We start from the raw sequence: 109,615 nt of genomic DNA, 5'->3' as shown, positions 1-109,615 counted from the left end.
CCGATCAGGTGGTCGCACTCATGCTGCACCACCCGGGCGTGGAAGCCATCGGCAAAGCGGTTGATCGGGTTGCCCTGCGGATCGATGCCCGAATAACTGATGTGCTTGTAGCGCGGCACCACGCCACGCAGGCCGGGCACCGACAGGCAACCCTCCCAGCCGTCCTCGACCTCCGTGGCCAGCGGCGTGATCACCGGGTTGAGCAGGATGGTGCGTGGCACCGGCTCGGCGTCCGGGTAACGCTCGCTGCGCTCGAAGCCGAAGATCACCAGTTGCAGGTCGATGCCGATCTGCGGCGCGGCCAGGCCGACACCGCCGACATGAGCCATGGTCTCGAACATGTCGTCGATCAGTTGCGCAAGCTCCGGGCTGCCGATCATGTGCTCGGGAACCGGCGGGGCGATGCGCAGCAGGCGTTCATCGCCCATCTTGAGAATGTCGCGGATCATCAGGTATTCGGCTCGCGGGTCTGGGGTTCGGGTGTCACCGGGTGCTCATGGCCGAGCACGGTGATGGTCTGTTGCGGGTTGTCCTGCTCGAATTCCTTTTCGCCGGGGTTCTTGCCCTCGGCCGACATGTGCTCGATCACCGCGTTCATCTCGGCGCCGAGCAGCAGCACCGCGGCAGAGATGTAGAAGTACAGCAACAGCACGATGATCGCCCCGATACTGCCATACATGGCGTTGTAGTCGGCAAAGGTCTTCACGTAGTAGGCAAAGCCCAGCGAGGCGACGATCCACACCACCACCGCCAGCACCGAACCTGGGGTGATGAAACGAAATTTCTGCTTCACATCGGGCATCACGTAGTAGATCAGCGCCACCGCCACCATCATCAGAATGATGATCGCCGGCCAGCGCAGGATGGTCCAGACGATGACGACCGCCTCCTCCAACCCAACCTGCGAAGCGATCCACTCCATGACCTGCGGCCCCAGGACCATCAGGGCCGCCGCTGCCAGGAGCATGCCGGCGATGCCGACGGTATAGATGACCGACAGCGGAATGCGTTTCCACACCGGCCGCCCCTCCGGCACGTCGTAGGCCGCGTTCATCGCGCTCATCATCAGGCGCACGCCCGCCGAGGCAGTCCACAAGGCAATCACGATACCCACCGACAGCAGTCCGCCCTTGGACTGCTGCAACTGGTCGATTACCGGGTTGACTTGCTCCAGGGCCTGGGGCGGTAGCACCAGCTCCGACTGCAGGCGCAGCCAGGAAAAAAAGTCCGGCAAATGCAAAAAACCGATCAGTGCGATGAGGAACAGCAAGAAGGGGAACAGCGAGAACAGCATCTGGTAGGCCAGCGCGGAGGCATAGGTGGACATCTCGTCATCGAGGAACTCCTTGACGGTGCGCACCAACACGCGGTGCAGGGGCAGGCCGCGCAGGTCGGGGAAAATCATAGCGTCTCCTTTCGCCGCTTGATCGGAATGGCAATGCTGCAAGTCTAATAGACCAGGCGGCGGGCGTGCTGTTCGCTTGTACCTTGCGCACAGTCCAAAGCAAGCGCGGGGCAAGCCCGCCCCCATGTTGCGGGAGCGGGCTTGCCCCGCGGCCAGGCTGCGGCGATCAAGGTTTCTTCACGGTATCCTTGACCTTGCCCACGGCCTGTTGCGCCTCGCCTTTCAGTTCCTGGGCCTTGCCCTCGGCGCGCAGCTTGTCATTGTCGGTCACCTTGCCGACGCCCTGCTTGATATTGCCCACGGCCTCGTTGGCCAGGCCCTTCGCTTTGTCCTTGGTGCCACTCATGGGATGTCTCCTCGGGGGAAAGACACGGGAAATCGTGTCGACATCTGATCGACCCAAGGCCATTGGCCAGAGTTTCAATTCATTTGCACCCGGTCAGCCAAACGGCAATTGGCTGGGCTCGATACGCTTGCACGGTTCGGGTTCGGTGATTTCGGGGAAGCGGGCTTGCCCCGCGATAAGCCCCACCCCACAATGGCAGGCCTTACTCGCGTCAACCCGCAGGAACCTGCATGAAACTCGACAAACCCACCGCCATCGCTCGCCGTAACGAGGCGCTGGCCAAGCCGGTACTCACCAGTGCCAACACCCTGTTCGCCATTCTCGACACCAAGCGCAACCTGTGGTGGTTCGAAGTGCCGGTCGCACTGCTGCGCAAGGGCCAGCCCGACTGGGTCAACCTGCTGCTGCACACCCCCGAGAACGACGGGCTGCAGCATCTGAAGGTGCCCACCAACTTCCTCAAGGCTCATCAGGAACAGATGGAAGTACGCAACCCCGGCAAGCGCCGTTCGACCATCAGCCTGGCCCTGAGCGCCGACCGCGACTCACTGCTGCGCGACACCCGCCCAGGTGGCGAGCAGCTGGACTTCAGCACCTTCGTGCAGGCCTGATCAGGCCCGCTCGATCCGATCGTCATGGATGACGATGCGGCCCTGCTTGAACAACGCGCCGATGGCTTTCTTGAAGTTGCCCTTGCTCACGTTGAACATCTGGCTGATCACCGCCGGGTCGCTCTTGTCACACACCGGCAGCACACCGCCATTGGCCTCAAGGCGCTGCATGATCTGCTCGTGCAGACTGTCGGCCAAGGCTTGGCCCACCGGCTGCAGGCTCAGGGCGATCTTGCCATCACCCCGTACTTCCTTGATGAAGCCCTTCTCGTGCATCCCCGAACGCAGGAACTTGAATACCTCGTTCTTGTGGATCAGGCCCCAGTGGCGGTTGTTGATGATCGCCTTGAAGCCCATCGGCGTCTCGCCGGCCACCAGCAGTTCGACCGGCTGGCCGACGCTGTAGTCCACCGGGGTGCGGTCCAGGTAACGGTCCAGCTTGGCGGTGGCGGTAATACGCCGGGTGCGCTTGTCCAGGTAGGCATGGACCACGCAGTAATCGCCGATCTTCAGTTGCCGCGACTCTTCCGAGTAGGGCATCAACAGGTCCTTGGACAGGCCCCAGTCGAGGAAGATGCCCGCGCCGTTGATGTCCTTGACCTTGAGGCTGGCGAATTCGCCCACCTGCATTTTCGGCTTTTCGGTGGTGGCGATCAGCTGGTCTTCGCTGTCCAGGTAGATGAACACGTTGAGCCAATCGTCCAGCTCCAGCTCGGCATCCTTGGGGAAGTAGCGCCGCGGCAGGAGGATTTCGCCATCGGCGCCGCCGTCCAGGTACAGGCCGAACTCCACGTGTTTCACGATTTGCAAACTGTTGTAACGCCCAAGCAGAGCCATTTCCGAAGATCCTCAAGACAAGGCGGCTATTCTAACACCTGACCCGCCCGGCCGCCCGAGCGCACATTCGCCGGAACCGTCGGGCCCACCGTGCGTCTACCGCCTGGCCAGCCCAGCAAGGATTCGCTCATGCCCCTTCGCCTGCCCAAAGCCCTGCTCATGCTCATCGGCTTCGCCCTGGCACTGACGGCCTGCAGCCGCATCGACCTGGCCTACCGCAACCTCGATCGCCTGGTGCCGTGGTCGCTGGGCGACTACCTGGACATGAACCGCGAGCAGAAGCAGTTGCTCGACGAACGGCTCAAAACGCACCTGGCCTGGCACTGCAAGACCCAACTGCCCGGCTACCTCGACTGGCTCGACCGGGTGCAACTGATGGTCGCCAACGACGCGGTCACCGATGAAAACCTGCGCCAACGCACGGTCGAGGCGCGCCAGGCCATTGGCCGGGTCACCGAAGCGATAACCCCCTCTGCCGCAGAGCTGCTCAAGGGCATGAATGACAACCAGGTAGCGGAAATGCGCGAGGCTTTTCGCAAGGACATCGACAAACGCCAGAAGGAGTACGTCGACACACCATTGGCCAAGCAGGTCGAGAACCGTGCCGCACGCATGCGCAAGCGCCTCGAGCCCTGGTTGGGCGAGCTCGATGCCGAGCAACGGCTGCGGGTGATGAGCTGGTCGCAGGCCTTGGGTGACCAGAACCGGCAGTGGATCGCCAACCGCGCCCACTGGCAGCAGCAACTGCTGCTGGCGATGGACCAGCGCGCCAGCCCAAGCTTCGAGCCCAGGTTGGCGCAGTTGCTGCAGCGCAAGGAAAGCCTGTGGACACCGGAGTACCGCCAGGCATTCCAGAACACCGAGCGCCAGGCACGCAGCCTGCTGGTGGATCTGCTGAAACAGAGCAGCCCGGCCCAGCGGCAATTCCTGCAGCAGCGGCTGAGCAAGGTGCGCGCGGACTTCAGCGAGCTCAAGTGCCTCAAAGGGTAAAAAGCTAGGCTCTGTACGAAAAGTCTTGAGACGCAGGTCAGGCAAGGCGAAAACAGCCGAGGAAGCGCAGTGTACTGGAGTACATGAGCATTCCGAGGCTGTTTTCAACGCAGCATGAACAAGTATCAAGGCTTTTCGTACAGAGCCTAAGGCCTAACGCGCCTTGCGCCGATAAGGGAACACATCGATCACCTTTCCCGCCCGGATCGCCTCCTGCAGACCTTTCCAGTAATCGGCGTCGTACAGTTCGCCATGCAAGCGGCTGAACAAGCGGCGCTGGCCGATGTCGGCGAACAGGAATGGCGGAAACTCTTCGGGGAACACGTCGTGCGGCCCGATCGAGTACCACGGCTCGCCGGACATCTCGTCCTCCGGATAGCGCGGCGGCGGGATGTGACGGAAGTTGACCTCGGTGAGGTAGCTGATCTCGTCGTAGTCGTAGAACACCACCCGGCCATGACGGGTGACGCCGAAGTTCTTCAGCAGCATGTCGCCGGGGAAGATGTTCGCCGCCGCCAATTGCTTGATCGCCAGCCCATAGTCTTCCAGCGCCTCCAGCACCTGGGCTTCGCTGGCCTGCTCGAGGTACAGGTTGAGCGGGGTCATGCGCCGTTCGGTCCAGCAGTGGCGGATCAGCACTGTGTCGCCCTCAAGCGCCACGGTGGAGGGGGCCACCTCTAGCAGTTCCGCCAGGCAGTCGGGATCGAACTTGCCCTGGGGAAAGCGAAAGTCGGCGAACTCCTGGGTATCGGCCATGCGCCCGACGCGGTCGACGCTTTTCACCAGGCGGTATTTCTCGATCACCGTGGCCCGGTCGACAGTCTTGGACGGCGAGAAGCGGTCCTTGATGATCTTGAACACGGTGTTGAAGCCCGGCAGGGTGAACACGCTCATGACCATACCGCGCACGCCCGGGGCCATGACAAAGCGGTCGTCGCTGTTGGCCAGGTGGTTGATCAGCGCCCGGTAGAACTCCGACTTGCCATGTTTGTAGAACCCGATCGAGGTGTACAGCTCGGCGATGTGCTTGCCCGGCAGGATGCGCTTGAGAAAGTTGACGAACTCCGCCGGCACCGGCACATCGACCATGAAGTACGAACGGGTGAAGGAGAAGATGATCGACACCTCTGCCTCGTCGGTAATCAACGCGTCGGCCTCGATGCCATGCCCCTCGCGGTGCAGCAGCGGGATCACCAGTGGCCACTGCTCGTCGGGGGTGTACAAGCGACCGACCAGGTAGGCGCCCTTGTTGCGGTAGAGCACCGGGGTGAACAGCTCCACGGTCAGGGCCGGATCCTTGCACACCCAGTCGGGGAGGCATTCGCGCAATTGATCCTCCAGACGCGCGATATCGCCTTCCCGGTCGCCATACGGCACGTCGAACGCATAATCGGCAAAGATCGCTCGCAGCAAGCCTTTGAGACCGTCCTGCAGCGTATAGGTGCGCGTCTGCGCTGCCCGCTCATGGCCGCGCATCGACGGCCGGGTAGTGTGGATGAACATGCAGCCGTCGCTGATCAGGTCATGGCTGAACAGACTGCAGAACAACGAGTTGTACCAGGTCTCGGACAGCTCGTCGTCCAGCCGGGGGTCGATCAGGCGGATATAGGCGTTCTTGACCAGCGGCCACTGCTCGACGTCCAGCAGCACCGCGGTGTCGAAGCGCTGGCGCAGCCAACCGTTGACCTCGGCGACCTTCTCTTCATACAGGTTGATGCGCGCCGCCGCGGCGTGCTGGATATCCTGCCAGCGCGCCTGTTCGAAGCGCTCGCGGGCGCCGAGGGTGATACGGCGAAAGTGCTCGCGGTAGTCGTCGAAGCCATCGAGGATCATCCGGGCGATGTCGACGGCGGGCCAGGCTGGGGTCATGCGCGTGCCTCTATGCAATGGTCACCGAGAGAGCTTAGTCGGATACGAGCCCTGTGGGAGCCGGCTTGCCGGCGATGAAGCCCGTGAGGCGGCCGCGGATTCACACAGCAAGAAAGCACAAGAATCCCTCGCTCGCCCTGACGTACACTCGCGCCCTGCCCTACCGCCGGAGACCACCGTGAGCCCCATCGCCCTCGCCCGCCTGCTGACCCTTGCCGCTGTCTGGGGCGCCAGCTTCCTGTTCATGCGCATCATTGCCCCCGAGCTGGGCACGGTGCCGACCGCCTTCTTCCGCGTGTCGATCGCCTGCCTGGGACTGATCGCCATCCTCGCCGCCGCCCGCGTGCGCTGGGACTTCGAGGGCAAGCTGGGCGCCTGCCTGGTGCTGGGCATGATCAACTCCGGCATTCCGGCCACGTTCTATTCCGTGGCGGCGCAGGTGCTGCCGGCCGGCTATTCGGCGATCTTCAACGCCACCACGCCGCTGATGGGCGTGCTGATCGGCGCCTTGTTCTTCCGCGAAGCCATGACCCTGCCCAAGCTCTGCGGGATCTTCCTCGGGCTGTTCGGTGTCGGTATCCTCAGCGGTGCCGGCCCGGTGGCGCTGGACATGGCCCTGGTGCAAGGCGCACTGGCCTGCCTGGCCGCCACCACCTGCTACGGCTTCGCAGGCTTCCTGGCAAGGCGCTGGGTCGGCACGCTGGACAGCCGTCTGTCGGCGCTGGGCAGCATGCTCGGCGCCACCTTGCTGCTCAGCCCGCTGTTCGCCTGGAGCGCGCTGACCCAGCCGCCGGCCAGCTGGGGCGGCTGGCAGGTATGGCTGTCGCTCCTGGGCCTGGGGCTGCTGTGCACGGCGTTCGCCTACATCCTGTACTTCCGCCTGCTGAACGAAATCGGGCCGGTCAAGGCCAGTACCGTGACCTTCCTGATCCCGGTGTTCGGCGTGCTGTGGGGGGCGTGGCTGCTGGATGAGCCGCTGTCGATGGCGCACCTGTATGGCGGTCTGCTGATTGGTGCGGCGCTGTGGTTGGTGCTGCGCCCGGCACGGCGCTGAAAAAAGGAGCGGGCTTGCCCCGCTCCCACCGCTCGTTGACTCAGGCCTCGGCCGTGCGCAAGGCAGGTTTACGGAACACGAACAGCAAGCCGATCACGATCAGTCCCATCCCCAGCAGGCTGAGGGGCGCCAGGCGGTTGCCGAAGATGATGAAATCCATCACCGCCGTGACCGCCGGCACCAGGTAGAACAGGCTGGTGACATTGACCAGGTTGCCCCTTGCGATCAGCCGGTACAGCAGCAGCGTGGCCAGCAACGAGACCACCAGCCCCATCCACAGCAGCGCGCCGAGGAAACTGGCATTCCACTGGACATGCAGCGGCTGGAACGGCGCGAACACCGCGCACATTGCAAAGCCCGCCATGTATTGCAGGGGCAAGGTGCCCATGGGATTGTCGGTAATGCGTTTCTGCAGGATCGAGCCCAGGGTCATGCTGGCCAGCGCCAGCAGAGCGAACAGCATCCCGGCGAGGGACACCCCACCCAGGTTAATACCCTGGTAGACCACCATCACCAGGCCGCCCAGGCCAAGCCCCAGGCCGAACAATCGGCTCCAGGACCGCTGACGCTCCATCAGCACCACGGTCAGGATCGGTTGCACGCCCATGACCGTGGCCATGATGCCGGGAGTAACGTGGGTGTTCAGCGCCAGCAGGTAGAAGATCTGGTAGGCACCGAGCAATACGCAGCCGGTCCCCAGGGCGCGAACAATGCCGCCCCGGGTACGTGGCCAACGTAATCCGAGCAACGGACCGATCAACAGCAGACCGAACAGCGCCAGGGCCGAACGCAGCAGCAGGAAGGCGAAGGGGCTGGCCTGGGCCAGGCCAAGCTTGGAGACGATCGCCCCGCTGCTCCACAGCAGGACGAACAGGCTGGTCGTGGCCGCCGAGGCCACGGATGCTTTGTTGAGGACAGACATGTATTGCCACCTGTATACGGGCAAATGAGCCGTACGGAGGGCCTATCGCGACTTGCGGGGATAGCCGACCGTGTTCAGTAGGTTGCGAGTGCGGTGGGGGGCGGCCAGCGGCCGGTCAGCCCAGCACCACGACTGCGCAAGGAGGCGGAGCTACGCCGCCTACCACGCCACTGACAGGTGGTGGATAGTGACTGATCATGGCCGGCTGCTGGCTGCCACGCACAACCACGCCCGCGACAGGCGCGAGAACGTAAGCGGTGGTGGAAGGGATGGCTGGCATGAACAGGTCTTCGGGGAAGAGAGTGTTTCGGAATATAGCGGGGGAATCATCGCGGGGCAAGCCTGCTTGCACAAGGTGCGAAAGCAGGCCTGCTCAACCGGATCAGAACAACCAGTGGTACAGGGCGTAGGCGACGACAACCGCCAGCACCGGACGCAGCACGCGGTAGGCCTTGGGGTTGGCACGCTTGAACTGCTTGACCCGGGTGCTGATGACATTGCTGAAGCGCTTGCTCCAGGCATAGGCCTGGTTGATCCCGCCGACACGCTCGTCATCGGTGTTCTGCGGCGCGGTGGCGCGGCCGAGGAAGGCACTGACCTTGCGGTTGATGCGGGTCATCAGCGGGCTGTTGAGCGGGCGCTCGACGTCGCAGAACAGGATCACGCGGGTGACCTCGGTCTCGTTCTTGACCCAGTGCACGAAGGTCTCGTCGAACATCACGTCCTCGCCGTCGCGCCAGGCGTAGGGCTGGCCATCAACGTAGATGCGGCAGTTGTCGGAGTTCGGCGTGGACAGCCCGAGGTGATAGCGCAGGGAGCCGGCAAACGGGTCGCGGTGCGGGTTCAGGTGGCTGCCGCCAGGCAACAGGGCGAACATCGCGCCCTTGACGTTGGGGATGCTGCTGACTAGCTCTACGGTCTTCGGGCACAGTGCTTCGGCCGAAGGCAGCGGTTTGTCGTACCACTTCAGGTAGAAGCGCTTCCAGCCCTTCTTGAAGAACGAACCGAAGCCGGCGTCGTTGTCTTTTTCCGCCGCGCGGATGTAACCCTCGTCGAACAGGCGCATGGCCTCTTCGCGGATCACCTCCCAGTTGTCCTTGAGCACATCCAGCTCGGGGAAGCGCTGGCGGTCCAGGTACGGCTTGGAGGGTACGCCGGAAAACAGGTACATCAGGCTGTTGTAAGGGGCGAACAGCGCCGAATGGTTGACGAACTGGCGCAGCACCGGCAGGCGTGCCTTGCCGCGCAGGTGCACGAACAGCACACTGCCGAAGAACACCAGCAGGACACCGGCCTTGGCGACGAAGGAAAAGGTCATGCAACACTCCTTGGAGGGGAAATCAGGCCATCCCCAGATAGCCGGACATCATAAACCCATCAGGAGCAGCTGCAAGCCAGAAGCTGCACGCGGCAAGCTCAAGCTGATCCGCGTCAATACGGACATGCCCTCGACTTGCGGCGTGCAGCGTGTCGCTTACTGCTGGTTTTCCTGCTCGGTGAACAGATCGCTGAACAGCATGCTCGACAGGTAACGCTCCCCCGAATCCGGCAAGATCACCACGATGGTCTTGCCCTGCATCTCCGGCTTCTCGGCCAGGCGCACCGCCGCCGCCATGGCCGCGCCGCAAGAGATGCCGCAGAGGATGCCCTCCTCCTGCATCAGGCGGATGGCCATGGCCTTGGACTCGTCCTCGGTCACCGTCTCGACCTGGTCGACGATCGACAGGTCAAGGTTCTTCGGCACGAAGCCGGCACCGATGCCCTGGATCTTGTGCGGGGTGGGCTTGAGCTCCTCGCCGGCCAGGGTCTGGCTGATCAGCGGCGAGTTCACCGGCTCCACCGCCACCGACAGGATCGGCTTGCCCTGGGTGTGCTTGATGTAGCGCGACACCCCGGTGATGGTGCCACCGGTGCCGACCCCGGCCACTAGCACGTCGACCGCGCCATCGGTGTCGTTCCAGATTTCCGGGCCGGTGGTCTTCTCGTGAATGGCCGGGTTGGCCGGGTTGTCGAACTGGCCCGGCAGGAAGTGCTGCGCCGGGTCGGAAGCGACGATTTCGTTGGCCTTCTCGATGGCGCCCTTCATGCCCTTGGCCTTGTCCGTCAGCACCAGCTCGGCGCCCAGCGCCTTCAACACCTTGCGCCGCTCCAGGCTCATCGAGTCGGGCATGGTCAGCACCAGGCGGTAGCCACGGGCGGCGGCGACGAAGGCCAGGCCGATGCCGGTGTTACCCGAGGTGGGTTCGACGATGGTCATGCCTGGCTTGAGCTTGCCGCTGTCCTCGGCGTCCCAGATCATGCTCGCGCCGATCCGGCACTTCACCGAGTAGCCCGGGTTGCGTCCTTCGATCTTGGCCAGGATGGTCACCCCGCGCGGGGCGATGCGGTTGATCTGCACCAGCGGCGTGTTGCCGATGGAATGGGCGTTGTCGGCGTAGATACGGCTCATGGCGGCGGTCCTTGAACAGGAAAAAAGTGCAGGGAAAACCCTGAGGGTAAGCCTGCAATCGGTGAGCGTAAAGCCCGTTCGAACTCGACGAAACGACCTGCGGTCAACCGCACATGCTCCCGTGGAGAAACCCGATGAAAGCGCGCTACCGCTGGCCACTGCTCGGCTTCGCCAGCCTGGTCGCACTGCTGGTGGCCCTGCACCTGGCCTTGCCTTACCTGGTGCGTGACTACCTCAACGACAAGCTGGCAGACATGGGCGACTACCGCGGCCAGGTCCGTGACGTCGACCTGGCATGGTGGCGTGGCGCCTACCAGATCAACGGCCTGAAGATCGTCAAGGTCAGCGGCAAGGTGCCGGTGCCGCTGCTCGAAGCGCCGCTGATCGACCTGTCGGTGAGCTGGCACTCGCTTTGGTACGACCGCGCCGTGGTCGCCGAGGTGGCCTTCGTACGCCCCGAACTCAATTTCGTCGACGGCGGCAACAAACAGAACTCTCAGACCGGCCAAGGCACCGACTGGCGCCAGCAACTGGAAAAGCTGCTGCCGATCACCCTGAACGACGTGCGCATCGAACAAGGCACCCTCACCTTCCGCAACTTCAACTCCAGACCGCCGGTGGACCTCAAGGCCACCCGGCTGGACGCAAGCATCCGCAACCTGACCAACGTGCGCGACGAAAAGGGCCGGCGCGACGCCAGCTTCGAAGGGACGGCGCTGCTGCTGGGCGATGCCAAGGTGGAAAGCCGCGCCACCTTCGACCCCTTCAGCGACTTCGACGACTTCCAGTTCCGCCTGCGCGCCACCGGCATCGAACTGCGCCGGCTGAACGACTTCGCCAGTGCCTACGGCAAGTTCGACTTCAATGCCGGGCATGGCGATGTGGTGATCGAGGCCGAGGCCGAGAACGGCCGGCTCAAGGGCTACATCAAGCCGCTGTTGCGCGATGTCGATGTGTTCAATTGGCAGCAGGACGTGGAAGACAAGGACAAGGGATACTTGCGCTCGGTGTGGGAGGCACTGGTGGGGGCTACCGAGACCGTGCTCAAGAACCAGCCGAAGAACCAGTTCGCCACTCGCGTGGAACTCAGCGGCAGCATGCACCAGCAGGACATCAGCGCCTTCGAGGCATTTCTGCAGATCCTGCGCAACGGCTTCATCCAGGCGTTCAACGCACGCTACGAGCAGCCCGCGCCCAAATCCGACTGATCCCTGGGTGACGGACCATTCAGGGACTGAATACCCGGTCTGCGTTTTCACGCGTCGGGCGTGGCGTTATAGTCGCTGACACATCAATAAACATGCGTGACCTCATTGCCGGGTAAGCCCGCTTGCACAACAGTCCGTGGGAGCGGGCTTGCCCCGCGATGAGGCCCTCCCAGAGGATCGGTTCATGAAGTTCGAAGGCACCCGCGACTACGTCGCCACAGATGACCTCAAGCTGGCGGTCAACGCGGCCATCACCCTGGAGCGCCCGTTGCTGGTCAAGGGCGAGCCGGGTACCGGCAAGACCATGCTCGCCGAGCAACTGGCCGCCTCCTTCGGCGCCCGCCTGATCACCTGGCACATCAAGTCGACTACCAAGGCCCACCAGGGCCTCTACGAGTACGACGCCGTCAGCCGCCTGCGCGATTCGCAGCTGGGCGTGGACAAGGTCCACGATGTGCGCAACTACCTGAAAAAAGGCAAGCTGTGGGAGGCCTTCGAGGCCGACGAGCGGGTAATCCTGCTGATCGACGAAATCGACAAGGCCGACATCGAGTTCCCCAACGACCTGTTGCAGGAACTCGACAAGATGGAGTTCTACGTCTACGAAATCGACGAGACCATCAAGGCCAAGCAGCGCCCGATCATCATCATCACCTCCAACAATGAAAAGGAGCTGCCTGACGCCTTCCTGCGCCGCTGCTTCTTCCATTACATCGCCTTCCCCGACCGCGCCACCCTGCAGCAGATCGTCGATGTGCACTACCCCAACATCAGCCAGTCGCTGGTCAGCGAGGCACTGGACGTGTTCTTCGACGTGCGCAAGGTGCCGGGCCTGAAGAAAAAGCCCTCCACCTCCGAGCTGGTCGACTGGCTCAAGCTGCTGATGGCCGACAACATCGGCGAGGCGGTACTGCGCGAACGCGACCCGACCAAGGCCATCCCGCCGCTGGCCGGTGCCCTGGTGAAGAACGAACAGGACGTGACGCTGCTCGAGCGCCTGGCCTTCATGAGCCGGCGCGGCAACCGCTGACGGGAGCCGGGCCATGTTGCTCAACCTGTTCAATGAAATGCGCGCGGCCAAGGTACCCGTATCGGTACGCGAACTGCTCGACCTGCACCATGCCCTGCAGAAGGGCGTGGTGTTCGCCGACATGGACGCCTTCTACTACCTGGCCCGCGCCATCCTGGTGAAGGACGAGCGGCACTTCGACAAGTTCGACCGCGCCTTTGCCGCCTACTTCAAGGGCCTGGAAAACCTCGACCGGCATATCGAGGCGTTGATCCCCGACGAGTGGCTGCGCAAGGAGTTCGAACGCTCGCTCACCGACGAAGAGCGCGCGCAGATCCAGTCCCTGGGCGGGCTGGACAAGCTGATCGAGGAATTCAAGAAGCGCCTCGAGGAGCAAAAGGAACGCCACGCCGGCGGCAACAAGTGGATCGGCACGGGCGGTACCAGCCCGTTCGGTTCCGGCGGTTTCAACCCCGAGGGCATCCGCGTCGGCGAGGCCGGCAAGCGCCAGGGCAAGGCGGTGAAGGTCTGGGACCAGCGCGAGTACAAGAACCTTGACGACCAGGTCGAGCTGGGCACTCGCAACATCAAGCTGGCCCTGCGCCGGCTGCGCAAGTTCGCCCGCGAAGGCGCCGCCGAGGAGCTGGACATCGACGGCACCATCGATCACACCGCCCGTGACGCCGGCCTGCTGAACATCCAGATGCGCCCCGAACGGCGCAACACGGTGAAGCTGCTGTTGCTGTTCGACATCGGCGGCTCGATGGACGCCCACGTCAAGGTCTGCGAGGAACTGTTCTCGGCCTGCAAGACCGAGTTCAAGCACCTGGAGTACTACTACTTCCACAACTTCGTCTACGAGTCGGTGTGGAAGAACAACCTGCGCCGCACCTCGGAGCGCTTCTCCACCTTCGACCTGCTGCACAAGTACGGCGACGACTACAAAGTGATCTTCGTCGGCGACGCGGCCATGGCACCCTACGAGATCACCCAGCCCGGCGGCAGCGTCGAGCACTGGAACGAAGAGGCCGGGTACGTGTGGATGCAGCGCTTCATGGAGAAATTCAGGAAGATTATCTGGATCAACCCGTATCCGAAGCAGGCCTGGGACTACACCGCCTCGACCCATCTGGTGCGGGACCTGATCGAGGACAAGATGTACCCGCTGACGCTGCAGGGGTTGGAAGACGGGATGCGTTACCTGTCCAAGTAATCTATTGACCGAACTGGCCTCATCGCGGGGCAAGCCCGCTCCCACCACTTGCGCATTTGCAGGTCTGGCGTGGGAGCGGGCTTGCCCCGCGATGGTGCCGGCAGACTCAACCCCAGCAGCGCAAGCATGCCTGCTGCTCGCGCCACGCCTCGTCCTGCACCACCGCCCTGAACCGTATCGTCGCGCCCGGCATGCACTGCGCCAATTGCGCCAGCGCCAGCGGTGTCAGCGCCCCCAGCCGTGGATACCCACCAATGGTCTGCCGGTCGTTGAGCAGGACGATCGGCTGCCCGTCCGGCGGCACCTGCACGGCGCCGAGCGGGATTCCCTCGGAGATCATCGGCGCGCCCTGGTAGACCAGTTGTGGCCCGAGCAGGCGAATGCCCATGCGGTCGGCACGGCTGTCCAGCGTCCAGTCACGGTTGAACGCCTCGAACAGGCTGGTGCCACAGAAGTCACCGATCTGCGCGCCCATCACCAGATCCAATACCGGTTTCTCGGCATACGCCGGCCGCAGCGCTTCGGGCACGTGGGAGCGGCGGTTCGGTGCCCCGACTTGCCCCGCGATGGCTTCAGCCGCATGCAGTACCTCCCCTTTCAGCAGCGCCCGGCCCTGGCCGTCTACTCCACCCAGTTCTTCCCGTACTACGGTGGAACAACTCCCCAGCACCGACTCGCCCACGAACCCGCCCGGCACCGCCAGGTAAGCACGTACCCCCTGGCGAGGCTGGCGCAGCGTCAGGCGCTGGCCCTTGCCCAGGTTGAAACTGGTCCAGGGCGCCACGGCCTGTCCGTCGACCTGCGCGTCGAGGTCGGCCCCGGCCAGCGCCAGCACGCAGTCCTGCTCGGCAACCACACTGAAGCCGCCAAGCGCAATCTCCACCACGGCGCTGTCCAGGGCATTGCCCAGCAACCAGTTGGCCCAGCGCATCGCCACCCAATCCAGCGCGCCGCCCTGGGTCACCCCCAGGTGACGCACGCCGAACCGCCCGGCGTCCTGCAATTGGCACAGCGCGGTGCTGGCCTCGATCCTCAACTCGCTCATGCCTGGGCCTCCAGCGGGCTGTCATCACCGCCCAGGTTGATGAACTCGGCGTGCCCGACTGCCACGAAACGCACCCGGTCGCCCGGTTGCAGCAGGCTGTAGCCATCCCTTTCACGATCGAACAGGCGCACCGGCGTGCGACCGATCAGGTTCCAGCCGCCCGGCGACACAGCCGGATAGGCGGCGGTCTGGCGCTCGGCGATGCCGACGCTGCCCGCCGCCACGCGCTTGCGCGGGGTGCTCAGGCGCGGCGTGGCCAGGCGCTCGTCGACCAGCCCCATGAAGCCGAAACCCGGAGCGAACCCCAGCGCGAACACCGGGTAATCACGGCCACAGTGCACCTCGATCACTTCGGCTTCGCTCAGTCCACTGCGCGCAGCCAGCACCGGCAACTCGGGACCGACGCTGGCGTGGTACCACACCGGGATCTCATGCCGCCGCCCGCTATTGCCGGCATCGGGCCGCAGGCCCTCCAGTGCGTGCAGGATGCGCTGGCGCCCTTCGCCCGGCGCCAGGTCGAACTGCACCATCAGCGTGGTGTAGGACGGTACCAGGTCGATCAACTGTTGGCCGAAAGCGTCCCGCAAGCGCTGGCTGGCGGCAAGGATCCACGGCATGTTGCCTTCATCGATGGCATCGAACAGCCGCACCATCAGGCTGTCGACGGCCACCACTTCGATACGTGGGGTCATGCCTGCTCCAGCGCGTCGAGAGCCTGGCGGATCTGGCGTACCGCGGCCACGGAGCCATCGTTGTCGCCATGCACGCAAAGGGTGCTGGCGTTCAACCGCACTTCGCTGCCGTCGTCGGCCACCAGGGCCTCGCCTTTGGCGAGGCGCAGCGCCTGCTCGACCACCAGCGCCGGGTCATGGTGCACCGCGTCCGGCAGGCGCCGCGACATCAGGTGCCCGCTGGCGGTGTAGCCACGGTCGGCAAAGGCTTCGAACCACAATGGCACGCCGATCTCGTCGCCCAGGGCCTGGGCGGCACTGTCGTCGGCGGTGGCCATGAGCATCAGCGGCAGGCCGCTGTCGAACGCCGCCACGGCCTCGAGCACCGTACGCAGGATGGCCGGGTTGGCCATCATGTCGTTGTACAGCGCGCCATGGGGCTTGACGTAGGCCACCCGCGCGCCGAGTACCTTGCAGATGCCGTCCAGGGCACCGATCTGGTAGTGCAGCAGGTCGCGGATCTCATCGCTGCTGCAGGCCATGGAGCGGCGGCCGAAGCCTGCCAGGTCCGGGTAGGCCGGGTGCGCGCCGATGGCCACCCGGTGCTCCAGGGCCAGGGCCACGGTGCGGCGCATGGTGCCGGGGTCGCCGGCGTGATAGCCGCAGGCGATATTGGCGCAGTCGATGAACGGCATGACCTTGGCATCCTGGCCCATGCGCCAGTTGCCGAAGCTCTCGCCCATGTCGCAATTGAGTAGCAGGCGTTTCACCTGGCGGACCTCCGTATCAATGTTCATGATGCCTACCTTAGCGTGCCTGGAGTGCTTTGCCGCGGGTTTCCGGCAGGCTCAGCGCGGCCACGATCACCACACCGTAGGACACCGCGGCGAAGGCACCAATCCCCAGGCCCAACGGTACTTTCTCGCCGAGCAGGCCGATCAGCAAAGGGAACATGGCCGCGATAACCTTGCCGATGTTGTAGCAGAAGCCTTGCCCCGATCCACGGATACGGGTGGGGAACAACTCGGTGAGGAACGAACCCATGCCGCTGAAGATGCCCGAGGCGAAAAAGCCCAGCGGGAAGCCCAGCCACAGCATCACGTTGTCGCTGACCGGTAGCTGCGTGTAGAGCAGGACGATGACGAACGAGCCCACGGCGAACAGGATGAAGTTCTTCCGGCGCCCCAGCAGGTCGCAGAGGTAGGCGCTGACCACATAGCCGATGTAGGAGCCGACGATGACCATCGCCAGGTAGCCGCCGGTACCCAGCACGCTCAGGCCGCGCTCGTTCTTGAGGAAGGTCGGCAGCCACGAGGTGATGGCGTAGTAGCCGCCTAGGGCACCAGTAGTCAGCAGCGAAGCGCGGATCGTGGTCCACAGCATGCCGGGTGCGAAGATCTCGTAGAAGTGTGAGGGCGCCGCGACCGTCTCGGCGGCCTTGGCCTCGCGGTAGACCTCCGGATCCTTGACCAGGCGCCGCACGAAGATCACGAAGATCGCCGGCAGCAACCCGAGCAGGAACAGCGCGCGCCAGGCCTGTTCGGCCGGCAGCCAGGAGAACAGCAGCGCGTAGAGGATGGCGGTCAGGCCCCAGCCGATGGCCCAGCCCGACTGCACCATGCCCACCGCCTTGCCGCGGTCCTGGGCACGGATCACCTCGCCGATCAGCACCGCGCCGGCGGTCCATTCGCCACCGAAACCGAAGCCCATCAGGGTACGGGCGATCAACAGCTGCTCATAGCTCTGGGCGAAACCGCAGAGGAAGGTAAAAAATGCGAACCACAGCACCGTCAGTTGCAGGGTGCGCACACGGCCGATGCGATCGGAGAGGATACCGGCGATCCAGCCGCCCAGGGCCGAGGCGATCAGCGTGCTGGTATGGATCAGCCCGGCCTCGGCGGTGCTGATGCCCCACAGCATGATCAGCGTGGGGATGACGAAGCTCAGCATCTGGGTGTCCATGCCGTCCAGGCCGTAGCCGATCTTGCAGCTCCAGAAGGTGCGTCGTTGCTGGGAGTCGATGTCGCGGTACCAGGCGAAAGGGCCGCTCGAGGTTCGGGCGGGGGCCTGCTGCTGCACGCCGGTCGGGTTCATGGTTGCCTCGGCTTGTTGGTATTGTTCTATGGGCGACGTCGGGCGTCGCGGCCTGGGCACCATGTTCAGAGGCCGCGCCCGGCACGTCCAACGAGAAAATCCGCCCGTCTGGAACAAGAAAAACTGATCATGAACCTTCGTTTCCTCGAAACCTTCGTCTGGGTCGCCCGGCTCAAGAGCTTCCGCCTTACCGCCGAGAAGCTGTTCACCACCCAGGCCTCGGTGTCCAGCCGCATCGCCGCGCTGGAGGCCGACCTGGGCGTGAAACTGCTGCTGCGCGATTCGCGCGGGGTCAGCCTGACCCCCGAGGGCGCCAAGGTGCTGGAATATGCCGAACGCATGCTCGACACCGCCAAGGCCATGAAGCAGTCGCTGGACAGCGACCGGGCCAAGACAGGGCGCATTCGCCTGGGGGTCATGGACACCGTCATCCACACTTGGATGAGCGCGCTGGTGGCAGAGCTGGGCGAGCGCTACCCGCAGGTGGAGATCGAGCTGGTGGCCGATACCGCGCTGAACCTGCGCGAACAGCTGCAAAAAGGCTTTCTCGACGTGATCCTGCAGACCGACCTGCTGCGCGAGCAGTCGATCCGCAGCCAGGACCTGGCGCGCTACCCGATGGGCTGGATCGTCGCCGCAGGCTCCCCGCACCACCGCACCTACGCCTCGCTGGCGGAGCTGGCCCGCGAACGCATCGTCACCTTCTCGAAAAATTCACGACCGCACCAGGAAGTGCTCAGCCTGTTGCAGTCAGCCGGGGCCGAGGCGCCACGCCTGAACTGCGTGAACTCGGTGGCGGCGATCACCCGCCTGCTGCGCGACGGTTTCGGCATCGGCGCGCTGCCACCGGCACTGGTCGATGGCGAACTGAGCCGGGGCGAGCTGGTGTTGCTGGACGGCTTGCAGCCACCGCCGAGCCTGGAGCTGGTGGTAGCCTGGCAGACCGGCGTGGCGTTGGTGGACGAGATCGTCGACGTGTGCCGGCAAGTGCTGGAGCGCTATGCGCGGGATGTGGGCGGGCAACGGATCGTGCTGGTCTGAACGGTCGCCTTTGCCAACGATCAGGGCAGCAACAGCATCACCGCCAGCTTTCCTTCACCACTTTGCGCCGCCCACCGAGGATCACCCAGCCAATCACCAGCAACAGGCTCTCGACCACGAACGCCAGCACGAACCCGCTGCCGATCCCCCAACCGATCGCCTCGGGCACCAGCAGGATCTGGTAGCTGTAGCCCTTGAGCGTCTCCTCGCGCAATGTCGGCTCCGGCTGCACCAGCACATGCCAGGTGCGGCTCACCCACGAGCCCTGCAGGGCCTGCCATTCATGCTCCAGCGCCTGGTTGCGGATCAGCAGGCTTTCGATGCTGTTGGCATCGCTGTTGAACACCGGATCGTCGCTGCCGCGGTAATGCCGCACCAGCGCCTGCAGGTCGCCGTTGAAGAAGCGCTGCGCGGTCTGGCGGAAGCCGTCCAGGGCCTGGCGCGATTCGAGCAGGTGCGCCTCGACACGCTGGCTGTAGTCCTTGACCAGCCCGGGCACCTGGAGACCGGCCAGCAGGCCGAAGGTGAACAACAGCAAACGCAGGTAACTTCTGAACATGGAGCGTCCTTAGCTCTGGCCGTGGGCGACGCACTCGCCGTGGCGCCACAACCCCCATTGACCCGGCTCGTAGCGGTTCCAGGTCTCGTTCTCGGTCAAGGCCTCGGTGGCGATCACCGTGACCACGTCGTTGGGGGTGGTTTGCGTGTGGAAGTCGACGATCAGGTCGACATCCTTCAGCCGCGCCGCGCCGAACGGTGCGCGGCGGGTGATGTGCACCAGTTTGGTCGAGCAGAAGCAGAACAGCCAGTCGCCGTCGCTGAGCAGGCAGTTGAACACGCCCTTGCCGCGGTACTCGACGCAGGCTTCGACCAGCACCGGCAGCAACTGCTCGGCTTCCACCGGCTCGGGGAAGGCCTCGCGGATACGATTGAGCAGGTCGCAGAAGGCGGCCTCGCTGTCGGTATCGCCGATCGGTCGGTAGAACGTGCGCTGGCCGGCGAAGTCACCCAGCTGGCCGTTGTGCGCGAAGCACCAGTTGCGGCCCCACAGCTCGCGCACGAACGGGTGGGTGTTGGACAGGCAGACCTTGCCGACATTGGCCTGGCGGATATGGCCGATGACCACTTCGCTCTTGATCGGGTAGCGCTGCACCAGGTTGGCCACCTCGGACTCGCTGCTCGCCGCCGGGTCCTGGAACAGGCGCAGGCCGCGCCCCTCGTAGAAACCGATGCCCCAGCCATCGCGGTGCGGGCCGGTGCGCCCGCCGCGCTGCATCAGGCCGGTGAAGCTGAAGACGATATCGGTGGGGACGTTGGCGCTCATGCCCAGCAGTTCGCACATGTTCGCGGCTCCTGGCTTACAGACGGGGTTCGACGCGGCCCTGCCCGGGGCCGGAGCGGCGCACGGGGGCCGGTGGCGGATCGTCGCGGTAGCGGTCGTGACGATTGGCGGCCAGGGAAGCGTCAGCCACGACCTCTTCCTCTTCCTCTTCCTTGGCCTGGCGCTGGGCGGCGGCCTCACGCTGGGCGCGGCGCTCGCGGGCACGCTTTTCCAGCGGCCAGCGGATCAGCACGAAGACAAAGTACAGGGCAAAGGCGATCATCCCGTACATGGCAAGGTCGGAGGCGGCGCGCCAGGCGTTGTTGCCGACCTTGAAGGCGAGGTCCAGCGCGGTGATGGCGATGGCCGGGGCGAAGCTTTCCTTGACCGGGTCGACGATGGTCGGGGCGAACAGCAGCACGGCGATGATCACCCGCAGCGGCTCGCGCAGCCAGCGCCACATCCAGCCGGTCAGCTTGAAACCCACCAGCAGGCAGCCCAGGGCGGCAACGGCGTACAGGCCCCAGGCCAGCGTATAGTCGTGTTCGGTCATGGTGTTGGTGCAAGCCAGGCAAAGAGACGCCTATGATAAACACTTTTACCGGCGCAGGCTGCCCCCGCACCGTAAGGGACCTGCAGCGGCCCATCGCGGGGCAAGCCCGCTCCCACGTCCAGACCTCGATCAGGCGTGGGAGCGGGCTTGCCCCGCGATGGGGTCCACAATCGATGAGATCACCCATGCCCCTGACCCTTCCCGCCCCTATCGCCCGTCAAGCCGACGGCAACGACCCCTACGCCTGGCTGCAGGACCGCGACACGCCCGAGGTACTGGCCTACCTGGCCGAGGAAAACGCCTACCAGGAAGCCTGCCTGGCCGGCCAGGCGCCGCTGCGCGAGCAACTGTTCGAAGAGATCAAGAGCCGCATCCTCGAGACCGACCTGTCGCTGCCCTCGCCCTGGGGCCCGTACCTCTACTACACCCGCACCACCGCCGGCGACGAGTACCCGCGCCACTACCGCTGCCCGCGCCCGGCTGACGACAGCAATACGGTGGATGAAAGCCGCGAGGAACTGCTGCTCGACCCCAATGCGCTGGCGAACGGCGGTTTCCTCTCCCTCGGCGCCTTCAGCATCAGCCCCGACCACCGGCTGCTGGCCTACAGCCTGGATACCAGCGGCGACGAGGTCTACACCCTGTACGTCAAGGACCTGGCCAGCGGCGCGCTGAGCGCCCTGCCCTTCGACGACTGCGACGGCAGCATGACCTGGGCCAACGACAGCCAGACGCTGTTCTTCGCCGAGCTGGACGACACCCACCGCCCCTGGCGCCTGCGTCGCCACACCCTGGGCGAGGTCGCGGCCACCACCGTATTCGAAGAGCCCGACGGACGTTTCTTCCTGCACTGCTACCGCGCCAGCTCCGAACGCCAACTGGTGCTGCTGCTCAACAGCAAGACCACCAGCGAAGCCTGGGTGCTCGATGCGGCCACGCCGCATGCCGACTTCACCTGCCTGGCGCCACGGGTCGAAGGCCATGAATACTTCCCCGACCATGGCCAGCTCGACGGTCAATGGCACTGGTTCATCCGCAGCAACCAGGACGGTATCAACTTCGCCCTGTTCCATGCGCCGGCAGACAGCGTGCCGGCCCGTGCGCAATGGCAGGTGCTGGTGCCACACCGCGACGACATCATGCTCGAAGGCGTCAGCCTCAATGCCTCGGCGCTGTCCCTGAGCCTGCGCGAGGGCGGCCTGCCGATCATCGAAGTGCGCCCGCAAGGCCTGCCGGCCTACCGCGTCGAACTGCCGGATGCCGCCTACAGCCTCTACGTGCAGGACAGCCTGGAATTCGCCAGCTCGCGCATCCGCCTGCGCTACGAAGCCCTCAACCGCCCGGCCCAGGTGCGTCAGCTGGAGCTGGCCACAGGCGCCCAGCAGGTGCTCAAGCAGACCCCGGTGCTCGGCGCGTTCGACGCCGACGACTACGTCAGCCAGCGCCTGTGGGCGGTAGCCAAGGATGGCACGCAGGTACCGATCAGCCTGGTGCGTCGCCGCGCCGACGAAGGCAAGACAGTGCCCCTCTATCTTTACGGCTATGGTGCCTACGGCGAGAGCCTCGACCCGTGGTTCTCCCATGCCCGCCTGAGCCTGCTGGAGCGTGGCGTGGCCTTCGCCATCGCCCATGTGCGCGGTGGCGGCGAGCTGGGTGAAGCCTGGTACCGGGCCGGCAAGCAGGAACACAAGCACAACAGCTTCGACGATTTCATCGCCTGCGCCGAACACCTGATCGCTGAAGGCGTGACCCGCCGTGAATGCCTGGCCATCAGTGGCGGCAGTGCCGGCGGCCTGCTCATGGGCGCGGTGCTCAACCTGCGCCCCGAACTGTTCCGCTGCGCCATCGCCGAAGTGCCGTTCGTCGATGTGCTCAACACCATGCTCGACCCCGAGCTGCCGCTGACCGTTACCGAGTACGACGAATGGGGCAACCCCGAGGAGCCGGAGGTATATGCGCGGATCAAGGCCTACGCGCCGTACGAGAACGTCAAGGCCCAGGCGTACCCGGCCATGCTGGTGATCGCCGGCTACAACGACAGCCGTGTGCAGTACTGGGAGGCGGCCAAGTGGGTGGCGCGCCTGCGCACGCGCAAGACCGACGCCAACCTGCTGCTGCTCAAGACCGAGATGGGCGCCGGCCACGGCGGCATGAGCGGCCGCTACCAGGGGCTGCGCGACGTGGCATTGGAGTATGCGTTCGTCTTCAATGAGCTGGGCGTGGCGTAAAACGCGATTTTCGTTGTCTCACAAGCGCCACGGCCACTGATTGTGCGACCGCGGCGCTTTCCAGACATTCGAAGAAGAACAACACATGCCCGACACCCAGCACCTGAACGCCGAAATCCGCGACATGCTCATGGACTGCGGCCTGTTCGACACCCTGCAGCCCAGCGATTTCGTCACCGCCGCCGGCTATTTCAGCCTCACCGCCGTCAGCGAAGGCCAGACCCTGTTCAGCGAAGGCGACGCCGGCACCTTCATGTGCATCCTCCACCGTGGCGTGGTCTCGGTGCGCAAGACCGACGGCAACGGGGCCGAGGTGGAAATCGCCACCCTGCGCAAGGGCCGTGCCTTCGGCGAGATGGCCGTGCTCGACGGCGAGCGCCGCTCGGCCACCTGCGTGGCCGCCAGCGACTGCCAGTTGCTGACCCTGGGCAAGGACTCGCTGGAGAAGATGCTCGCCGACGCGCCGCGCATTGCCGCCCGGATCATTCGCGCCCTGGCCGTGGCGCTTTCACGGCGCTTGCGGATGCAGGATGGCCAGCGCCTGGCACAGCAGGTCTAGGCTCTGTACGAAAAGTCTTGAGACGCAGGTCAGGCAAGGCGAAAACAGCCGAGGAAGCGCAGTGTACTGGAGTACATGAGCATTCCGAGGCTGTTTTCAACGCAGCATGAACAAGTATCAAGGCTTTTCGTACAGAGCCTAATCGCGCTTGGGCGGCGGTTTTGGCGAATCCTGGTTCAACCCCGGCAACGGTTGGTCCTTCGGCGGCCCCGGCACCGGCATGGGCGGCAGCAGCGGCGCGCCGGGCCGGTTGGCGCCGGCCTTGGGCGGCGTGCTCGGGGTGATCTGCGGGTAGGGTGTCGGCGTCGGCGTCCCCGGTGCCCCCGGGGCGGTCGTGAGCGGCCGCTGCTGACCTGCAGCGTCGGCCAACGGCACTGCGCCAAGCAACAATGCGGCGAGGATCGCATGCAACATCTGCAGCCTCCTGTCAGGAACCTTCCTACAGGCTATGCCCAACGGCGCATTTTTGCCTGTCCGCCCGCCCGACTGGCGCGCTAGACTCAAGAACATAACCGTCATTGCCCTGATTAGAAGAAAGGTAACACCATGAGTTCCACCTCCGCCGCCACCGCCCGCCTCGACCGTATCCTCGCCGACGCCAAGCGCGACAAGGAAATGGGCTATCGCGACAAGGCACTGAAGATGTACCCCCACGTCTGTGGTCGCTGCACCCGCGAGTTCTCCGGCAAACGCCTGTCGGAACTGACCGTGCATCACCGCGACCATAACCACGACAACAACCCCCAGGACGGCTCCAACTGGGAGCTGCTGTGCCTGTACTGCCACGACAACGAGCACGCCCGCTACACCGATCAGCAGTACTTCAGCGAAGGTTCACTGAGCACGCCGAAAGTCGCCGTGGCCACCCACAACCCGTTTGCCGGCCTGGCTGCGCTGATGAAGAAGGACTGACCGTCGATTCCCGCCCCGCCGTGTCGGCGAGCCCGTATAATCGCGTTCTTTTTTTGCGAAGGGCCCCGACACGTGGCGAACAAACGGTACAGCTGCATCGGCCTGTTCAACCCCAAATCCGCCGAAAACGTCGGTTCGGTCATGCGCGCGGCCGGCTGCTATGGGGTCAATTCGGTGTTCTACACCGGCAAGCGCTATGAGCGCGCCCGGGATTTCGTCACCGATACCAAGCGCGTGCACTACGACATCCCGCTGATCGGCATCGACGACCTGCAGCGCATCATCCCCCTGGGCTGTACGCCGGTGGCGGTGGAACTGGTGGACGGTGCGCGCCCCCTGCCCGAATACACCCACCCGGACCGGGCGATCTACATCTTCGGACCAGAGGATGGTTCGCTGAGCGAAGACGTGCGCGGTTGGTGCGAAGAGACCATCTACATTCCGACCCAGGGCTGCATGAACCTGGCGGCGACGGTGAATGTGGTGCTGTATGACCGCATGGCCAAGGGGTTGAATACGCGGTCGGGGCCCAAGTTCAAATAAGTCGATCCGGATTTGTGGCAAACGCCAAGGTAATTTCACTGAACGCAGCCATTGCACATGGAGTCTGCTGGTTATCAACGACCAGAGGAGACTGCCCGATGCTCGATATCCATTCGCCCCACCACGAACACAACGTCCATGGCCTGGAGCGCGCCAGCTCCCTGGCTGGGGGCGCGTTGATGATCAGCAAGGGGCTGCGCCACGGTGGCCTGCTGGGGATGTTGCAGGTTGCCGTCGGCGGCCTGGCGCTGGCACGTGGCGTGAGCGGCCATTGTTCGACCAAGGCGTGGTGGCTGCGGCATCGCGCCGAGTACCTGCGCCTGCATCGCGATATAGAACGAGGGGCTGCCGAGCTCAAGGCGCTGAAGGCCAGCGCCGAGGCGGCAACCCGCACCGCGACGGTGACCGGCGGTTGAAAGCATCGCGGGGCAAGCCCGCTCCCACGAGCCGGCGTTCAAAATGATGTCCGGGGTCGTGGCAACGGGCTTGCCCCGCGACAAATCCTGCGCCTAGCGCAGTACCTTGCTTTGCAATACTTCAGACTGCCGCCCCAGGACGTTCTCGCTGATCTGCACGAACTCCTCGGTGCTGACGCTCGACAGGCGCATCAGCGCCCGGGCGACATCGTCCAGCGAGCGCTTGTCGTGGTTGTGCAGGCGAATCTCGCGGTCCAGCGCCTGCAACAGCAACACGCCGCGGGCCACCTGGGCCGGGCTGGCCTGGGCACCCTTGAGGTGATTCACTTTGTCGCCTAGCTTGTGCAAGCGCGCCTGCAACGCCTCGTAACGGTCGTCGCTCATGCCACCAGCACGCCGCAGCAGCTCGCTGGCGTAATAGTCGGCCAGGCTCTCGCCGAGCCAGTCGCTGCCATCGCGGTCGTTGATCTGGGCGAACAATTGCACCAGTTCGCGCAACAGCGGGCTGTTGCCGTTCTCGCTGATCAGCGGCCGGCCACTGTGCAAGTACAAGGAATTGTTGCCTGGCAGCACGCCACGCCACATCTCGTCGCGGGCACCGACCAGCAGCAACTTGGGCGGGTTGCGTGGAAACACCGCCTGCAACTGGGGCCAGACGAAGGTCAGCAGGGTCAAGGTGTCCATGCGGCGCATGCCCTGCCCTTGCGGCGCGGCGACGGTCACTTCGGTGTCGCCAAGGCGCGCACGGCGGCTGCCCAGGCTGCCGGCGAGCACCCAACCGGTGGGGCGGTCGAACAGGCGCGACACGTCATCGATACGGAATTTCTGCCGACCGATGCGCGGCCAGGCGGTCTCGACACTCTTCCAGCCGGCCGGCAGGTCGAAAGCCAGACGCGACACCAGCTCGGTGCCGTCCTGCTGGTCGAGGCGCGCCGGCGGCACCAGCTGATCGCCACGGAACAGCGCCCAGTGCGCGGTCATGCGGGTTTCATGCACACCCCCCTTCGGTTGCTGGTCGAGCAGCACGCGGTAACTGAGGCTGGTCTTGCCTGACGCCGGGTGCCAGACACCGCGCCCGTTCTGCAGCTGCCACTGGCCATCAGCGAGGAAGTCGCTGTAGACACCGGCCTTGCCCATGTCGAAGTCCAGGCTACGCACCACGCTGCCGTCCGCAAGGGTCAGGCGCACCTCGGCCTGGCCGCTCTGTGGCAACAGGCGGACCTGATAATCCAGATCGACTTTCCTGGCCAGCGCCTGAGTGCTGAGCAGCAGGCCAAGCGCCATCAACAGCGGGCGACGCATAACGAAACTCCTTGTAGCCGCGCGGCTCAACCCGCGCGAAAAATCAGGTGGTCTTCCCAGTCGTCTTCATCCACATCGTTCTCGCTGAGCATCCGCCCAGACCGGGAAATGCGTTGCTCATGCACTTGCCCGCGATCACCGCAGACCAGGTGGTGCCACGACGGCAAGTCCTGGCCTTCGCTGACCAGGCGATAACCACAGGTAGGCGGCAGCCACTTGAACTGGTCGGCCTTGCCCGGAGTCAGCTGGATGCAATCGGGCACGTAGCGGAAGCGATTGGGGTAGTCGCTGCACTGGCAGGTCTGCAGGTCGAGCAGCTTGCAGGCGATGCTCGTGTAGTAGACGCTGTTGTCCTCTTCGTCCTCGAGCTTCTGCAGGCAGCACAGGCCGCAGCCGTCGCACAGCGACTCCCACTCTTGCGCATCGAGCTGGTCGAGGGTCTTGCGCCGCCAGAAGGGCGCGGTATCGGCGATCATCACACGTGTTCCTGCAGTCAACGTCAATCCGCGGCGCGCGGCGGCGCCAGTCTAGAGGCAGTCCGGCGGCAACGCCAGACCGCTTGTCAGTGCTCGCCGGACGCAGTAGCGTGCGGTCTTTGTCCCAGCCCTTGCAGGAGCAGCCATGAGCGCCACCCCACGTATCGCCGACTACGCCATCAACGAGCAGTTCATCAATCGCTGGTCGCCGCGCGCCTTCACCAACGAGCCGATCAGTCAGGAAACCCTGCTGAGCTTCCTGGAAGCCGCGCGCTGGGCGCCGTCGGCCTACAATTCGCAGCCATGGCGTTTCCTCTATGCCCGCCGCGACACGCCGAGCTGGTCGCGCTACCTGGACATCCTCAACGAGTTCAACCGCAGCTGGGCGCAGCATGCCTCGGCGCTGGTGCTGATCATCTCCAAGACCACCTTCGCCGCCCCCGGCTCCGATGAAGAGAAGCCGGCCCTATGGCACACCTTCGACACCGGCTCGGCCTGGGGCCATCTGGCGTTGCAGGCCAGCATCAGCGGCTGGCACACCCACGGCATGGCCGGCTTCGACCAGGACCTGGCCCGGCGCGAGCTGAAGATCCCCGAGGGCTACGCACTGCACGCCATGGTGGCGATCGGCAAGCTAGGCGACAAGGCGACCCTGGCCGAAGGCCTGCAGGCCCGTGAAGTGCCGAGCCCGCGCCGGCCGTTGAGCGAGCTGGCGGCCGAAGGCGACTTCAGCTTGTAAGGTTGCATCAGATTCATCGCGGGACAAGCCCGCTCCCACAGGTGACGGTACAACCTGTGAGAGCGGGCCAGACAGCAAACGTCTGTCAGTAGCCCCGCGCGAAGTCCACCTCGCCCCGCAACCCCTGCCCCGCCGCATACGCCTGCGCATTCCCGACGAACAACCGCACCATCGCCGCCGGCGAGGTCGGCGCCGAGCTGTGCCCGGTCAGCAGCAGCCCCCAGGCAGTCCAGAACGGGTGGCGCTGGGGCAACGGCTCCTGGCGGCAGACATCGATCACCGCGCCGGCCAGGTGCCCTTGCTTGAGCGCCTCGACCAGGTCGGCATCGACTACCGCCACGCCGCGCCCGGCATTGATGAACAAGGCACTGGAGCGGAAGCACTTGAACAGTGCCGCATCGTACAGGTCATGGGTGGCCGGTGTGTCGGGCAACAGGTTGAGCACGTAATCGGCCTCGCCGACCAGGCGAGGCAACTGGTCGAGCCGCGCCACCTCGACGAATGGCGCCTGCTCACGGGCACTGCTTGCCACTCCGTACAAGGTGACACCAAACGGCACGAGGAACTCGGCGACTTGCTGGCCGATATCGCCGGTGCCGACGATCAGCACCCGACGCCCTTCCAGGGTCCGCCCTGGCCGCTCGTCCCAGCGTCGCTCGACCTGGCTGACCAGGCGCGACAGCACATCACGCTCATGGCCAAGCATGTAGGTGAGCATGTACTCGGCCATCACCTGGCCAAAGATCCCCACCGCCCGGGTCAGTCGGTAGTCGCGCGGCAGGCCATCGGCCAGCAACGGCGTGATGCCGGCCCAGGTCGATTGCATCCACTGGGGTTTGTGACCCTGGCGCAACAGGCTGGCCAGCAGGTCGGGCTGGCCCAGCCATACCGGGCACTCGGGCGCCAGGCGGGCCAGTTCGGCGGAATCGCCACTGGTCAGGACCTCCAGGTCCGGCGCCGCCTCACCCAGAAGACGGGCATAGTTGGCATGATCCTGTTCAGCGATCAGAACGCGCATGTGACACACAACCTTGGCAAACAACGGAAGCGGCCCGCCAGGCGGGCCGCAGACAGAGAGGAGGCCGCGCCCGGATCAGGCCGGGTCGTTGCGGCGCAGCAGTTCTTCGGGCAGGTGCTCGATGTAGTCGTCGTCCGGCGGCGGCATCTGCAGGTGGTAGCCCTGGCTGTCGAGGTTCTCCAGTACCTTGGCGATGTCCTCGCGGGCCAGCTTGCGCTCGGGGCTGAGCACCAGGTCGAAGGCGTGCACGGGCGTGCCGAAGAAAGGCAGCAGCCCCTCGGGCACACGCTCCAGGCCATCGGCCTTGAGCACATACAGGTACATTTCGTTCTTGCGGGGGCTCTTGTAGATCGAGCAGATACGTTTCATCGTGAATCTCCGGCACCGGCCAGATCGTCCAGCAGGGCCTGGCCCATGCGCTCGCGACGCCAGCCGCGCAGTGCATCGGGCAGTTGATAGGGACCGTCGGGGTAGCCGCTCTTGAGCAGCGCTTCGAGGGCTTTCTTGCGCAGCATCAGCTCCGGGGCGATGCCCAGGCGCTCACCTTCGGCCTGGCCGATGGCGCGCAGGCGCTTGAGAATGCCGGCGGCTTCGATCGGCAGCGGCTCGGGCAGCGGCGCGGGCCATTGCTCCTGCGGCAGGCTGGCGGCGCGCTTGATCAGCTGGATCAGCGCCTCGCCGTCCTGGCGGATGGTACGCGGGTGCATTTCGTCGATTTTCGCCAGTGCCGACGGGCTGTCTGGCTGGCTCTTGGCCATGGGCCACAACGAATGTTCCTTGAGGATGCGATTGCGCGGCACATCGCGGCTGCGGGCCTCACGCTCGCGCCAGGCGCACAGCTCGCGCAGCACGGCCAATTGCTGGCTGCCCAGTTTCCAGGCCAGCTTGACATCACGGTAGAGGGTCTCGGGCTCGACTTCACGGCGCAGCGCGGCGACCAGCTCGGCACCGTCCTCGAGCACCCAGGCGTACTTGTCGTCCGACAGCCGCGGGCGCAGGGCGCTGAACAGCTCGGCCAGATGCACGGCGTCTTCGGCGGCGTAGCTGACCTGGGTCTCCGAGAGCGGGCGCTGCAGCCAGTCGGAGCGGGTCTCGCCCTTGGGCAGCTCGAGCCCCAGCACGTCCTGAACCAACCGCGAGTAGCCCATCGAGAAGCCGATGTTCAGGTAGCCGGCGGCGAGCTGGGTGTCGAACAGTGGCTGCGGCAGCTTGCCGGTCAGGCGCAGCAGGACCTCCAGGTCTTCGCTGCAGGCGTGCAGCACCTTGACCACGCCATTGTCTTCGAGCAACTCGGCCAGCGGCTGCCAGTCGCGAATCAGCAAAGGGTCGATGAGGAAGGCACGCTTGCCGTCACCGATCTGGATCAACCCGGCTTTCGGGTAGAAGGTGTCGACCCGCATGAATTCGGTGTCGAGGGCCACAAACGGCAGCTCACGCCAGCTTCGGCAGTGCTGGGCCAGGGTCTGGTCGTCACGGATCCAGTGAATTTCGATGGCCACGAGGCTCTCCCACTAACATTGGCGCGCAGTATATACGGCGCGGGCGCAATGGGTGAAACCTCGCAAGCCACGCCATCCTTGGTGCTGATCGTCGGTACGCTCAGCGATCGGCCGCCAGCCAGGGCCGGCAGCCGGCAAACAGGTCCAGCGAGCGCTGGTAGACCTCGGTGCGCACCTGCAACAGGCCGAGCATCGAGTGGAACAGGTTGTCCTGCGACAACGGCGCATCGCGCAGCTTGCCCAGGCATTCGGTGTCCACACCGAAGTCCTCGCGGTAGCTGTCGGAGAACCAGGCCAGCAGCGGCACGTGCTTCTGCTGCTCCGGCGCGATCATGTAGGGCGTGCCGTGCAGGAACAGGTTGTACTCGCCCAGCGACTCGCCATGATCTGAAAGATAGATCATCGCGGTGTCGACCTTGTCCTGCTTGCTGCGCAAGGTATCGATCAAGGTCGCCAGCACCTTGTCGGTGTAGGCCAGGGTGTTGTCGTAGCCGTTGACGATCTCCTGCTGGCTGCACTGGTTCAGGGCGTTGCTGCGGCACACCGGGGTGAAGGGTTCGCTGCCGGCCGGGTAGCGCTTGAAGTATTCCGGGCCATGGCTGCCCATCTGGTGCAGCACCAGCACGGTGTCCTGGTCGAGGTTGTCGAGCAACTCGGCCAGGCCCTGCAGCAGGATCTCGTCATGGCACTCGCCACTGGCGCACAGGCTCGGGTCCTGCAGGTTGCTCACGTCGATGAACTGCACCCGGTCACAGGTGCCCTTACAGCCGGACTGGTTGTCGCGCCACTGCACTGCCAACCCCGCGCGCTGGAGGATGTCGAGCAGCCCTTCGCGGTTCTTCGCCACGCGGGCGTCGTAGTCCTTGCGCGGCATGCCGGAAAACATGCAGGGCACCGACACGGCGGTCTCGGTGCCGCAGGAGTGGACGTCGGTAAAGCTCAGCAGGCCCTGCTCCTTACTCAATTGCGGGGTGGTGTCGCGGGCATAGCCAAGCAGGCCGAAGTTTTCCGCCCGGGCACTCTCGCCGACCACCAGCACGGTCAGCGACTTGCGCTGGTGCTGCTGCCAGGCCGCATCGCGACGGGCATCCTCGCCATAGCGCTGGAAGGGCTGGGTGGCCGTGCCCACCTGCTCGCTGACATAGCCGATGGAGGCCCCCACGACATTGCTCGGCGTAAGCATCAGGCGCAGTTCATGGTGGTTGCGAAACAACGACGCCAAGCCCTGGTAGTTGACCAGCGCCACCGAGCCCAGGGCCGCGACGCAGGCCCCGCTGACCACCAGCTTGCCCAGCAGTTCGCGGTGCCAGGGGCGATAGGCGATCCTGGCCTTCCACACCAGCAGCGAGGGCAGCACACCCAACAGCAGGATATATACGGCGAACTTCAGCGAAAGCAGGTCGCGCACTTCCGCAATATTCGTTTCAGCCACATTGCGAAACATGCCGGCGTCAATAAGTACGCCATATTGATTCATGAAGTAAGCGACACTTGCACCGCTGATGAACAATACAATCAATACTGGTTTCAATACATAACGAAACGCCAGCAAGGTGAGGATGAGATTGAAGGCGAACAGCATCAGCACGGCGAATGCCAGGCTCAACCACAGCCCCACCATGCCCGGCGGCACGATGGACTCCAGGTGTTCCCAAAGCAAGGTGTTGAAGCCGATCAACAGGTACAGGCTGGCCAGCAACGTGACCCATTCGGTGCGCAGGGATTTGAGTTTCAGCATGGCGTTCGCAACAAGAGTTCATCAGCGGCCAACACGCCCGGACGGGCAGATTGGAAAGTTGGCCGAACTCTAGAAAGCCTAGCATCAATTTTTTGTGAAAAAGACGCCAACAATTGGTGGGCCGGCGTCTTTCATGAATTAAACAACTTTCATTCAGCTGCCATTCAGCCAGGCAGGCGAAGTTTGGCGTACGGCTCGCGGTCGATATCCAGGACTTCCACGCACAGCTGAATGTCCAGCCCAGGCTGGGCCGGAATCGCCTCGCGCAACACCTCGAGCAGGCTGTTCGACAATTGCTGTTTCACCTGCTGCGTGCGCCCGCTGAGAATCGCCAGACGCACATGGGCGAAGGCCCGCTCGCCAGGGGCGGTGCCCACCCGGTACTGGGCAAAGGCCTGTGCGCGGCTCTTGATGTCCAGCTCTTCGGCAAACTGGCCACTACCGACCAGGGCGTGGTTCAGGCGCAGCAGCAGCACATCGACATTGAGATCGCGCAGGTTGTCGCTGTATTCCAGGTTCAGGTGAGGCATGGCGCAGGTTCCGTTCACGCAGGGGGATGCGACAGCCTAACCCAGTCCCGCAATACGGCAAAGGCGACTATCCTCTTGGTTCAGGCTCGTTTACCAACCCTGAGAGAGGTGAAGAAATGCCAGTTCCGCATGATTTGCTCGCAGACCTGCACGTGACCGCCGAACAGTTCCAGGCCCTGATCGACAAGGATCACGACCTGCACAAGCTGCACAAGGAATACAACGCCAAGGACAAGGAAGTGCTCGCCGCCGAAGGCAATGCTACCGGCGACGACACCGTAAATCGCCTGCGCAAAGAGCGGGTGCTGATCAAGGACAAGATCGAACGCATCGTCCACCCACCCAAATCCTGATTCCCCCAACCGACGCTGTCGCGGGGCAAGCCCGCTCCCAGGTACCGCGCAAACGCCACGGCATGCGCGGCCATCGTGGGAGCGGGCTTGCCCCGCGATGACGTCGGCAGCCCTTATGCAGAAGCCTTCAGCGCCCCCTCCAGATCCTCGATCAGATCGCGGTAATCCTCAATCCCGATCGACAGCCGCAGCAGGTTCTCACTGATCCCCATCACGCCCTTCTGCTCCGGGCTCAAGGAATTGTGCGACATGCTCCAGGAGTGGTTGATCATGCTCTCCACACCGCCCAGCGAGTCGGCCAGGACGAAGATCGACAGCGCCTCGACCAGGCGGTTGACCGCGGCCCGGTCGCCCTTGATGCGCAACGCCACCACCGCGCCGCCCGTGCGCATCTGGCGTTTGCACAGGTCATGCTGCGGGTGGCTTTCCAGGCCCGGGTAGTAGACCTGCTCGACCTGCGGATGCTGTTCGAGGAACTGCGCCACACGCAGGGCGTTGGCGCTCTGGCGCTCCATGCGCACATCGAGGGTCTTGAGCCCGCGCAATGCCAGGTAGCAGTCGAACGGCCCCTGGATCGCGCCGACCGCCATGCTGATCTTGCGCAGGCGCCCCAGCAACTCGTGGTTGGCCGCCACCACCACACCGCCGGTCAGGTCGGAATGGCCGCCGATGTACTTGCTCGCCGAGTGCATCACCAGGTCCACGCCCAGGGTGATCGGCTGCTGGTTCCACGGCGAGCAGAAGGTGTTGTCGATGCAGGTCATCACCCCCCGCTCACGGGCCAGCTCGCAGACCGCCTTGATGTCCACCAGGTGCAGCAGCGGGTTGGTCGGCGACTCGATCCAGATCAGTTGGGTCTCGGCGCGGATCGCCGCGGCCACCGCCTCGACGTCGTTGAGGTCGACGTAGGTGGTGGTCAGGCCCGAGGTGCGCCCACGGTAGTCTTCCAGCAGGCGGAAGGTGCCGCCGTAGACACCGTTCATCACCACCACATGGGCATCCTTGGAGAGCAGCTCGAGCACCGTGGCGGTGGCGCTGACGCCCGAGGCGCAGGCGACCGCGCCGACGCCCTCCTCCAGTGCGGCCACGCAGGTCTCGTAGGCGTGCCGGGTCGGGTTGCTGACACGGCTGTAGGCGTATTCGGGGTTGTCGTCCAGGCCGCGCTTGATGAACGAGCTGGAAGTGACGATTGCCGGGAAGATGGCATTGTCGGCGACGCTGGATTGCTCACCAGCGTGGATGGTGCGGGTGGCGAAATTGCGCGGTTTGTCGGACATGGTCGGGTCCATTGCCTGAGGGTGGAAAACCGCCACTATCTCATATCCACCACCCCCAGGCGCCAGCAGAACATTTCTGTCGACGCAGCGGCCGAAACAGTTCCAACGTTCCCTGCGAGCGGCTATTCTCGAAAAACTTTTCCCGCAATCGGCGACACGACGTCATGGACAGTTTCGACCAGCACATCCTCACCCTGCTCCAGCGCGACGCCTCGCTGTCCCTCAAGGACCTGGCCGAAGCGGTCAACCTCTCCACCACGCCGTGCTGGAAACGGGTCAAGCGCCTGGAAGAGGAAGGCTACATCCGCGGCCGCGTCGCCCTGCTCGACCCCGAGCGCCTGGGCCTGGGCCTGACGGTGTTCGTCCAGCTCAAGACCCAGCGCCACGACAGCGCCTGGCTGGCGCAGTTCGCCGCCACGGTGACGGCGTTCGAGGAGGTGATGGAGGTGTATCGCATGTCCGGCGACTGGGACTACATGCTGCGGGTGGTGGTAGGCGACATCGCCGCCTACGACCGCTTCTACAAGAAGCTGATCACCAGCACCGACGGGTTGTCGAACATCACCTCGAGTTTTGCCATGGAGCAGATGAAGTACACCACGGCGTATCCGGTGGGACGCTAAAATGATCTCTGGCAGGACCGGCCTCATCGCCGGCAAGCCGGCTCCCCCCCGACGGCGTCGACCTCAAGCCAAACGACATCCCTGTGGGAGCTGGCTTGCCAGCGATGAGGCCGGCCCTGTCAGTCAGCCAGGGTAGCCTCGATCCGATTCCCCGCCCTCGCCTTCTCCAACTTGATCGCCACGAACTTCGAGGTTGGTGTGTAGGTCCCCTCGCCGTAGCTTTCCAGCGGCACCAACGGATTGGTCTCCGGGTAATACGCCGCCGCCTGCCCTTCAGGCACGTCATAGGACACCAGGCGGAAGCCCGACACTCGCCGCTCGAGGCCATCCTCCCACAACGACACGATATCCACGTGCTCGCCCGGCTCGAAGCCCAGGCGGCGGATATCGGCCTCGTTGACGAACACCACTTCGCGCAGCCCGAACACGCCACGGTAACGGTCATCGAGCCCATACAGCGTAGTGTTGTACTGGTCGTGGGAGCGCAAGGTCTGCAGGATCAGGTCCGGCTTGTCACCGCGGGCCAGCACAGCCGGGTTGACCAGTTGCTCCGGCAACTGGCTCGGGGTGAAGCGCGCCTTGCCGGTGGCCGTGCGGAAGTTGCGGTCCGCAGCGTGGTTGCCAAGGTGGAAGCCGCCCGGATGCTGCAGGCGTGCATTGAAGTCGGCGAAGCCGGGAATCACGTCGGCGATCATGCCGCGGATGCGGCCATAGTCGGCAATCGCATAGTCCCAGTCGATGGGCCGATTGCCCAGGGTAGCCTTGGCCATGCCGGCGACGATGGCCGGCTCCGAACGCAGCAGGACTGAACGCGGCTTCAGCTGGCCGTGGGAGATATGCACCATGCTGAAGGTGTCCTCCACGGTGACGCCCTGCGGCCCTTCGGCCTGGATGTCGATCTCGGTGCGGCCCAGGCACGGCAGGATCAGCGCATCACGCCCGGTGACCAGGTGCGAGCGGTTGAGCTTGGTGGAGATCTGCACGGTCAGCGCGCAGTTGCGCAGCGCCGCGTGGGTACGCGGGGTGTCCGGAGTCGCCTGGGCGAAGTTGCCGCCCAGGGCGACGAACACCTTGGCCCGCCCTTCTTCCATTGCCTGGATCGCCAGCACGGCGTTATGGCCGTGCTCGCGGGGCACCTTGAACTGGAAGCGTTTCTCGATGGCGTCGAGCAGCGCCGCCTTGGGCTTCTCGTCGATGCCCATGGTGCGGTCGCCCTGCACGTTGCTGTGGCCACGCACCGGCGACAGGCCGGCGCCGGGTTTGCCGACGTTGCCGCGCAGCAGCTGCAGGTTGACGATTTCCTGCACGGTGGGCACCGAATGGCGGTGCTGGGTGATGCCCATGGCCCAGCACATGATCACCCGCTCGGCCTTGCGGTACATGCGCGCGGCCAGCTCGATCTCGGCCTTGTTCAGGCCCGACTGCTCGACGATATGTTCCCAGGGTGTGGCGTCCACTACGGCCAGGTAGGCCTCGACGCCACTGGTGTGCTCGGCGATGAACGCGTGGTCGAACACAGGTGGCTCGTCGTTCAGTTGCGCCTCGCGCTCCCACTGCAGAAGGAACTTGGCGATGCCGCGCATGGCCGCCATGTCGCCACCCAGCGCCGGGCGGAAGTATGCGGTGTTGGTCGGCTCGGAGCCGTTGCTGAGCATCTCGAACGGGTGCTGCGGGTGCTGGAAGCGCTCGAGCCCGCGTTCCTTGAGCGGGTTGAAACAGACCACCTGGGCACCACGCTTGACCGCCTCGCGCAGCGGTTCGAGCATGCGTGGGTGGTTGGTGCCGGGGTTCTGGCCAATGACGAAGATCGCATCGGCCAGCTCCAGGTCATGAAACACCACGGTGCCCTTGCCCACACCGAGGGTCTCGGCCATGCCCACGCCGCTGGCCTCGTGGCACATGTTCGAGCAGTCGGGGAAATTGTTGGTGCCGTAGGCGCGCACGAACAACTGGTAGAGGAACGCCGCCTCGTTGCTGGCCCGGCCCGAGGTATAGAACTCGGCCTCATCCGGCGACGCGAGGCCGTTCAGGTGCCGGGCGACCAGGGCGAACGCTTCGTCCCAGCTGATCTCGACGTAATGATCGGTGGCCGCGTCGTAGCGCATAGGGTGGGTGATGCGGCCCTGGTACTCAAGCCAGTAGTCGGTCTGCTCGAGCAGCGCACTGACGCTGTAGCGGGCGAAGAACGCCGGATCCACCGAGCGGCCGGTGGCCTCCCAGTTGACCGCCTTGGCGCCGTTCTCGCAGAACTTGACCATGTCGCTTTCCGGCGATTCGCCCCAGGCGCAACCCGGGCAGTCGAAGCCACCGTTCTGGTTGGTCTTGAGCATGGCCCGCAGGTTCTTGAAGGCGTTCTCGCTGCCCAGCCAGCTCTTGGTCACGCTCTTGAGCGCGCCCCAGCCGGCGGCCGGCCCCTTGTAGTCCCTGATGTGTTCGTCCTGGCTCATGCTGCGCTTCTCCGCACGGTGTTTTTTCCAGCCTAAGAAGCGCCCCCTACTGCGTCCAATCGAAATAAATGACGGCGTGATAAACCGTTTCGATCACCGACCACAGCCCTTGGCCGGCACGGCCTTCAGCCGTGATAGAGGAGACTGATCGAATGGTCGGGGAAAGCAATTTGACGCCAATGGGCGCAGGTTATAGCTTGGACCTTATCCGCGGCCTTTCGCCGCCCCCTGCCACTTCAATGTCGAGCGCGAACGTGGAAAAGAACCCCCAGGCCCTGATCGACGGTTTCAACCGCAAAGTCGATTACCTGCGGATGTCGGTCACCGACCGCTGCGACTTTCGCTGCGTCTATTGCATGGCCGAAGACATGCAGTTCCTGCCGCGCCAGCAGATTCTCAGCCTCGAAGAGCTGTACCAGGTCGCCGAGCGCTTCGTCGCCCTGGGCACCCGCAAGATCCGCCTGACCGGCGGCGAGCCGCTGGTACGCCAGGGCATCGTCGAGCTCTGCGGACGCATCGCCGCCCTGCCCGGCCTGCGCGAACTGTGCCTGACCAGCAATGGCTCGCAGCTCGGCCGCCTGGCCCAGCCGCTGTTCGACGCCGGCGTGTCGCGCCTGAACATCAGCCTCGACAGCCTCGACCCCGAGCGCTTCCGCGCCCTCACCCGCACCGGCGACCTCCAGCAGGTAATCGCCGGCATCGACGCCGCGCGCGCCGCGGGCTTTCGCCGCACCAAGCTCAACGCGGTGGTGCTCAAGGGCCGCAACGACCACGAGATCGTCGACCTGGTACGTTTCGCCATCGACCGTGAACTGGATATCTCGTTCATCGAAGAGATGCCCCTGGGCGTGATCAGCGAGCACGAGCGCGGCGAGTCATTCTGTTCCAGCGACGACGTGCGCGCGCGCCTGGCCGAACATTTCACCCTGGTCGAGTCGGCCGAGTCGTCCCAGGGGCCGGCGCGCTACTGGCGCCTGGCCGAGGCGCCCAACACCCGGGTCGGCTTCATCTCGCCCCACAGCCACAACTTCTGCGCCACTTGCAACCGCGTGCGCCTGACCGTCGAAGGCCGCCTGTTGCTGTGCCTGGGCAACGAACATTCGGTGGACCTCAAGCAGGTCATGCGCCAGCACCCCGGCGACACTGCACGCCTGGAAAAAGCCATCCGCGACGCCATGCAGCTCAAGCCCTACCGTCACCACTTCGAAGTGGGCGGCGAGGTGCAGATCCTGCGCTTCATGAACATGACCGGCGGCTGATCGGCCGCCTCTGGAACCGCCTTGATCGTCCACTCACGCCCCGACATGCTGCGCGTGCTGTTCACCCTCAAAGGCTCGATCGTCCAGCGCATCGCCCTGCGCTGCCTGGCGGTGACCTTGCTCGCGGCGCTGATCGTGCTGGTCGAGCGACACTACCCGGCGCTGTTCTACCCGGTCAGCGCCACGCCCTTCACCCTGTTGGGGCTGTCGCTGTCGATCTTCATGAGCTTTCGCAACAACGCCTGCTACGACCGCTGGTGGGAAGGCCGCAAGGCCTGGGGGCGGATGATTATCGAGGTACGTTCATTCGTGCGCGAAAGTGTGCTGATCAAGGACGCGGCGCTGCGCGAGGAACTGCTGCGCAGCCTCTGTGCTTTCGCCCATGCCCTCAATGCCCGGCTGCGCAACGAGGACGAGCTGGGCGCCGCCCGACCCTGGCTGGGCGAGCAGGCGCAGATCGTGCCGCACAATGTCTGCGACGGCATCCTGCGCGAGGTGGGCGGACACTGTTCGCGGCTGGCGGAGCGCGGGGAGATCAGCGAGTTTCGCTACACCCTCCTGGCGCAGCGCCTGGCCGGCCTGTCGGACGTGCAGGCCACCTGCGAACGGATCAAGGGCACGCCACTGCCGTTCCCGTACACCCTGCTGCTGCACCGCACCATCTACATCTTCTGCCTGCTGCTGCCGTTCGCCCTGGCCGAACCGCTGGGCTGGCTGGCGCCGCTGTTCACCACCATCGTCAGCTACACCTTCTTCGGGCTGGATGCGATCGGCAACGAGCTGGAAGACCCGTTCGGGCGCGACGAGAACGACCTGCCGACCGATGCCCTGGTGCGCACCCTGGAGCGCGATGTGCTGTCGGCGCTGGGGCATGAGCCACTGCCACCGACGTTGGTGCCGGTGGATCATGTATTGAGTTGAAGTCTCATCGCGGGGCAAGCCCGCTCCCACGCCAGCCTGTGTGTGCTGATATGAGATCGGCGTGGGAGCGGGCTTGCCCCGCGATGGAGCCCTGAGGTCAACCGCGGCTTTCGCAGGCCCCGATCGGCTTCAGGTGCGCGACGAAATTACACGGCCGGTGCCGCGCATCCAGCTGCTCGGCCAGGATCCCCTCCCATGCCGTGCGGCAGGCGCCGGTCGAGCCCGGCAGGCAGCACACCAGGGTGCCGTTGGCCATGCCGGCCAAGGCCCGGCTCTGTACAGTCGAGGTACCGATATCGAGGATCGACAATGCGCGGAACAGCTCGCCGAACCCGTCGATGCGCTTGTCCAGCAGGCAGTCCACCGCCTCCGGCGTGCTGTCACGGCCAGTGAAACCGGTGCCGCCGGTGATCAGCACCACCTGCACCTGTTCATCGGCGATCCAGGTGGCGACCTGGGCGCGGATCTTGTACAGGTCGTCCTTGAGCAGCTCGCGCGCCACCAGGCGGTGGCCCACGCCGACAGCACGGCTGGCCAGCAGCTCGCCAGACGTGTCGGTCTCGAAGGTACGGGTGTCGCTGACGGTCAGCACCGCGATGTTCAGCGGTACGAACACCGCGTCCGGTTTCACGCTCATGGCCTTTGCTCCAGGATTGGCTTGGCGGCCACGTTAGAGAGAAGCCCTGGCAGCGTCCAATCGATAGCGCGTACCGGATGATCGATGGTTTCTATCGTGGCGTCGGTGAATTTGTCAGCAATGATTAGCCAGGTGCTTCACTCTTGGTTAAGGTCTACCCACCCCGCAACCCAGGCCGCACCATGGACATCAAACAGCTCAAGTTCCTCATCGCCCTCGACCAGACCCGCCACTTCGGCCAGGCCGCGGCGCTGTGCCATATCACCCAGCCGACCCTGTCCATGCGCCTGCGCAACCTCGAAGACGAACTCGACCTGGTGCTGGTCAAGCGCGGCCAGCGTTTCGAAGGCTTCACCGAAGCCGGTGAACGCATCCTGGCCTGGGCCCGTACCCTGCTCGCCGCCCATGATGGCTTGCAGGCCGAGGCCGCCAGTTGCCGGGGCCAGGTGGTCGGCAGCCTGCGCCTGGGTACCGTGCCGCTGGCCAGCTTCAACCCCATGCAACTGCTGATGCCGCTGCGCGCGAAGTACCCCGAGCTGCACTTCCAGCTGTCGTCGCTGAGCTCCGAGCAGGTGATCGACGGCCTGAGCCGCAACCAGCTCGACCTGGGCATCTGCTACCTCGACCAGGTCAACACCAGCTTCTTCGAAGTGATCGAACTGAGCATCACCACCATGGGCCTGCTGCACGACACCCGGCACTTCCAGTTCGAGGCCGACAGCCTGCACTGGGAAGACCTGGGCGACCTGCCGTTGGGACTGCTGAGCAAAGGCATGCACTACCGCCAGTCCCTCGACCTGAGCTTCCGCAGCCGCGGTCTCACGCCCAATGCCGTGCTCGAGAGCGACTCGACCTTCCAGCTGATCCAGGCGATCAACACCGGCGTGTGCTGCGCGATCATGCCGCTGGACTGCGGCCTGGAAGACCTCAGCCAGCACATGCGCATCATCCCCGTGCAGGAGGCCAGCATCCACAGCCCGGTCGGGCTATTGCTGCGCCGTAGCGAGCCACGCTCGGCCATCGCCGAGCAGTGCTTCGACGAGGCCCGCGCTCTGTTCAGCAGCGATTGATCAGCACTTGATCAATGCGAGCATGGCCATGTTGCGTGGGCGGGTGATCCCGGAGTAACCACGGTCACCGAACAGACCTGGCAATGCATAGTTGACCTTCGCATCGACCCCACCCAGCGAAATGGTCGAATACTCGGCGGTGGAGTAGGCATCCACGCCCATCGCGACTTGCGAAGCCGGACCGTCGTTCTGTGTGGTAGATGCACTCCAGACACCGTTGGCATTGTTCTGGGTGGTGTCGTAGGGGTAGAGGCTGCCCTTCTGCCAGGAACCGAATGCCCGGCCTTGGTCTACCCCACGGCCGTCATCGAAGCCACGGATGAACTCACCGCGTAGGTCAGGCAGGCCGAAGGTCGTGGCACCATCGCCAGCGCCATAGGTGATGCCGATTGCCGCGAACAGAGCACCATACTCGGCGCGAGACACCAATGCTCCATCGGCCTTCAGCCAGCCCACCGGAACCTCGTTGGCTGCGGAGAACTTGATGTCACCAGGTGCAGCTCCAGAGAAACCGATGATCTGGCCAAGCGTCACGGCATGCTGGCTATGCGTGGCATTGGCCACCTGCTGGGCACCACCCTCGCAGCTCAGCAGGATCCAGCAAAGAGCCCCCTGATTGAGCAGTGGACCAAGGTAGGAAACCAGCGTCACGTTGCCGCCAGCGACAATCTCGTTACCTTGCAACAGCTGGCCACCGAGGCCGTAGATCGGCGCAGCTGCCAGACCATCGGGAGCATAGGACGCATCCGCTACGTTGGTGCTGGCCGCACGAAAATATTGAATGACACCATCGGTAGTGGGTAGCGCCGCAAAAGGCAGGGAATTCTTGGCGGTATAAGCGGTTGTCATCGTGAACATCCTGTATCGATTGAGTTTATGCACGCTACTGAGCGCGGAAACCCACTATATGCATAAAAGCATAGAAAATCAATGCATTAATGCATTCACCCTTCAATTCGTTGCCATCCGATACTGGCGCGGGGTAAACCCGGTCAGTTGCCTGAACTGCCGGCTGAACGCGCTGTGGTCGGTGTAGCCACAGCGCAGCGCCACCTCGATGATCGGCAGGTCGCTGTGCAGCAATTGGTGCGCATGTTCCAGGCGGGCCTTGTGGATCATCTGCCTCGGGGTGAGGTGGAACACCCGCTTGCAGTAGCGCTCCAACTGCGCCACCGAGATGCCGGCGATGCGCGTCAGCTCGCCCATGCTGATCGGCTGGTGGAAATGCGCGCGGATATGCGCATCCACCGCCGCCAGGCGCTGGTAGGCCGGGTGGGTGTCGGCGGCTGACTGCAGGTCGACCGAAATGCCCACCAGGCCGATGATCGCCCCCGTCGCGTCGTACAGCGGGCGCTTGTGGGTCAGGCACCAGCCCGGTTCGCGGCTGCCGTACAGGTGCAGCTCCAGCTGGTCCTCCAGCACCTGGCCCTGCTCCAGCACCCGGCGATCCTGCTCGGTGTAGCCGGGGCCCAGGCGCGCCGGGAACACCTCGGCGCTGGTCTTGCCCAGCAGCGGTTGCAGGTGCTTCAAACCGCAGCGCTGGACCAGCGTGCGGTTGGCCAGCACATAGCGGGCCTGGTCGTCCTTGATGAAGATCGCCGCATTGGCGATGACATCGAGCATCGGCAGCAGCCAGACCACACCGGTGAGCAAGGCTTCGAGGGATTCGGGGCGGTGCTGGTCGAGGTGCTGGTACAGCGCAGTCAACGGTTGCTCGGGCATGCGGTTATCTCTAGTGATTCTCGCGGCCCTGCAAGCCTAGTCAGCAGCCCCCACCGGGCGCCAGCACTTGCTCTCGACTATGCCGATTTCGTCACTCACCTTGCAGAAAACCATCAAGAACCGAGCCCCCGATCGGTCCACTCTATGCCCCACGCAAGCCGCCCCATGACCTACAAGAACGCGGCGCATGCCGCCGCATCGTGACATCAGACCTGCCTATCCAAAACCTACAAGAAGGCGCACCCATGTCAGGCAAATTCAAGAAACAGCTGTCACTGCTGGACCTCACCTTCATCGGCCTCGGTGCCATCTTCGGCTCGGGCTGGCTGTTCGCCGCCAGCCACGTCTCGGCCATCGCCGGGCCGGCCGGCATCCTCTCCTGGTTCCTCGGCGGTTTCGCCGTGCTGCTGCTGGGCATCGTCTACTGCGAGCTCGGCGCCGCCCTGCCACGGGCCGGCGGCGTGGTGCGCTACCCGGTGTACTCCCACGGCCCGCTGCTCGGCTACCTGATGGGTTTCATCACCCTGATCGCCTTCTCCAGCCTGATCGCCATCGAGGTGGTCGCCTCGCGCCAGTACGCCGCGGCCTGGTTCCCGGCGCTGACCAAGAGCGGCTCCAGCGACCCGACGGTGCTCGGCTGGCTGGTGCAGTTCGCCCTGCTGGGGCTGTTCTTCGTGCTCAACTACCGCAGCGTGAAGACCTTCGCCAAGGCCAACAACCTGGTCAGCGTGTTCAAGTTCATCGTGCCGCTGCTGGTGATCGGCGTGCTGTTCACCTTCTTCAAGCCGGAGAACTTCGAGGTCCAAGGCTTCGCCCCGTTCGGCCTGTCCGGGGTGGAGATGGCGGTGTCGGCCGGTGGCATCATCTTCGCCTACCTGGGCCTGACCCCGATCATCTCGGTGGCCAGCGAGGTGAAGAACCCGCAGCGCACCATCCCTATCGCGCTGATTCTCTCGGTGCTGCTGTCCACCGCGATCTATGCCCTGCTGCAACTGGCGTTCCTCGGCAGCGTGCCGACCGAGATGATTGCCAACGGCTGGGCCGGGGTGACCAAGGAACTGGCCCTGCCCTACCGTGACATCGCCCTGGCCCTGGGCGTCGGCTGGCTGGCCTACCTGGTGGTGGCCGACGCGGTGATCTCGCCCAGCGGCTGCGGCAACATCTACATGAACGCCACCCCGCGAGTGATCTACGGCTGGGCCCAGACCGGCACCTTCTTCAAGTACTTCACCCGCATCGACGAGCAGTCCGGCATCCCGCGCCCGGCGCTGTGGCTGACCTTCGCCCTGGCAGTGTTCTGGACCCTGCCATTCCCGTCGTGGGAAGCGCTGATCAACGTGGTCTCCGCCGCGCTGGTGCTGAGCTATGCCGTAGCCCCGGTGTCCGTGGCCGCCCTGCGCCGCAGCGCCCCGGACATGGCCCGGCCGTTCCGGGTCAAGGGCATGGGCGTGCTCGGCCCGCTGTCGTTCATCATCGCCGCGCTGATCGTCTACTGGTCGGGGTGGAACACCGTGTCCTGGCTGCTGGCGCTGCAGATCGTGATGTTCGTGCTGTACCTGCTGTGCCGGCGCTTCGTGCCTACCGAACACCTGTCGCTGGGCCAGCAGGTGCGCTCGTCGGCCTGGCTGATCGGCTTCTACGCCGTGACCATTTTCCTCTCCTGGCTGGGCAGCTTCGGTGGCCTGGGCGTGATCGGCCACCCGCTGGATACCGTGGTCGTGGCTGCCAGTGCCCTGGGCATCTACTACTGGGGCGCCGCCACCGGCGTGCCGGCGCGGCTGGTGCGCCTCGATGGCGACGACGAAAGCGAAGCCAGCAGCGAACCCCATGCCGGCCAGCAGCCCGCCGCTGTCGCCTCCTGACCCACTACAGATTGGACACGCTGATGAAACAGGTTCATGTCATCGACTCCCATACCGGCGGCGAACCGACCCGCCTGGTGATGAAGGGCTTCCCTCCATTGCACGGCCATAGCATGGCCGAGCAGCGCGACGAGCTCCGCGAGCTGCACGACCACTGGCGCCGCGCCTGCCTGCTGGAGCCGCGCGGCAACGATGTACTGGTGGGCGCGCTCCATTGCCCGCCGGTCTCGGCCGACGCGACCTGCGGGGTGATCTTCTTCAACAACGCCGGCTACCTGAACATGTGCGGCCACGGCACCATCGGCCTGGTGGCTTCGCTGCACCACCTCGGCCTGATCGAACCTGGCGTGCATAAGATCGACACACCGGTCGGCCAAGTCAGTGCCACTTTGCATGACGACGGTTCCGTCACCGTCGGCAACGTGCCGTCCTACCGCTATCGCCGTCAGGTGGCGGTGCAAGTGCCAGGGCATGGCCAGGTGTGCGGCGACATCGCCTGGGGCGGCAACTGGTTCTTCCTGGTCTGCGACCACGGCCAGCATATCGAGCTGGACAACCGCGAAGCCCTCACCGACTACACCTGGGCCCTGCTCAAGGCACTCGAAGCCCAAGGCATCACCGGCGAGGACGGCGCCCCGATCGACCATGTCGAGCTGTTCGCCGACGACACCAACGCCGACAGCCGCAACTTCGTCATGTGCCCCGGCAAGGCCTACGACCGCTCGCCCTGCGGCACCGGCACCAGCGCCAAGCTGGCGTGCCTGGCCGCTGACGGCAAGCTCGCCGAAGGCCAGACCTGGGTCCAGGCCAGCATCACCGGCAGCCAGTTCCAGGGCCGTTACGAACGCGACGGCGAACGCATTCGCCCGTTCATCACCGGCCGCGCCCACATGACCGCCGACAGCACCCTGCTGATCGACGAACAGGATCCCTTCGCCTGGGGCATCTGACCCCGTTCATTTCCCACTGAATACCGCCAGGAGTGACAACAATGACCGACAACATCTTCACCGGCACCATGCCCGCCCTGATGACCCCTTGCACCGCCGAGCGCAAGCCGGACTTCAACGCCCTGGTGCGCAAGGGCCGCGAACTGATCGACGCCGGCATGAGCGCGGTGGTGTACTGCGGTTCGATGGGCGACTGGCCGCTGCTGACCGAGGCCGAGCGCCAGGAAGGCGTGGCGCGCCTGGTAGCCGCCGGCATCCCGACCATCGTCGGCACCGGCGCGGTGAACACCCGCGAAGCCGTATCCCATGCCGCCCACGCCGCCAAGGTCGGCGCCGCCGGCCTGATGGTCATCCCCCGCGTGCTGTCCCGCGGCGCCTCGCTGATCGCCCAGAAGCACCACTTCTCGGCAATCCTCGCCGCCGCGCCGAAGCTGCCGGCGGTGATCTACAACAGCCCCTACTACGGCTTCGCCACCCGCGCCGACCTGTTCTTCGAGCTGCGCCGCGAGTACCCGAACCTGATCGGCTTCAAGGAGTTCGGCGGTGGCGCCGACCTGCGCTACGCCGCCGAGCACATCACCTCCCAGGACGACGCTGTGACGCTGATGGTCGGCGTCGACACGCAAGTGGTGCATGGCTTCGTCAACTGCAACGCCACCGGCGCCATCACCGGCATCGGCAACGCGCTGCCCCGTGAAGTGCTGCAACTGGTCAGTCTGAGCAAACGCGCCGCCAAGGGCGATGCCAAGGCCCGACGCCAGGCCCGGGAGCTGGAGTCGGCGCTGGCAGTGCTGTCATCGTTCGATGAAGGCTGCGACCTGGTGCTGTACTACAAGCACTTGATGGTGCTCAACGGCGACACCGAGTACCGCCTGCATTTCAACGAAACCGATGCCCTCAGCGACGCCCAGCGCAACTATGCCGAGCAGCAGTACGCGCTGTTCCGCAGCTGGTACGCCAACTGGTCGGCCGAGCAGAACCAGGCCTGATTCCAGGAGCCGCCTCGCACCCCATCGCCAGCAAACCAGCGCCCACAAGCTTCAAGCCTTGTGCAGTACCTGTGGGAGCCGGCTTGCCGGCGATGGGCCGCACAGCGGCCCGCTTTCTCCCAAACTCAATCCCAAAGGACGCCCCATGACCCTGACAGGCAACCTGCTGATCGGCCAGCGTGCCGTGCCCGGCAACCGCGAAGCAATCCGCGCCATCGACCCGAGCAGCGACCAGGCCCTGGAACCCGCTTATGCCGGCGCCAGCGGCGAACAGGTGGCTCAGGCCTGCGCCCTGGCCTGGGCGGCATTCGATACCTACCGCGAAACGCCCCTCGAACAACGCGCCCGTTTTCTCGAAATCATCGCCGAACAGATCGAAGCACTGGGCGATGCGCTGATCGACCGCGCCCACGCCGAGACCGGCCTGCCCAAGGCCCGCCTGCTGGGTGAGCGCGGCCGCACCTGCGCCCAGCTGCGCACCTTCGCCCGGGTGGTACGCGCCGGTGAGTGGCTGGATGTGCGCGTGGACAATGCCCTGCCCGAGCGCCAGCCGCTGCCCCGTCCGGACCTGCGCCAACGCCAGGTGGCCCTGGGCCCGGTGGCGGTGTTTGGCGCCAGCAACTTCCCGCTGGCCTTCTCGGTGGCCGGCGGCGACACCGCCTCGGCACTGGCCGCGGGCTGCCCGGTGGTGGTCAAGGCCCACGGCGCCCACCCCGGCACCAGCGAACTGGTTGGCCAGGCCGTGGCCCGGGCGGTCGCACAGTGCGAATTGCCCGAAGGCGTGTTTTCCCTGTTATACGGCGCGGGCCGTGAAGTAGGCATCGGCCTGGTCACTGATCCACGCATCAAGGCGGTCGGTTTCACCGGTTCACGCAGCGGTGGCCTCGCCCTTTGCCAGGCGGCCCAGGCGCGCCCGGAGCCGATCCCGGTCTATGCCGAAATGAGCGCTATCAACCCGGTGTTCCTGTTCGATGGCGCCTTGCGCTCGCGCAGCGAAGCCCTGGCGCAAGGCTTTGTCACTTCGCTGACCCAAGGCGCCGGCCAGTTCTGTACCAATCCCGGGCTGGTGGTCGCCCGACAGGGGCCGGCCCTCGAACACTTCCTGGTTGCCGCCAGCGCCCTTGTTGGCCAAGCGGCGGCGCAGACCATGCTCACCCCGGGTATCGCCAATACCTATGCTGACGGTGTGGCAGCGCTGAGCGAGAACCAAAACGCCCGGTGCACGGCAAGCGGCCTGCCGGCGCAGGGGCCGAACCAGTGCCAGGCTCAGTTGTTCGTCACCACCGCGCAGGCGTTTCTGGCCGACCCTACACTGCAAGCCGAAGTGTTCGGCGCCGCCTCGCTGGTGGTGGCATGCGACAACGATGAGCAAATCCGCCAGGTGGCCGAGCATCTGGAAGGCCAACTGACCGCTACCCTGCACCTGGACGAGGCCGATCTGTACAGCGCCCGCCGCCTGCTGCCGACCCTCGAACGCAAGGCCGGGCGGATCCTGGTCAATGGTTGGCCGACTGGGGTCGAGGTCAGCGACGCCATGGTCCATGGCGGCCCGTTCCCGGCCACCTCGGACGCCCGCAGTACCTCGGTGGGCACTGCGGCGATCCTGCGCTTCCTGCGCCCGGTGTGCTACCAGGACTTCCCCGACGCCCTGCTGCCCGGTGCATTGCAGCAGGCCAATCCGCTGCACCTGCGGCGGCTGCTCGATGGCCAGCGGGAAGCCTGAACCATGACCGCCACTGACACGGACATCGCCGTGGTCGGCGCCGGCATCGTCGGCGTCGCCTGCGCCCTGCGGCTGGCACGCCAGGGCCGCCGGGTGCTGCTGATCGATCGCCAGGCACCGGGCCACGGCGCTTCGTATGGCAACGCCGGGCACCTGGCCACCGAGCAGGTGTTTCCCATCGCCGACCTGTCGATTCTCAAGCGCCTGCCAGCCATGCTGCTGGACCCCATGGGCCCGCTGCGCCTGGACTGGAAGTACCTGCCCCGCGCCCTGCCCTGGTTCACCCGGCTGCTGCTGAACCTGCGCCCGGCGCCGTTCCAGCGCAGCGTGGCGGGCATTCGGGCGTTGAATGAAAACAGCCTTGGCGCCTGGCAACGGCTGCTCGCCTCCATCAACCGCAGCCCCTTGCTCAAGGAAGACGGGTCGCTGCTGGTGTTCGAACGCCATGAATCGCGCCAGGCCCTCGCGGCGTTGCGCGCCCGCATGCAGGCACAGGGCGTACCCGTGGACCTGTGGTCGGCACAGGCGGTGAGCGAGGCGGCGCCGCAGTTGAGCCCATCGATCCTGGGTGGCCTGTTCTTCCCGCGTACCGGTCACTTCCTCGACCCCTATCAAGTGGTCTGCGAACTGTTCAGCGCCGCCAGGGCCAGCGGCGTACGCTTTCTGCGCGCCGAGGTCAGTGGCGGCCGGGTGCATGGCCAGGGCGTCAGCCTTGCCAGCGACCAGGGCCCCCTCGAGGCCAGCCAGGTGTTGATCAGCGCCGGCGCCCACTCGGCCAAGCTCACCGCCACCCTGACCGGTCGGCGGGTGCCCCTGGATACCGAGCGCGGCTACCACCTGATGCTGCCGGCGGAGCACCAGCGCCTGCCGTTTGCCGTCACCTCGCTGGAGCGCAAGTTCATCATGACGCCCATGGCCGACGGCCTGCGCCTGGCCGGCACGGTGGAGTTCGCCGGGCTCGAGGCGCCGCCGAGCATGCAGCGGGCGTGGCAACTGCACAGGTTGAGCAAGGGTTTGTTTCGGCGTGAGCTGGATGCCGAGGGGGCGACGCCGTGGATGGGGTTCCGGCCTTCGTTGCCGGATTCGCTGCCGGTGATCGACCGGGTGGCCGATGGCAAGGTGTTGCTGGCGTTCGGGCATCAGCATTTGGGCTTGACCCAGGCGGCGGTGACGGCGGAATGGATGGGGCGGTTGGTAAATGGCGAAGACTGCCCGCAAATCAGCGCCTACCGATTGAGCCGCTTTTGAAAAGGGGGGCCGCGTCGCGGCCCCAGCTTCACTCAGCGATAACGCTCGAGCCAGTGCGCATAAGGTGCTGGCAAGGTCCACGATGCCTTGTCCACGCCCAGGGCCTTGGCAGCGGCATATGGCCAGTGCGGGTCAGCCAGGTGCGCACGCCCCACCGACACCAGGTCCAGCTGGTTGGCCTGCAACGCGCCTTCGGCCAGCTCCGGGGTACCGAAGCCCCAGGCCGAGGTCACCGGCAGCTTGGCCTCGCGACGCACACGTTCGGCGATCGGGCCCATGAACGCCGGCCCCCATGGGATGTTGGTCTCAGGAATGGTGAAGCCAACGCTGACGCTCAGCAGGTCCAGGCCACCGGCCTTGAACCGGCGCGCCAGTTCGATGGATTCCTGCAGGGTCTGCTCGTCACGGCCGTCATACTCCAGCACGCCAAAGCGGGCGGTCAGCGGCAGGTTCTCCGGCCACACCTCACGCACGGCGGCCAGGGTTTCCAAAAGGAAGCGCGTGCGGTTGTCGAAGCTGCCGCCGTAGGCATCGGTGCGCTGGTTGGAATGCTCGGAGAAGAAGCTCTGGCCCAGATAGCCGTGGGCAAAGTGCAGTTCGATCCATTCGAAGCCGGCATCGCGGGCGCGGCGTGCGGCATCGACGAAGTCCTGCTTGACCCGGGCGATATCGTCCAGGGTCATGGCCTTCGGCACTTTCGGCAGGTGGGCGCCGAAGGCGATGGCGGATGGGGCGATGGTGTCCCAGCCACGGGCATCGTCGGCGGCGATGTGGTCGTCACCTTCCCAGGGGCGGTTGGCGCTGGCCTTGCGCCCGGCGTGGGCGATCTGGATGCCCGGCACGGAACCGGCGGCCTTGATCGCCTTGACCACCGGCACGAACGCCTGGGCCTGGACGTCGTTCCAGATCCCGGCGCAGCCGGGGGTGATGCGCCCTTCCGGGGACACCGCGGTGGCCTCGACCACCACCAGGCCGGCGCCACCACGGGCCAGGCCCGCGTAATGCACCTGGTGCCAGTCATTGATCAGGCCATCCTCGGCCATGTACTGGCACATCGGCGGAATGGCGATGCGGTTGCGCAGGGTGACGTCTTTGAGGGTGTAGGGTTCGAACAAGGCGGCCATGAGGTAACTCCAGGACGGGGTTGGATACGATTGTTCGATCATATTCGAACTATGGCAATTTGTGAAACCCCCGTTATCATGTCGACCATGCGAGCCTATACCCACCCCAATCCCGAAGACCTGACGCTGGAGCGCCTGCTCTACGCGCTGAGCGACCCTGTGCGCATGGATATCGTGCGCCGCCTGGCGGGTGTCGCCGAAGCCAGCTGCGGCGAGCTGGACGGCGGCCGGCCCAAGTCGAGCATGTCCCATCACTTCCGTGTACTGCGTGACTCGGGGCTGGTGTACACCCGCAATGTCGGTACCACGCACATGAACTCGTTGCGCAGCGATGAGCTCGAAAGCCGTTTTCCAGGGTTGCTGGGCAGCATTCTCGAGCAGCGTTGAACCCCAGCCTGCCACCGACGGGAGCCGTTTCCATCGATAGTCCAGGCACAAAAAAACCACGAGGCCGCCAGGGGCGATCCTCGTGGTTGGTGTTGCCGGGCAAGCCCGGCAAGCATGGGCCTTACAGCGCCATGTCGTTCGCAGGCTTGCTCTCGACCGGTGCGCCTGGGGCGGCAGTGGTCTTGACGCTCTGATCGAGCACCGGCGGCTTCTCCAGCTGCAGCACTTCGGCGGTGTAGTCCCACTCTTTCTGGGTGGCAGCGGCCGAGTCGTTCAGCTTGGTACCGTAGCTCGGCACGATTTCCTTGATCTTGGCCTGCCACTCAGGGGTGGCGACCTTCTCCTTGAACACGGTTTCGAGCACGTTGAGCATGATCGGCGCGGCGGTCGAGGCACCTGGCGAGGCGCCCAGCAGGCCGGCGATGGTGCGGTCCTGGGAAGCCACGACCTCGGTGCCCAGCTTCAGCACGCCGCCCTTCTCTTCGTCACGCTTGATGATCTGCACGCGCTGACCGGCCTGCCACAGCTTCCAGTCTTCCTTCTTGGCGTTCGGGAAGTAGGTCTGCAGGGCAGCGAAACGGTCGTCGTCCGACTGCATCAGCTGGCCGGCGAGGTATTCCACCAACGGGTACTGGTCGATACCCACGCGAGCCATCGGCCAGACGTTGTGGGTGGTGGCGCTGCTCAGCAGGTCCAGGTACGAGCCGTTCTTCAGGAACTTGGTCGAGAAGGTGGCGAATGGCCCGAACAGGATCACGCGCTTGCCGTCCAGCACGCGGGTGTCCAGGTGCGGTACCGACATGGGTGGCGCGCCGGTCGAGGCGATGCCGTAGGCCTTGGCCATGTGCTGCATGGCAACGGTCGGGTTCTCGGTCACCAGGAACGAGCCACCTACCGGGAAGCCTGCGTATTCCTTGGCTTCCGGGATGCCCGACTTCTGCAGCAGCTTCAGCGCGCCGCCGCCGGCACCGATGAACAGGAACTTGGCGTCGGTGGCCGATTCGGTACCGTCCTTCAGGTTCTTGTACTCGACGTGCCAGGAGCCGTCTTCGTTGCGGGTGATGTCCTGCACTTCGGTGGACAGCTTGAGATCGAAGTTCTCTTTGGTCTGCAGGCTGCCAACGAACTGGCGGGTGATCTCGCCGAAGTTGACGTCGGTGCCGATCGGGGTCCAGGTGACCGCCAGCTTCTGGTTCGGGTCACGGCCTTCCATCATCAGCGGGACCCACTTGGCGATCTGCGCGTGGTCCTCGGAGTACTGCATCGGGCGGAACAGCGGGCTGGCCTGCAGGGCGTCGTAGCGCTTCTTCAGGAACTTGATGTTGTCATCGCCCCAGACGAAGCTCATGTGCGGGGTGGTGTTGATGAACGAGTGCGGGTTCTTCAGCACGCCCTGGCGTACCTGCCAGGCCCAGAACTGGCGGGAGATCTGGAACGACTCGTTGATCTCGATGGCCTTGGTGATGTTGACGTTGCCGTCTTTGTCTTCCGGGGTGTAGTTCAGCTCGGCCAGCGCGGAGTGGCCGGTACCGGCGTTGTTCCAGCCGTTGGAGCTTTCTTCGGCGACGCCGTCCAGGCGCTCGACCATCTCCATCGACCAGCTTGGCTCCAACTCGTTGAGCCAGACAGCCAGGGTGGAGCTCATGATGCCGCCGCCAACCAGCAGCACGTCGACTTTCTTGGTGTCGGCAGCGTGCGCTTGCATGAAGCTCGCCGCGACAGCCAGACCCAGCAAGGTCTTGCCAGCTTTCTTGAACATTGATCGATTCCAGTCAGTAGAACGGAGGGTGGGCCTGTGGCTGGCCCAGGTATTCCATGTTCTTCAGCGCAGGCTTGTTGTGATCATTGTTCAGCAGCCAGAGAGACATTGGACGCGCCAGCCTTTGGTCGGATTGACCGACAAGGCTGAAACGATTGACGGATTGTAACCGAATTGCCAGCACAAACAAACGCGGCCCACCCTGTCAATGCGGCACTTCGCATCAGGGTGGGCCGCGCTTCCCGGAGCTACCTCAGACTTCCGGGAACACACCGTCCTCGAACGGTTCCTCGGTGCCGCCCTCGGTTTCCTCGGCGGTATCGTTGACCTCCTCCGACAGCTCGGTCGCTTCCGCCTGTACCTCCACAGCCTCCTTGACCTGCTCCGCGAGTTCTTCATTCACCGCGTTGCCCATATCCTCGACGATCTGCGGCAACTGCTCGTTGACCGTGGTGACGTTGGTGTTGGCCCCCGAGATATCGCCGGCCTCGAGCTGCCCCTTGGCCTCGAGCAGATTGTCGTTAGCCTCTTCCAGCTGATCAGTCACCTCGATCTGGGCCAGGTCGCTCACCTGTTCGGCGGCACTGTCGATCGCCCCGCCAGTATTGTCGCTGGCCACCGACTTGTACGCCGAACTGCCGCTGGCGCGCACCTCGGACACCGAGGAGGAGAAATCCGCCTCGCTCGGTACCTCGGCCTGCACGTCGCCCGAGGCATTGTCGAGCTGCGCCTGGTTGTCGGCACGGGCCTGGTCGCCGACCTGCTGCCCGTCGTTCTGCGCGTCCTGTACCTGCTCGGAGGTGGGGTCCTTGCCGTCGTTCTCGTTGGCCTTGTCCTCGGCCAGCTTGTCGTTCTTGGCGGTCAGTTTCTGCTTGAGGAAGTCCAGAGCCATCCACAGCCCCATGGCCTCCATGAAGTATTTGAACACGGTGCCGAAAGTCAGGCTCGACCAGAACTTGTCCCAGCCCGACTCCGGCGCCAGTGGGATGGCGATCACCGACTTGCCCAGCATGGTGCCGGCCAGCAGGGTCAGGGCCGTGGTGTCCGAATCCTTGCCGGTGAAAGTGCCCTTGTAGCCGAAGGTGCAGTTCAGGGTGATGGCGCCACCGCTGCTGTCGATCAGCTGGCCATTGGAGAACTGCAGCGTCTTGCTGCTGCCCTGGGACGTGAGGGTGATGGTATAGGCGCTCTGGCGGTCGCTGGGGTCGGCCGGCGACGGCGCGTTGGCCTTGCGGGTGAAGGTGATGGTGCCCTCGGAAGTCGCGCCCTTGGCATTCTGCCCGGTGGCCGCCGAGTACACGTAGAAGGTCGCGCCCGGCTTGCCCTGGTCGTTCATTCCCCACAGATAGGCGAAGCCGCGCATCCAGGTGCTGACCGCGACATAGCTGGGGAAGTCCAGGCCAGCGAACGTCGGGTACTGGTTGAAGAACGCCGCCATCTTGGCATTGCCATCGGCAACCGAACCGCTGCTGAAGGCATCCTTCATGGCCGACTGGAAGTTGGCCGACATCTGCGACGAAGGCGAGGTCATGATGTTCTGGCAGAACGTCAGGGCGGTCTGCATGTTCTTCGCCGCCGCTGCGGTGATATTGATGTCGGGGTAGGTCTCGGTATTGAAGTCGAGCTGCTCGCCCACGGTCATCACCGGAAACAGCGAGTCGGTCCTGGACACCAGCAAGTTGTAGAGATGCGATACGGCGGTCTGGTGCTGGCTGTTGACATAGGTGTCATGCAGCGTGGCCGTGGTGCTGGCACCGTTTTTTAGCACGTTGCCGCTGGCCATCGACAGGAACTTGAGGTCCTGCAGGTAGCCCTGTTCGCTGGTGCCGCTGGCGGCATGGGCGTCGAGCACCACGACATCGACACCGGACTGGTTGCTCAGCTTGACGGTCTCGTTGATTTGCGTGGCGGTGCTCAGTTTGGCGGTATTGGCAGTGTTCACGTTGCTCTCCTTGCTGGTTGCGGTGAATGACACATCAATACGCAATGCAAGCCGTGGTGCTGCGCACCCCGGCCTGGTAATGGGTGGACAGGATGCTGCCGCCGACCGGCAGGCCACGGCTGTCGAACTGCGCCCCGGCATAGTCCACGTCGGTCACACGGATCACCCGCTGGCCGTCGCGGGCATACAGGGTCACCAGCGTCCGGCGAGGCGTTCCGCTGCTGCCCGGCTGGGTGAACCAGTCTTCGCGCCGCTGCAACAGGCTGCCGTCCTGGCGCCGTTGCACACTGCTGCGATCGGCGGCGCGGTTGGGCGCCCAGGGGGCGAAGGAGCAGAGCAACGGCGCAGGCCCGACCACCTTCATGACGCCTTCCAGGTCCAGCCGCTGCCGGCCCACCAGTTGCCCCTGGCGATAGCGCAGGGCCGTGGCGCTACGGGGTTTGCCGCAGGCGGCAAAGGTGCGTACCACCAGTTCGCCGCCATGGACCTGGCGGCGGGCGTCGAACAGCACGCCGCCGTAGTCGGAGTTGATGTGCTCCAGCACGGCATTGCCGCCTTCTATATAGCGCGTACCGATCACCTGGTAAGGCACGCCGGTGGCCCCCAGGTAGGACCTGGCGCTGTAGGTCCGCGTGCCGCGGCCATCGGTATGGTTTACCGCGAGCATGCCTCCTGTCAGCCGGGTTCCGGCCATCTGCGCCTGCCCATAGGACACGCAGGTGCGCCCCAGCAGACGGCCATCGGCATCGAACTGGCGGGTGCTGTAGCTGGCATAGCACTCCTCGTCGTAGGCCATCTGCGCCTGATGGACGAGATGCCCCTGGGCATCGTTCGCCGACAGCGTGGCCAGGCCGTGGGACGGCGTGCCGGCGGCAGTGAGGTGCAAGGCGTCGTACTGGCCGAACACCGAGCGCCGCACCTGGCCCTGGTCATCGAGCAGGCGAGTGATCGAGGAGCGCGCCCGCCCCTGGGCATCGATCAGCAGGTGGCTGTCGGCATGCGGCGCGCCCCCGGCGTCCACCGAGCGGTAGCGCACCTCCAGGCCACCATCGGTCTGGGCGTGGTACTCGGCCCTCCCCCGGGTGGCGACGTTCACCCCGTCCGGGCCGTAGTGCACCAGCGACACCGCCCTGGGCGGCCGGATGGCGTAGCCGGGGTCGACCAGGCCATCGAGCAGGCTCTGCAAGGCTTGATTGTTCATGTCGGTACTCCTTCACTGACACTGTCAGGCGCGAGGATCCCGGCCAGGTGGTCGAGCAAGGCGACCCCTTCGGCACGGGTGGTGGCTTTCTTGTAGGAGAAGCGCATGTCCAGGCTGACCCGGGTACGCTCGCTGTCGTTGCGCATCGAGCCATGCCCCAGGTAGCCGCCATCGAAGATCAACACCTGGCCGTAGCGCAGGCTGACCGGGCTGTAGTCGGCACTGCCATAGTCGCTTTCCAGCCACAGGGCGGCGCCAGCCTCGACATCGGTGAACGGCATCCAGAAGTTGACCTGGTCGATGCGCTCGGTAACGCAGATATCGTGGTGGAACGAACTCACGCTGGGCGTGCCGGCCAGGTGCACGCGCAGCTTCGGGTGGCTGGTATAGGAAATGCCACGCCCCACCAACGGCGCCAGCACCTGGAGCATGAAGGCGTGGTAGAGGGTCCAGAAATCGGCCGTGGCAGGCTGACGCTCCATCATGTCGCTGAGCAGCAGGTTGTCCCTTGGGCGCAGCCGCGCAGGGCGGCCACGTTCGAGGTAGTGCTGGCGCAGATACAGGTGCAGCCGGTCCAGGCGCTGCACCTTGTACACGTCCCGCGTCAGTGCCGCGGCGAAGGGAAAGCGCCGGGTGTCGTATTCGAGAACCAGACGGTTGCGCCGGGGCCGGGCACCGGCCTCGGCCATCAGCCAGGCACGATCCACCCCGGCCAGCAACGGCTGCACGCGCATGTTCATCCGGCATCCTCCGTTTCATCCTGGCGCAACCGCGCCAGCGCCTCGCGCAACAGGCGCAGGTTGCCGCGCGCACGGTCATAGCCATGCCAGAGGAAGATCCCGCCCTTGTCGCTGGCCGCCACCATCACCGCCACCAGGTGCTGCCAGGCCCACTCGGGCAAGCCCAACCGTGGCCGCTCGAGCAGTTGGCCTATCCACAGCGGCTCGATCAGGGCCATGCCGCGCAGTTGCACCTTGCTGCCCGCGGCGCTGCGGCCCTGGCCATGCAACAGCGGCTTGAGCGTGATCGGATCGAGGGTCACGTCCAACTGGCCGGACTCCACGGCCGGCGGGCCACCCTGCCACTGGATGCGTCCCTCGCGAAATTCGGCGGTTACCGGCTTGCCAGCGATCTCCAGCCCGTTGGGCCCCAGGCGCAACGCCAGCAACTCGGCCAGGCGACCATGCACCAGGCGCAGGCGGTAAGCCCCCTGGGCCCACTGCGCCAGGTCCTCGAAACGACGTGTCGACAGTGCCAGGCGTCGCTCACCGATGCGTGTGTCACGCCCGTTGAACAGTACTTCGCCGGGCAACGCCAGGCCCTCGCGCAACACATCAACCCCTTGGCTCGCCGAGGCCGAGGGCACGATGCGCAGCGCCTCCCCTGCGACCCGATAATCCCCTACCGCCAGGCATGCCGGACGCGCCAGCGATTGCCCGCGCAAAGCCACCTTGTAGCCGCTCCCAGCCTGTTCCCCAGCGGGCCACACCAGCCCGATCCAGCTGCGCCCGCCCTGCACCGAGAGATCGGATTGCAGATAACCGGAACTGCCATTGCCGGCCTCGGCGCTCCAGGTCAGCACGCCCGACTGATAGCGCACGCCCACCAGCGGTTGGCCATCGAGGTCGACACGCAGGCCGGCGTTCTTCATGCGGCTGAACAACGAGAGGCTCATGCGTCGACTGCTGTCGAGGTAGAAGCCGCTCCAGGGCGCCAGGCTCGACTGCAGCAGCGCATTGAGCTCGGCATTCATGCCCGGCCAGTCGATGCTCAGGCCAGCCTTGCGCGACCAAGCCGCGGCGACAGCACGCAGTTCGCCCGGCGCGGCGGCGCTGAGCGCCCGGTGCAAGGCGCTGCTGGCCGAGGTATAGGTCAGCAGGTGCTCGACCCCCTCACGATTGCCGGGATGACGCTGGGCATCGGCACCCTTGGCTGCCAGTTGCACCGCGCCCGGGTCGCGTTGCCCCAGCAGATGCCGTTCGCGGGCATCCAGCCCGCCCCAGGCCTGCACCGCGGCCTGGGGGTCGTCGCGGTACTGCCGGCGCAACTCGGCATCGTCGGACAAGGCAAGAATGAAACGTCCGGCACCGGTGTCGGCCTGCCACTGGTAACTGGCCGGCACATCGAAGCGGGCGAAATCGCTGAAGGCACGACGTTCACGCTTGTCGTAGCGGTCGATCACCCGCAATGGATCACTGGCGGCACGCACCGGTTGGCCGGGGCGGATCAGCCCCAGCCGCTCGAGCATCTGCGGATCCGACTGCCCTGCGGTGCGCGGCGGCAGGTAGAAGGTGGAGATCCCGGTCACCCACGATTGCGCCAGCGGATCGCGCAGGCTGGCCAGGGTTTGCCGGTCGATCAGCGGATCGATCCCCGGGTAGCGCGAACCGACATAGTTGATCACCGGGTGCTCCGGGCCGTAGAGCGCCTCCAGGTAGTCGAGCAGCACGGCGAAGTTGCTGTTCAGGTACCCCTGGCGTCGGTAGCCCAGCTCGCCGATCAGGCCGACCTGCCAGAGCACCAGGTGCAGCCCCGGGTCCGGCTGGCGGCGACGGATCAGCATGTCGGTGGCTTCGTACATCTGCATGCCGGGTTGGCTGGGGTCCACGCCCAGGTCGGCACACAGGGTGTCGAGGGCGCTGACTGCCGCACGCATGCTGGCGTGGTGCCCTTCACGGCGGGCGATGGTCACGGCGCGATGGGTCGACAGCACGAATACGCCGGGGTGGCCATAGAAGATCGCCACTACATGCTCGCCGTTGCGCACGTGATGCAGCATGGCCTCGGTCATCTGCATGTAGGTCAGGTAACGCGGTTTGCTGTCGTCGTAGAGCACGTACAGGTCAAAAGCGTCCGGACGCTGCGAGAGGATCCAGATCTTGGTGGCCGGGTCGGCAACGCAATAGAACACATGGTCGGCGGCGAGGATCCGCGCCTCGTCGCTGCGGCTGAAGTCCGAGGCCTCGATGCCCGAGCCGAGGATCTCAAGGGTGCCGGGGCGCTGCGGCGCGACCAGCAGGGCCGGATCGTCGCTGATGTCCGCGGCCCTGGCCGCGATGGCCTGGGCCAGCCGCCGCCAGCGGCGGCGGTGGTCCTCGGCGCTCGGGTAAAGGGTGGCTTGCACCTGTTCGTGGTTGTTGCGGGTCGTCATGCTCATGCGGTTCGCTCCTCAGGCGCCTTGCGCGGCCAGGTACTTCATCGCAACACTCGCCCCCACCTTCACCGGCAGCGGCTTGCCCTGGTAGGTGGCGTTGCCGAGTATCACGAAGGCCTTGTAGGCTTGATCGCCGGTGTAGGGCGCCATGCTGGCCACCACCTGGTTCTCGTCGTCACTGGACCAGCGCCAGTTGGCCGCGTCGTTGTCGGCCTTGGTGTTGCCCGTCTGCAGCAACGTGGAAATCGTCACCCCGACGGTCTTCGGATCGCCCTGCACTTCGGCCACATACTGGCTGAAGGTCTGCCAGCGAGCCGCCACTGGCTTGTCGTCCTGCAGCATGTAGTTGACCAGCACGCCCACCCCGGTGCTCTGACGCGGTTGCAGGTTCTCGATGTCCTTCTCGTCCTGGTTCTTCCAGGCCTGGAAGATCGCGCCCACGCTCTGGAAGGCGACGTAGATCACCGCCCCTTCGATCAAGGTCGGCAAGGCCTTGGTCATGATCCAGTTGCCGACGCCATTGACCACCTTCATCAGTGCGCCGGGCTCGACGTTCACATCGGTGTCGATATCCACGTCGACATCGATGTCGATGTCCGTCTCGGTGTCGGTCACCACATCGATGTCCACGTCGATGTCCACATCTACATCGACATCCACCACCGCGATGAAATCGACGTCGATATCGATGTCGATATCCACGTCGACGTCCACATCGATGTCGATGTCGATATCCACGTCCACATCGACGTCTATATCCACGTCGATGTCCACGTCGACGTTGACCGGATCGGCTGCGTCGCCCACGCCACTCCCGGCGCCGGCGGTGTCACCGGTGCTGTTGAGGCTGTCCTGGATGCGGCTGATCAGCTTGCCGGTATTCTGCGCCAGCCACTGCATGCCGTTGGCCACGGTGCCCAGCAGGTTGATCGCGGCGTCGAGGGTCATCGCCAGCTGCACGGTGAACAACGCGCCATAGGCCATGTCGTAGGCGACTGCGTACCAGGGCAACTGCGGGTTTTGATAGGACTGGGCGATGAACTGCTGGCCGTCACAGGTACCGACAAAGGCCCAGGTAATCACATCGGGCTTGCCTTCCCAGGTCAGGTCGCGGATGAACCCGGTGGTGTTGAAGCCGTGCTTGTCGTCGGCACCCGGGCTTGTCAGTTGGCCGTACTGGAACTGCAGCGCACTGCCGCCGCCCGTGCTGGGGCTGTAGTTGGCCTTGCCGTCGGCGATGGTCAACGTGCCCACCTGGGTGGTGGGCAGGATGAAGCCCATGGAGTTGCCGCTGGGGGGCTCGTAGCAGTAGTAGGTGCCCGGATAGGCGTACAGCTGGTTGTTGGCCCAGTAACCCAGGGCCGAGAACAGCGCGAAACTCACCCCAGGGTAGCCATTGGCGGCGAAGAAAGAGGCGGCCTTGTCGTTGAGGGCGTTGGCCGGGGTATCGCTGACCAGTTCGCAGAATTCCAGGGCGGTGGGAGTGAAGGGCTGGCTGATGAACGACTGGTAGAACGCCCAACCGGAGTTGGCCGTGGTCACATCCTGGTTGCCGACCCGCACCTGTTCCGAGTCCGGCAACAGGGCGTTGGCCACCTGCACCAGCAAGGGAAACTGGTCGCTCTGGCGCACGATCACCAGCCGCGCCAGGCTCTCTGTGAGGGGCAAGGTGGTGCTCTGGTTGGCGCCCAGCGAGCCTTGCAGGGTGTACACGGCGGTATAGTCCGCCGGATTGGTGGAAGGCGGATCGGTCGCGGGGTTCTTGTTGAGGGTGGTGTAGATGTCCAGCGCCAGGTTGGTGTTGTTGGTGATCTGGACGGGGTAGGTGGCCATCTCGATGCATCTCCCTTGCCTTCGAACAGCGCCAGGGCGCCGGGTTGAGACTCGACGGGCCAAGGAAGAAGAAAGGAGCGCGAGCGCGCAGGCGTGCAGACGGCACACGCAGTGAAATGCGGGCCGTATGCCGTCCATGGTCGGGGATCCAGACTCGTCCTGAGGCTGTCAGTCAGGGTGTCATGCACTATAGCGAGCGACCGGGAATGGCAATGGAACAGTTGGCGATATGCCAGCAGCGTTCAATTGCCAATGCGTGCCCAGGGTGGAACTGCCAGAAAAGGCGGCCCCGAGAAATAAAAACCCCCGGCCACATCCATGGTCGGGGGTCTTGGATCAGGCTGTGAACAACCCGATCAGGGTATTTCCAGGATTACTGCTGCTGAGGCAGTTTATCGATCGGGCCGCAGCCGCCGATGATCTTGGAGATGGAAACCGATGGGTGGAACAGGTAGTCGTACGAGCAGTTCTTAGGCTGGTTGTAGACCTGGCCGGTGCAGCCGGACAGCAGGGCAACGCCCGAAACGACAGCAACAGCGACAGTAGCTTTGATCAGCTTTTTCATAAAAATCCTTTAGTCCATGATCCACCATCAAACGGATGGCGCGCGGATCATACGGGAAATGCCGGTGAGAATGAAAGGCATTAGTACAGGTGCACTCGTTGACGGGGGTCAACTAACAAGTTGTTGGCACGGTAACTAAGCGTGTTGAACTACTTGCTAAAACGTTACAGGCGGGTAATTCCTTTCAGCTTCCTACAGGTTTTCATCAGACTTTCCTGATTCCCTGTAATCCATTTCCCAAGCACACTTTTTCCCCATTCAGACCATTGCAGCTGCTCGATCTGCGACCTAGTCTCGACCCGTCGTTGCCAACTCAACGACCGGCTTTGACAGGCCGTAGCTCAGAACGCAATGGCTGCTTCATGGCAGTTGTGCGTGGGGCACATTCGTGTGCGCCGGGAACCTGAGCCTCGGTCTGTCAACCTACGTACAGCTGCCTCCATTGGTTTGACAGCTTGTGGTGGACGCCCCAAATAGCTCAGGTTACTACCATGATAAAAATTGTCCCCGACCCTCCGCTACAAGCATCCGACTCCCCTCATACCCTCGAGGATCTGCTCGTCCAGATCGCCGAGTATCTCGTCTGCGCCTTCACCGCCGCCCAGCACGCCGCCATGATCCACACCAAGCCGCCGGGCCAGGTCATGGCCCTGACCGCCGTGCACGAAATCGACAGCGCACGCAGCTTGGTAGAAATGGCCCTGAGCCGCGTACAGGCAAGGCATTGATCGCGCCCTGAGAAAGGAGAACCGGCATGACTCAAGACAAACGCATCACCACCACCGGCATCGGCAGCTTTGGCGAAAGCGGTGAAATTGATAACGAAACTCCACTGTTCCAAGTCGTTGCGGGCCACCCAATGGACTATGCCCTGGAACAATCCACGCACTTGATAACCTGCGCCTACACCCTGAGTGATATCGCGCTGACTCAGGATCTGAAGAACGCACCTACTTTGTTAGCCGCCGCCCACTATCTCACCGGCATGGCCAAAGCACTGTCGCAAGATGTCTCCCACGCAGTAACCAACAGCCCCGCTGTTTGATGCAAAAAGCCCCGTAGCGCGAACTACGGGGCTTTCAGCAAAGAAATCGATACAGGCCTTTATTGCATCAACCAACCTGCTCGAATCGCCGTCGCCTCACGAACAGGCCCACGCCCAACCCGGTGGCAAGGACCGACAGCAATCCCAGGTCCAACCCGAACGAACGGGCTTGGCTAACAATGATGCAACCGGCGAAACCAACCACCACCAGCGCCACCCCCAGCCACTTGCGCAGCGGGTAGGGCCTGAGGAACCGATCCAGCAGGCCATAAAGCACCAGGGCGATGACCGCATAGGTAATTTCGGACACAGGCGCCTCCATCAGGTCTTGATGATCAGGGTCGAAGTGGAGTGCTGCGGACCGATGCCGCCATTGACCTGCGCCTCGATGCTGACCAGCACATCGCCCGCATGGTAGGTGGGCAGGACGTCATTGGCATAGGCACGCACCCCAGCGCCCACTGGCACGCCAACATACGGCGATGCAACAGAGCTGGCGGCCGCAGCAAACGCCGAGGCGGCAAGGTTGGCGACCTTGGTGCGCTGGGCGTTGAGGGTGTCACCCTGCTGCCGGGTCAGCGGCTTGGAGATGCCGATCTTCATCACGCACGGCAGCCCTTTGGCCAGCATCCTGTCGTACGTCTCGACAACCTTGCTGTTGACCTCGTAATGGGCGCTTTTAGCTTCGCCGAAATGCAGCTCGCGCAAACGCCCGCGCTCGCTGTCGGTCAGGGTGATCTGCGAGACGTTGAAGACGATCCCGTGATTGCCCATGTATTGGAAAGTCCCTTCGAACTTCATTGCACGCATCCTTTCGAGGCAAAGGGTGCGATTCTCTACAAGGTGCGGCAGGTACGCAAACGGTGGCATTTAGCTATGCCAGCCCATCGCCCTGCCGCGAGTAGTCCATTTCCGAATCGGGCATCCAGACCAGCCTAAGCATTGCCGTTGACCAAGTACCGCTCTAGGCTCTACTGATCGCTGCCTTATCGACAGCACTATCAAAACATTGCAGATGCCCCGCAAGCCGTATGGGCGATGCCAAAAGCATCGAAGACCATAGACGAGTAGAGCGTGGTGTTTCACGTGCCATTCGAAAGCGGAGGGCGTGGATGTCTCAAAACGATATGCCAGACAGTCGGCTGCAGGAGCCCTGGGCCAACTGTTTTCATCGACTTTATGCAGTAGGCATGAGCCTGGGTAGACATGACTCGCCATCAGAGAAGATTGGTACCGTAACCATGAATGACGTGCCCCGTGACGAACTCAACGCCAAGCTCGAGACTATCGAGATCAAGATGGACGCTCGGGTAGAAGCCATTGCGTCGAAAATCGACGGTTTTCTCGTTGCCCAGAGCGAACGCGACAAGCGCTTGGACGAATCGATCGCGGGTGTCCGGCGCGACATCGATCGATTGGGCAGCCTGAAGTTGAACATCTGGAGCGCCATGCTAACCGCTGTTGCGCTGGGTGTAACGGTGGCGGCACTGAGTGTGACGGTCTATCAGACAGGTAAAGGCGACATCGCCATCGCGCCCCTGTCGCCACTCGCGATAGAGGTCCCCGGCTCAGTACACATCGCTACCGACGAGTAAAGACATACCGCTCCATCTGCTCTAAAACTGCCTAATACGCCCCTTAAACGACGAAGCCCCCAAAAACTCAACGTTTTCGGGGGCTTCGGCTACTTCGCGTATGGCGGAGAGATAGGGATTTGAACCCTAGGTACTGTTGCCAGTACAACGGATTTCGAATCCGTCCCGTTCGACCACTCCGGCATCTCTCCAATGGCGCGCATCATACCAGCGATTTCGTTTCTGGCAAACCTTTTTTGAAAAAAATTCGCGTGGTATCAGGCGCTTGCGTTAACGCGCCGCTTACAGCGGCACGCCCAGGCGCTTGGCAACTTCTTCGTAGGCTTCGATCACGTCGCCCAGGCCCTGGCGGAAGCGGTCCTTGTCCATCTTCTTGCGGGTCTCTTTGTCCCACAGGCGGCAGCCGTCCGGGCTGAATTCGTCGCCCAGGACGATCTGGCCGTGGAACACGCCGAACTCCAGCTTGAAGTCGACCAGCAGCAGGCCTGCGTCGTCGAACAGCTTGCTCAGCACTTCGTTGACCTTCAACGACAGCTTCTTCATCTCCACCAGTTGCTCGGCGGTGCCCCAGCCGAAAGCGACAACATGGGATTCGTTGATGAAGGGGTCGCCCTTCTCGTCGTTCTTCAGGAACAACTCGAAGGTGGACGGCTCCAGCTTGATGCCCTCCTCCACGCCCAGGCGCTTGACCAGGCTACCGGCGGCGTAGTTGCGCACCACACATTCGACCGGGATCATGTCGAGCTTCTTCACCAGGCACTCGTTGTCGCCCAGCAGCTTGTCGAACTGCGTCGGCACGCCGGCTTCTTCGAGTTTCTGCATGATGAAGGCGTTGAACTTGTTGTTCACCATGCCCTTGCGGTCGAGTTGTTCGATGCGCTTGCCGTCGAACGCCGAGGTGTCGTTACGGAACAGCAGGATCAAGCGGTCGGCGTCGTCGGTCTGGTAAACCGATTTGGCCTTGCCGCGGTAGAGTTCGTCGCGTTTTTCCATGATGGGCTCCGCTTGCTTGAGTAGGTGGGCTAGGCGATTTGGCGCCAGTCGAGCCCTTGATCCTGATTCGCCACCTGGAGCCAGTCCGGGTCGCACCCGAGGGCGTCGACGAAGCACTGGCGGGCCAGATGTGGCAGGTTGTTCTTGCTGCTGAGGTGGGCCAGCACCAGGTGCTGCAGGTTTTGCCAGCCCAACTCGGCCACCAGGCTCGCGGCCTGGTGGTTGTTCAAATGTCCCTGGCTGCCGCCGACCCGCAGCTTGAGAAAGCGCGGGTAATGCCCACGAGCCAGCAGGTCGCGGCAATGGTTGGCTTCGATCAGCAGGGCATCGAGCCCCTGATAGCGTTCCAACAACTGCGCGTCGTAGCTGCCCAGGTCGGTGAGCATGCCGAAGCGGCGGCGACCGTCGCTGATCACGTACTGCAACGGCTCGTAGGCATCATGCTCGACCCGTGCCGCGCTGACCTGCAGATCGCCGATCTGCACGACATCGCCGCAACCGAGAAAACCGGCCACCTCCACCGGCTTGCGCATGCCGCGCAAGGTGCCCTGGCTGAGGTAGACCGGTACATTGTAGCGCCGTGACAGCAACCCCACGCCATGCACGTGGTCGGCATGTTCATGGGTCACCAGCACCGCGCTCAACTGCGTGGCCGACACCCCGAGCAGCGCCAGGCGCCGCTCGGTCTCGCGCAGGGAAAAGCCGCAATCGACCAGGATGACCGTGTCACCACTGGCGATGAGCGTGCCGTTTCCCTGGCTGCCGCTTCCAAGAACCGCGAAGCGCACTTAGCCCAGGTGGTCCTGGATGGCGCTCAGCACGCGGCGGGCCACATCGGCCGGGGCCACGGTGTTGATGTTCTTCTCGACGGTCACCTGGACGTTTTCACCCACCTTGCTCAGGCGTACCTGATAGCGCTCGGCGCGGGCTTCACGCTCTTCCTTGCTCGGCTCGCTGCCGAACAGGCGGCTGAAGAAGCCGGGCTCCTTCTGCTTGTCATCGGGCTTCTCGGACAGGTTGATGTAGTACAGGCCCAGGCTGCGGTTGATGTCCTCGACGCGCCACTCGCCCTGCTCCAGGGCGCGGCCGACGCCGGACCAGGCGCGGTCCAGGTCCGAACCCAGGAACAGCACCGGGTTGCCGCTGCCGTCCTCGCTCAGGCTGACCTGGCTCGGGGCATCGAAGTCGCGCGCGGCCAGCAGCGAGACCGACCCGCCCTTCTCGGCGCTGCGGTTCATGCTGGCGAGCATTTCGTCGACCAGCAGGGCGTCGGTGCCGGTGTTGCTGGAGGCGGACGGGAAGTCAGGCTCGGCGCTGCTGCCGGCCGGGCGCTCGACGCTGACCACATACACCTCGGAGGTGTTGCGCTGCACGCCGGGCTCCATGCGCACCCGCACGCGGACTTCGCTGTCCGCGCTGCTGGAGGTGCTGGCCAGGCGCTGGCCGAGGGAAGCCGACAGCTCGTCGAAGCGCTGCCAGGTGGTGTTGAATTCACCGGTCTGCGGGCGCTCTTCAGCGATGCGGAAACCGTTGTCCTCGAAGAACTGGCGGGTCACCGGCCAGACTTCGGCGGGCGAGCGCTGGGCCAGCACCCAACGGCTGTTGCCGCTGCGCTGCAGGCTGAAATCGCTGATGTCGGCGGTGGCCGACAGCGGCTGTGGACGGGGTACCTCGAACTCGCCAGTGGCACGATCGTCGGCCACGTTGCGCGGGATCGGCAGCAGCGGATCCAGGCGCTTGACGTTGCTGGCGTCCGGCGGCAGCTGCATCGGCGCGGTAGGCTGCGCCTGCAGGTAGTCGCTGCCACGGTCGCGGAAATAGCCATCCTCGCCCCACAGCCAACCGCACCCACTGGTGCTGGAAATGATCAGGGCGAGAGCGGAAAGACCAGCCAGTCGCTTCATGCGGTGTACTTCCTCGATTAAACCTGTACGCCGGACTGGCGCAAGGCAGTACGGACTTTTTCGTGACAGCCTTCGCTCAGCCAGGTCAGCGGCAGGCGGATACCTTGTTGCATCAGGCCCATTTCAACCAGCGCCCATTTCACCGGGATCGGGTTGGCTTCGCAGAACAGGTCTTTGTGCAGCGGCATGAGTTTTTCGTTGATTGCGCGGGCCTTCTCGGCATTGCCCTCAAGGGCGGCCTCGCACAGGTCGGCCATTTCGCGCGGAGCGACGTTGGCGGTGACGGAGATGTTGCCCTTGCCGCCCATCAGGATCAGTTCGACGGCGGTCGGATCGTCGCCGGACAGGACGATGAAGTCCTTGTCGACGCCGTCCAGGATCTGCTTGGCACGGACCAGGTCGCCGGTGGCTTCCTTGATGCCGATGATGTTCTTGACCTTCGACAGGCGGATCACGGTGTCGGCCTGCATGTCGCAGGAGGTGCGGCCGGGTACGTTGTACAGGATCTGCGGGATGTCGACGGCTTCGGCGATGTGCTTGAAGTGCTGGTACAGGCCTTCCTGGGTCGGCTTGTTGTAGTAAGGCACGACGAGCAGGCAGGCATCGGCGCCGGCATTCTTGGCGTTCTGGGTCAGGTGCACGGCTTCGGCAGTGGAGTTGGCACCGGTACCGGCAATTACCGGGATCCGCTTCTTGCTGTGCTTGACGCGCTCGACCACGTGCTTGATGACCAGGATGTGCTCTTCGACGTCCAGGGTGGCGGACTCGCCGGTGGTGCCGACAGCTACGATCGCGTGGGTGCCGTTTTCCAGGTGGAAGTCTACAAGTTTGTCGAGGCTGTCCCAGTCCAGACGCCCTTGTGCATCCATGGGTGTGACCAACGCCACCATACTGCCCGCAATCATGTAATTGCTCCTGCCGGAAAAAGAGAGCGGTAATGGTACTGGCGCCATCGGCCTTGCACAAGCGAAGCAGGCGGGCGGAGCATTCCCCTTCGCGCCGCTTTTCGCTACCCTTGATCCTTTGATCGATACAGCGCGGCCCGTCGGGCCGTCGACAGTGCTCCTCGCCTGCGTCCACAGCCGCCCAAACCGGCCGGGGCCCTGCGGGAAAAGGAGGCTTGCCCCCGTCCTGTACCGACCGCTCATCGCTTTAGGAATGCTGCATGTCCACCCCCACCGTTCGCGAACAATTCCTCGTCATCAGCGCCCTGGGCCCCAACCCCATGGAGCTGGCCAACGTCCTCAGCCGCGCGGCCTTCGACAATCGCTGCGCGGTGGTCACCTCGCGCCTGTCGCGCCACGGCGAAACCAGCGCCCTGGTGCTGCAGGTCGGCGGCAGCTGGGATGCCCTGGCCCGCCTCGAGGCCACCCTGCCGGGCCTGGGCAAGAAGCACGGCCTGACGCTGGACGTGGTCCGCAGCGCCGACCAGGAGGTGCGCCCGCAGGCCCTGCCTTACGTGGCCTACGTCAGCGCCGCCTATCGCCCGGACATCATCAACGAGCTGTGCCAGTTCTTCCTCGACCACCGCGTCGAGCTCGAAGCGATGACCTGCGACACCTACCTCGCCCCGCAGACCGGCAGCAGCATGCTCAACGCCCAGTTCACCGTGATCCTGCCGGCCGGCACCCAGATCAGCTGGCTGCGCGACCAGTTCCTCGACTTCGCCGACGCCCTGAACCTGGACGCGCTGATCGAACCGTGGCGCCCACAGAACCCTGTCTAAGGAAGCTCCCATGGCCGTAGCAATCGACCAACCCGTCGCCGATTTCCAGGTCCAGGCCACCAGCGGCCAGAGCGTCAGCCTGGCTGAACTGAAAGGCCAGCAAGTGGTGCTGTACTTCTACCCCAAGGACAGCACTCCGGGCTGCACCACCGAAGGCCAGGGTTTCCGCGACCAACACGCGGCGTTCCAGGCCGCCAACACCGTGGTGTTCGGCGTATCGCGCGACGGCATCAAGTCGCATGAGAACTTCAAGGCCAAGCAGGCCTTTCCCTTCGAGCTGATCAGCGACAAGGACGAGGCCCTGTGCCAGCTGTTCGACGTGATCAAGCTGAAGAAGCTGTATGGCAAGGAATACCTGGGCGTGGACCGCAGCACCTTCCTGATCGACAAGGACGGTGTGCTGCGCCAGGAATGGCGTGGGGTGAAGGTGCCCGGGCATGTGGATGCGGTACTGGCTGCGGCCGAGGCATTGAACAAGGCCTGATACCGGATACCGTGGGAGCGGGCGAGCCTGCCCCCACGAGTAGCCCTAAAGCATCGGCGCCACAGACGTTTCCTGCCTCGGCCAGGCATCCAGTACCGCCTTGAACAGCGTCGCCAGCGGGATCGCGAAGAAGATCCCCCAGAACCCCCACAGCCCGCCGAACAGCAGCACCGCGCAGATGATCGCCACCGGGTGCAGGCTCACCGCCTCGGAGAACAGCAACGGCACTAGCACGTTGCCATCGAGCGCCTGGATGATCGCGTACACCGCCATCAGGTAGATGAACTGGTCGCCCCAGCCCCACTGGAACAGCGCGATCAGGGTCACCGGCACCGTCACCACCACCGCGCCGACATACGGCACCACCACCGACAACCCCACCAGCAGCGCCAGCAAGGCGGCATAGTTGAGCCCCAGGCTGATGAAGGCGATATAGGTGGCAATCCCGCAGATCAGGATCTCGATGCCCTTGCCGCGGATATAGTTGGCGATCTGCCGGTTCATCTCGTCGCCCACCCGGTTGAGCAACGTGCGCTCACGCGGCAGGTAGCCACTGACCCAGCGCCCGATCAGCTCGCGATCCTTGAGGAAGAAGAACACCAGGATCGGCACCAGCACCAGGTAGATCATGGCATTGACCAGCAGCGGCAGGCTCGACAAGGAGAAGGTCAATGCCCATTGGCCGAACTTGCCGATTTCGCCGCGTACCGACTCGATGGCGCGCAGCACTTGCTCATCCGACACCAGGTGCGGGTAGCGCTCGGGCAACAGCAGCAACAGCGACTGCCACTTGCCGAGCATGCCGGGCAGCTCGTTGAACAAGGTGATCAGCTGATGCCAGAGCAGCGGCACCAGCACCAGCATGAACACCGCCAGCGCGCCCATGAACAGCGCGAACACCAGCCAGACAGCCAGCCGTGTGGGTACCCTCAGGCGCTCCAGGGCATTGACCAGCCCCTGCATGAGAAACGCCAGGACCATGCCCGCCAGCACCGGCGCGAGCATGCCGCCCAGGGTCAGCACCACGGTGAAGGCCAGGAACAGCAGGACCGCCAGCACCACTGCCTCCTCGTCGGAGAAGTAGCGCTGCATCCAGTCGCGAAGCACTTTGAACATTGACGATCCTAGGTTCTGTACGAAAAGCCTTGAGACGCAGGTCAGGCAAGGCGAAAACAGCCGAGGAAGCGGAGTGTACTAGAGTACATGAGCATTCCGAGGCTGTTTTCAACGCAGCATGAACAAGTCTCAAGGCTTTTCGTATAGAGCCTAATGAAGGGAATCAGGCCTTGCGCAGCCAGTAGGTGTAGACCCCGGCCTCGGCCGTTTCATGCAGCAGCGTATGACCGGCCAGTTGAGCAAACGTGCGGAAGTCGCGTTGCGAGCCGGCATCGGTGGCGAGCACCTTGAGCACCGCGCCGCTGGCCAGGCGATTGAGCTCCATCTTCGCCTTGAGCAGCGGCAATGGACAGTTGAGACCGCTGGCATCGAGCTCGGCGTCACAAGTCGGGGTGTCACTCATCGGGCAGCGCTCCAGGACCGCATGGGGAAGGCCGCTAGGATACCGCCACTGGTCGGCATCGCGCGACCCGGCTACAGTAAGGCTTTTGACCGACGCGAGCTTCTGCATGAATCTACTGCGCCCCACCCTGTTGACGCTGGCCTGCCTGCTGGCCCTGCCCGGCCACGCCGACGACCTGCCGTCACTGGGCGACGCCAGCTCCGCGATCGTCTCGCCACAACAGGAACACCAGCTCGGCCGCGCCTGGCTGAGCCTGTTGCGCGGCCAGGTGAACCAGCTCAACGACCCGCAGCTCAAGGACTTCGTCGAGACCAGCGTGTACAAGCTGGCCGAGACCAGCCAACTGCAGGACCGGCGCCTGGAGTTCATCCTTATCGACAGCAAGGAACTCAACGCCTTTGCCGCACCCGGTGGCATCGTCGGGGTCAACGGCGGCCTGTTCCTCAATGCCCAGACCGAAGGCGAGTACGCCTCCGTGCTGGCCCACGAACTGGCGCACTTGTCGCAACGCCACTTCGCCCGCGGCGTCGAGGCCCAGCAACGCATGCAACTGCCGATGATGGCGGCCTTGCTGGCCGGTATCGTGCTGGCGGCGGGCGGCGGCGGCGATGCCGGCATTGGCGTGATCGCCGGTACACAGGCCGCGGCAATCCAGGAGCAGCGGCGCTTTTCCCGGCAGAACGAACAGGAAGCCGACCGTTTCGGCATCCTCAACCTGGAAAAGGCCGGCTACGATCCGCGCAACATGCCCAGCATGTTCGAGCGCCTGGCCCGCCAGTACCGCTACGATGCCAAGCCGCCGGAATTCCTGCTGACCCACCCGGTTACCGAATCGCGTATCGCCGACACCCGCAACCGCGCCGAACAGGCGCCCAAGGGCGGCGTGGAAGACAGCCTGCGCTACCAGTTGATCCGCGCCCGCGTGCAGCTCACCTACGAAGGCACGCCGGGCATGGCCGCCAAGCGTTTCCGCGCCCAGCTCGACGAAACCCCGAACATGGATGCCGCCCGCTACGGCCTGGCCCTGGCGCAGATCAAGGGCGGCCAGCTCAACGAGGCGCGGGAGAACCTCAAGCCACTGCTGGCCAAGGCGCCCAACGACATCACCTACAACCTGGCGCAGATCGACTTGGACATCACCAACAACCGCCTGGCCGACGCCCAGCAGCGCGCCCAGCGCATGCAGGCGCTGTACCCGGGCAACTACCCGTTGAAACAGGTGCGCGCCGACCTGCTGGTCAAGCAGAACAAGCCGGCCGAAGCGGAAAAGGTGCTGGATGACCTGATCAAGAACCGCCCGGACGATCCGGACGTGTGGTACGACGTGGCCGAAGTGCGCGGGCTGTCGGGCAACACTATCGGCCTGCACCGCGCGCGCGCCGAATACTTCACCCTGGTCGGCGACTTCGACCAGGCGATCCAGCAGCTCGACTACGCCAAGCGCCGCTCGGGCAGCAACTTCCCGCTGGCTTCGCAGATCGACCAGCGCCAGCGCGAGATCATGGAGCAGCAGCGCATGGTCAAGGAGATGATGGGGCGCTGATACACAGCCAGAAACCATCGCGACCCGACTTGCCCCGCGATGGTTTGTGCAACCGGTCAGGCGTTCCCGGACAACTTCAACCGCGCCGCCTGGGTGAAGTCGAGCATGCGGTTCAACGGCTTGATCGCCTTGGGGATCAGCGCCGGCTCGACGAAGATCTCGTTGCTGCCATTGCGCAGGCAGTCCAGCACCCGCTCCAGGGTGTTCATGGCCATCCACGGGCAGTGCGCGCAGCTGCGGCAGGCCGCGCCGTTGCCAGCGGTCGGCGCCTCGACGAATTCCTTGTCCGGGCACAGCTGCTGCATCTTGTAGAAGATGCCGCGGTCGGTGGCGACGATGAAGGTCTTGTTCGGCAGGGTCTGCGCCGCCTTGATCAGCTGGCTGGTGGAACCTACCGCGTCTGCCAGCTCGATCACCGCTTCCGGCGACTCCGGGTGCACCAGGATCGCGGCGTCCGGGTACAACGCCTTCATGTCGGCCAACTGGCGCGACTTGAACTCTTCATGAACGATGCAGGCGCCATCCCACAGCAGCATGTCGGCACCGGTCTGCTTCTGGATGTAACGACCCAGATGCTGGTCCGGGCCCCAGATGATGGTCTCGCCGTTGTCCATCAGGCTTTCGACGATTTCCAGCGCGCAGCTGGAGGTCACCACCCAGTCGGCCCGGGCTTTAACTGCCGCGGAGGTGTTGGCGTAGACCACCACGGTGCGCTCGGGATGCTGGTCGCAGAAGTCCGAGAACTCCTTGACCGGGCAACCCAGGTCGAGGGAGCAGGTCGCTTCCAGGGTCGGCATCAGCACGCGCTTTTCCGGGGTGAGGATCTTCGCCGTCTCGCCCATGAAGCGCACCCCCGCCACCACCACGGTCTCGGCGGGATGATTCTTGCCGAAGCGCGCCATCTCCAGCGAGTCGGACACGCAGCCGCCGGTTTCCTCGGCCAGGGCCTGGATCACCGGATCGCAATAGTAGTGGGCCACCAGCACGGCGTTCTGCTTCTTCAGCTCGGCAGCGATGGCCGCACGGTATTCGGCCTCCTGCGCGGGCGTCAGCGGGTTGGGCTGCTTGGCATCGAGGTGCGCCTGGACCAACAGGCGTTCGGAAATCTGGGTCATGATCGCTGGACCTGCAGGGCGCTTGAGCGCGTCAGTCGAGTGTATCACCCGGCCCTGGCAGATCGGCTAGCGGTGCCGGACGGCCAGCGTCTCGGCTCCTCTGCGGGCGCGGATTATTATCGGACGCGAAGGCTACAGGCAATCGGAAGGATGCAAAAGGGGTTTTTGCAGCCCTCCGTCGCGGGGCAAGTCGGGTCGCCGCATCGCCGCTCCCACGATGATGAGAGCGGGCATGCCCGAGGGCTCAGCCCTGCGGCTGCAGCGCCGCCAGGTGGCCGCTGATCAGCATGGCGAACTCCTCGACGGTCATCTTCTTGCCGTTGAAGTCGACCATGCCATCGGCATACTGCAGGCTCGATACCACATCGGTGCCCTCTACCGTGGCCATGCCGCTCTGCAGCGCCATCATGCCGAGCATCTCGCCAGCCTGGCTGGACTGCTGGGCAATGGCCTGGGCGTCGGTCTCGCCGTCGAGCAGCGCCTGCAACGTGGCCAGGTCACCGACCATCGGCTTGGAGACACTGAGCTTGGCCTTCAGCTGGGTCAGCAGCTGCTTGCCCAACTGGTCAGGCGGCAGGTCGAACGAGCTGGGGCTGGCGAAGTCCATCGCCAGGTTGAAGTGGCTCTCGCCATTGGCGGTCTTGAACGCCAGCTTTTCCACCGCCACCTGCGGCTTGGCTACCAGCAGCTTGTGCAGGTCGCCCTGGACCTTGGCCTGTTCCTCGGGGGTCATTTCCAGCGACGGGGCCTCGCCCTCGGCCGCCGCCTGCTGCATCTGCGGCAGCTGGGTCTGGTACCACTCCATCAACGCCTGCATGGCCGCGATGTCGATGGACTTCATGGTCAAGACCATTTCCGCGCTGCCGACCTTGCGCCCGCCGTAGCTGATGTCGGCGACCTTGTATTCCAGGCGCCCGGCCAGCTTGTCCTTGGCCTCGCCCTCGGCGTTGTACAGGTTGTTCTGCTGCAGGCCCTTGAGCACCAGCACTTCCTGCTTCGGCCCGAAGGTCACCTGGGTGTCGGCCAGGGCCAGGTCGAAGTTGCCGACATAGACCATGTCGTGAGCGGTTTCGTGGAGCTTGCCGCCGGCCTTGAAGCCGTTGAGCAGGATCTTCACCGGCGCCTGTTGCTCATCGACGAAGTTCAACTCCAGGTGCTCGGCATTGCCGTGGATCTCCACCGCCTTGCCGTCGCGGTCACCGCGCAGTTGCAGCTGCAGGCCGGAGAAGTCCAGGACGTTGCCGCCGTCTTCCTTGAGCGTCACCGGCGCCAGGCGGATATCGCTGTCGACGCTGCCGTTGTAGCCGAGGCTGACCTGGGCGGTGACCGGTGCCTTGTCGCCGGCGGCGGTGAACCAGCCTGCGGTGAAGTCATCCTTGTCCAAAGCACTGTTGCTGGTGGCCATGACCGGCATCAGCTTGAACGCCTTGACCCGCGACCAGGGGAACGGGCCGTGCTCGATCTGGTCGGTCACGCCGACCTGGAAGTTCAGCGCCTCGGCCTCGCCGAGCTGCACATTCTCGGCCTTCAGGCGGTAGTGCGCGGTGCTGGTGAAGAAGTGCTGGTCCAAAGAGACCAGCTCGATGGTCATGCTGCCGCCGTTGCCGACCAGGGCTTTCTTCAGCTCTTCGTTGCCGCGGGCAACGGAGCGCTCCAGCTCCGCGGGCAGTTGCTTGCCGGTGTACCAGGCGCCAGCGGTGGTTGCGACGGCGATGGCGACCGCCAGGCCGGAAAGGATGCCTACTGATTTCTTCATGAATAGAACCGATTGCTGTCCATAGGGAGGGCGATTGGGCGGACCACGGAAACGAGGGCACGCGGGGTGGCAAGAATACCATCGGCGCCCGGTCGGCGCGGTGATGCTTGATGTATTTCGTGCATCGGCGCCCCACCGACCGCACGCTTTTGCCAAAATCAATGTCAATTTTTACGAACATCAAAATCGACTTACGATCCGCTCAATCGGCCAATAACAGTGCATAACGGCCAAAAAAACCGATTCATCTTCCATCCAACTGACTACCTGTCATGTTTAACTTGACACTCAAACGACCATCGTTGTTTATTTCGCGCACCCTGCAGCTCCAACATAAAAGGTGAACAACATGGAGCCCATCCGCTCGACCTTGTCGTGCCCGTCACTCGCCGTGCCCGTTGTTTCGACACAGGAGCAGCGCCCGCATGCAGCCTGACCACAGCGCTTCCGGCGATGCCCAGTTCCGCAAGTCCCTGCGCCTCTGGCACGTGGTGATCATCGGCCTGGCCTACCTCACCCCGATGACCGTGTTCGATACCTTCGGCATCGTCTCCGGCATCACTGCAGGGCATGTGCCCAGCGCCTACATCCTGGCCCTGCTCGGCATCCTGTTCACTGCCGTGAGCTACGGCACGCTGGTGCGGCGCTTCCCGCAGTCGGGCTCGGCGTACACCTACACCCAGCGCGCAATCAACCCGCACGTGGGTTTCCTGGTCGGCTGGTCGTCGCTGCTGGACTACTTGCTGCTGCCCATGGTCAACGCGCTGCTGGCCAAGCTCTACCTGTCGGCAATGTTCCCCGAAGTGCCGGCCTGGGTATGGGTGGCCAGCTTCGTCACCCTGATCAGCCTGATCAACATGCGCAGCATCAACCTGGTGGCGCACTTCAACCTGCTGTTCGTCGCCGTGCAGGTGGCGATCATCTCGGTGTTCATCTACCTGTGCTGGCGCGGCCTGGGCCACGGCGAGGGATTGGGCACCGCCTGGAGCCTGCTGCCGTTCGCCGATGACCAGACCCAGTTCGCCGCGCTGGCCGCGGGCGCGACCATCCTGTGCTTCTCGTTCCTGGGCTTCGATGCAGTGACCTGCCTGTCGGAGGAAACCCGCGACCCGGGCAAGACCATCCCCCGGGCGATCTTCCTGACCGCCCTGATCGGCGGCGTGGTGTTCATCGGGGTGTCGTACTTTATCCAGGCCTACTTCCCGACCATGCAGCGCTTCCACGACCAGGAAGCAGCCCTGCCGGAAATCGCCCTGTACGTCGGCGGCAAGCTGTTCCAGTCGGTGTTCATCGCCTGCACGGTGATCAACACCATCGCCTCGGGCCTGGCCTCGCAGACCAGCGTGTCGCGCCTGCTGTACGTGATGGGCCGCGACAACGTGATCCCGGCCGGGGTGTTCGCCCGCCTGCACCCGCGCTACAAGACCCCGGTGCTGAACATCGCCGTGGTCGGCCTGATTTCGCTGTCGGCGATCTTCTTCGACCTGGTCACCGCCACCTCTGTGATCAACTTCGGCGCGCTGGTGGCGTTCAGCTTCGTCAACCTCTCGGTGATCAACCACTGCTATATCCGTGAGAAACAGAACAAGGGCCTGACGAACAACCTCAAGTATCTGGTGGCGCCGACGATAGGCTTCTGCATCATCGTCTCGCTGTGGCTGGACCTGAACGAACACTCCTTGCTGTTCGGCGGTGTCTGGGCCCTGCTTGGCGTGCTCTACCTGGCCTGGCTGACCAAGGCCTTCAGGGTTGCGCCACCGAACTGCATCGCCGAATGACCCCATCGACGCCCGCCTGACCGCGGGCGTTGTGTTTGCCCGAAAAGGAAAAGCCCATGTCGCCGCGCCGTCTCTCCATCCAATGGAAGATCACCCTGCTCGCCGGCCTGTGCCTGCTGGCCATCGTCGCCCTGCTGGTGGCCACCTCGCTCACCCAGGCCCGGCGCAGCGCCGAGCAGGTGTTCCAGGCCAACACCGAACTGCTCGACCACAGTGCCCGCCTGCGCCTGCAGGCCCACGGCGAAACCCAGGCCTTGCGCATCCAGCGCTACTTCATGGACGCCTACCAGTACGGCAACGGTTTCGCCCGCCTGGTGCAGGCGCTCAAGGCCCGCGGCGGCGCCGACCTGCGCGGTGAACTCAGCCGCGAAGCCCGCGCCGCACTGGCCGGCAATGCCGACCTGATCGGCCTGTACCTGGTGTTCCAGCCCAACGCCCTGGACCAGCAGGACGCGCGCTTCGTCGGCCAGGCCGACAATGGCAGCAACGACAGCGGGCGTTTCTCGCTGTACTGGTCGCAGCCCGGCACTGGCAGCCTCGAAGTGGAGGCCATGCCCGAGTCGATGCTTGCCGACACCAGCATCGGCGCCAACGGTTCGCCCTACAACCGCTGGCTGACCTGCCCGCTGGAAACCGCCAAGGCCTGCGTGCTCGACCCGTACTTCGACGAAGTCAACGGCCACCAGGTACTGATGACCAGCATCGCCCTGCCGCTGCTGGAAAACGGCAAGGTGGTGGGCGTGGTCGGCCTGGACATCGGCCTGGACAACCTGCAGCAACTGAGCCTGGCTGGCCGCCAGGAACTGTTCGACGGCCAGGGCCAGGTCAGCATCGTCAGCCCCGCGGGCCTGCTCGCCGGCCACAGCCAGGATGCCGGCCAGTTGAGCAAGACCGTGCAACAAGCCTTCGGCGCCAGCGCGGCGGCCCTGGCCGCACCACTGCGGGCCGGCCAGGCCGTCGAGCGCCTGGACGAAGGCACCATGCGTATTTCCCGACCCTTTGCGCCAATTCCCGGCGCGGCACCGTGGCAGGTGCTGCTCGAACTGCCCGAGCAGGTACTGCAAGCGCCCGCCGTCACTCTCAACCAACGCCTGGACAGCCAGAACCAGCAGGCCAACCTCGTCAGCCTGCTGATCGGCCTGGGCGCCGCCGTGCTGGGGCTGCTGCTGGTGTGGCTGACCGCCCGCGGCGTGACCCGGCCGATCCTGGCCGTGGCCGCCCGCCTGAAGGACATCGCCAGCGGCGAAGGCGACCTGACACGGCGCCTGGACTATGCCCGCGACGACGAACTGGGCCAGCTCACCGGTTGGTTCAACCGCTTCCTCGACAAGCTGCAACCGGTGATCGCCCAGCTAAAGGGGTCGCTGCAGGAAGCCCGCGGCACTGCCGACCAGTCGGCGCTGATTGCCCGCCAGACCAGCGACGGCATGCAGCAACAGCACCGAGAAATCGAACAGGTGGCCACGGCGGCAAACGAAATGAGCGCCACGGCCCATGACGTTGCCCACAATGCCGCCCAGGCCGCCCAGGCCGCACGCGGTGCCGACCAGGCAACCCGCGATGGCCTGGCGCGGGTGGGCGCCACCCGGGAAGCGATCGCCCAGCTTGCCGGCGGCATGGATGCGGCCATGGATGAAGCCCGCGCCCTGGAAAGCCGTGGCGAACAGATCGGCTCGGTACTTGAAGTGATCCGCGCCATCGCCGAGCAGACCAACCTGCTGGCCCTCAACGCCGCCATCGAAGCGGCCCGCGCCGGCGAAGCCGGGCGGGGCTTTGCGGTGGTCGCCGACGAAGTACGCAACCTGGCGCAGCGCACCCAGGTGTCGGTCGAGGAGATCCGCCAGGTCATCGAAGGCTTGCAGCAAGGCACCCAGGACGTGGTCGAGGCAATGCAGGCCGGTCAGCGCCAGGCCCAGGACAGTGCCGCGCAAATGGAACAGACCTTGCCGGCGCTTCAGCGTATCGGCGAGGCGGTGACGGTGATCACCGACATGAACCTGCAGATCGCCTCGGCCGCCGAGGAACAGAGCGCAGTGGCCGAAGAGGTGAACCGCAACGTGGCGGGCATCCGCGACGTTACCGAATCGCTGTCGGGCCAGGCCGACGAGTCGGCGCACATCAGCCAGGCACTGAACCGGCTGGCCAACCAGCAGCAGGCACTGATGGCGCAGTTCCGGGTTTGAGTCCACCCCTGGATGAAACAGCAACAGCGGACTGCCAGCAGCAGCACGGTCCGCCATGACAAAGGCTGACAGCTCACGACAAGGCTGCCCCCTCCAGCAACCCTTCCGCCTGAAGGGATACGACACTCTCAAACCGATATCTGGCCACCCCAGGTATCGGTTTTTTGTTGCATCAATGATGAATAAATTTCCGCCATATTGTTTCGTACATTTTAAGGAAAATACAAAACGACCATTTACCACTTCACAATGACGTCGATGCATATCAGTAAATATGGGCAATCCAGATGAATGCGTGTGAATATCAACGTTGGCACATGATCAAAACGACGAAATCATGCATTCCAAAACGGAATGAAGTAACAACTAATTGTCGTTTGTTGCGAACACCTTTCAACGCCAATACTGATTTCAATCAATGCAATCGCGACCGCCGCAGCACTGGAGAAGCTGCTGGCCGACCGGCGCCCATCCGCGCCCGTCACCTGCAACAGGAAGTGGTCAGATCACAACAAGAACAACAACTCACCCGAATGCAGATCAAATAGGTTGCCCATGACCCATTCGAACAACAACGGAAGTTTGACTGCCGCAGCCCCGCCTTCCGGACACCTCAAGCGCACCCTCACCAGCCGCCACCTGAACATGATCGCCATCGGCGGCTCCATCGGCACCGGCCTGTTCGTCTCCTCCGGCGCCACCATTGCCCAGTCCGGCCCCGGCGGCGCACTGCTGGCCTTCGCGGTGATTGGCCTGATGGTCTACTTCCTGATGACCAGCCTCGGCGAAATGGCCGCGTGCATGCCGGTCAGCGGCTCGTTCTCCACCTATGCCTCGCGCTACGTCGAAGAAAGCTTCGGCTTCGCCCTGGGCTGGAACTACTGGTACTCCTGGGCAGTGACCATCGCCGTGGACCTGGTGGCCGTACAGATCATCATGCTCTACTGGTTCCCGGACACCCCCGGGGTGATTTGGAGCGCGGCCTTCCTGGCGCTGCTGTTCGCCCTCAATGTCGCCTCGGTGCGCTTCTTCGGCGAGGCAGAGTTCTGGTTCGCCCTGATCAAGGTCATCACCATCATCATTTTCATCGCCGTGGGTGTGCTGATGCTGCTGGGCATCCTCGAAGGCGGCCAGGACGGTGGCGCCCACCTCTGGCAGATCGGCGACGCGCCCATTGCCGGCGGCCTGCCGGCGCTGATCGGCGTGGCGATGATCGTCGGTTTCTCGTTCCAGGGCACCGAGTTCGTGGGCATCGCCGCTGGCGAAACGGAAAACCCGGGACGCAACATTCCCAAGGCCGTGCGCCAGATCTTCTGGCGCATCCTGCTGTTCTACGTACTCACCATTGTCGTGATCGGCCTGCTGATCCCCTACACCGACCCGCGCCTGCTCAAAGACGGCCTGTCGGATGTCACCATCAGTCCGTTCACCCTGATCTTTACCAAGGCTGACATGCTCGCCGCCGCCGCCGTGATGAACGCAGTGATCCTGACCTCGGTGCTGTCCGCCGGCAACTCAGGCATGTATGCCTCGTCGCGCATGCTCTACAGCCTGGCGCTGGAGCGCAAGGCGCCGGCCATCTTCGCCCGGGTGACCCGCAGTGGCACGCCGGTCTGGGCGCTGCTGGCCACCGCCGCGGTCGCGGGTCTGTGCCTGCTGAGCTTCCTGTTCAGCCCCGGCAAGCTCTACCTGTGGCTGCTGAACACCTCCGGCATGCTCGGTTTCATCGCCTGGCTGGGCATAGCCATCAGCCATTACCGCTTCCGCCGCGGCTACCTGCTCAATGGCAATGACCTGGCGAAACTGCCGTATGTGTCGAAATACTTCCCGTTCGGCCCGCTGTTCGCCTTCGGCCTGTGCATGGTGGTCATGCTCGGGCAGAACTACCAGGCGTTCATCGGCGGGCAGATCGACTGGGTCGGTGCCTTCGCCACCTACGTCGGCCTGGTGCTGTTCGTGGTGGTCTGGTTCGGCCACAAGCTGGTCACAGGCTCCAAGGTGGTGCGCTACAGGGAAATGGACTTTTCCAGTATCGAGATTCGCAAAGCCGAACGCAGCAAGGCAGAGCCCACAGGCGATGCGCTCGCGGCCAGCCAGCAACCCGCCTGAACTCTCCATTGGCGGACCCGCCCCGGTCCGCCCACCACTGCTCCGGGACCCTGATGAACAGCACCTTCGACTCCTACTACGAAGCCACCGCCAGCAGAACCTTCTACCCTGCCCAGAGTGGGCGCACCGATACCCGCGTCTGCATCCTCGGTGGTGGTCTGGCCGGCCTGTCGACTGCGATAGGGCTTGCCGAGCGCGGGGTGAGCGATGTGACACTCCTCGAGTCGCAACGCGTCGGCCATGGCGCCTCGGGACGCAACGGCGGCTTCGTCTTCGGCGGTTACAGCCTCGGCAACGCCGAACTGTTGGCGACCCTGGGCGCCAACGAGGCACGCAAGCTGTATCGATTGACACTCGACGCCGTCGAGCTGATCCGCGAACGCGCCCGCCGCTACGCCATCGATTGCGACCTGGTCGACCAGGGTGTGATCCTCGCCAACTGGTTCAACGACCCGTCGCGCCTGGAAAAACCGCGCCAGCTGATGAAGCAGGCCTATGGCGTCGACTGGGAATACATCGCCCGCGGCGAACTGAAGGAACAGCTCAGGACCGAGCGCTACTACGGCGGGTTGCTGGAACGCAACGCATTCCACTTCCACCCGCTCAAGTACGTCTGCGGTATCGCCCAGGCAGCCGCACAGGCCGGGGTGACGATCTACGAACAATCGCCGGTGACCAGTATCGAGAAGAAGGCTGGCGGCTACATCGTGCGCACCGGCCAGGGCGAAGTCCATGCCGAGCAGGTGGTGTTCAGCGCAGGGGGCTATGCCCGCGGCGTCTACGCCCCGATCGAACGCGCCGTGCTGCCGATCGCCACCTACGTGGTGACCACTGCGCCACTGGGCGCACGCCTGCAGGACGCCATCGACTGCCAGTCGGCCATCTACGATACACGCTTCGCCTTCGATTATTACCGCCCGCTGAAAGACACCCGGATCCTCTGGGGCGGACGCATCTCCATTCTCGACCGCGGGCCACAGGCCATCGCCAGGCTGCTCAAGGCCGACCTGGCGAGCGTCTATCCGCAACTCGAGGACGTGGAGCTGGAGTACTCCTGGGGCGGCCTGATGAGCTACGGACGCCACCAGATGGCGCAGATCGGCCAGGACCACAACGGCATCTGGCACGCGGTCGGCTTCGGCGGCCATGGCATGGCCCCGACCACGGTCGCTGGCGAAGTCCTGGCGGATGCCATCGCCCATCGCCTGCCGATCCCGAGCGGTTTCAGTCGGTTCGGCCTCGACCGCACCTTCGGCCTGGCCGGCCTGGTGGCCGCGCAGGCCACCTACACCGCCTACCAGGCACGTGATGCGTTCGATGCACGGCGCCTGAACCGTTGACAGTGGATCAGGCCACTTTCTCGACAGGCATGAAAAAGCCCGCCATGAAGGCGGGCTCTTTCGTACTGCATATGGTGGGTCGTGTAGGATTCGAACCTACGACCAATTGGTTAAAAGCCAACTGCTCTACCAACTGAGCTAACGACCCGTTGGATGGCGCGTATATTACTGATTTCTCAGAGGAAATCAACACTCCATCGCAAATTTTTTCAAAAATACCGGGTGGGATCCTCTACGCCGGCCGCCTTGAAGCCGTCGGCGCGCAAGCGGCAGCTGTCGCACTTGCCGCAGGCACGTCCGTCGTCGTCGGCCTGGTAGCAAGAAACGGTCAGGCTATAGTCCACGCCACGGGCGATGCCCGCCTGGACAATCTGCGCCTTGCTCAGGTTCTGCAGCGGCGCCTGGATGCGGAAGCCCTGCCCTTCCACGCCGGCCTTGGTAGCCAGGTTGGCCATACGCTCGAAGGCCTCGACGAATTCCGGGCGGCAGTCCGGGTAGCCGGAGTAATCCACGGCGTTGACACCAATGAAGATGTCACGGGCTTCGAGCACCTCCGCCCAGCCCAGGGCCAGGGACAGGAACACGGTGTTGCGAGCCGGCACGTAGGTGACCGGAATCCCCTCGCTTGGCGCCTCGGGTACATCGATGCTGCTGTCGGTCAGCGCCGAGCCACCGATGCCATCAAGGTTCAGGCCGATCACCTTGTGCTCGACCACGCCCAGGTCACGAGCCACCCGTGCCGCGGCGTTAAGCTCGGCGCGATGGCGCTGGCCGTAGTCAAAGCTCATGGTGTAGCACTGGTAGCCGTCGGCCTTGGCCATGGCTACCACGGTGGCCGAATCCAGGCCACCGGACAGCAGGATTACCGCGCGTTTGTCAGTCATGTCTTTCTCCTCAACGTCCGGGTTCGTCGTTCCACAGCAGCTTGTGCAGCTGCAGCTGGAAGCGTACGGGCAGGTTGTCGGCGACGATCCAGTCAGCCAGGTCGGTGGCGCTCACCTGATGGTGGCTGGGCGAAAACAGCACTTCACCGGCGCGCTCGGCCAGGTTGTACTGGATCAGCTTGGAAACCGCCCAATCGTAGTCCTCGCGGGAACAGATGACGAACTTGACCTGGTCGTTGCCGGTCAGCAGCTCGATGTTCTCGTAGCGGTTGCGGTGAGACTCCTCGGAGCCTGGGGTCTTGAGATCGACCACGCGGCTGACCCGGGTGTCGACGCCACTGATGTCGAGAGCGCCACTGGTTTCCAGCGACACGTCGTAACCGGCGTCGCACAGGCGTTGCAACAAAGGCAGCGCGTTGGGCTGGGCCAGAGGCTCGCCACCGGTCACGCAGACGTAGCGCGGCTTGAAGCCGGCCACCTGCTCAACAATGGAGTCAAGGGTGCGGACAGTGCCGCCACTGAAGGCATAGGCACTGTCGCAGTACTGGCAGCGCAGGGGGCAACCGGTCAGGCGCACGAAAACCGTGGGCAGCCCGGCCGTTCGCGTTTCACCCTGCAACGAGTAAAACACTTCGGTGATGCGTAATGTGTCTTGCATGATCGCCACGGGCGTGACAGCTAAACAGGCTGTCCGCCTCCGTCAGGCACTGTCGCGGACTCGACAAAGCGTTATCCGCGGCAGCGTGTTTACGAAAAAAGGGCTGTGATTCTAACGAAAAAACCCGCGACAAGCGCGGGTTTCTTCTTCAACGGGTCGTTCAGAGCTTTTGCAGGTCGCGTTGCGCCAGTTGCGCGGCGGAAGTGCCGGGGTACTGGGTGATGACCTGCTGCAGGATGCCCTTGACCTTGTCGGTGTGGCCCATGCGGCGCTCGACATCGGCCAGCTTGTACAGCGAATCCGGCACCTTGCTGTGTTTCGGGTACTTCTGACCGACCTCGGCGAACGCCTGGCTGGCACCTTGCAGGTCGCCCTTGGCCAGGTTGACCTCACCGAGCCAGTACTGGGCATTGCCGGCGTACTGGCTGTTGGGGTACTTACGCAGGAAGGCGTTGAAGGCCTGGCTGGCCTTGTCGAAGTCCTTCTGCTTGATCAGGTCGAAAGCGGCGTCGTAATACAGCTTCTCTTTCGCCGGATCGCCCGGCTCGCTGCTCGCGGCCGGTGGCTGCGCGGCATTGGTGCCGGCGGCCGCACCCGTGGCTGCGCTGTTCGCGCCACCGGTGGAAGAATTGTCTGGAGTCGCGGCAGGCGCGGCACCGCTGCTGATGCGGCGGTCGAGATCCTGGTAGCGCTCGAGGTTTTCCTGCTTCATGCGCGACACATCGTTCTGCAGCTCTTCGATGATGCCTTGCTGGCGGGAAATCTGGTCCTGCATCTGCTGCAGCTGCATGAACAGCTGGCCATTTGCAGAAGCAGGGGCCGAAGCCCCTGCTCCGGCATAGGCGCCGCTCGTGCCATAACCCGCAGGTGGATAGCCACCCGCGTTGTCATCTACTACGGGAACCGCAGCCCACGCCGAAAGGGGCAGGCTGAGTGCGAGGACGGTTACAGCACGACGGCACATACGCATAGGAACTTACTTACGCAGTTCTACGCGACGGTTCTGGGCCCAGGACTGCTCGTCGTTGCCAGTGGCAACTGGACGCTCTTCGCCGTAGGAAACCAGTTCCAGCTGAGCAGGGGAAACGCCCTGCAGAACCAGGTAGCGCTGAACGGCCTTGGCACGACGCTCACCCAGAGCCATGTTGTACTCGCGGGTGCCGCGCTCGTCGGTGTTGCCTTCCAGGACAACGCGGTTGCCGTTGGACTTCAGGTCCTTGGCGTGAACGTCCAGAGCGCGCATGGCTTCTGGCTTCAGGTCCGAGCTGTCGTATTCGAAGTAGAAGGTGGTGATTGCGCGCAGGGCGGCTTCTTCGCTCAGGGAACCGTCAACAGCGCCAGTGTTGGCACCGTAGCCAGCGTTCGGATCAACAGCGCCTTCACCAGCGTTGTCGCCGCCTTTCGAGGAGCAACCTACAGCTACAGCCATGGCCAGAGCCAGCGCAGCGAATTTACCAAACTTCAGCATTTCCATCGTGAAACTCCTAATGAAACCCCAGTGTGTTAAGCAAAACGTGTTACGCCGCAATCAGTTCAGGTAAGGGGACCAGGACGGTTCTCTGACTTCGCCTTGAGCGGTAGGAAGCGGGAGCCTCACGCGGCCGTTAAGCGACACGAGCATCAAGACTCCCCGGCCCTGCTGGCGGGTGGCGTAGATTAGCATGGTGCCGTTTGGCGCAACAGTGGGAGACTCATCAAGACTGGTCTCGGAGAGAATCTTTACACTTCCACGTTGCAGGTCCTGCGCGGCCACCTTGAAGTTGGTGAAACCCTGCTGGCGATGGATCATCACCAGGGTCTTTTCGTCCGCCGACAATTTCGGGTTGGCGTTGTAGTTACCCACGAACGTCACGCGCTCGGCACCACCGCCACCAACCGACTGCTTGTAGATCTGCGGCTTGCCGCCACGGTCGGAGGTGAAGTACAGGGTGTTGCCATCCTTGCCCCAGAACGGCTCGGTATTGATGCCTGGGCCTGCGGTGACACGGGTGATCTGGCGCGAAGCCACGTTCATCACATAGATGTCCGGGTTGCCGTCCTTCGACAGCACGAATGCCAGGCGCGAGCCGTCAGGCGACCAGGCAGGCGCGCCGTTCAGGCCTTCGAAGTTGGTGATCTGCTCGCGGCGACCGGTGTCGATGTGCTGGATGAAGATGCGCGGGCGCTTCTGCTCGAACGAGACATAGGCGATACGCTTGCCATCGGGTGCGAAGCGCGGCGACAGGATCGGCTCACGCGACTGCAGCAGGGTTACTGCGCGGGCACCGTCGTAGTCCGAACGCTGCAGGGTGTAACGGGTGTTGTTGGTGGAGAAACGCTCGGCGGTCACGTACAGCATGCGCGTGGAAAACGCACCCTTGATGCCGGTGAGCTTCTCGAACGACTGGTCGGCGATGTAGTGCGACATGTCACGCAGCTGGTCGACGCCTCCGGCCACGCTACCGGTCAGCACCTGCTGCTCGGTGGCGACGTTGAACAGGGCGTACTGCACCTGCAGGCGACCACCGGCCGGCACGATGCTGCCGACCATGACGTACTGGGCGCCCAGCGCTTTCCAGTCGCGGAAGATCACTTCGCTGGCCTGGCTTGGCTGGCTGATCATGTTCTGCCGCGGGATTGGCGCGTAGTAGCCGGAGTTGCGCAGGTCGTTGCCGATGATATCGGCCATGTCTTCCGGCAGCACGCTGCCGCCCTGGACACCGAACGGCACTACCGCAATGGGAGTTGCCCGGTCGCTACCGCTGGTGACCAGGATGTTCTTTTCCTCTGCCATCGCCATGCCTGCCACGCAGCAGAGCAAGACCAGGAGTCCTCTCAGACGTTTAATCACAACGCTAGATCCTCAGGTGTAAATGTCATCTTGAATGAACGATACGGATTGAACTCGTTCGGCTTCAAGCCCTGCATTTCGGTCAACCGACCAATGTTCTTCACCGCGGCCACGGCCGAGCTGTCGAACGGACCGTCGCCACTGGACTTGGCCACACTCACGTTGGTGAGGGTGCCGTCCGGCAGCATGTTGATCTGCAGAACTACCGTCATGCCCTTGCGCGCGGATGGCGGACGCGCCCAACCTTCGGCCGCGCGCATGCGGATCAGGTCGTCGAAGTCGCCGGCCACCTGGTCACCCTGCTCGTCGGCCAGCGCCTGCTGCCGTTCGGTGGTGTCGGACAACAGCTCGGCGAGTGCCTGGGCCTTCTTGTCTTCCGCCGCCTTGCGGGCCGCTTCCTGTGCCTTTTTCTTCTGGGCGTCTGCCGCAGCCTTTTTCTTGGCCTCTTCAGCTGCCTTCTTCTTCGCGTCCTCGGCCGCCGCTTTCTTCTTGGCGTCCTCGGCTGCTTTTTTCTTCGCGTCTTCGGCGGCTTTCTTCTTCGCCTCTTCCGCAGCCTGTTTCTTGGCTTCTTCCTCGGCCTTCTTCTTCGCTTCTTCCTCAGCCTTCTTCTTGGCGATGTCGGCCTGCTGCTTCTCGGCAGCCTTCTTCGCTTCCTCGGCTTTCTTGGCCTCGGCGGCTTTCTTCTGCTCGGCGGCCTTGGCGGCGTCTTCGGCTTTCTTCGCCTCGGCGGCTTCGCGAGCCTCCTCGGCCTTTTGAGCGGCGTCGGCTTTCTTTTGTTCCGCGGCCTTCACGGCCTCCTGCTCGACCTTCTTCTGCTCCAGCTGTTCGACCTCGGTCTGGCGCGAAGCGGTCTTCTTGGCCTCCCCGGCAATCTTCTGATTGGTCTGGGTGGTCGCCTGGCTCTTGGACTTGAGCTGGTACAGCGTGGCCTGGACGATAGGCTTGGAAGGCGGCAGCTCGGGCGTCATGGCGAAGCTGACGAACAGCATGCCGAACACCAGCACGTGCAGCGCAATGGCCCAGACACTGGGCCAGAAGTAGCTTTCCGAGGCGGATGGCTCTCGCTGTTGCATCAGGGCGCCTCGGTAATCAGGCCAACGTTACCGACACCGGCCTTCTGCAACCCGCCCATGGCGCCCATCACCGCACCGTAGTCGACAGCCTTGTCGCCACGGATGAAGACCTGGGTCTGCTTGCCCTGGTCACGGCCGGCGGCGATGATCTTGGTCACCGCGCTGGTCATTTCCGGCAAGGTCATGGCCTTGTCCATCTGCTTGTCGGTGTCGACTTCGCTGCCGAGATTCCAATAGTAGGTCTTGTCGGCCTTGATCGAGATGGTCAGGACCTGGACGTTGTTGTCCTGCGGCAGGGCTTCGCTGGAAACCTTGGGCAGGTCCACCTTCACGCCCTGGTTGAGCATCGGGGCGGTCACCATGAAGATAACCAGTAGCACCAGCATCACGTCGATGTAGGGCACCACGTTCATCTCGGCGACCGGCTTGCGTTTGTGGCGAACTCGGGCCATGGGTTTCTACCTGATCACTCTTCGCTGGTGTGTACTTTGCGGTGCAGGATCGCCTGGAACTCGTCGGCGAACGTGTAGTAGCGCCCGATCAGCACTTCACTGCGCGCGGCAAAACGGTTGTAGGCGATAACAGCCGGGATCGCGGCGAACAGGCCGATCGCAGTGGCGATCAGGGCTTCGGCAATGCCCGGGGCCACGGTGGCCAGGGTGGCTTGCTGGGCGCTGGCCAGGCCACGGAAGGAGTTCATGATGCCCCATACGGTACCGAACAGACCGATGTACGGGCTGGTGGAACCGACGGTGGCCAGGAACGGCAGGCTCTGCTCGAGCTTTTCTTCCTCGCGGGAGATGGCCACGCGCATGGCACGCCCTACCCCTTCCATGACCGCGTCCGGGTCGACACCTGGTTGCTGGCGCAGGCGCGAGAATTCCTTGAAGCCGGCACGGAAGACCTGCTCGACACCCGAGTCCGGGTCAGGGTTGCTGCCCGCCTGGCGGTACAACTTGGACAGGTCGATGCCCGACCAGAAGCGCTCTTCGAAAGCGTCCAGTGCACGACGACCGGCGCGCAGCATGGTGCTGCGCTGGAAGATCATGATCCAAGAGGTCACCGAGGCTGCCACGAGGGTCAGCATTACCAGCTGAACCACGACACTGGCATTGGCGACCAGGCTCCACATGGAGGTATGGTCGACGACGTTTGCTTCCACGCTTATTCTCCTGCGTTCGATTGAGTACCCGTGCCGTCCGCCAGGAAGGCGTCGCGCAGTTCTGGGGGAATGGCCCGGGGTTTGAAAGTGTCGGCGCGCACGGCGGCCACCAGGAACTGCCCCTCGCAGAGCAGCACTTCATCCTTTGCTCGCCACACCTGCTGCACGAAGCGCAGGCTGGCACGATTCAATTCAAGTACTTGCGCGGTTACCCGCAGCTCGTCGTCCAGGCGGGCCGGCGCGTGATAGCGCGCCTCGCTGGAATGGACCACGAACAACAAATTGTCCTGCGCCAGCTGGGCCTGGGAGAACCCCAGGTGACGCAGCCGCTCGGTGCGCGCGCGCTCCATGAATTTGAGGTAGTTGACGTAATACACCACGCCACCGGCGTCGGTATCCTCGTAATAGACGCGACAGCGGTGTGCGAACGGTTCCAGCCCATTTTGCGCGCGCATACTCTAGTGCTTACTCCTGTGCTTGCCAATCCGCTGCGGCAACTGTTTTTGCATCGATAATGTCGTATTGCCAGCGAGCCCAGGGCATGCCAGCGGTAGGACCACGAAAATGCCGATTCGATCTGTCATTCGTCGTCTTGCGCTGCATATTCCCCACCCTCGCAGAAACGCCCGGGAATGTTCAGGCCGAAATGCAGGTAGGCGTGCCGGGTGACCACACGGCCCCGCGGGGTACGCATGATATAGCCCTGCTGGATGAGATAGGGCTCGAGCACGTCCTCGATGGTGTGGCGCTCCTCGCCGATCGCCGCGGCAATATTGTCGAGCCCCACCGGACCACCGTCGAACTTCTCGATCATGGTCAGCAGCAAACGCCGGTCGGAGTGATCGAAGCCACGCTCGTCGACATCCAGCAGGTTCAGCGCCATCTCCGCGACCGCCTTGGTGATCTCGCCCTTGCCGCGCACTTCGGCAAAGTCGCGCACCCGCCGCAGCAGGCGATTGGCGATCCGCGGCGTGCCGCGGGCCCGGCGAGCGATCTCGAACGCGCCCTTGTCGTCCATGGGCAAGCCGAGGATGCCGGCCGAACGGCTGACAATGGTCGCCAGGTCCCTGTCGCTGTAGAACTCCAGGCGCTGGACGATACCGAAGCGATCACGCAGCGGGTTGGTCAGCATGCCGGCGCGCGTGGTGGCGCCGACCAGGGTGAACGGCGGCAGGTCGAGCTTGATCGAGCGCGCGGCCGGGCCCTCGCCGATCATGATGTCCAGCTGGAAATCTTCCATCGCCGGATAGAGCACTTCCTCGACCACCGGCGACAAGCGGTGGATCTCGTCGATGAACAGCACGTCGTGCGGCTCGAGATTGGTCAGCATCGCCGCCAGGTCGCCAGGGCGCTCGAGAATCGGGCCAGAGGTGCTCTTCACCGACACACCCATCTCGTGGGCGATGATGTTGGCCAACGTGGTCTTGCCCAGGCCCGGCGGACCGAAGATCAGGGTGTGATCAAGCGACTCACTGCGCCCACGCGCGGCCTGGATGAACAGCGACATCTGCTCGCGCACCACCGGCTGGCCGATGTATTCGTCCAGGCTCAGCGGGCGGATCGCACGGTCCTGGACCTCTTCGCGGTCGCGTCCGGAGGCGGCGATCAGGCGGTCGGTCTCGATCACTTGGTAATCATCCCTTTGAGGCTGCGACGGATCAGCTCCTCACTGCTGAGGTTGGCCTTGCCCTCGATGGCGGCAATCGCCTTGCTGGCCTCCTGCGGCTTGTAGCCCAGCGACACCAGGGCGCTGACCGCGTCGACCTCGGCATTGGAGGCACTGGCCACCGGCATCGGGCCGTCGGACACCAGGGTGAACATGGCCGGCGAGGTTTCCCAGGCCTTGAAGCGATCCTTGAGCTCGACCAGCAGGCGCTCGGCGGTCTTCTTGCCAACACCGGGCACGCGCACCAACGCCGAGGCATCCTGGGCCTGGACGCAGCGCACCAGTTCATCGGCCTCGAGCCCCGACATCAGCGCAAGCGCCAGTTTCGGGCCAACGCCGTTGAGGCGGATCAGCTCGCGGAACAGCTCGCGTTCGCGCTTTTCGAAGAAGCCGTACAGCAGATGGGCGTCTTCACGCACCACCAGATGGGTGTGCAGGGTGACGGTCTCGCCCAGCTTGGGCAGGCGGTACAGCGTGGTCATCGGCACTTCGAGCTCGTAGCCCAGGCCGTTGATGTCGACAATCAGGTGCGGCGGCTGTTTTTCCGCCAGGGTGCCACGCAAACGTCCAATCACGTTCCGATCCTTCCTCTGGGGTGCCGGTCGAAAACCGGTCCACCCTATCAGCAAATGCGCCGGGAAAGTGCTTCACCCGGACAAAATGTGTATCACCGCATGAAGCGGTTACAGACGCAAGCGTCCGCCACGACGCCGAGCCGTCGCCAACCCGTGGGGGATGAGGCTGGAGCGGGTATGGGCATGGCACAGGGCGATGGCCAGGGCGTCGGAGGCATCGATCTGCGGTTTCTGGGTCAGCTTGAGCAAGTGCATGACCATCATCATCACCTGCTCCTTGTTGGCGCCGCCGGTGCCGGCCACGGCCTGCTTGACCTGGCTGGCGGTGTATTCGGCGATCTCAAGGCCCGCCTCGGCGGCGGCGACGATGGCTGCCCCCCGGGCCTGGCCAAGCTTGAGCGCCGAATCGGCGTTGCGCGCCATGAACACCCGCTCGATGCCCATGGTCACCGGCTCATATTGGCGGATGATTTCGCTGACACCGCGAAAGACGATCTGCAGACGCTCGTGCAGCTCACCGCCGCCAGTGCGTATACAGCCCGACGCCACATACTCGCAGCCACGGGCAGTCTGGCGGACCACGCCAAAACCGGTGATGCGCGAGCCGGGGTCGATACCAAGAATGAGAGTCATAGCGCCTACAAAGGTGTGCGAATTTGCCGGCCTTATCGCGGGACAAGCCCGCTCCCACAAAGGCTACGCCGCAATCTGGCGCAGGCCTTGTGGAAGCGGGCTTGCCCCGCGCTACAGCCGATAGCCGAAACGATCAGCCCAGCGTTTCCATGATCTCATCGGAGATCTGTGCGTTGGAGTAGACGTTCTGCACGTCATCCAGGTCCTCAAGCATGTCGATCAGCTTGAGCACCTTCTCCGCACCGTCCTGGTCCAGCTCGGCGCTGGTGGTCGGCTGCATCACGATCTCGGCGTCCGACGCCTTGAAACCGGCCTCTTCCAGGGCGTTGCGCACAGCATAGAAGCTGTTGAACGAGGTGAACACGTCAAAGGAGCCGTCGTCGTTGACCACCACGTCGTCGGCATCGGCCTCCATCGCGGCTTCCATCAGTGCATCCTCGTCCACATTCAGCTCAGCGGCGAAGCTGATCTGCCCCTTGCGCTCGAACAGATAGGCCACCGAACCGTCGGTACCGAGGTTGCCGCCGCACTTGGTGAAGGCATGCCGCACGGCCGCAGCGGTACGGTTACGGTTGTCGGTCATGGCTTCGACCATGATCGCCACGCCGCCCGGGCCGTAACCCTCGTAGCTGAGCTCTTCGACGTTGTCGCTTTCGTTGGTGCCGGCACCACGGGCCACGGCGCGGTCGATGATGTCGCGGCTCATGTTGGCACCCAGGGCCTTGTCCAGCGCCAGGCGCAGACGCGGGTTGGACGCCGGATCACCACCACCTTGCTTGGCAGCGACGGTCAGTTCGCGAATCCACTTGGTGAAGATCTTGCCTCTCTTGGCATCCTGGCGTTCTTTGCGGTGCTTGATGTTCGCCCACTTGGAATGACCGGCCATAACGACTCCAAATCCTTGAAACAGAAACAGGTTCCGCCCCGAAGGGCGGAACGCATGAATACGTGGGCGCAACACGTGCGCCCGTAGTCGAGGTTACTCGACCTTGGTCTGCTCGCGCAGACGGATGTGCAGCTCGCGCAGGGCCTTGGCGTCGACCATGCCCGGGGCCTGGGTCATGACGCACGCGGCGCTCTGGGTTTTCGGGAAGGCGATCACTTCACGGATCGACTGCGCGCCGGTCATCAGCATGACCAGGCGGTCCAGGCCGAAGGCCAGGCCACCGTGAGGCGGTGCGCCGAACTTCAGGGCGTCGAGCAGGAAGCCGAACTTCTCTTCCTGTTCCGCCGCCTCGATACCCAGCAGGCGGAATACCGCCTGTTGCATTTCCTTGCGGTGGATACGGATCGAACCGCCACCCAGCTCGGTACCGTTGAGCACCATGTCGTAGGCACGCGACAGCGCGGTGGCCGGATTGGCCTCCAGCTCCTCGGGGGTGCACTTCGGCGCGGTGAACGGGTGGTGCAGCGCGGTGAAGCTGCCGTCTTCGTTCTCTTCGAACATCGGGAAGTCGACGACCCACATCGGTGCCCACTGGCAGGTCAGCAGCTCGAAGTCATGACCCAGGCGGATACGCAGCGCGCCCAGGGCTTCGCTGACGATCTTGGCCTTGTCGGCGCCGAAGAACACGATGTCGCCATCGACCGCGCCAACGCGGTCGAGGATGGTGTTGAGGTTGGCCTCGGGGATGTTCTTGACGATCGGCGACTGCAGACCCTCGACACCCTTGGCGCGCTCGTTGACCTTGATGTAGGCCAGGCCCTTGGCACCGTAGATGCCGACGAACTTGGTGTACTCGTCGATCTTGCTGCGCGGCATGCTGGCGCCGCCCGGCAGGCGCAGCGCGGTGACGCGGCACTTCGGATCGTTGGCGGGGCCGGCGAAGACCTTGAAGTCGACATCCTTGAGCTGGTCGGCAACGTCGATCAGCTCCAGCGGGATACGCAGGTCCGGCTTGTCGGAGCCATAGCGGCGCATGGCCTCTTCGTAGGTCATGTGCGGGAAGTCACCGAACTCCAGGTCCAGGACTTCCTTGAACAGCTTGCGGATCATGCTCTCGGTGAGGCCCATGATCTCGGACTCGTCGAGGAAGCTGGTCTCGATGTCGATCTGGGTGAATTCCGGCTGGCGGTCGGCACGCAGGTCTTCGTCGCGGAAGCACTTGGCGATCTGGTAGTAGCGGTCGAAGCCAGCGACCATCAGCAACTGCTTGAACAGCTGTGGCGACTGCGGCAAGGCAAAGAAGCTGCCAGCGTGGGTACGGCTCGGTACCAGGTAGTCACGGGCGCCTTCCGGCGTGGCACGGGTGAGAATCGGCGTCTCGACGTCGAGGAAACCGTTCTCGTCGAGGAAGCGACGGATGCTGCTGGTGATGCGCGAACGCAGGCGCAGCTTGTCGGCCATCTCCGGGCGACGCAGGTCGATGAAGCGGTAGCGCAGGCGAGTTTCTTCGCCCACGTCGGAGTATTCGTTCAGCGGGAACGGCGGCGTTTCGGCCTCGTTGAGCACGGTCAGCTGGTAACCGAGGATCTCGATGGCGCCGGAGGCCATGTTGGCGTTCACTGCGCCATCCGGGCGCTTGCGTACCTTGCCGGTGATCTGCACGACGTATTCGCTGCGCACACGGTCGGCGGCGGCGAAGGTTTCGGCGCGATCAGGATCGAACACCACCTGGGCCATGCCTTCGCGGTCACGGATGTCGAGGAAAATCACCCCGCCGTGGTCGCGGCGACGATGGACCCAGCCGCAAAGGGTGACTTCCTGGCCGTCCAGGGACTCGTTCAGTTGGCCGCAATAATGGCTGCGCATCATGGTCGTGGTTTCGCTTCTCGTGATTCGTATGTTCGGTGGAGGTCTTGGCCGCCCAAGGGGCTAATACTGCAAGACCTGGTCGGTGCAATTCAACTCAGTCGGCCTTGTCGCCGCCTGCCAGATTCTTTTTCGCCCCGGTCTTGAAGTCGGTCTCGTACCAGCCGTTGCCGCTCAGGCGGAAGCCGGGGACCGACAGCTGCTTCTTCAATGCCGGCGCCTGGCATGCCGGGCAATCGGTCAGCGGCGCGGCACTGATCTTCTGCAACACCTCCATGCGGTGTTCGCAGGATGCACATTGATAGTCGTAAAGGGGCATGGCGTCTCTCGTCAACCACATCGCACGCTGCCCAAGGCAGCAAAAAGCGGGATTATATATGGTTAAGGAGTGCTGTGCAGCCCGGCGATCAGTGTACGTCCCGCGCTTCCTGCAACCAGGTGACGCAGATCACCCGGACCAGCCCGCTGAAATTCCTCACCCCGCCATGGCGCAGGTGCACCTCGCGGTCCACATAGGACAGCACCGCGCTCACCGAGCAGCGGTTGGCCTGGGCGATACGCTCCAGGATGCGCCAATAGACTACCTCCAGACGCAGGCAGGTGGCGAAACCGTTGAGCCGTACCGAGCGTGATACAGGCCCCGCCTGCGCCATGTCGAAGTCCCGCCTGAACGGATCGATCCGCGGGCTGCCCGCGCCCTGCCTGTGCCTCGTATTGCCGTCGATACCCCGCATCAGACTGTCCACCGCACCGCTCCATCATCTCGAAACCACACCCCGCCCGCCCTGCGAACGGATCCATGTGTTTCATGAAGCGCCACCCGGTCATGCCGATAGCAGCGGCAAAGCCTTCCCCACAAACGTGCAGGCCCGACACCGGGGAAGGCATCGGGCCTGGCTTGGCTGGATCAAACGACGGTCAAGCGGCAATCAGTTCCCGTCGAGCAAGACGCGCAGCATCCATGCTGTTTTTTCGTGCACCTGCATGCGTTGGGTCAGCAAGTCGGCAGTCGGCTCGTCGCTGACCTTGTCCACCACCGGGAAGATGCTGCGAGCGGTGCGCACAACGGCTTCCTGCCCCTGAACCAGCTGGCGAATCATCTCTTCGGCAGGCGGCACGCCCTCCTCTTCCTTGATCGAAGAGTGGCGGGCATAAAAGGCATAGGAACCCGGCGCCGGGAAGCCCAGGGCACGGATGCGCTCGGCAATCGAGTCGACCGCCAGGGCCAGTTCGTTGTATTGCTCCTCGAACATAAGGTGCAGGGTGCGGAACGACGGACCGGTGACGTTCCAATGGAAGTTATGGGTTTTCAGATACAGCACATAGGTATCCGACAACAGGCGGGACAACCCATCGACGATGGACTTGCGATCTTCTTCACTGATACCGATATCGATTGCCATGAAGCTCCCCTTTCCATAAGGCTTGATCATCAAGCGGGCAGCAACCACTCTAACAAGAGTTGCCCGCCGGCGCATGCGGCACAAGGCTGCATGGACAGCCGTCGGCGCCAATCGGTTTGAGAAGCCCCCGTCTTTGCTGTTAAATAGGCAGTGTGCCACCCGTGCGGATTGTCAGTGCCGGGTGCATAGGCTGGCCCGTCACGTTTTCGCGCCTACAGTTCACGCGCACCGTGCGACCAGCTCATCCTGTGATCGGCCTTATCAACGTGAGCCAAACCCAATGTTCAAGATCGTCCATCTGGTGACGGGCGTGGCGGCTTTGCTGCTATCGCTCATACCCACCTTGAAAACTGACGCAACACCCTTCCTGCAGCAACCCGAGGCTGTCTACCTGGCGCTGCTCGGCCTGCTCAACCTGGTGATTGCCCCCGTACTGCCGCAGTACTACAAAGGCATGCGCCAACAACTGCAACACGCCACCAGTATCCTGCTGGTCGTGGCCGTGGTCCTGCAGACTCTCACCCTGCTGGCCCGCCCGGAGCTTGGCAACCTGCCAGCACTGGCCTGCGCCTTCCTCGCCAGCGTGCTGCACCTGGTGGCCGGTTTCGTTCGCGGCACGCGAAAGGCCCGCACCAGCCAGGGCAATCCCACGGAGGCCGGCCAGCGCGATACCGGTACCGTGAAGTGGTTCAACACCTCCAAGGGCTTCGGATTCATCTCCCGCGACTCCGGTGACGATATCTTCGTGCACTTTCGCGCCATCCGCGGCGAAGGCCACCGGGTGCTGGTCGAAGGCCAGCGCGTGGAGTTCTCGGTGATGCACCGCGACAAAGGCCTGCAGGCCGAAGACGTGGTCGCCGTCGCGCGCCGCTGAACCTGTACCGCCGCCGTGCTCAATAGTGAGGCGGCGGCGCTTCCTCTTCCCCGCCGCCCTGCTGGCCGGCCACCTCTTCGTAGCGTTTGATCAGCTCCGCCATCTGCAATTGCAGGCGTTCGATCACTCGACTCTGCTCGACAATCACATCATTTAGCGCTTGCAAGCTGTCATCCTGAAACGCCTGGCGGGTCTCCAGCTCGATCATGCGCATTTCCAGTTCCTGCGACATCCTCAAGCCTCCTTGAAGCTCTCACCCAGCAGCGCACGTACTTGCTGGCGAATACCGTCGAGCTGCTCCTGGGTGTAGCCGATGGCCGCCACCTTGCCCCAGACCGGGGCGGGCCAGGCGGCATCACCACGGTGGCGCACGATCACATGCATGTGCAGCTGGCTGACCACATTGCCCAAGGCCGCGACGTTCATCTTGTCGGCGGCAAAGGCATCCTTCAACGCCTCGGCCAGGGCGCTCGTCTCGACCCACAACTGCTGCTGGTCCGCTTCCTCGAGCTCGAACACTTCAGTGATATCGGCGCGGCGCGGCACCAGGATGAACCACGGGTAGTTGGCATCCTTGCTCAGCAGCAGGCGGCACAGCGGCAGGTCGCCCAATACCAGGGAATCCTCCTGCAGACGCGAATCGAGGGTGAACACGGCAAACCTCCTTACTAGCGATACAGCCCTTCCAACCGGCCGGGCACAGGGGCGCAAGGATACTCTGCTTCGGCATTCGCCACACCCGCCGACGTCGATTCGAGCCATTTGTAGCACGCGAATGACAACATCGGCGCCCCGCTTCGGTAACACAGCGCTACTTTTCGCACCAAAATGATGCCGCTCGTCAGACCTCCACCACACATCCGTCACATAAAACAGCCAGGATAAACAATCGCCGGTAACACCTTGACTTGGAAGGCAGCTTCACGCGCATACGCCAGAGATCACCGTGAACAGCCGCCAAGCCGGTCGCACCCCGTGTTTTCGGAGGTTTTCCGGCTACAGGCAGGGCTTTTGTGAAAATTTCATCAAAGGTTCGTGATTTTGAGCATGCTTGTTGCATTCGTTACTCGCCAAGTCGGCACGCTCCCTGCACTGCAGGGTGAATGCGACAAATAACAACAGCGGCATCGGATAACCAGGGAGTTTCACAAGCCGTACTTTGTATTTATACAAAAATGACGGTTTCGAGACAGCGCTGGCGTTGTACGCCTTTATATGACAGGCGTGATTTGCGACATGGAGACAACTGACAGCGACATGGCCATAAAGTTACCGAAAGGTTGTTTCTGCCCATATCGCCAAGAATAGTCCGCGTGATATACATTTTCGCCGACATAACAAGAAAGAGCCGGCCCTATAACTAAAACACTTGGGTGCGGCGGTACTCTTCCTAAAAACCAAAGGAGCAAATCACGATGCGCGTGATGAAGTGGAGCATGATCGCCCTGGCCGTAGCGGCAGGGACTTCGCAGATGGCTGTCGCCTCTTCGCAGGATGAGTCGAAAGGTTTCGTCGAAGACAGCAAGCTGAACGTCAAGATGCGTAACCTGTACTTCAGCCGTGACTATCGCAACACCGAGTCGGCCGGCAACAAACTCGCCGGCCTGCGCCACGACCAGCGCGAATGGGGTCAAGGCTTCATCGGCACCTTCGAGTCGGGCTTCACCCAAGGCACCGTGGGTGTAGGCGTCGACGCCATCGGCCTGCTGGGCATCAAGCTTGACAGTGGCCGCGGCTACTCGGGCACCGGCCTGTTCCCTACCGGGTCCGACCAGCGCTCCCAGGATGACTATTCCAAGGGTGGCGCCGCCGTTAAATTCCGTATTTCCGACACCGTCCTGAAGGTCGGCGACCAATTTACCGCCCTGCCAGTGTTCGCCACCGATGACAGCCGCCTGCTGCCCGAAACCGCGCAAGGCGCATTGCTCACCAGCAATGAAATCAAAGGCCTGACCCTGCATGCCGGCCGTTTCAAGAGCATGAGAGCCCAAGCGGAAACCGACCGCGACAGTATCAGTGACGGTCTGGGTCGCCGCGGCTTGAAGGAAGCAGACGTCTTCGGTGGCTCCTACTCCTTTACCGACAGCCTGTCGACCAGCCTCTATTACTCCAAGGTCGAAGACTACTGGCGCAAGTACTACGCCAATGTCAACTGGGCCTTGCCGATCTCGGACAAGCAAGGCCTGGTGTTCGACTTCAACATCTATGACACCAAAGGCGAAGGCGACAACCTATACCGCGCCACCGCCGACGGCGACAAACTCGACAACCGCGCCTACAGCTTCTCCGGTGCGTACAATATCGGCGCCCACACCTTTACCCTGGCTTACCAGAAAGTCACCGGTGATGGCGAATATGCCTATGGCATCGACGGTGGCGGCAGTATCTTCCTGGCCAACTCGGTAGCCCGTTCGGACTTCAACGCCGAAGGCGAAAAATCCTGGCAGGTTCGCTACGACCTGAACTTCGCAGAATTCGGCGTACCAGGCCTGACCTTCATGACCCGCTACGTCCGCGGCACCGGCGCCCACACTGCCGACACCAACGACGGCAAGGAATGGGAACGCGACGTGGACATCAAGTACGTCCTGCAGGAAGGCCCGGCCAAGGATCTGAGCTTCCGTGTCCGCCAGGCCACCTATCGTTCCTCCGACGCGGTCTACTCCAACTCGCTGGACGAACTGCGCCTGATCGTCGAGTACCCGCTGAGCATCCTGTAAACCCAGGTTTGCGATGCCCAAAGATGAAGAAGCCCGGCGATCGCCGGGCTTTTTCTTGGCTGACAGAACCGCGCCAGTGCTGCATTCTGTACGCTTTCGTTTCGCCCCCGTACAATGCGGGGTCATTTCACATTCAGGCAATCGACACGGCTCACCATGCGCACCAGTCAATATTTGCTCGCCACCCAGAAAGAAACCCCGGCCGATGCAGTGGTCATCAGCCACCAGCTCATGCTGCGCGCCGGCATGATCCGCAAGCTGGCCTCCGGCCTGTACACCTGGCTGCCGATGGGCCTGCGGGTAATGCGCAAGGTCGAAGCCGTGGTACGCGAGGAAATGACCGCCGCCGGCGCCCTCGAGGTGCTGATGCCGAGCATCCAGCCGGCTGAATTGTGGCAGGAATCCGGCCGCTGGGAGCAGTACGGCCCCGAGCTGCTGCGCCTGAAAGACCGCCACCAGCGCGAATTCTGCGTCGGCCCGACCCACGAAGAGGTCATCACCGACCTGGCGCGCAACGAGCTGTCCAGCTACAAGCAGCTGCCGCTGAACATGTTCCAGATCCAGACCAAGTTCCGCGACGAGATCCGTCCGCGCTTCGGCCTGATGCGCGGCCGCGAGTTCATCATGAAGGACGCCTACTCCTTCCATGCCGACCAGGCTTCCCTGCAGGAAACCTACGACCGCATGCACCTGGCGTACTCCAACATCTTCACCCGCCTGGGCCTGGACTTCCGTCCAGTGCAGGCCGACACCGGCTCGATCGGTGGCAGCTACTCCCACGAATTCCACGTGCTCGCCTCCTCCGGCGAAGACGACGTGATCTTCAGCGACAGCTCCGATTACGCCGCCAACATCGAGAAGGCCGAAGCCATTCCGCGCGAAACCGTGCGTCCGGCGCCGACAGAAGAGCTGCGCCTGGTCGATACCCCGGACGCCAAGACCATCGCGCAACTGGTGGAAAACTTCGGCCTGGCGATCGAGAAGACCGTCAAGACCCTGATCGTGCATGGTGCCGAGGAAGGCAAGCTGGTCGCGCTGATCGTGCGCGGCGACCACGAGCTCAACGAAATCAAGGCCACCAAGCTGGAGCAAGTCGCCGACCCGCTGGTGATGGCCACCGACGCCGAACTGCGTGCCGCCATCGGTGCCGGCGCAGGTTCCCTCGGCCCGCTGAACCTGCCGCTGGAGTGCATCATCGACCGCTCGGTCGCCCTGATGAGCGACTTCGGCATCGGTGCCAACATCGACGACAAGCACTACTTCGGCGTGAACTGGGAACGCGACCTGCCGGTTCCACAGGTCGCCGACCTGCGCAACGTGGTCGAGGGCGACCCGAGCCCGGACGGCCAGGGTACCCTGGTCATCAAGCGCGGCATCGAAGTCGGCCACATCTTCCAGCTCGGCACCAAGTACAGCGAAGCGCTCAAGTGCCAGGTGCTGGGTGAGAACGGCAAGCCTGTAGTCCTGTCGATGGGCTGCTACGGTATCGGCGTGTCCCGCGTGGTCGCCGCCGCCATCGAGCAGAACCACGACGACAAGGGCATCATCTGGAACGACGCCCTGGCCCCGTTCCAGATCGCCCTGGTGCCGCTGCGCTACGAAACCGATGTGGTCCGTGAAGCCACCGACAAGCTGTACGCCGAACTGACCGCCGCCGGTTTCGAAGTCCTGCTGGACGACCGCGACAAGAAGACCAGCCCCGGCATCAAGTTCGCCGACATGGAACTGATCGGCATCCCCCACCGCATCGTCGTCAGCGACCGCGGCCTGGCCGATGGCAACCTGGAATACAAGCACCGCACCGAGTCGGAGGCCCAGGCACTGCCGCTCAATGAAGTGCTGACCTTCCTGCAGGCCCGCATCCGCCGCTGATAACCCGTTACGCGAGTGATCATGTCCAAGCGAAGTACCTACACCCTGGGGGGCGCCGCACTGTGCGGCGCCCTGTTCCTCGGCGGCTGCGCCAACCAGATGTCCCAGCGCAGCGACCATGAGGAGCGCGTCGAGCGCAAACTGCTCGAGCACAGTCTGCAGATCGATGTCGGCGAGCCGAAGGTGATGGAGCTTCCGCAGCGACGCGTGCGCATTCATGAGCTCAAGCGTTTCGAGGTCACCGAGTTCGAAGTGACCCGCCGCTACGACCGCTACACCCCCTACCAACCCTGGCGGGAGGTCTACGAGATCCCGCTGGGCGCGGTGGCCGTGGTGGCAGGCATCGGCGCCAATGTGGCCAATGTGTTCGCCTTGGGCAACCTGCCGGACAGCATCACCCACGACTGGCTGAGCTATGGCGTGGCGGGCGTCAACCCGTTCATGAACGTACCGTCCAACGGCCGTGCCCAGCAGAACCTGGCGGGCATCGACGAGGTCGAGAAGGGCAAGCGCGAAGAGTTCATCAGCCTGCCGTGGAACGAGCGTCTGGTCGAGGTCAAGGCTGGCAAGATGACCCACGAGCTGACCACCGACAAGCATGGCGTACTGCGCCTGAACCTGCTCGACAGCCCGTTCTCCGAGCAGAACCTCAACCATATCGGCACCCTGCACCTGCAGGTGGTGGATGAGGAAAACCAGGTACGAGGCGATGCCAGCCTGCTGGTCAGCGGCAATTTGCGCGGCAAGTTGCTCGAGGCCCACGAGCTGATTTTCGATGACCTCGAGGACGACGATGTCGGCCAGTGGGTACACCGGGTCAAGCGCCTGTCGGAACTGGGCCTGGAAGAAGAAGCCAGCGAACTGGAACAGAGCCTGATCGAACTCACGCGCAACGATCCGGAGCTGCAGCAGGAATTTCTGCAGGCACTGACCAAGGCCACCGGGCGACTAGTTGCCGATCCGGGCGAGCAGTAAAACCAAAAGGAGGGGCCATCTGTGGCCCCTTCTTCTTTATATGTCCCGAAACAACTCCAACTGCTCATGCGCCCCGCGCAGATCCCGCAACCTCACCCCCACCCCCAGCAACCGCACCGGCTTGCCACCCCGGGCAAACGCCTGGCTGAGCAACTGCCGGTAACTCTCCAGGTCTCGCCCCGCCCCCGCCTGCTCCAGCGTGGTCTGGCTGAAGTCATGGAACTTGACCTTGACGAAAGGCTTGTCGGGCCGATAGCTGCTATCCATGCGCGCAATCCGCTCATTCAGACTGGCGAGCAGGTTAGGCAGCTTCTCCAGGCAACTGCTCAGGTCGGGCAAATCATGATCGTAGGTGTTCTCGACGCTGACCGACTGCCGCCGACTGTCGTTATGCACCGCACGCTCGTCGATCCCCCGCGCCAGCCCCCACAAGCGCTCGCCGAAGCTGCCGAACTCGCGCACCAATGCCAACCGCGGCCAATCACGCAGCGACAGGCATGTGTCGATTCCCAACCGCGAGAGCTTATCCGCAGTCACCTTGCCAACCCCATGCAAGCGCGCCACCGGTAGCTGCGCAACGAATTCCTCCACCTGATCCGGGGTAATGACGAACAAACCATTGGGCTTGCGCCAATCGCTGGCGATCTTGGCCAGGAACTTGTTCGGCGCCACACCTGCGGACACCGTGATATGCAGTTGCTGGGCGACCCGTCGGCGAATGTCCTCGGCAATCCGCGTGGCGCTGCCGGCAAACCATTGGCTGTCACTGACATCCAGGTAAGCCTCGTCCAGCGACAGCGGTTCGATCAGCTCGGTGTAGTCGCGAAAGATCGCGTGAATCTCCCGGGACGCCTCACGGTAAGCCTCGAAACGCGGCTTGACGATTTCCAGGTCGGGGCACAGCTTCATCGCATGCCCCGATGCCATAGCCGACCGCACGCCGTAGGCACGCGCCTCGTAGTTACAGGTAGCGATCACGCCACGCTGACCTGGCTGCCCACCCACGGCCATGGGGCGACCGACCAGGCGTGGGTCATCGCGCATCTCGATGGCGGCGTAGAAGCAGTCACAATCAATGTGGATGATCTTGCGTAAGGACATGGATGACAGCCACTACTGTAAATTCATACAGATATTACCGTATGGCCAACGGACGAGACAGCCTGGACCGGACAATCGGCCTGCAAGCCCCGTCGCCACTGAGCTGCGGCGCGATCTGGCACGCTAAGGGTTTGAACGAAAAAGGATTTTCTTGAGGAAATGCTTGACAGCCAAAGGAAAATCCGTAGAATTCGATCTCACAGGCGCGGGATGGAGCAGCCTGGTAGCTCGTCGGGCTCATAACCCGAAGGTCGTCGGTTCAAATCCGGCTCCCGCAACCAGATTCAAGAAAAGGCCACTGTTTACGCAGTGGTCTTTTTTATTGCCTCTATATTTCCAACGAAAGAAAAACCTACGAAAAATCAAGCAGTAACGCTTGACAGCGGTTGGGAAATCCGTAGAATTCGATTCCACAGGCGCGGGATGGAGCAGCCTGGTAGCTCGTCGGGCTCATAACCCGAAGGTCGTCGGTTCAAATCCGGCTCCCGCAACCAGATTCAAGAAAAGGCCACTGTTCACGCAGTGGCCTTTTTTATTGGCCGCTGTTTTTCCAATCGCAACCAATGTCATATCAAGCCTTGACAAGCCATGGCAAATGCGTAGAATGCGCCCCTCTGACGCGGGATGGAGCAGCCTGGTAGCTCGTCGGGCTCATAACCCGAAGGTCGTCGGTTCAAATCCGGCTCCCGCAACCATATTCGTCAGAACAAACCCCGCCTGTCGCAAGACAGTGCGGGGTTTGTTGCATTCAGCCCCTACCCTTTCGACTCCTCCTCGCCAAGCCCTGGTTCCAGCCCTTGCAGACGGCTGAATGAACTATCTTTAACTATCCTGAAACAGATTAAGCCGCCGGCGCGGAGTAATATTCGGATACGTTTTTCCAAAGGGACTTTCACTTGGCCGCACCTTGCCTTTACCTCGCGCGCTGCGCACGAGGCACTCCATGACCGCCCCCACTCCCGAGCCCCAGGCACCGTTGACCACGGCCTTGCCGGCGGCGGCGCAGCGCCTGCCCTGGCTGGAACGCCTGAGCAAGTACCGTCAGCCGCTGGGATTGGCGTTGACATTGCTGCTGTTCGCCATGGGCCTGATTGCCTGCCGCCATCTGTTGAGCGAACTGGATATCTACGCCCTGCATGATGCGATGCTCAGCGTGCCGACCCAGTCGCTGCTCGGCGCGCTGCTGGCCACGTTGGCCGGCTTCGTGATCCTGCTGGGTTACGAATGGTCGGCCAGCCGCTACGCCGCCGTGCAACTGCCACCCCGCACCCTGGTGCTCGGGGGCTTCAGTGCCTTCGCCATTGGCAATGCAATAGGCCTGTCGATGCTGTCGGGCGGCTCGGTGCGTTATCGCCTCTATGCCCGCCAAGGCCTGGGCGCCGCGGAAGTCGCGCGCATGACAGTGTTCGCCAGCCTCTCGCTGGGCTGCGCGCTGCCGCCGTTGGCCGCACTGGCCACCCTGAGCGACCTGCCGGCAGCGGCAACGGCGCTGCGTTTGCCTGCACCGCTGCTGGGCGGCATCGCCGTCGCCGTGCTGGGCGCGGCGGTAGCCCTGGTCGTGGGCCTGTACCGCCGTCGCCTGCCTGATCAGCCGTTGGCCGACAACCTGCTGGTGCAGTTCGGGCGCCGCACCCTGCGCCTGCCAGGCGCACGCCTGACTGCGTTGCAACTGCTGATCACCGCCCTGGATGTCGCCGCTGCGGCCACCGTGCTTTATTTGCTGCTGCCCGAAGCCCCGCCCTTTGGCGCGTTCGTGCTGGTCTACCTGCTCGCCCTCGCCGCCGGGGTGCTCAGCCATGTGCCGGGTGGCGTCGGGGTATTCGAGGCGATCCTGCTGGCCGCGTTCGCCAACCAGCTGGGCGCGGCACCACTGGCGGCCGCCCTGCTGCTGTACCGGCTGATCTACGTGGTGCTGCCGTTGCTGGTGGCCTGCGTACTGCTGCTGGCCAACGAAGCCCGCCGGCTGATGGTCACCCAGCAGGCGATCCGCGCAGCCTCGGGCCTGGCCGCGCCGGTGCTGGCGATCCTGGTGTTCCTTTCCGGCGTGGTGCTGCTGTTCTCCGGCGCCACCCCGGAGATCGACAGCCGCCTGGAACACATGGGCTTCCTGATCCCACACCGCCTGATCGATGCCTCGCACTTCGGCGCCAGCCTGATCGGCGTGCTCTGCCTGCTGCTCGCCCAGGGCCTGCGCCGGCGCCTGTCGGCCGCCTGGCTGCTGACCACCGTGCTGCTGCTGGTGGGCGCGGTACTGTCGTTGCTCAAGGGCTTCGACTGGGAAGAAGCCAGCCTGATGTGCTTTACCGCTGCCCTGCTCGCCCTGTTCCGCCGCTCGTTCTACCGCCCCAGCCGCCTGCTGGAGCTGCCGTTCTCGCCGGTGTACCTGGTGGCCAGCGCCTGCGTGGTCGGCGCCTCGGTATGGCTGCTGCTGTTCGCCTACCAGGACGTGCCTTACACCCATAAGTTGTGGTGGCAGTTCACCCTTGATGCCGATGCGCCTCGGGGCTTGCGCGCCGCGCTGGGCAGCGCCGTGCTGCTGGTGATCGTCGCCCTGACCTGGCTTCTGCGCACCGCCCGGCCAGTGATCCATCTGCCCAGCGAAGACGAACTGCAGCGCGCCAACCGCATCCTGCTCGCCTCCGACCAGCCCGATGGCGGCCTGGCCCTGACCGGTGACAAGGCGCTGCTGTTCCACCCCAACGACAACGCCTTCCTGATGTATGCCCGTCGCGGCCGCAGCCTGGTAGCCCTGTACGACCCGATTGGCCCGGCGCAGGAACGCGCCGAAATGATCTGGCAGTTCCGCGACCTGTGCGACTTGCACCATGCGCGCCCGGTGTTCTACCAGGTGCGGGCGGAGAACCTGCCGTTCTACATGGACATCGGCCTGACCGCGATCAAGCTCGGCGAGGAAGCGCGGGTCGACCTGCGCCGCTTCGATATCGACGCCAAGGGCAAGGAGATGAAGGACCTGCGCTACACCTGGAACCGCGGCGGCCGCGACGGCCTGGCCCTGGAAATCCATGAGCCTGGCCACGCCCCGCTGGAGGCACTCAAGGAGATCTCCGACGCCTGGCTCAGCGGCAAGAACGTGCGCGAAAAAGGCTTCTCCCTCGGCCGCTTCAGCCCCGAGTACCTGCAGCATTTCCGCATCGCGCTGATCCGCTTCCAGGGCCGCCCGGTGGCCTTCGCCAACCTGCTGGAGACCCACAGCAACGAGCTGGCCAGCCTTGACCTGATGCGCGCGCATCCAGAAGCACCGAAGCTGACCATGGAGTTCATGATGGTCGGTCTGATCCTGCACTACAAAAGCCACGACTACGGCCGCTTCAGCCTGGGCATGGTCCCCCTTTCCGGCTTGCAGCCGCGGCGTGGCGCCCCCTTGACCCAGCGCCTGGGCTCGATGGTGTTCCAGCGCGGTGAACAGCTCTACAACTTCCAGGGCCTGCGGCGCTTCAAGGACAAGTTCCAGCCGGACTGGGAACCCCGCTACATGGCCGTGCCGGCCGGGCTCGACCCGCTGGTTGCACTGGCTGACACCGCCGCCCTGATCGCTGGCGGCCTGACTGGATTGGTGAAACGTTGATGATCCGACGCTATTGGCTGTACGTACTGATTCCCCTGTTGCTCACCGTGCTGGCCGGCGGTGCGGCCTTCTGGCTGTGGACCCGCCCGGCCCCCGAGGCACGCCTGGAGCACCTCACGCTGGACGACGGCAGCGCCCTGACCCGCGCCACGCCCGGCGTGCATGCCAAGGCCCGAGTGGCCATCGGCGTGCCACAGGACCAAGCCCTGACCGACAAGCAACTGCTCGACCTGAGCCAGGCCGGCGAGGCGCAACTGGTGCAGGTGATCCTGCCACCGGCTGACTGCGCCAAGCAGCAGGTCGTGATGGACCAGGCCCTGACTCGACTGGCCGACAAACCGACCCTGGTTGCCGGTATCGGCCCGGGCGCTGCCCAGGCCTGGCGCTGGCTGGCCGCACAAAGCGACGACAAGGCGCGAGCCATCTCGGTGGATTTCACCGTCGAGCAGCCCGGCTGCCAGGCCGCCCTGCCCAAGTCCGCCGCCCACGGTCACTGGAACGTGGCCTGGAACGACAACCCGGATGACGCCAGTGCCGCCTTCGTGCGCGACCAGGCCAACGCCGAAACCAGCATCGCCGACTACGACATTCACCTGCCCCAGGTACTCAAGGCGCAATTGACCCAGGCCCTGGTCGGCCACGATGGCAACGCCCTGGCCATCCCGGTGGTGGAAGTCCCGGCCGGGCAGACCACCGACACCGTCACCCTGTTCCTTTCCGGCGACGGCGGCTGGCGCGACCTGGACCGCGATGTGGCCGGCGAGATGGCCAAGCTTGGCTACCCGGTGGTCGGCATCGACACCCTGCGCTACTACTGGCAGCACAAGACCCCGGAGCAGAGCGCCGCCGACCTCTCCGAGCTGATGCAGCACTACCGCCAGAAATGGGGCACCAAGCGCTTCGTGCTGACCGGTTACTCGTTCGGCGCCGACGTGCTGCCGGCTATCTATAACCGCCTGTCGCCAGACGACCAGAAGCGCATCGATGCGGTGATCCTGCTGGCGTTCGCCCGCAGCGGCAGTTTCGAGATCGAGGTGGAGGGCTGGCTCGGCAAGGAAGGCCAGGAAGCCCCGACCGGGCCGGAGATGGCCAGGTTGCCGGCGGCGAAGGTGGTGTGCATCTATGGCGTGGAAGAGACCGACGAAAGCGGCTGCACCGACAAGACCGCCGTGGGTGAGCGCATGAAGCTGCCCGGCGGCCACCACTTCGACGAAAACTACCCGGCGCTGGCCAAGCGCCTGATCGGTGAGATCGAGACCCGCCAGGGAAAGGCCAACGTCGCTGAGAAATGATAGGGAAAGGGGCCGCTTTGCGGCCCATCGCGGGGCAAGCCCGCTCCCATAAGGATCACACAAGCCTTGCGGGCTTGCCCCGCGATGTTTGTGCCCTCAGATCTCGACCTGCGTCCCCAACTCGATTACCCGATTGAGCGGCAGGTTGAAGAACCGCAGGTTGCCGTTGGCATTCTTCAGCAGGAACGCGAACAGGTTCCCGCGCCAGCGCGACATCCCCTCCAGGCGGGAGGCGATCACCGTCTCCCGACTCAGGAAGTAGGTGGTGCGCATCGGGCTGAAGTCCAGTTCGTCCAAGTGGCACAACTTCAGCGCCGCCGGTACGTCCGGCTCGTCCATGAAGCCGAAGTGCAGCAGCACCCGGAAGAACCCGTCACCATAGGCTTCCACCTCGAAACGCTCATGCTCCGGCACCCGCGGCCGGTCCTCGCTGACCACCGTCAGCAACACCACCTGGCTGTGCAGCACCTGGTTATGCAGCATGTTGTGCAGCAGCGCGTGCGGTACGGCATCGGAGCGCGCGGTCAGGAACACCGCGGTGCCCTCGACCCGATGCGGCGGCTGCACGCGGATGCTGCTGATGAACAGCGGCAGCGGCAACGCGCCTTCATCGATGCGATCGACCAGGATCTGCTTGCCACGCTTCCAGGTACTCATCAACACGAACAGCACGATACCCGCCAGCACCGGGAAAGCACCGCCCTGCACGATCTTCGGCACGTTGGCGGCGAAGAACAGCCCGTCTACGAACAGGAAGCCCAGCAGCAGCGGTACAGCCAATACCGGCGGCCACTTCCACAACAGCAGCATGACCGCCGAGACCAG

The 109,615-nt window shown here is 64.1% G+C and carries 107 protein-coding genes, 5 tRNA genes and 1 pseudogene (2 of these 113 running past the window's edge); 44 read left to right on the top strand and 69 right to left on the bottom strand.

Features of this window, described 5'->3' with window-relative positions; all coding sequences use genetic code 11:
* From def to DFS21_RS03195, 3 genes are all read right to left on the bottom strand, one after another.
* Positions 1-449 carry the 5' portion of a peptide deformylase gene (gene def, locus DFS21_RS03205; protein WP_102684396.1) on the bottom strand. Its footprint begins 88 nt before the window's first position, so the window shows 449 of its 537 coding nt (coding positions 1-449); its start codon is at positions 447-449; its stop codon lies off the left edge, out of view.
* Complete coding sequence (locus tag DFS21_RS03200) at positions 449-1,405, bottom strand: YihY/virulence factor BrkB family protein (RefSeq protein ID WP_102684395.1); 957 nt, start codon at positions 1,403-1,405, stop codon at positions 449-451. Before DFS21_RS03200 ends, def begins: the two co-directional genes overlap by 1 nt.
* Positions 1,406-1,571: 166 nt before the next feature.
* On the bottom strand, positions 1,572-1,751 hold the full coding sequence (locus DFS21_RS03195; protein WP_111531798.1) for a CsbD family protein: 180 nt from the start codon (positions 1,749-1,751) through the stop codon (positions 1,572-1,574).
* A 230-nt stretch (positions 1,752-1,981) separates the two neighbouring features.
* Here DFS21_RS03195 and DFS21_RS03190 point away from each other — a divergent pair, with 230 nt between their 5' ends.
* Positions 1,982-2,362, top strand: a complete 381-nt coding sequence (locus tag DFS21_RS03190; protein ID WP_111531797.1) for a hypothetical protein — start codon at positions 1,982-1,984, stop codon at positions 2,360-2,362.
* Here the strand turns inward: DFS21_RS03190 and DFS21_RS03185 are convergent, their stop codons facing one another.
* Positions 2,363-3,199: a S1 RNA-binding domain-containing protein gene (locus tag DFS21_RS03185; RefSeq protein ID WP_102684393.1), complete on the bottom strand. Its 837-nt coding sequence runs from the start codon at positions 3,197-3,199 to the stop codon at positions 2,363-2,365. It abuts the gene before it with no gap.
* A 129-nt stretch (positions 3,200-3,328) separates the two neighbouring features.
* Between DFS21_RS03185 and DFS21_RS03180 the strand changes: the two genes are divergently transcribed.
* The gene (locus DFS21_RS03180) at positions 3,329-4,189 is read left to right on the top strand and encodes a DUF6279 family lipoprotein (protein WP_110697967.1); all 861 of its coding nucleotides are present in this window, start codon (positions 3,329-3,331) and stop codon (positions 4,187-4,189) included.
* Positions 4,190-4,342: 153 nt separating this feature from the next.
* Here DFS21_RS03180 and aceK read toward each other — a convergent pair whose 3' ends face one another.
* Complete coding sequence (gene aceK / locus DFS21_RS03175; protein ID WP_102684391.1) at positions 4,343-6,058, bottom strand: bifunctional isocitrate dehydrogenase kinase/phosphatase; 1,716 nt, start codon at positions 6,056-6,058, stop codon at positions 4,343-4,345.
* Positions 6,059-6,236: 178 nt separating this feature from the next.
* On the opposite strand from aceK, the gene DFS21_RS03170 reads away from it, so the two are divergent.
* The gene (locus tag DFS21_RS03170; protein ID WP_102684390.1) at positions 6,237-7,112 is read left to right on the top strand and encodes a DMT family transporter; all 876 of its coding nucleotides are present in this window, start codon (positions 6,237-6,239) and stop codon (positions 7,110-7,112) included.
* 40 nt (positions 7,113-7,152) lie between these two features.
* On the opposite strand, the gene DFS21_RS03165 is transcribed toward DFS21_RS03170, so the two are convergent.
* The 3 genes from DFS21_RS03165 to cysK form a co-directional block, all read right to left on the bottom strand.
* Entirely contained in the window at positions 7,153-8,034 is an 882-nt protein-coding gene (locus DFS21_RS03165) for a DMT family transporter (RefSeq protein ID WP_110697961.1), read from the bottom strand.
* Between the two features lie 382 nt (positions 8,035-8,416).
* Complete coding sequence (locus tag DFS21_RS03160; protein ID WP_046856670.1) at positions 8,417-9,352, bottom strand: aspartyl/asparaginyl beta-hydroxylase domain-containing protein; 936 nt, start codon at positions 9,350-9,352, stop codon at positions 8,417-8,419.
* 156 nt (positions 9,353-9,508) lie between these two features.
* Positions 9,509-10,483: a cysteine synthase A gene (cysK, locus tag DFS21_RS03155; protein ID WP_102684388.1), complete on the bottom strand. Its 975-nt coding sequence runs from the start codon at positions 10,481-10,483 to the stop codon at positions 9,509-9,511.
* Between the two features lie 134 nt (positions 10,484-10,617).
* Here cysK and DFS21_RS03150 point away from each other — a divergent pair, with 134 nt between their 5' ends.
* From DFS21_RS03150 to DFS21_RS03140, 3 genes are all read left to right on the top strand, one after another.
* Positions 10,618-11,691, top strand: a complete 1,074-nt coding sequence (locus DFS21_RS03150) for a DUF748 domain-containing protein (RefSeq protein ID WP_111531796.1) — start codon at positions 10,618-10,620, stop codon at positions 11,689-11,691.
* A 184-nt stretch (positions 11,692-11,875) separates the two neighbouring features.
* A complete protein-coding gene (locus tag DFS21_RS03145; protein WP_023629931.1) occupies positions 11,876-12,721 on the top strand; it encodes a MoxR family ATPase in 846 nt (281 codons plus the stop codon).
* Between the two features lie 13 nt (positions 12,722-12,734).
* Positions 12,735-13,913 (top strand): VWA domain-containing protein, encoded by a 1,179-nt coding sequence (locus DFS21_RS03140; protein WP_110697957.1) that lies wholly within the window; start codon positions 12,735-12,737, stop codon positions 13,911-13,913.
* A 106-nt stretch (positions 13,914-14,019) separates the two neighbouring features.
* On the opposite strand, the gene DFS21_RS03135 is transcribed toward DFS21_RS03140, so the two are convergent.
* From DFS21_RS03135 to DFS21_RS03120, 4 genes are read right to left on the bottom strand one after another with little or no spacing between them, the layout of a single operon-like run.
* Positions 14,020-14,958: a biotin-dependent carboxyltransferase family protein gene (locus DFS21_RS03135; protein WP_111531795.1), complete on the bottom strand. Its 939-nt coding sequence runs from the start codon at positions 14,956-14,958 to the stop codon at positions 14,020-14,022.
* Positions 14,955-15,650, bottom strand: a complete 696-nt coding sequence (pxpB, locus tag DFS21_RS03130; protein WP_111531794.1) for a 5-oxoprolinase subunit PxpB — start codon at positions 15,648-15,650, stop codon at positions 14,955-14,957. Before pxpB ends, DFS21_RS03135 begins: the two co-directional genes overlap by 4 nt.
* The gene (locus tag DFS21_RS03125) at positions 15,647-16,426 is read right to left on the bottom strand and encodes a 5-oxoprolinase subunit PxpA (RefSeq protein ID WP_110697951.1); all 780 of its coding nucleotides are present in this window, start codon (positions 16,424-16,426) and stop codon (positions 15,647-15,649) included. Before DFS21_RS03125 ends, pxpB begins: the two co-directional genes overlap by 4 nt.
* A 10-nt stretch (positions 16,427-16,436) precedes the next feature.
* Complete coding sequence (locus DFS21_RS03120; protein WP_102684381.1) at positions 16,437-17,723, bottom strand: MFS transporter; 1,287 nt, start codon at positions 17,721-17,723, stop codon at positions 16,437-16,439.
* 129 nt (positions 17,724-17,852) lie between these two features.
* Between DFS21_RS03120 and DFS21_RS03115 the strand changes: the two genes are divergently transcribed.
* Positions 17,853-18,764, top strand: coding sequence for a LysR family transcriptional regulator (locus DFS21_RS03115; protein WP_102684380.1), 912 nt, complete (start codon positions 17,853-17,855; stop codon positions 18,762-18,764).
* A 37-nt stretch (positions 18,765-18,801) separates the two neighbouring features.
* Here the strand turns inward: DFS21_RS03115 and DFS21_RS03110 are convergent, their stop codons facing one another.
* Genes DFS21_RS03110 through DFS21_RS03100 form a run of 3 tightly spaced genes read right to left on the bottom strand, consistent with a single transcriptional unit; the run spans position 18,802 to position 20,638 of the window.
* Positions 18,802-19,323 (bottom strand): DUF2937 family protein, encoded by a 522-nt coding sequence (locus DFS21_RS03110; protein ID WP_102684379.1) that lies wholly within the window; start codon positions 19,321-19,323, stop codon positions 18,802-18,804.
* Positions 19,324-19,332: 9 nt separating this feature from the next.
* Positions 19,333-20,106 carry a class II glutamine amidotransferase gene (locus DFS21_RS03105; protein WP_111531793.1) on the bottom strand — a complete coding sequence of 258 codons (774 nt, stop codon included), beginning with the start codon at positions 20,104-20,106 and terminating at the stop codon, positions 19,333-19,335.
* A gap of 16 nt (positions 20,107-20,122) precedes the next feature.
* Positions 20,123-20,638: an MFS transporter gene (locus DFS21_RS03100; protein WP_111531792.1), complete on the bottom strand. Its 516-nt coding sequence runs from the start codon at positions 20,636-20,638 to the stop codon at positions 20,123-20,125.
* Positions 20,639-20,823: 185 nt separating this feature from the next.
* On the opposite strand from DFS21_RS03100, the gene DFS21_RS03095 reads away from it, so the two are divergent.
* Together DFS21_RS03095 and DFS21_RS03090 are read left to right on the top strand one after the other, a co-directional pair.
* The gene (locus DFS21_RS03095) at positions 20,824-22,866 is read left to right on the top strand and encodes a S9 family peptidase (RefSeq protein ID WP_111531791.1); all 2,043 of its coding nucleotides are present in this window, start codon (positions 20,824-20,826) and stop codon (positions 22,864-22,866) included.
* Between the two features lie 85 nt (positions 22,867-22,951).
* A complete protein-coding gene (locus DFS21_RS03090; protein ID WP_102681723.1) occupies positions 22,952-23,425 on the top strand; it encodes a cyclic nucleotide-binding domain-containing protein in 474 nt (157 codons plus the stop codon).
* A 138-nt stretch (positions 23,426-23,563) separates the two neighbouring features.
* Here the strand turns inward: DFS21_RS03090 and DFS21_RS03085 are convergent, their stop codons facing one another.
* Positions 23,564-23,839, bottom strand: a complete 276-nt coding sequence (locus DFS21_RS03085) for a hypothetical protein (RefSeq protein WP_110697943.1) — start codon at positions 23,837-23,839, stop codon at positions 23,564-23,566.
* 132 nt (positions 23,840-23,971) lie between these two features.
* Here DFS21_RS03085 and DFS21_RS03080 point away from each other — a divergent pair, with 132 nt between their 5' ends.
* From DFS21_RS03080 to DFS21_RS03070, 3 genes are all read left to right on the top strand, one after another.
* Positions 23,972-24,337, top strand: coding sequence for a YajD family HNH nuclease (locus tag DFS21_RS03080; RefSeq protein WP_111531790.1), 366 nt, complete (start codon positions 23,972-23,974; stop codon positions 24,335-24,337).
* Positions 24,338-24,409: 72 nt separating this feature from the next.
* Complete coding sequence (locus DFS21_RS03075; protein WP_046856681.1) at positions 24,410-24,880, top strand: RNA methyltransferase; 471 nt, start codon at positions 24,410-24,412, stop codon at positions 24,878-24,880.
* A 98-nt stretch (positions 24,881-24,978) separates the two neighbouring features.
* Complete coding sequence (locus DFS21_RS03070) at positions 24,979-25,296, top strand: YgaP-like transmembrane domain (RefSeq protein ID WP_102681721.1); 318 nt, start codon at positions 24,979-24,981, stop codon at positions 25,294-25,296.
* 93 nt (positions 25,297-25,389) lie between these two features.
* Here the strand turns inward: DFS21_RS03070 and DFS21_RS03065 are convergent, their stop codons facing one another.
* Together DFS21_RS03065 and DFS21_RS03060 are read right to left on the bottom strand one after the other, a co-directional pair.
* A complete protein-coding gene (locus DFS21_RS03065; RefSeq protein WP_111531789.1) occupies positions 25,390-26,598 on the bottom strand; it encodes a hypothetical protein in 1,209 nt (402 codons plus the stop codon).
* Between the two features lie 26 nt (positions 26,599-26,624).
* On the bottom strand, positions 26,625-27,074 hold the full coding sequence (locus tag DFS21_RS03060) for a YcgN family cysteine cluster protein (RefSeq protein WP_110697939.1): 450 nt from the start codon (positions 27,072-27,074) through the stop codon (positions 26,625-26,627).
* A 145-nt stretch (positions 27,075-27,219) separates the two neighbouring features.
* Here DFS21_RS03060 and DFS21_RS03055 point away from each other — a divergent pair, with 145 nt between their 5' ends.
* The gene (locus tag DFS21_RS03055; RefSeq protein ID WP_111531788.1) at positions 27,220-27,813 is read left to right on the top strand and encodes a nitroreductase family protein; all 594 of its coding nucleotides are present in this window, start codon (positions 27,220-27,222) and stop codon (positions 27,811-27,813) included.
* 85 nt (positions 27,814-27,898) lie between these two features.
* Here DFS21_RS03055 and DFS21_RS03050 read toward each other — a convergent pair whose 3' ends face one another.
* From DFS21_RS03050 to DFS21_RS03030, 5 genes are all read right to left on the bottom strand, one after another.
* Positions 27,899-28,831: a D-2-hydroxyacid dehydrogenase gene (locus DFS21_RS03050; protein ID WP_111531787.1), complete on the bottom strand. Its 933-nt coding sequence runs from the start codon at positions 28,829-28,831 to the stop codon at positions 27,899-27,901.
* Between the two features lie 75 nt (positions 28,832-28,906).
* The gene (locus DFS21_RS03045) at positions 28,907-29,200 is read right to left on the bottom strand and encodes a YcgL domain-containing protein (protein WP_011535104.1); all 294 of its coding nucleotides are present in this window, start codon (positions 29,198-29,200) and stop codon (positions 28,907-28,909) included.
* The gene (rnd, locus tag DFS21_RS03040) at positions 29,197-30,330 is read right to left on the bottom strand and encodes a ribonuclease D (protein ID WP_111531786.1); all 1,134 of its coding nucleotides are present in this window, start codon (positions 30,328-30,330) and stop codon (positions 29,197-29,199) included. Before rnd ends, DFS21_RS03045 begins: the two co-directional genes overlap by 4 nt.
* A gap of 100 nt (positions 30,331-30,430) precedes the next feature.
* Positions 30,431-32,068, bottom strand: coding sequence for a phosphoethanolamine transferase (locus DFS21_RS03035; protein ID WP_110697931.1), 1,638 nt, complete (start codon positions 32,066-32,068; stop codon positions 30,431-30,433).
* A 164-nt stretch (positions 32,069-32,232) separates the two neighbouring features.
* Positions 32,233-32,598 carry a 5-carboxymethyl-2-hydroxymuconate Delta-isomerase gene (locus DFS21_RS03030; RefSeq protein ID WP_102681713.1) on the bottom strand — a complete coding sequence of 122 codons (366 nt, stop codon included), beginning with the start codon at positions 32,596-32,598 and terminating at the stop codon, positions 32,233-32,235.
* 116 nt (positions 32,599-32,714) lie between these two features.
* Here DFS21_RS03030 and DFS21_RS03025 point away from each other — a divergent pair, with 116 nt between their 5' ends.
* The gene (locus DFS21_RS03025) at positions 32,715-32,951 is read left to right on the top strand and encodes a YdcH family protein (RefSeq protein WP_046856695.1); all 237 of its coding nucleotides are present in this window, start codon (positions 32,715-32,717) and stop codon (positions 32,949-32,951) included.
* A 113-nt stretch (positions 32,952-33,064) separates the two neighbouring features.
* On the opposite strand, the gene DFS21_RS03020 is transcribed toward DFS21_RS03025, so the two are convergent.
* The gene (locus tag DFS21_RS03020; protein ID WP_111531785.1) at positions 33,065-34,240 is read right to left on the bottom strand and encodes a PLP-dependent aspartate aminotransferase family protein; all 1,176 of its coding nucleotides are present in this window, start codon (positions 34,238-34,240) and stop codon (positions 33,065-33,067) included.
* A gap of 152 nt (positions 34,241-34,392) precedes the next feature.
* On the opposite strand from DFS21_RS03020, the gene DFS21_RS03015 reads away from it, so the two are divergent.
* Complete coding sequence (locus DFS21_RS03015) at positions 34,393-34,851, top strand: Lrp/AsnC family transcriptional regulator (RefSeq protein ID WP_046856697.1); 459 nt, start codon at positions 34,393-34,395, stop codon at positions 34,849-34,851.
* Positions 34,852-34,970: 119 nt separating this feature from the next.
* On the opposite strand, the gene DFS21_RS03010 is transcribed toward DFS21_RS03015, so the two are convergent.
* On the bottom strand, positions 34,971-37,298 hold the full coding sequence (locus DFS21_RS03010; RefSeq protein ID WP_111531784.1) for an FdhF/YdeP family oxidoreductase: 2,328 nt from the start codon (positions 37,296-37,298) through the stop codon (positions 34,971-34,973).
* 254 nt (positions 37,299-37,552) lie between these two features.
* Here DFS21_RS03010 and moaA point away from each other — a divergent pair, with 254 nt between their 5' ends.
* Both moaA and DFS21_RS03000 read left to right on the top strand, forming a co-directional pair.
* Positions 37,553-38,557, top strand: coding sequence for a GTP 3',8-cyclase MoaA (moaA, locus tag DFS21_RS03005; protein ID WP_102681711.1), 1,005 nt, complete (start codon positions 37,553-37,555; stop codon positions 38,555-38,557).
* Between the two features lie 21 nt (positions 38,558-38,578).
* Positions 38,579-39,478, top strand: a complete 900-nt coding sequence (locus DFS21_RS03000; RefSeq protein WP_256591222.1) for a bestrophin family protein — start codon at positions 38,579-38,581, stop codon at positions 39,476-39,478.
* 97 nt (positions 39,479-39,575) lie between these two features.
* Here DFS21_RS03000 and moaB read toward each other — a convergent pair whose 3' ends face one another.
* Positions 39,576-40,115 (bottom strand): molybdenum cofactor biosynthesis protein B, encoded by a 540-nt coding sequence (gene moaB / locus DFS21_RS02995; RefSeq protein WP_110697923.1) that lies wholly within the window; start codon positions 40,113-40,115, stop codon positions 39,576-39,578.
* A 182-nt stretch (positions 40,116-40,297) separates the two neighbouring features.
* Between moaB and DFS21_RS02990 the strand changes: the two genes are divergently transcribed.
* On the top strand, positions 40,298-41,185 hold the full coding sequence (locus DFS21_RS02990) for a LysR family transcriptional regulator (protein WP_111531783.1): 888 nt from the start codon (positions 40,298-40,300) through the stop codon (positions 41,183-41,185).
* Here the strand turns inward: DFS21_RS02990 and DFS21_RS27190 are convergent, their stop codons facing one another.
* Together DFS21_RS27190 and DFS21_RS02980 are read right to left on the bottom strand one after the other, a co-directional pair.
* The gene (locus DFS21_RS27190) at positions 41,186-42,034 is read right to left on the bottom strand and encodes a phage tail protein (RefSeq protein ID WP_371926748.1); all 849 of its coding nucleotides are present in this window, start codon (positions 42,032-42,034) and stop codon (positions 41,186-41,188) included.
* Between the two features lie 102 nt (positions 42,035-42,136).
* A complete protein-coding gene (locus DFS21_RS02980) occupies positions 42,137-42,907 on the bottom strand; it encodes an AraC family transcriptional regulator (protein ID WP_110697919.1) in 771 nt (256 codons plus the stop codon).
* A 245-nt stretch (positions 42,908-43,152) separates the two neighbouring features.
* Between DFS21_RS02980 and DFS21_RS02975 the strand changes: the two genes are divergently transcribed.
* From DFS21_RS02975 to DFS21_RS02955, 5 genes are all read left to right on the top strand, one after another.
* Positions 43,153-44,769: an APC family permease gene (locus tag DFS21_RS02975; protein WP_111531782.1), complete on the top strand. Its 1,617-nt coding sequence runs from the start codon at positions 43,153-43,155 to the stop codon at positions 44,767-44,769.
* A gap of 23 nt (positions 44,770-44,792) precedes the next feature.
* Positions 44,793-45,719 (top strand): 4-hydroxyproline epimerase, encoded by a 927-nt coding sequence (locus DFS21_RS02970; protein ID WP_102681705.1) that lies wholly within the window; start codon positions 44,793-44,795, stop codon positions 45,717-45,719.
* 41 nt (positions 45,720-45,760) lie between these two features.
* Positions 45,761-46,708 (top strand): dihydrodipicolinate synthase family protein, encoded by a 948-nt coding sequence (locus DFS21_RS02965; RefSeq protein WP_111531781.1) that lies wholly within the window; start codon positions 45,761-45,763, stop codon positions 46,706-46,708.
* 145 nt (positions 46,709-46,853) lie between these two features.
* On the top strand, positions 46,854-48,431 hold the full coding sequence (locus tag DFS21_RS02960; protein WP_111531780.1) for an aldehyde dehydrogenase (NADP(+)): 1,578 nt from the start codon (positions 46,854-46,856) through the stop codon (positions 48,429-48,431).
* 3 nt (positions 48,432-48,434) lie between these two features.
* A complete protein-coding gene (locus DFS21_RS02955) occupies positions 48,435-49,679 on the top strand; it encodes an FAD-binding oxidoreductase (protein WP_111531779.1) in 1,245 nt (414 codons plus the stop codon).
* Positions 49,680-49,711: 32 nt separating this feature from the next.
* Here the strand turns inward: DFS21_RS02955 and DFS21_RS02950 are convergent, their stop codons facing one another.
* Entirely contained in the window at positions 49,712-50,803 is a 1,092-nt protein-coding gene (locus DFS21_RS02950; protein WP_110697909.1) for an NADH:flavin oxidoreductase/NADH oxidase, read from the bottom strand.
* Positions 50,804-50,854: 51 nt separating this feature from the next.
* On the opposite strand from DFS21_RS02950, the gene DFS21_RS02945 reads away from it, so the two are divergent.
* Complete coding sequence (locus DFS21_RS02945; protein WP_046856709.1) at positions 50,855-51,190, top strand: helix-turn-helix transcriptional regulator; 336 nt, start codon at positions 50,855-50,857, stop codon at positions 51,188-51,190.
* Between the two features lie 121 nt (positions 51,191-51,311).
* Here the strand turns inward: DFS21_RS02945 and mqo are convergent, their stop codons facing one another.
* From mqo to DFS21_RS02910, 7 genes are all read right to left on the bottom strand, one after another.
* A complete protein-coding gene (mqo, locus tag DFS21_RS02940) occupies positions 51,312-52,949 on the bottom strand; it encodes a malate dehydrogenase (quinone) (protein WP_102681699.1) in 1,638 nt (545 codons plus the stop codon).
* Between the two features lie 253 nt (positions 52,950-53,202).
* A complete protein-coding gene (locus DFS21_RS02935; RefSeq protein ID WP_102681698.1) occupies positions 53,203-54,891 on the bottom strand; it encodes a hypothetical protein in 1,689 nt (562 codons plus the stop codon).
* Positions 54,892-54,925: 34 nt separating this feature from the next.
* Entirely contained in the window at positions 54,926-56,092 is a 1,167-nt protein-coding gene (locus DFS21_RS02930; RefSeq protein ID WP_111531778.1) for a hypothetical protein, read from the bottom strand.
* The gene (locus DFS21_RS02925; RefSeq protein ID WP_102681696.1) at positions 56,089-56,832 is read right to left on the bottom strand and encodes a streptomycin biosynthesis enzyme StrG; all 744 of its coding nucleotides are present in this window, start codon (positions 56,830-56,832) and stop codon (positions 56,089-56,091) included. Before DFS21_RS02925 ends, DFS21_RS02930 begins: the two co-directional genes overlap by 4 nt.
* The gene (locus tag DFS21_RS02920) at positions 56,829-59,249 is read right to left on the bottom strand and encodes an SAM-dependent methyltransferase (protein ID WP_111531777.1); all 2,421 of its coding nucleotides are present in this window, start codon (positions 59,247-59,249) and stop codon (positions 56,829-56,831) included. The genes DFS21_RS02925 and DFS21_RS02920 overlap by 4 nt, the downstream gene beginning before the upstream one ends.
* Before the next feature lie 12 nt (positions 59,250-59,261).
* Positions 59,262-61,079 carry a hypothetical protein gene (locus DFS21_RS02915; RefSeq protein WP_110697900.1) on the bottom strand — a complete coding sequence of 606 codons (1,818 nt, stop codon included), beginning with the start codon at positions 61,077-61,079 and terminating at the stop codon, positions 59,262-59,264.
* 373 nt (positions 61,080-61,452) lie between these two features.
* Entirely contained in the window at positions 61,453-61,644 is a 192-nt protein-coding gene (locus tag DFS21_RS02910) for a DUF4223 family protein (protein WP_023630554.1), read from the bottom strand.
* A gap of 491 nt (positions 61,645-62,135) precedes the next feature.
* Between DFS21_RS02910 and DFS21_RS02905 the strand changes: the two genes are divergently transcribed.
* Together DFS21_RS02905 and DFS21_RS02900 are read left to right on the top strand one after the other, a co-directional pair.
* Positions 62,136-62,372 carry a hypothetical protein gene (locus DFS21_RS02905; RefSeq protein WP_102681693.1) on the top strand — a complete coding sequence of 79 codons (237 nt, stop codon included), beginning with the start codon at positions 62,136-62,138 and terminating at the stop codon, positions 62,370-62,372.
* Between the two features lie 26 nt (positions 62,373-62,398).
* Positions 62,399-62,689 carry a DUF3077 domain-containing protein gene (locus tag DFS21_RS02900; protein WP_110697898.1) on the top strand — a complete coding sequence of 97 codons (291 nt, stop codon included), beginning with the start codon at positions 62,399-62,401 and terminating at the stop codon, positions 62,687-62,689.
* Between the two features lie 67 nt (positions 62,690-62,756).
* Here the strand turns inward: DFS21_RS02900 and DFS21_RS02895 are convergent, their stop codons facing one another.
* Together DFS21_RS02895 and DFS21_RS02890 are read right to left on the bottom strand one after the other, a co-directional pair.
* Entirely contained in the window at positions 62,757-62,999 is a 243-nt protein-coding gene (locus tag DFS21_RS02895) for a hypothetical protein (RefSeq protein WP_110697896.1), read from the bottom strand.
* An 11-nt stretch (positions 63,000-63,010) separates the two neighbouring features.
* Entirely contained in the window at positions 63,011-63,490 is a 480-nt protein-coding gene (locus DFS21_RS02890; protein WP_028692998.1) for a hypothetical protein, read from the bottom strand.
* Between the two features lie 440 nt (positions 63,491-63,930).
* Between DFS21_RS02890 and DFS21_RS02885 the strand changes: the two genes are divergently transcribed.
* Positions 63,931-64,284 (top strand): hypothetical protein, encoded by a 354-nt coding sequence (locus DFS21_RS02885; RefSeq protein ID WP_256591221.1) that lies wholly within the window; start codon positions 63,931-63,933, stop codon positions 64,282-64,284.
* Positions 64,285-64,385: 101 nt separating this feature from the next.
* Here DFS21_RS02885 and DFS21_RS02880 read toward each other — a convergent pair.
* The 5 genes from DFS21_RS02880 to dapA form a co-directional block, all read right to left on the bottom strand.
* Positions 64,386-64,475, bottom strand: a tRNA-Ser gene (locus tag DFS21_RS02880).
* A 91-nt stretch (positions 64,476-64,566) separates the two neighbouring features.
* Positions 64,567-65,277 (bottom strand): phosphoribosylaminoimidazolesuccinocarboxamide synthase, encoded by a 711-nt coding sequence (gene purC / locus DFS21_RS02875; protein ID WP_016392503.1) that lies wholly within the window; start codon positions 65,275-65,277, stop codon positions 64,567-64,569.
* Positions 65,278-65,306: 29 nt separating this feature from the next.
* Entirely contained in the window at positions 65,307-66,065 is a 759-nt protein-coding gene (locus tag DFS21_RS02870; RefSeq protein ID WP_046856745.1) for an MBL fold metallo-hydrolase, read from the bottom strand.
* Complete coding sequence (gene bamC / locus DFS21_RS02865) at positions 66,066-67,181, bottom strand: outer membrane protein assembly factor BamC (protein WP_111531775.1); 1,116 nt, start codon at positions 67,179-67,181, stop codon at positions 66,066-66,068.
* Between the two features lie 17 nt (positions 67,182-67,198).
* Complete coding sequence (gene dapA, locus DFS21_RS02860; RefSeq protein WP_111531774.1) at positions 67,199-68,086, bottom strand: 4-hydroxy-tetrahydrodipicolinate synthase; 888 nt, start codon at positions 68,084-68,086, stop codon at positions 67,199-67,201.
* A 260-nt stretch (positions 68,087-68,346) separates the two neighbouring features.
* Here dapA and DFS21_RS02855 point away from each other — a divergent pair, with 260 nt between their 5' ends.
* Both DFS21_RS02855 and DFS21_RS02850 read left to right on the top strand, forming a co-directional pair.
* Complete coding sequence (locus DFS21_RS02855; RefSeq protein ID WP_038705592.1) at positions 68,347-68,907, top strand: glycine cleavage system protein R; 561 nt, start codon at positions 68,347-68,349, stop codon at positions 68,905-68,907.
* 10 nt (positions 68,908-68,917) lie between these two features.
* Positions 68,918-69,391, top strand: coding sequence for a peroxiredoxin (locus DFS21_RS02850; RefSeq protein ID WP_102681687.1), 474 nt, complete (start codon positions 68,918-68,920; stop codon positions 69,389-69,391).
* A gap of 45 nt (positions 69,392-69,436) precedes the next feature.
* Here the strand turns inward: DFS21_RS02850 and DFS21_RS02845 are convergent, their stop codons facing one another.
* Both DFS21_RS02845 and DFS21_RS02840 read right to left on the bottom strand, forming a co-directional pair.
* Complete coding sequence (locus DFS21_RS02845) at positions 69,437-70,507, bottom strand: AI-2E family transporter (protein WP_102681686.1); 1,071 nt, start codon at positions 70,505-70,507, stop codon at positions 69,437-69,439.
* Positions 70,508-70,670: 163 nt separating this feature from the next.
* On the bottom strand, positions 70,671-70,910 hold the full coding sequence (locus DFS21_RS02840; RefSeq protein WP_023630920.1) for a sulfurtransferase TusA family protein: 240 nt from the start codon (positions 70,908-70,910) through the stop codon (positions 70,671-70,673).
* 106 nt (positions 70,911-71,016) lie between these two features.
* On the opposite strand from DFS21_RS02840, the gene DFS21_RS02835 reads away from it, so the two are divergent.
* Entirely contained in the window at positions 71,017-72,453 is a 1,437-nt protein-coding gene (locus tag DFS21_RS02835; RefSeq protein ID WP_110697880.1) for a M48 family metalloprotease, read from the top strand.
* A 56-nt stretch (positions 72,454-72,509) separates the two neighbouring features.
* Here DFS21_RS02835 and nadA read toward each other — a convergent pair whose 3' ends face one another.
* Together nadA and DFS21_RS02825 are read right to left on the bottom strand one after the other, a co-directional pair.
* Positions 72,510-73,568: a quinolinate synthase NadA gene (gene nadA / locus DFS21_RS02830; RefSeq protein WP_102681685.1), complete on the bottom strand. Its 1,059-nt coding sequence runs from the start codon at positions 73,566-73,568 to the stop codon at positions 72,510-72,512.
* Positions 73,569-73,812: 244 nt separating this feature from the next.
* Entirely contained in the window at positions 73,813-75,324 is a 1,512-nt protein-coding gene (locus DFS21_RS02825) for a YdgA family protein (RefSeq protein WP_110697878.1), read from the bottom strand.
* Between the two features lie 425 nt (positions 75,325-75,749).
* Between DFS21_RS02825 and DFS21_RS02820 the strand changes: the two genes are divergently transcribed.
* The 5 genes and pseudogenes from DFS21_RS02820 (at position 75,750) to DFS21_RS02805 (ending at position 82,734) form a co-directional block, all read left to right on the top strand.
* Positions 75,750-77,102, top strand: coding sequence for an APC family permease (locus DFS21_RS02820; RefSeq protein WP_110697876.1), 1,353 nt, complete (start codon positions 75,750-75,752; stop codon positions 77,100-77,102).
* 56 nt (positions 77,103-77,158) lie between these two features.
* Positions 77,159-78,427, top strand: a pseudogene (locus DFS21_RS27185) (HAMP domain-containing protein); the annotation flags it as partial.
* Positions 78,428-78,529: 102 nt separating this feature from the next.
* Positions 78,530-79,285 (top strand): methyl-accepting chemotaxis protein, encoded by a 756-nt coding sequence (locus DFS21_RS27180; RefSeq protein ID WP_371926761.1) that lies wholly within the window; start codon positions 78,530-78,532, stop codon positions 79,283-79,285.
* A gap of 555 nt (positions 79,286-79,840) precedes the next feature.
* Positions 79,841-81,394 (top strand): amino acid permease, encoded by a 1,554-nt coding sequence (locus DFS21_RS02810; protein ID WP_111531773.1) that lies wholly within the window; start codon positions 79,841-79,843, stop codon positions 81,392-81,394.
* A 53-nt stretch (positions 81,395-81,447) separates the two neighbouring features.
* Complete coding sequence (locus tag DFS21_RS02805) at positions 81,448-82,734, top strand: FAD-binding oxidoreductase (RefSeq protein WP_111531772.1); 1,287 nt, start codon at positions 81,448-81,450, stop codon at positions 82,732-82,734.
* Between the two features lie 72 nt (positions 82,735-82,806).
* Here the strand turns inward: DFS21_RS02805 and DFS21_RS02800 are convergent.
* From DFS21_RS02800 to DFS21_RS02715, 18 genes are all read right to left on the bottom strand, one after another.
* Positions 82,807-82,882: transfer RNA gene (locus DFS21_RS02800), tRNA-Lys, on the bottom strand.
* 61 nt (positions 82,883-82,943) lie between these two features.
* Positions 82,944-83,618, bottom strand: coding sequence for a 7-cyano-7-deazaguanine synthase QueC (gene queC, locus DFS21_RS02795; protein WP_050704481.1), 675 nt, complete (start codon positions 83,616-83,618; stop codon positions 82,944-82,946).
* A 10-nt stretch (positions 83,619-83,628) separates the two neighbouring features.
* A complete protein-coding gene (gene queE / locus DFS21_RS02790; protein ID WP_110698202.1) occupies positions 83,629-84,276 on the bottom strand; it encodes a 7-carboxy-7-deazaguanine synthase QueE in 648 nt (215 codons plus the stop codon).
* 160 nt (positions 84,277-84,436) lie between these two features.
* Complete coding sequence (ybgF, locus tag DFS21_RS02785) at positions 84,437-85,246, bottom strand: tol-pal system protein YbgF (protein ID WP_110697868.1); 810 nt, start codon at positions 85,244-85,246, stop codon at positions 84,437-84,439.
* Positions 85,247-85,252: 6 nt separating this feature from the next.
* Positions 85,253-85,750, bottom strand: coding sequence for a peptidoglycan-associated lipoprotein Pal (gene pal, locus DFS21_RS02780; protein ID WP_008090230.1), 498 nt, complete (start codon positions 85,748-85,750; stop codon positions 85,253-85,255).
* Between the two features lie 54 nt (positions 85,751-85,804).
* Complete coding sequence (tolB, locus tag DFS21_RS02775; protein WP_046856761.1) at positions 85,805-87,055, bottom strand: Tol-Pal system beta propeller repeat protein TolB; 1,251 nt, start codon at positions 87,053-87,055, stop codon at positions 85,805-85,807.
* A 47-nt stretch (positions 87,056-87,102) separates the two neighbouring features.
* Positions 87,103-88,179: a cell envelope integrity protein TolA gene (gene tolA, locus DFS21_RS02770; protein ID WP_110697866.1), complete on the bottom strand. Its 1,077-nt coding sequence runs from the start codon at positions 88,177-88,179 to the stop codon at positions 87,103-87,105.
* Positions 88,179-88,631 carry a protein TolR gene (tolR, locus tag DFS21_RS02765; RefSeq protein WP_023628694.1) on the bottom strand — a complete coding sequence of 151 codons (453 nt, stop codon included), beginning with the start codon at positions 88,629-88,631 and terminating at the stop codon, positions 88,179-88,181. Before tolR ends, tolA begins: the two co-directional genes overlap by 1 nt.
* A gap of 14 nt (positions 88,632-88,645) precedes the next feature.
* A complete protein-coding gene (tolQ, locus tag DFS21_RS02760; protein ID WP_023628695.1) occupies positions 88,646-89,341 on the bottom strand; it encodes a protein TolQ in 696 nt (231 codons plus the stop codon).
* Positions 89,342-89,343: 2 nt separating this feature from the next.
* The gene (gene ybgC, locus DFS21_RS02755; protein WP_023628696.1) at positions 89,344-89,796 is read right to left on the bottom strand and encodes a tol-pal system-associated acyl-CoA thioesterase; all 453 of its coding nucleotides are present in this window, start codon (positions 89,794-89,796) and stop codon (positions 89,344-89,346) included.
* A gap of 125 nt (positions 89,797-89,921) precedes the next feature.
* Positions 89,922-90,968, bottom strand: a complete 1,047-nt coding sequence (gene ruvB / locus DFS21_RS02750) for a Holliday junction branch migration DNA helicase RuvB (protein ID WP_110697863.1) — start codon at positions 90,966-90,968, stop codon at positions 89,922-89,924.
* Positions 90,965-91,582: a Holliday junction branch migration protein RuvA gene (ruvA, locus tag DFS21_RS02745; RefSeq protein WP_111531771.1), complete on the bottom strand. Its 618-nt coding sequence runs from the start codon at positions 91,580-91,582 to the stop codon at positions 90,965-90,967. Before ruvA ends, ruvB begins: the two co-directional genes overlap by 4 nt.
* A 108-nt stretch (positions 91,583-91,690) precedes the next feature.
* Entirely contained in the window at positions 91,691-92,215 is a 525-nt protein-coding gene (gene ruvC, locus DFS21_RS02740; protein WP_111531770.1) for a crossover junction endodeoxyribonuclease RuvC, read from the bottom strand.
* Positions 92,216-92,348: 133 nt separating this feature from the next.
* The gene (locus tag DFS21_RS02735) at positions 92,349-93,101 is read right to left on the bottom strand and encodes a YebC/PmpR family DNA-binding transcriptional regulator (RefSeq protein WP_023628700.1); all 753 of its coding nucleotides are present in this window, start codon (positions 93,099-93,101) and stop codon (positions 92,349-92,351) included.
* A gap of 93 nt (positions 93,102-93,194) precedes the next feature.
* Complete coding sequence (gene aspS / locus DFS21_RS02730) at positions 93,195-94,970, bottom strand: aspartate--tRNA ligase (RefSeq protein ID WP_046856765.1); 1,776 nt, start codon at positions 94,968-94,970, stop codon at positions 93,195-93,197.
* A 94-nt stretch (positions 94,971-95,064) separates the two neighbouring features.
* On the bottom strand, positions 95,065-95,286 hold the full coding sequence (locus DFS21_RS02725; protein ID WP_046856766.1) for an FmdB family zinc ribbon protein: 222 nt from the start codon (positions 95,284-95,286) through the stop codon (positions 95,065-95,067).
* Positions 95,287-95,374: 88 nt separating this feature from the next.
* Positions 95,375-95,701, bottom strand: a complete 327-nt coding sequence (locus tag DFS21_RS02720) for a ribbon-helix-helix domain-containing protein (RefSeq protein WP_110698200.1) — start codon at positions 95,699-95,701, stop codon at positions 95,375-95,377.
* A gap of 195 nt (positions 95,702-95,896) precedes the next feature.
* The gene (locus DFS21_RS02715; RefSeq protein ID WP_028690591.1) at positions 95,897-96,370 is read right to left on the bottom strand and encodes a Dps family protein; all 474 of its coding nucleotides are present in this window, start codon (positions 96,368-96,370) and stop codon (positions 95,897-95,899) included.
* Between the two features lie 280 nt (positions 96,371-96,650).
* Here DFS21_RS02715 and DFS21_RS27090 point away from each other — a divergent pair, with 280 nt between their 5' ends.
* Positions 96,651-97,244 carry a cold shock domain-containing protein gene (locus DFS21_RS27090; protein WP_110697856.1) on the top strand — a complete coding sequence of 198 codons (594 nt, stop codon included), beginning with the start codon at positions 96,651-96,653 and terminating at the stop codon, positions 97,242-97,244.
* A 19-nt stretch (positions 97,245-97,263) separates the two neighbouring features.
* Here DFS21_RS27090 and DFS21_RS02705 read toward each other — a convergent pair whose 3' ends face one another.
* Both DFS21_RS02705 and DFS21_RS02700 read right to left on the bottom strand, forming a co-directional pair.
* Positions 97,264-97,476, bottom strand: a complete 213-nt coding sequence (locus tag DFS21_RS02705) for a SlyX family protein (protein WP_250888398.1) — start codon at positions 97,474-97,476, stop codon at positions 97,264-97,266.
* A 2-nt stretch (positions 97,477-97,478) separates the two neighbouring features.
* The gene (locus tag DFS21_RS02700) at positions 97,479-97,898 is read right to left on the bottom strand and encodes an HIT domain-containing protein (RefSeq protein WP_110697854.1); all 420 of its coding nucleotides are present in this window, start codon (positions 97,896-97,898) and stop codon (positions 97,479-97,481) included.
* Positions 97,899-98,659: 761 nt separating this feature from the next.
* On the opposite strand from DFS21_RS02700, the gene DFS21_RS02695 reads away from it, so the two are divergent.
* The 3 genes from DFS21_RS02695 (at position 98,660) to DFS21_RS02685 (ending at position 102,811) form a co-directional block, all read left to right on the top strand.
* Complete coding sequence (locus DFS21_RS02695; protein ID WP_110697852.1) at positions 98,660-99,964, top strand: OprD family porin; 1,305 nt, start codon at positions 98,660-98,662, stop codon at positions 99,962-99,964.
* Between the two features lie 156 nt (positions 99,965-100,120).
* Positions 100,121-101,836, top strand: coding sequence for a proline--tRNA ligase (locus DFS21_RS02690; RefSeq protein WP_046856771.1), 1,716 nt, complete (start codon positions 100,121-100,123; stop codon positions 101,834-101,836).
* Positions 101,837-101,857: 21 nt separating this feature from the next.
* The gene (locus tag DFS21_RS02685) at positions 101,858-102,811 is read left to right on the top strand and encodes a hypothetical protein (protein WP_110697848.1); all 954 of its coding nucleotides are present in this window, start codon (positions 101,858-101,860) and stop codon (positions 102,809-102,811) included.
* A gap of 36 nt (positions 102,812-102,847) precedes the next feature.
* On the opposite strand, the gene dinB is transcribed toward DFS21_RS02685, so the two are convergent.
* Positions 102,848-103,912 (bottom strand): DNA polymerase IV, encoded by a 1,065-nt coding sequence (gene dinB, locus DFS21_RS02680; RefSeq protein ID WP_110697846.1) that lies wholly within the window; start codon positions 103,910-103,912, stop codon positions 102,848-102,850.
* Positions 103,913-104,116: 204 nt separating this feature from the next.
* Between dinB and DFS21_RS02675 the strand changes: the two genes are divergently transcribed.
* The 5 genes from DFS21_RS02675 (at position 104,117) to DFS21_RS02655 (ending at position 108,790) form a co-directional block, all read left to right on the top strand.
* A tRNA-Met gene (locus DFS21_RS02675) sits at positions 104,117-104,193 on the top strand.
* 136 nt (positions 104,194-104,329) lie between these two features.
* Positions 104,330-104,406 (top strand) — tRNA-Met (locus tag DFS21_RS02670).
* Positions 104,407-104,530: 124 nt separating this feature from the next.
* Positions 104,531-104,607 (top strand) — tRNA-Met (locus DFS21_RS02665).
* 248 nt (positions 104,608-104,855) lie between these two features.
* Positions 104,856-107,498, top strand: coding sequence for a bifunctional lysylphosphatidylglycerol flippase/synthetase MprF (mprF, locus tag DFS21_RS02660; protein WP_110697844.1), 2,643 nt, complete (start codon positions 104,856-104,858; stop codon positions 107,496-107,498).
* Positions 107,498-108,790 (top strand): virulence factor family protein, encoded by a 1,293-nt coding sequence (locus tag DFS21_RS02655; protein ID WP_110697842.1) that lies wholly within the window; start codon positions 107,498-107,500, stop codon positions 108,788-108,790. Before mprF ends, DFS21_RS02655 begins: the two co-directional genes overlap by 1 nt.
* 96 nt (positions 108,791-108,886) lie before the next feature.
* On the opposite strand, the gene DFS21_RS02650 is transcribed toward DFS21_RS02655, so the two are convergent.
* Positions 108,887-109,615: the 3' end of a potassium transporter Kup gene (locus DFS21_RS02650; protein WP_102681669.1), read on the bottom strand. Its footprint extends 1,182 nt past the window's final position; the window shows 729 of its 1,911 coding nt (coding positions 1,183-1,911); the start codon falls outside the window, past its right edge; it ends in the stop codon at positions 108,887-108,889.

This window comes from Pseudomonas sp. 2848, from assembly GCF_003253945.1.
Classification (GTDB): Bacteria; Pseudomonadota; Gammaproteobacteria; order Pseudomonadales; family Pseudomonadaceae; genus Aquipseudomonas.
Note: the sequence above shows the minus strand (reverse complement) of the source record. Positions and strands in the feature narration are given on the sequence as shown.

What these genes read in the sequence shown, in the direction of transcription:
- DFS21_RS03200 (WP_102684395.1), bottom strand. Translation starts at nt 1,405, where the DNA reads ATGATTTTCCCCGACCTGCGCGGCCTGCCCCTGCACCGCGTGTTGGTG.
- DFS21_RS03195 (WP_111531798.1), bottom strand. Translation starts at nt 1,751, where the DNA reads ATGAGTGGCACCAAGGACAAAGCGAAGGGCCTGGCCAACGAGGCCGTG.
- DFS21_RS03190 (WP_111531797.1), top strand. Translation starts at nt 1,982, where the DNA reads ATGAAACTCGACAAACCCACCGCCATCGCTCGCCGTAACGAGGCGCTG.
- DFS21_RS03185 (WP_102684393.1), bottom strand. Translation starts at nt 3,199, where the DNA reads ATGGCTCTGCTTGGGCGTTACAACAGTTTGCAAATCGTGAAACACGTG.
- DFS21_RS03180 (WP_110697967.1), top strand. Translation starts at nt 3,329, where the DNA reads ATGCCCCTTCGCCTGCCCAAAGCCCTGCTCATGCTCATCGGCTTCGCC.
- aceK (WP_102684391.1), bottom strand. Translation starts at nt 6,058, where the DNA reads ATGACCCCAGCCTGGCCCGCCGTCGACATCGCCCGGATGATCCTCGAT.
- DFS21_RS03165 (WP_110697961.1), bottom strand. Translation starts at nt 8,034, where the DNA reads ATGTCTGTCCTCAACAAAGCATCCGTGGCCTCGGCGGCCACGACCAGC.
- DFS21_RS03160 (WP_046856670.1), bottom strand. Translation starts at nt 9,352, where the DNA reads ATGACCTTTTCCTTCGTCGCCAAGGCCGGTGTCCTGCTGGTGTTCTTC.
- cysK (WP_102684388.1), bottom strand. Translation starts at nt 10,483, where the DNA reads ATGAGCCGTATCTACGCCGACAACGCCCATTCCATCGGCAACACGCCG.
- DFS21_RS03150 (WP_111531796.1), top strand. Translation starts at nt 10,618, where the DNA reads ATGAAAGCGCGCTACCGCTGGCCACTGCTCGGCTTCGCCAGCCTGGTC.
- DFS21_RS03145 (WP_023629931.1), top strand. Translation starts at nt 11,876, where the DNA reads ATGAAGTTCGAAGGCACCCGCGACTACGTCGCCACAGATGACCTCAAG.
- DFS21_RS03140 (WP_110697957.1), top strand. Translation starts at nt 12,735, where the DNA reads ATGTTGCTCAACCTGTTCAATGAAATGCGCGCGGCCAAGGTACCCGTA.
- DFS21_RS03135 (WP_111531795.1), bottom strand. Translation starts at nt 14,958, where the DNA reads ATGAGCGAGTTGAGGATCGAGGCCAGCACCGCGCTGTGCCAATTGCAG.
- pxpB (WP_111531794.1), bottom strand. Translation starts at nt 15,650, where the DNA reads ATGACCCCACGTATCGAAGTGGTGGCCGTCGACAGCCTGATGGTGCGG.
- DFS21_RS03125 (WP_110697951.1), bottom strand. Translation starts at nt 16,426, where the DNA reads ATGAACATTGATACGGAGGTCCGCCAGGTGAAACGCCTGCTACTCAAT.
- DFS21_RS03120 (WP_102684381.1), bottom strand. Translation starts at nt 17,723, where the DNA reads ATGAACCCGACCGGCGTGCAGCAGCAGGCCCCCGCCCGAACCTCGAGC.
- DFS21_RS03115 (WP_102684380.1), top strand. Translation starts at nt 17,853, where the DNA reads ATGAACCTTCGTTTCCTCGAAACCTTCGTCTGGGTCGCCCGGCTCAAG.
- DFS21_RS03110 (WP_102684379.1), bottom strand. Translation starts at nt 19,323, where the DNA reads ATGTTCAGAAGTTACCTGCGTTTGCTGTTGTTCACCTTCGGCCTGCTG.
- DFS21_RS03105 (WP_111531793.1), bottom strand. Translation starts at nt 20,106, where the DNA reads ATGTGCGAACTGCTGGGCATGAGCGCCAACGTCCCCACCGATATCGTC.
- DFS21_RS03100 (WP_111531792.1), bottom strand. Translation starts at nt 20,638, where the DNA reads ATGACCGAACACGACTATACGCTGGCCTGGGGCCTGTACGCCGTTGCC.
- DFS21_RS03095 (WP_111531791.1), top strand. Translation starts at nt 20,824, where the DNA reads ATGCCCCTGACCCTTCCCGCCCCTATCGCCCGTCAAGCCGACGGCAAC.
- DFS21_RS03090 (WP_102681723.1), top strand. Translation starts at nt 22,952, where the DNA reads ATGCCCGACACCCAGCACCTGAACGCCGAAATCCGCGACATGCTCATG.
- DFS21_RS03085 (WP_110697943.1), bottom strand. Translation starts at nt 23,839, where the DNA reads ATGTTGCATGCGATCCTCGCCGCATTGTTGCTTGGCGCAGTGCCGTTG.
- DFS21_RS03080 (WP_111531790.1), top strand. Translation starts at nt 23,972, where the DNA reads ATGAGTTCCACCTCCGCCGCCACCGCCCGCCTCGACCGTATCCTCGCC.
- DFS21_RS03070 (WP_102681721.1), top strand. Translation starts at nt 24,979, where the DNA reads ATGCTCGATATCCATTCGCCCCACCACGAACACAACGTCCATGGCCTG.
- DFS21_RS03065 (WP_111531789.1), bottom strand. Translation starts at nt 26,598, where the DNA reads ATGCGTCGCCCGCTGTTGATGGCGCTTGGCCTGCTGCTCAGCACTCAG.
- DFS21_RS03060 (WP_110697939.1), bottom strand. Translation starts at nt 27,074, where the DNA reads ATGATCGCCGATACCGCGCCCTTCTGGCGGCGCAAGACCCTCGACCAG.
- DFS21_RS03055 (WP_111531788.1), top strand. Translation starts at nt 27,220, where the DNA reads ATGAGCGCCACCCCACGTATCGCCGACTACGCCATCAACGAGCAGTTC.
- DFS21_RS03050 (WP_111531787.1), bottom strand. Translation starts at nt 28,831, where the DNA reads ATGCGCGTTCTGATCGCTGAACAGGATCATGCCAACTATGCCCGTCTT.
- DFS21_RS03045 (WP_011535104.1), bottom strand. Translation starts at nt 29,200, where the DNA reads ATGAAACGTATCTGCTCGATCTACAAGAGCCCCCGCAAGAACGAAATG.
- DFS21_RS03035 (WP_110697931.1), bottom strand. Translation starts at nt 32,068, where the DNA reads ATGCTGAAACTCAAATCCCTGCGCACCGAATGGGTCACGTTGCTGGCC.
- DFS21_RS03030 (WP_102681713.1), bottom strand. Translation starts at nt 32,598, where the DNA reads ATGCCTCACCTGAACCTGGAATACAGCGACAACCTGCGCGATCTCAAT.
- DFS21_RS03025 (WP_046856695.1), top strand. Translation starts at nt 32,715, where the DNA reads ATGCCAGTTCCGCATGATTTGCTCGCAGACCTGCACGTGACCGCCGAA.
- DFS21_RS03020 (WP_111531785.1), bottom strand. Translation starts at nt 34,240, where the DNA reads ATGGACCCGACCATGTCCGACAAACCGCGCAATTTCGCCACCCGCACC.
- DFS21_RS03015 (WP_046856697.1), top strand. Translation starts at nt 34,393, where the DNA reads ATGGACAGTTTCGACCAGCACATCCTCACCCTGCTCCAGCGCGACGCC.
- DFS21_RS03010 (WP_111531784.1), bottom strand. Translation starts at nt 37,298, where the DNA reads ATGAGCCAGGACGAACACATCAGGGACTACAAGGGGCCGGCCGCCGGC.
- moaB (WP_110697923.1), bottom strand. Translation starts at nt 40,115, where the DNA reads ATGAGCGTGAAACCGGACGCGGTGTTCGTACCGCTGAACATCGCGGTG.
- DFS21_RS02990 (WP_111531783.1), top strand. Translation starts at nt 40,298, where the DNA reads ATGGACATCAAACAGCTCAAGTTCCTCATCGCCCTCGACCAGACCCGC.
- DFS21_RS27190 (WP_371926748.1), bottom strand. Translation starts at nt 42,034, where the DNA reads ATGACAACCGCTTATACCGCCAAGAATTCCCTGCCTTTTGCGGCGCTA.
- DFS21_RS02980 (WP_110697919.1), bottom strand. Translation starts at nt 42,907, where the DNA reads ATGCCCGAGCAACCGTTGACTGCGCTGTACCAGCACCTCGACCAGCAC.
- DFS21_RS02975 (WP_111531782.1), top strand. Translation starts at nt 43,153, where the DNA reads ATGTCAGGCAAATTCAAGAAACAGCTGTCACTGCTGGACCTCACCTTC.
- DFS21_RS02970 (WP_102681705.1), top strand. Translation starts at nt 44,793, where the DNA reads ATGAAACAGGTTCATGTCATCGACTCCCATACCGGCGGCGAACCGACC.
- DFS21_RS02965 (WP_111531781.1), top strand. Translation starts at nt 45,761, where the DNA reads ATGACCGACAACATCTTCACCGGCACCATGCCCGCCCTGATGACCCCT.
- DFS21_RS02960 (WP_111531780.1), top strand. Translation starts at nt 46,854, where the DNA reads ATGACCCTGACAGGCAACCTGCTGATCGGCCAGCGTGCCGTGCCCGGC.
- DFS21_RS02955 (WP_111531779.1), top strand. Translation starts at nt 48,435, where the DNA reads ATGACCGCCACTGACACGGACATCGCCGTGGTCGGCGCCGGCATCGTC.
- DFS21_RS02950 (WP_110697909.1), bottom strand. Translation starts at nt 50,803, where the DNA reads ATGGCCGCCTTGTTCGAACCCTACACCCTCAAAGACGTCACCCTGCGC.
- DFS21_RS02945 (WP_046856709.1), top strand. Translation starts at nt 50,855, where the DNA reads ATGGCAATTTGTGAAACCCCCGTTATCATGTCGACCATGCGAGCCTAT.
- mqo (WP_102681699.1), bottom strand. Translation starts at nt 52,949, where the DNA reads ATGTTCAAGAAAGCTGGCAAGACCTTGCTGGGTCTGGCTGTCGCGGCG.
- DFS21_RS02930 (WP_111531778.1), bottom strand. Translation starts at nt 56,092, where the DNA reads ATGAACAATCAAGCCTTGCAGAGCCTGCTCGATGGCCTGGTCGACCCC.
- DFS21_RS02925 (WP_102681696.1), bottom strand. Translation starts at nt 56,832, where the DNA reads ATGAACATGCGCGTGCAGCCGTTGCTGGCCGGGGTGGATCGTGCCTGG.
- DFS21_RS02920 (WP_111531777.1), bottom strand. Translation starts at nt 59,249, where the DNA reads ATGAGCATGACGACCCGCAACAACCACGAACAGGTGCAAGCCACCCTT.
- DFS21_RS02915 (WP_110697900.1), bottom strand. Translation starts at nt 61,079, where the DNA reads ATGGCCACCTACCCCGTCCAGATCACCAACAACACCAACCTGGCGCTG.
- DFS21_RS02910 (WP_023630554.1), bottom strand. Translation starts at nt 61,644, where the DNA reads ATGAAAAAGCTGATCAAAGCTACTGTCGCTGTTGCTGTCGTTTCGGGC.
- DFS21_RS02905 (WP_102681693.1), top strand. Translation starts at nt 62,136, where the DNA reads ATGATAAAAATTGTCCCCGACCCTCCGCTACAAGCATCCGACTCCCCT.
- DFS21_RS02900 (WP_110697898.1), top strand. Translation starts at nt 62,399, where the DNA reads ATGACTCAAGACAAACGCATCACCACCACCGGCATCGGCAGCTTTGGC.
- DFS21_RS02890 (WP_028692998.1), bottom strand. Translation starts at nt 63,490, where the DNA reads ATGAAGTTCGAAGGGACTTTCCAATACATGGGCAATCACGGGATCGTC.
- DFS21_RS02885 (WP_256591221.1), top strand. Translation starts at nt 63,931, where the DNA reads ATGAATGACGTGCCCCGTGACGAACTCAACGCCAAGCTCGAGACTATC.
- purC (WP_016392503.1), bottom strand. Translation starts at nt 65,277, where the DNA reads ATGGAAAAACGCGACGAACTCTACCGCGGCAAGGCCAAATCGGTTTAC.
- bamC (WP_111531775.1), bottom strand. Translation starts at nt 67,181, where the DNA reads ATGAAGCGACTGGCTGGTCTTTCCGCTCTCGCCCTGATCATTTCCAGC.
- dapA (WP_111531774.1), bottom strand. Translation starts at nt 68,086, where the DNA reads ATGATTGCGGGCAGTATGGTGGCGTTGGTCACACCCATGGATGCACAA.
- DFS21_RS02855 (WP_038705592.1), top strand. Translation starts at nt 68,347, where the DNA reads ATGTCCACCCCCACCGTTCGCGAACAATTCCTCGTCATCAGCGCCCTG.
- DFS21_RS02850 (WP_102681687.1), top strand. Translation starts at nt 68,918, where the DNA reads ATGGCCGTAGCAATCGACCAACCCGTCGCCGATTTCCAGGTCCAGGCC.
- DFS21_RS02845 (WP_102681686.1), bottom strand. Translation starts at nt 70,507, where the DNA reads ATGTTCAAAGTGCTTCGCGACTGGATGCAGCGCTACTTCTCCGACGAG.
- DFS21_RS02840 (WP_023630920.1), bottom strand. Translation starts at nt 70,910, where the DNA reads ATGAGTGACACCCCGACTTGTGACGCCGAGCTCGATGCCAGCGGTCTC.
- DFS21_RS02835 (WP_110697880.1), top strand. Translation starts at nt 71,017, where the DNA reads ATGAATCTACTGCGCCCCACCCTGTTGACGCTGGCCTGCCTGCTGGCC.
- nadA (WP_102681685.1), bottom strand. Translation starts at nt 73,568, where the DNA reads ATGACCCAGATTTCCGAACGCCTGTTGGTCCAGGCGCACCTCGATGCC.
- DFS21_RS02825 (WP_110697878.1), bottom strand. Translation starts at nt 75,324, where the DNA reads ATGAAGAAATCAGTAGGCATCCTTTCCGGCCTGGCGGTCGCCATCGCC.
- DFS21_RS02820 (WP_110697876.1), top strand. Translation starts at nt 75,750, where the DNA reads ATGCAGCCTGACCACAGCGCTTCCGGCGATGCCCAGTTCCGCAAGTCC.
- DFS21_RS27180 (WP_371926761.1), top strand. Translation starts at nt 78,530, where the DNA reads ATGCAGCAACAGCACCGAGAAATCGAACAGGTGGCCACGGCGGCAAAC.
- DFS21_RS02810 (WP_111531773.1), top strand. Translation starts at nt 79,841, where the DNA reads ATGACCCATTCGAACAACAACGGAAGTTTGACTGCCGCAGCCCCGCCT.
- DFS21_RS02805 (WP_111531772.1), top strand. Translation starts at nt 81,448, where the DNA reads ATGAACAGCACCTTCGACTCCTACTACGAAGCCACCGCCAGCAGAACC.
- queC (WP_050704481.1), bottom strand. Translation starts at nt 83,618, where the DNA reads ATGACTGACAAACGCGCGGTAATCCTGCTGTCCGGTGGCCTGGATTCG.
- queE (WP_110698202.1), bottom strand. Translation starts at nt 84,276, where the DNA reads ATGCAAGACACATTACGCATCACCGAAGTGTTTTACTCGTTGCAGGGT.
- ybgF (WP_110697868.1), bottom strand. Translation starts at nt 85,246, where the DNA reads ATGCGTATGTGCCGTCGTGCTGTAACCGTCCTCGCACTCAGCCTGCCC.
- pal (WP_008090230.1), bottom strand. Translation starts at nt 85,750, where the DNA reads ATGGAAATGCTGAAGTTTGGTAAATTCGCTGCGCTGGCTCTGGCCATG.
- tolB (WP_046856761.1), bottom strand. Translation starts at nt 87,055, where the DNA reads ATGGCGATGGCAGAGGAAAAGAACATCCTGGTCACCAGCGGTAGCGAC.
- tolA (WP_110697866.1), bottom strand. Translation starts at nt 88,179, where the DNA reads ATGCAACAGCGAGAGCCATCCGCCTCGGAAAGCTACTTCTGGCCCAGT.
- tolR (WP_023628694.1), bottom strand. Translation starts at nt 88,631, where the DNA reads ATGGCCCGAGTTCGCCACAAACGCAAGCCGGTCGCCGAGATGAACGTG.
- ybgC (WP_023628696.1), bottom strand. Translation starts at nt 89,796, where the DNA reads ATGCGCGCGCAAAATGGGCTGGAACCGTTCGCACACCGCTGTCGCGTC.
- ruvC (WP_111531770.1), bottom strand. Translation starts at nt 92,215, where the DNA reads ATGACTCTCATTCTTGGTATCGACCCCGGCTCGCGCATCACCGGTTTT.
- DFS21_RS02735 (WP_023628700.1), bottom strand. Translation starts at nt 93,101, where the DNA reads ATGGCCGGTCATTCCAAGTGGGCGAACATCAAGCACCGCAAAGAACGC.
- aspS (WP_046856765.1), bottom strand. Translation starts at nt 94,970, where the DNA reads ATGATGCGCAGCCATTATTGCGGCCAACTGAACGAGTCCCTGGACGGC.
- DFS21_RS02725 (WP_046856766.1), bottom strand. Translation starts at nt 95,286, where the DNA reads ATGCCCCTTTACGACTATCAATGTGCATCCTGCGAACACCGCATGGAG.
- DFS21_RS02720 (WP_110698200.1), bottom strand. Translation starts at nt 95,701, where the DNA reads ATGCGGGGTATCGACGGCAATACGAGGCACAGGCAGGGCGCGGGCAGC.
- DFS21_RS02715 (WP_028690591.1), bottom strand. Translation starts at nt 96,370, where the DNA reads ATGGCAATCGATATCGGTATCAGTGAAGAAGATCGCAAGTCCATCGTC.
- DFS21_RS27090 (WP_110697856.1), top strand. Translation starts at nt 96,651, where the DNA reads ATGTTCAAGATCGTCCATCTGGTGACGGGCGTGGCGGCTTTGCTGCTA.
- DFS21_RS02705 (WP_250888398.1), bottom strand. Translation starts at nt 97,476, where the DNA reads ATGTCGCAGGAACTGGAAATGCGCATGATCGAGCTGGAGACCCGCCAG.
- DFS21_RS02695 (WP_110697852.1), top strand. Translation starts at nt 98,660, where the DNA reads ATGCGCGTGATGAAGTGGAGCATGATCGCCCTGGCCGTAGCGGCAGGG.
- DFS21_RS02690 (WP_046856771.1), top strand. Translation starts at nt 100,121, where the DNA reads ATGCGCACCAGTCAATATTTGCTCGCCACCCAGAAAGAAACCCCGGCC.
- DFS21_RS02685 (WP_110697848.1), top strand. Translation starts at nt 101,858, where the DNA reads ATGTCCAAGCGAAGTACCTACACCCTGGGGGGCGCCGCACTGTGCGGC.
- dinB (WP_110697846.1), bottom strand. Translation starts at nt 103,912, where the DNA reads ATGTCCTTACGCAAGATCATCCACATTGATTGTGACTGCTTCTACGCC.
- mprF (WP_110697844.1), top strand. Translation starts at nt 104,856, where the DNA reads ATGACCGCCCCCACTCCCGAGCCCCAGGCACCGTTGACCACGGCCTTG.
- DFS21_RS02655 (WP_110697842.1), top strand. Translation starts at nt 107,498, where the DNA reads ATGATCCGACGCTATTGGCTGTACGTACTGATTCCCCTGTTGCTCACC.